Below are 115,343 nucleotides of genomic sequence, written 5' to 3'. Positions count from 1 at the left end.
CCACCGCCGGACGGGTGGTGATCCTCGAAGACGTCAACAACCACACCAACCTGGGTGCCATCTTCCGGGCGGTCGCGGGGCTCGGCGTGGATGCCGTGCTGCTCTCGCCCACCTGCGCCGACCCGCTCTACCGCCGCAGCGTACGGGTCAGCATGGGCGAGGTCTTCGCCGTGCCGTACGCCAAACTGGAGCCCTGGCCGGCGGCCCTGGCGCAGGTGCAGGCGGCCGGCTTCACGGTCCTGGCGCTGACCCCGGCGCTGGACGCAGTGCCCGTTCAGCGGCTCGACCAGGCCCAGCGGGCTCGGGCCGCGCTGCTGCTCGGCGCCGAGGGCGCGGGGCTGACCGGGGCGGCCATGGCGGCCAGCGACGTACGCGTGGTGATCCCGATGCGGCGCGGCGTGGACTCGCTGAACGTCGCTGCCGCCACCGCCGTGGCCTGCTGGGAACTGGGCCGCGACGACCCCTGGTAGCCCGGGCTCGACGTCGCCGTCGAGGCCCGAACCGCACCGCCCACCGGCCGGTGGGCCGAGCTGGCACCTGGCGGGCCGGACGGTCGAGGTTCGCGAAGAGCTGCGGGTACCGTGTCGCCCGTGTTCCCTACCGTCCGTGAGGTCCTGGCGTTGGACCCGGTACGCCACGGCGCTCCGCGCCTGGTCGCCGGCGAGGCCCGGCTGGACCGCCCGGTGCGCTGGGTGCACGTGGCCGAGGTGCCGGACATCGCGACCCTGCTCGGCGGCGGCGAACTGGTGCTCACCACCGGCATCGGGCTGCCCGCCGACGATGCCGGGCTGCGGGCCTTCATCGGCGACCTGGCGGGTGTCGGTGTCTCCGGGCTCGTGGTCGAGCTGGGCCGGCGCTACCTCAGCGGCGTACCCCGGGTGATGGTCGCCACCGCCGAACGCCACGGCCTGCCGTTGGTGGAGCTGCGCCGGGCCACCCCGTTCGTCCGGATCACCGAGGCGGTGCACGCCCTGATCGTGGACGCCCAACTCACCGAGCTGCGGGCCACCGAGGAGATCCACCAGCGGTTCACCGAGCTGTCCGTGGAGGGCGCCGACCCGGGTGAGGTGGTCCGGCAGGCCGCCGAGCTGTCCGGCTGCCCGGTGGTGCTGGAGAACCTGTCCCGCCAGGTGCTCGCGTACGACCCGGCGGGAGAGAACGCCGAGCTGCTGTTGAACGGGTGGGAGCAGCACTCGCGGCGGATCCGGCCGGCCGGCCGCACCGCGTACGACCCGGACAGCGGCTGGCTGGTCACCACGGTGGGCGCCCGGGGTGAGGACTGGGGTCGGCTGCTGCTGCGCTGGCCGGGCGGCGGTGCGCTGAGCCGGCTGGACGGTAATGCGCTGAGCCGGGTGGACGGTAATGCTCTGAGCCGGCTGGACGATGGTGCTCCGAGCCGGGTGGACGGTGTGGTGGTCGGCCCGGTGGTGCCGCCGACCCGCCTGACGATCCTGGTCGAGCGGGCCGCCTCGACGCTGGCCCTGGGGCGGCTCATCCGCCGCGACGAGGAAGGGCTGGAACGGCAGATCCACCGGACCCTGCTCACCGCGCTGCTGGACCGATCCCGTCCGGTGGACGAGGTGGCCCTGCGGGCCCGAGGACTGGGCCTGGTGCTTGAGCGCCGACACCTGGTCGGGGTGGTGATCCGGCACCGCGCCGACGACCCGGCGCCAGACAGTGGCCCGGCCGATGACGCGGGCTCCGGTGGTGATCCCGGTCCGGCTCGGCTGCGGGATCTCGCCGAGTCGGTGGGACAGGCGTTGCGGGAAGCCAACCTGACCGGCCTGACCAGCGCCGTCGACGACCAGGCGGTCGGCGTGTTGCTGGCGCTGCCGGACCCGGCTTCGGAGGAGCGGGCGCTCGCCGCCTTCGCCGCCGCGTTGCGCCGATCCCGCCCCGATCCGCGGCCCACCGGTCCGAGACCCAGCGATCCGCGGCCCGCCGATCTGCGGTCCGCCGAGTTGCGGTCCGTCGATCCGCGGTCCGCCGAGTTGCGGTTCGCCGATCCGGCGCCGGTCCGGTCGGGCAGTGGTGACAAGGGGACCGCGCCGGTCCGGTCGGGCAGTGGTGACAGAGGGACCGCGTCCGGCCGGTCGGCCAGCGGGCTGATCATCGCGGCCGGGTCAGGGGTGGGCAGCCTGCGGGAGGCGGGACGGTCGCTGACCGAGGCACGGCAGGTCGCCGAGGCGGCCCGGCGGGACCGCCGGGAGCTACCGATCTTCCGGCTGCCGCACGTCGGGCTCGCCGGGCTGCTGCACCTGCTGCGGGACGAGCCGCGCCTACAGACGTTCGTCGAACGGGAGTTGGGGACCCTGCTGGCGTACGACGCCCAGCATCCGCGTGAGCAGCTGCTCGGCACCCTGCGGGCGTACCTGGAGCAGGGCCGGAACAAATCGGCGGCGGCCGTCGCCGCCCACCTGTCCCGCCCGGCGTTCTACGAGCGGCTGGCCCGCATCGGCCGGATCCTCGACGTCGACCTCGACTCGGTCGACGCCTGCCTCTCCCTCCACGTCGCCCTCCTAGCCCTAGACACCATCCGCACCCCCTAACACCCCCACCCCCACCCCCCTGCGCGCGTTGATCAAGAAGTTTGCGCCATTTTTGATCTCTGTGCTGACCAAAACTTCTTGATCAACGTGGGCGGGGGCCGGGGGCGCGGGGGCGGGGTGGGGGCGGGGTGGGGGGTTAGGGGGTGAGGGTTTGGAGGGTTTTGGTGTAGGTGGGGGGGATGTGGTGGCCGGCAGTGGCGGGGGTGAAGGTGTCGGAGGTGGCGGCCGTGGCCCAGGCGGTGTCGGGGACCGCCGCGACGAGGGCGCGGACGACGGGGGTGTCGCGCCAGTCTGGCTGCTCGGCGAGCAGGCTCAGCGCCACCACCGACTCCTCCACCTCGCCGACGCACTCGAACGGCTTGTGCCCGTCCACGCCGAGCAACTCGCGGTAGCCGGGGATCTGCGTGGAGTCGGCGAGCAGGTCTCCGCCGAAGATGTGGGTGAGCCGCTCGCGGGGCATGAACGGCGCCATGGCCAGGAAGACGAATCGGCACTTGGGGCAGTCTCGGCACCACCGCTCGCTGGCGTCGCGGAGCTTGAACGCGGCGTTGCAGCTGGTGACCACGTCGTCGTAGCGGTCGATGGTGGCGAAGAGCCGGGCGATGTGCAACTCGGACAGGGGACGCAGCAGCGAGAAGTACGGTTCGGTCAGCCCGGCGTGCTCGGCCAGGGCCGCCCGCAGCAGCCCTTCGGCCTCGATGCCCTTGGACCACTGATGGTTGATCTCGTGGCCGTTCCAGCTCAGGTTCGGGTCCGACGCCGAGCGCTCGTTGGACATCACCACCGGTCCCAGCCCGTGCAGCACCGCGGTGGCGACCGCGATCAGCGAGTTGATCGCGGTCACCGGGATGTGGCCGTTACGGGCGCCGGCCGCGTTCAGCTCGAACAGCACCGGGTCGATGCGGCGTCGGGCCGCGAGCGGGGTGAGCCCGGACGCCTCGTTCACCGCCTTGATCACATGGTTCGGGTTGACCGAGAAGGGCACCGGGTCGAGGCCGGCCCGGCGTAACGCCTCCAGGCTGACGATCGAGTCCTTGCCGCCGCCGACCGCCGACAACGGGCGCCGATCGGAGTTGTCGTACTCGGCGGCGGGCGGCACCCGACCGTCCGGGACCTGCGGGGTCAGCTCCAGCACGTACGGCAGCTGATTGCGGTAGGCGTACTCGGCGAGGCCCTTGGTGTAGACGGCCGTGACGAACTCGACGGCGGCCGGGCCGAGCGGTGCCGGCAGCACCAGCTGCCCCGGCGCGGCGGTCTTGTAGTAGCTGACCCCGGCCACGACGTGCAGCAGCTCGAGCACCCGGCCGAGAGCGGCCACGGCGGCGTCCGACGGCGACTCCTCGGGCACCGGCAACGTGATCACCTCGGTGAACCGTTGCTCACCGTCGCGCCCGGTCAGGGCGTAGTCGAACAACGCCTCGCCGGTGGAGAGGTCGATCGAGTAGGACGGGAAGGTGAAGGCGTCCATCCGCGCCAGCTGCGTGTTGAGCACACGCCATACTAGGCCCTGGTTCGTCCTGCGGTGCCCGGCTCCGCCGGACCGTGCCTGTGCCCATGCCGCTGTCGCACCCGAGGAGAGCTTGTGCGCCTGTCTGACCTGCGCGGACGTAAGGTCGCCGTCTGGGGGGCCGGCCGGGAGGGGCGGGCCGCGGTGATCGCGATCGCCGCCCACGGCCCGGCCGACCTGGTCGCCGTCGACGACAGCGGCAACTTCCTCTCGCTGCCGTGGGACGGGCCGCTGGCGGAGGCCGCCCCGCTGGTCAGCGGTGAGGAGGGCTTCGACCGGCTGGCCGCCGCCGACGTGGTGGTCCGTTCGCCGGGTGTGCCGCAGACCCACCCGTGGCTGGTGGAGCTGCGTCACCGTGGGGCGACCGTCACCCAGGGCACCTCGCTGTGGATGGCCGACCACGGCGAGCGCACCATCGCGGTGACCGGCAGCAAGGGCAAGAGCACCACGTCGAGCCTGATCAGTCACCTGTTGACGGCGGTGGACCGGCCGAACGTCTTCGGCGGCAACATCGGCGTACCGACGCTGGACCTGCCCGAGTCGGAGCTGTACGTGCTGGAGCTGTCCAGCTACCAGTGCAGCGACCTGACCGACTCGCCCCGGGTGGCGGTGGTCACCGCGCTCTTCCCCGAACACCTCGACGCGCACGGCGGCGAGCGGGAGTACTACCGGGACAAACTCAATCTGCTCGCGTACGGCCCGCGCACCGTGGTGGTCAACGGCGCGGACCCGCGGCTGGCGTTCGAGTTGGGCGACCGGGCGGCGGTACGGGCGGGTACGGCCGACTCGGTGAACGTCGCCGCCGGCCCGGACGGCACGCCCTGGTTCCACCGGGTCGACCAGCCGCTCTTCCCGAGGGCGGTGCTGCCGCTGGTGGGTCGGCACAACGAGGGCAACCTCTGCGTGGCGCTGGCCGTGCTCGACACGCTCGGCGTGGACCTGGTCGACCGCAAGGACACGCTGGCCGTGGCGGTCGCCGAGTTCCAGGGGCTGGCCCACCGGCTGACCGAGATCGCCGACCCGTCCGGCCTGACCTTCGTCGACGACACCCTGGCGACCAGCCCGTACGCGGCCATCCACGCCATCGACGCGTACGAGGGGCGGCCGTTGACCGTGATCGTCGGCGGCAGCGACCGGGGTGTCGACTACGGCCCGCTGCGCGATCACCTGGCCGAGCGGGAGCTGACCGTGATCGGTATTCCGGACAGCGGCCCCCGGATCGTGGCCGCGCTCGACGGGTTGCCGAAGGTGCGTACCGAACTGGTCGAGGACCTCACCGAGGCGGTGCAGCTGGCCCGGCAGGTCACCCCGGCCGGCGGGGTGGTGCTGCTGTCGCCGGCCGCACCGAGCTACGGCCGGTTCCGCAACTTCGAACACCGCTCCGAGGTCTTCGCCGAGGCCGTCCGCGCCACCACCCCGGCCTGACCCCGCGCCCCACCCGGGGCCTGCGGTCGATCATGAGGTTGGCGGGTCGGTCCGGCGGATCTGACTCCGTCAGCGTCATGATCAACAGTGCTGGGGAGGGTGGGGTACAGGGCGCGCATCGAGCGGATGGCGGAGCGGATCTCCTGGAGGTAGCGGCCGGGGGTGAGGGTCGGCTCCGGCAACCGGACCAGCTCCGGCAGGGTCGGGTCGACGCCGACCGTCTCGATCTCGCAGCCGTACGGCACCGCCAGGGTGCGTAGCGCGTCGCAGTGCTGGAACGGCACGTAGATCGGCGCGGTGACCAGCAGCACCTCGTCGCCGGGGGCGAGCTGGGCGTGCTCGGCCCAGAACCGTTGGGTGTCGGCGGTGTGTGCGCGGCGGCGCTCCGGTTCGCTCGACGGCGCGGCCAGCACCCGCACCGGCGGTGTCCCGGCCGGACGGTAGGTCCGCGACGACCACGAGTGGTGCGGATGGCCGGCATCGAGCCCGTCGTCGACCTCCGGGACGGACACCCCGAAGCTGCGCCGCACCGCCGCGTCCAGCGCGTCGACCTCCGTGTCGCAGCCGGACACGCCGGCGTCGGCGAGGGTACGCCGCTCGACCTCGGACAGCGGGCGGTAACTACCCAGCACCGCCACCTCGCCGCTGACCTCGACGCCTCCGGTAGCGCCGGTGGCGCCGGCCGGGGCGAGTTGGGCCCCCGGGCCGGCGTGCAGCAGGTGTGCCGCGTACGCCACCCGGCGCAGGCAGGCGTGGGCCAGCCCGCCCAGCACCACCAGGTGCGCGTACCGGAGCTGGGCCGGTGGCCGTGGCCGGACCAGGCCGAGCGCGCTGGCGGCGGCATGGACCTGGGCGGCGGTGGCGTCGTCCAGGTCGGGTTCCCGGGCCTCGGGCCGCTCCCGGCCGGCCCGGAAGTCCCACTGACCGGCGGAGAAGTCGTCCAACCCGGCGAGCACCGTGGCGAGGTCGCCGGCCGGCCAGCGGCCACCGAAGCGGGCCACCAACTCCCGTAGCGGCGCGCTGCCGACCCAACGGGCGATGCCGCTGCTGATCGCGTCGACCCCGCCGTCGGGGGTGCTGTTCGGCAGCGGCACGGACGGGCCGGTGGGCCCGGGCGGTGACACGGGACGCGCGGGCACGCTCGGATCGTACCGACCAGCCGGCGAGCGCGGGCCGGACCCGCCGGTCGTCGGCGCGGCCGGGGGCGTGGTTGCCAGGTCCTACCCTGACGGCAGCTGGCACCAGGAGGTCATCCATGGCCCAACCCCTGCGCCGTACCCGCAGCGGCCGATTCGACAGCCCCGCCGGGGTGGCCCGGCTGCTGGCGCACACCGACCCGGTCGCGTTGATCGGCATCGTGCTGTCGGTCACGCTCTCCGTCACGCTCGACCTGACCGGCGCGGCCGACGGCGTGGAGTCGCTGTTGGCCGGCCTGATGGGCATCACCATCTCGCTGTTGGTGGATTCGATGGCGCGCGCCGAGCGCCGGTTCCACCTGCGGACCCTGCTGGCCGGCCCGCCCTGGCTCGTGCAGGCGCTGCCCGAGCTGGCCGCCGCCGCCCGGGAGGCGATCGACCGGCATCCGGGCACCCGGGTGGCCGACGAGACCCGGCGGCGGGTCGAACGGTTCCAGGCCGATCTCGCCCAGTTGCGCCAGGGACGCGTCATCCGGCCCGGCCCCGACTACCAGGACATGCTCGCCGCGACCAGGGAGTGCGTACGGCAGTTGGAGGCGCTGACCAACGTGCTGCCCCGGCTCGGCTGGTGGCGCAGCGACATCGGCCGGCAGTACTGGACGGAGAACCTGGCGGCGCTGGAGCGTGGCGTGCGGATCACCCGCATCTTCACCTACGCCGAGTTCTCCGAGGAGCTGGCGGAGCTGGTGGCGGAGCAGCGTGCGGCGGGGGTACGGGTGGGTTTGTTGCCGACCGTAGCGGTCCCCGCCGACCTGCACGTCAACCTGATCCGCTGGGACGCGACCGCGTGCTGGACGGCCGGGATGAGCGCGCACGGCGAGATCAACGAGAACCGCTTCTCGGTCAACCCCGCCGATGTGGCCGGGACCGCTGAGACCTTCCAGGCGTGCGTCGTGCTGGCCAAGTTCGACGGCTGAGCAGCTGCGCCGGTGACCGCCCAGGGCGTGCTGCTGGTGACCGCCGTGGTCTGGGCGGTGAGCCTGATCCGCCCGGTGCGGTGGCGGGCCTTCGTCGCCAGCCTGCCGCTGCCGATGTCGGCGGCGCTGCTGGCGACCGGGTACCAGGTGGACGGCGGACAGCTCGTCGGCGTGGTCGGGCTGAACCTGTTCTTCGGCATCGTGCTGCTGACGCACCACCGGCTGCGCTGGCCGATCCTGCTGGCCGATCTGGCGGGCATCGCCGGTTACCTGGCCGTGGCGGCGGCGCTGGGGCCGGTCGCGCTGCCGCTCCTGCCCACGCTGGCCGGCGTCGTGCTCCTCTGGCTGATCGCCGTGCTGGTGTTGGGCCGCTGGGCACCGGCACCCGATCCGGATCCGGTGGTCGCTTCGGAGGCGGCGCGGCTGCCCGCGGCGGTCCGGCTGCTGCTGATCCTCGCCGGGGCGACGCTGACCGGCCTGCTCGGCCAGGTGCTGCGCGGGCTGGTGGTGACCTTCCCGTACGCGGGGGTGCTGGTGGCGGTCGAGGTGCGGCGGGAACTGCCCGAGTTCTGCCGGCACTTCGTCCGTAACAGCTTGGCCCTGATCGGCTTCCTCGCCGGGGTGTACCTGGGGCAGGAGGTCTCCGGCGGGGTCGCTCTGGCGCTGGGCTGGGCGGGCTTCGGGCTGATTGCGGCGGCGTTGCATCTGCCGCCGTACCTGCACGGAAAACGTAGCTCGGCAGCCGTGACAGCTACCGGAAGCGTGGCTGAGCCGGCTTCCGACGACGGAAAGCGTTGACGCACTGTCAACGCTGAGGGGTCACCACCCGACACATTGGCACTTGTCGGCACAGCGATGGTGGTGAAAGCGTTCGGTTACCGCGAACCGAAGGGGCGACGATGACCACCGACGATCTGCTGGCCCGGCACCGGGCCGTGCTCCCGTCCTGGATGCCGCTCTACTACGCCGAGCCGATCGAACTCGTCAGCGGCGAGGGCCGTCGGGTCACCGACGCGCAGGGCCGCACCTACCTGGACTTCTTCGGTGGCGTGCTGACCAACTCGCTCGGCTACGACATCGCCGAGGTGCGGGAGGCGGTGCAGCGGCAGTTGGCCACCGGGATCGTGCACACCTCGACGGTCTACCTGATCCGCCAGCAGGTCGAGTTGGCCGAGAAGGTGGCGACGCTCTCCGGCATCCCCGACGCCCGGGTCTTCTTCACCAGCTCCGGCACCGAGGCCAACGAGGCGGCGCTGCTGGTCGCCACCAACTATCGCCGCTCGCACCAGATCCTCGCGGTGCGCAACAGCTACCACGGCCGGACGTACGCGACCATGGGGGTGACCGGCAACCGCAACTGGTCGCCGACCGCGCTCAACCCGTTGCAGGTGGCCTGGTTGCACTCGGGCGAGCGGCTCCGTGGTCTGCTGGCCCGGCTGCCCGAGGCCGACCGGATCGACGCCGCGGTGGAGGACCTGCGCGAGGTGCTGGCCACGCAGACCAGCGGGGAGGTGGCCTGCCTGATCGCCGAGCCGATCCAGGGGGTGGGCGGCTTCGTGCACGGCCCCGACGGCCTGCTCGCCGGTTGGAAGAAGGTCCTCGACGAGCACGGCATCCTGCTCATCTCCGACGAGGTGCAGACCGGTTGGGGGCGGACCGGGGAGCACTTCTGGGGCTACCAGGCGCACGGCGTCACGCCGGATCTGATCACCTTCGCCAAGGGCATCGGCAACGGATTCGCGCTGGCCGGCGTGGTGGGCCGCGCGGAGGTGCTGGAGTCGGTGCAGGGGATCAGCTTCTCCACCTTCGGCGGCAACCCGCTCTGCACCGCGGCCGGCAACGCGGTCCTGGACTACCTGCTGGAACACGACCTGCAGGCGAACGCCGCCCGGGTCGGCGCGATCCTCGGCGACGGGCTGCGCGACGCGGTCGCCGGCCTCGACCGGGTCGGTGAGGTGCGCGGCAAGGGCCTGATGCTCGGTGTGGAGTTCGTGCACCCCGGTACCGGCGAGCCGGACCCGGCGCTGGCCACGCGGGTCTTCGAGGCGTGCCGGGCGGGCGGCCTGTTGACCGGCAAGGGCGGGTTGTACGGCAACGTGCTGCGGATGGGGCCGCCGTTGACGCTGACCGAGGAGGAGGCCCGCGAGGGGCTGGCCATCCTGGTCGAGGCGATCCGTTCCTGCGCGGCGGGGCTGCCGGCGTGAACCTCATCGGGCACTTCGTGGACGGCAAGCGGGTCGGCGGCACCTCCAGCCGGTGGGGGGACGTCTTCGATCCGGCCACCGGTCTGCGTACCGGTGCGGTGGAGTTGGCCAGTGCCGCGGACGTCGCGGTCGCGGTGCAGGCCGCCGAGCGCGCGGCTCGCACCTGGCGGAACGCGTCGCTGGCGAGGCGGACGGCGGTGCTGTTCGCCTTTCGCGAGCTGGTCAACTCCCGCCGCGACCAACTGGCCGAGGTGATCACCGCCGAGCACGGCAAGGTGCTCGCCGACGCCGCCGGCGAGGTGCAGCGCGGGCTGGAGGTCATCGAGTACGCGTGCGGCATCCCGTCGGCGCTGCGTGGCGGCTTCAGTGAGAACGTCTCCACCGAGGTCGACTCGTACAGCCTGCGGCAGCCGCTCGGCGTGGTCGCGGTGATCAGCCCGTTCAACTTCCCGGTGATGGTGCCGCTGTGGTTCGTCCCGGTGGCGGTGGCCGCCGGCAACGCCGTGGTGCTCAAGCCGAGCGAGAAGGATCCGAGCGCGGCCCTGCTGCTGGCCGAGTGGTTCGCCGAGGCCGGCCTGCCCGACGGGGTGCTGAACGTGGTCAACGGTGACGCCGAGGCGGTCGACGCGCTGCTGGACCATCCGGCGGTCAGGGCGGTGTCGTTCGTCGGCTCGACCCCGGTAGCGCGGCACGTCTACCAGCGCGGCACGGCGACCGGTAAGCGGGTGCAGGCGCTCGGCGGGGCGAAGAACCACATGGTGGTGCTGCCCGACGCCGACCTCGACCTCGCCGCCGACGCGGCGGTCAACGCCGGGTTCGGCTCGGCGGGGGAGCGGTGCATGGCGATCTCGGCGCTGGTCGCCGTGGAACCGGTCGCCGACGAGTTGGTGGCGCGGATCGCCCAGCGGATGGCCGGGCTGCGCACCGGTGACGGGCGGCGCGGCTGTGACATGGGCCCGCTGGTCACCGCCGCGCACGCGGCGAAGGTCCGCTCCTATGTGGCGGCGGGCGTACGGGCCGGCGCGGTGCCGGTGGTGGACGGCCGGGACGTGGAGCCCGACGGCGACCCGGACGGCTTCTGGCTCGGACCGACCCTGTTCGACCACGTCACCCCGGAGATGTCGATCTACACCGACGAGATCTTCGGGCCGGTGCTGTCGGTGCTGCGCGTCGGCTCGTACGACGAGGCGGTGGAGCTGGTCAACGCCAGCCCGTACGGCAACGGCACGGCGATCTTCACCAACGACGGTGGTGCCGCCCGGCGCTTCCAGCACGAGGTGGAGGTCGGCATGGTCGGCATCAACGTGCCGATCCCGGTGCCGATGGCGTACTACTCGTTCGGCGGCTGGAAGTCGTCGCTCTTCGGCGACCTGCACGCGCACGGCGCCGACGGCGTCGCGTTCTTCACCCGGGGCAAGGTGGTCACCAGCCGGTGGCTGGATCCGCGACACGGCGGGGTCAACCTCGGCTTCCCCACCCAGACCTGAGCAGCCGCAGGGTGCCTGCGCCGGCCAGGTAGAGCACCAGCGCGGCGACCGGCAGCCCGAGCGGCTCGGGTGAGGTTTTCGCCGCCGTGGCATTGGCCGCCAGGGCGTAGATGACGGCGGCGAAGCCGGCGACGGTGAGCACGGCGCGGGTGACCGCCCGGCCGGCCGGCCGTCCGTCTCCCCGCGGGCGGCCGGCGTCGCCGGCCCGGTCCGGGCGCTGCCTCACCGGTGTGCGGCCGGTGCGCTCCGGTCCCGGCCGCCGTGGCGCGGTGGAGCGGCCGGTGCGGGCCTCGATCGGGCCGAAGATGGCGACCAGTCCGGCCAGCACCACGGTCAGCATCAGCACCCAGGGCAGGCGCCAGGCCCACCAGGGCGCCGAGCCCGCCTCCGGGGTGGGCAGCACGCCGAGCCCGTGCAGCGCGCCGATCAGCAGCACCACCGCGCTCAGGTGCCACAGGAACACGGTCAGCACGACCGAGTTGACGGCGATCACCGCCTGCCATGGTCGGCTGCGGTGCAGCCAACGCTCCGCCCGGTCCCGTAGCAGCAGGATCAGCCCGAGCTGGGCGGTGGCGACGGCCAGCAACGCCACGCTCGGTGGTGCGGCGTTGGCCAGCCGCTGCCCCGGCAGGTTGATCATGCTTACCGGGTACGGGCCGGGGCCGGTGAGCAGCACCGCCACGGCGAGCCCGCCGACGAGCATCGCCCACGCGGCGTGGGTCGACATCGGCAGGCACCGGGTCCGGAGTCCGAGGCGCCCGCCGCCGGACGGTGAGGTGTCGACCCGGGAGGTGTCGGCCGGGATGGTGCCGGGCGGGTGGCAGTCGGCCTGGCGGGCGTCGTACCAGGCGAAGCCGACCTGGTGGACGGCCAGCCAGCCGAGCAGGTAGCCGGGCAGCGCCAGCTCGGCCGGTCCGAGCGCGCGGCCCAGGTCGCCGGCGGCCACCAGCAGCACCAGGACCAGCGGCACCAGCAGCCCGAAGCGGCGGTGCAACGCGTACATGAGCGGGGTCAGTGGCACCACCGCGAGGTAGGCGGCGAGAAACCACAGCGGGATGGTGGCGAACCAGACGACCGGGCGGACCTGGCTCGGCTCGGCTCCGGCCAGCCGGGCGATCAGCGCGCCCGCGGCGAGCACCAGGATCAGCGCGGTGGTCGGGCGCAGCAGTCGGGCGCTGCGGCCGAGCAGCCAACCGGCCGCGTCGCCGCCCCGGCCGCGATGCGTGGCCAGCGAGGCGGCGTTGGCGTAGCCGCCGACCAGGAAGAACACGGGCATGACCTGGACGGCCCAGGTCAGTGGGTAGGCCCAGGGGATCGCGGTCAGGGCCGAGTGGCCGTCGGGGCGTCCGTGTTCGTCGTAGTAGACGACCGCGATCGTCCAGTGGCCGAGGATGACCAGCACGATGGCCAGCGCCCGGAGCAGGTCGAGATAGCGCTCGCGACCCGCCGGTGTCCGGGCGGCGAGTCGGGCCAGGCGGCGCATGGTCCGAGCGTATGCGAGCCACGGGCGACGGCCGGCGGTGATAACGGTTCGGGCCCCGGTCTTGAAGTCCGCGCCCCGCTGACGTAGAAATTCTTCAGTAACACAATACGAAGTGAAGACAAGTTCCCCCACGCCTCGACCGGCGGCCGCCACCCCCCTCGCGGCGACCGCCCTGGCCCGGATCCGAGGAGAGCGACATGAACAGGCGCGACATCCTGCGACGTACCGCTGCCGCCGGCCTGCTGGCCACCCCCGCCGCCGGGCTGCTCACCGGCTGCGCCACCAGCGGTGGCGGTGACGACGCAGGCGAGAGCTACCGGGGAACCAAGAGCGAGGCGAACCCGTTGGGCGTCGCCGAGGACGCGCCGCTGGAAGTGGTGATCTTCAACGGCGGGTTCGGTGAGGAGTACGCCAAAGCCCATCAGGCCATGTACACCGAGAAGTACCCGCAGGCGAAGATCAACCACTCGGCGACCCAGGAGATCAGCAAGACGTTGCAGCCGCGATTCGTCGACGGCACTCCGCCCGACGTGGTCAACAACTCCGGCGCCGGCCAGATCGACTTCAACGGGCTGGTCTCCCAGAACGCCCTGGCCGACCTGGGTGAGCTGCTCGACGCGCCGAGCCTCGACATCCCCGGCCAGACCGTGCGGGAGACCCTGCTGCCCGGCGCGGTCGAGGTCGGCTCGTACGACGGCCGGTTCCTGGTGATGAACTACACCTACACCGTCTACGGCATCTGGCACTCCACCAAGCTCTTCGCCGACCGGGGCTGGGCCTACGCGACGACCTGGGACGAGCACATCGCGCTGTGCCGGCAGATCAAGGCCGCCGGCATCGCCCCCTGGACGTACGCCGGGATCCACCCCCGCTACATGAGCTGGCCGCTGATCTCGACGGCCATCAAGTTCGGCGGACCCGAGGTCGCCACCGCCATCGACAACCTGGAGCCGAACGCCTGGCGCTCCGAGGCGATGCGGATGGCGGCCGACGCCTGGCACCAGATCGTCAAGGACCGCTACATCCTGGAGGGCTCACCGGGCCTGGACCACAAGCAGTCGCAGACCGCCTGGTGCCAGGGCAAGGCCGCGTTCGTCTCGTGCGGTTCCTGGCTGGAGAGCGAGCAGGCCGACGTGACCCCGGCCGGCTTCGACATGACCGTGCAGCCCACCCCACGCCTGGGCGCCGGCGACAAGCTGCCGTACGAGGCGATCCGGGGCACCGCCGGAGAGCCGTTCATGGTGCCGGCCAAGGCGAAGAACATCGCGGGTGGGCTGGAGTACTTCCGGACGATGCTGTCCCGACGGGGCGCGCAGGACTTCACCCGCAAGGTCGCCAGCCTGACCGTGGTGGCCGGCGCCACCGAGGGCGTGCAGCTGCCGTACGGGTTGACCACCGTGGTCAAGGCGCTGGACGCCTCCGGCGCCAACGGCTTCAACTGGGTCTACAACAACTACTATCGCAAGCTCGAGCGCAACCTCGTCGACGCCGCCTGCGGCGAGTTCTTCAGCGGGCGGGTCGGGCCGGCGGAGTTCCTGGACCAGTGCCAGAAGGGCGCCGACTCGATCGCCCAGGACAGCTCGATCACCAAGTACAAGCGGGCCGCCTGAACCGGGGAACCATCGTGAAACACGGCAAGTACCCGCTGATCGCCACCTTCCTGGTGCCGCCGGTGCTGCTCTACGTCGTCTTCGTCGTCTCGCCGTACCTCCAGGCCTTCCAGATCTCCACCACCGACTGGCTCGGCTACTCCGCCGAGGCCAACCCGGTGGGGTTGGCCAACTTCAAGACGCTGTGGCGCGACGAGTACGTCTGGAACGCGTTGAAGAACAACGCCGTTCTGCTGGCGCTGGTGCCGGTGTCGACGATCGTGCTCGGGTTGTTCTTCGCCACCATGCTCAACATGGGTGGCCGCAAGGGGCGGGCCGGTGTGGCCGGAGTCCGGGGCAGCGCCGTCTACCGGACGGTCTACTTCTTCCCACAGGTGCTCTCGGTGGTCATCATCGCGCTGCTGTGGAAGGAGGTCTACCACCCGGGCAAGGGGCTGCTCACCAGCGCCGCGAACGGCCTGGGTCTGGCCGCGCCGACCTGGCTGGGTGACCCGCGTACCGCCTTCTGGTGTGTCCTGGCCGTGATGATCTGGAGCAACGTCGGCTTCTACGTGGTGCTCTTCGGCGCGGCCATGTCGTCGGTGCCGAGGGAGATCTACGAGGCGGTGCTGCTCGACGGCGCCAGCCGGCTCACCACCCTGTGGAGGGTGACCATCCCGCTGCTCTGGGACACCGTTCAGGTCGCCTGGGTCTACCTGGCCATCTTCGCTCTCGACGGCTTCATCCTCGTGCAGTTGATGACCAACGGCGGGCCGAACTTCTCCACCGACGTCATCGGCGTCCGGATGTACGACACCGCGTTCGGCAGCGAGACGAAGTTCGGCTACGCCTCGGCGATCGGTGTGGTGATGTTCTTCCTCACCCTCTCGGTGGCGGTGCTGGCGCTGCGGATCGGCAAGCGGGACAGGATCGAGTACTCGTGACCACAGTGGACAGCGCCGCGACCTCGACGCCGACCGCCGTACCGGCCGCCGGCCGCGCCGATCGCCCGGTCCGCCGCGAGTGGGGCGTGGTCAACCTGCTCTCGCACGGGTTCCTGCTGTTCTGGGGTGCGGTGACCGTGCTGCCGCTGCTCTGGATGGTGATCAGCTCTTTCAAGAGCAACGCGGAGATCCTGGCGGACCCGTGGGGCCTGCCGGGCGCGCTGCGCTTCGACAACTGGGCACGGGCGTGGGGCGGGGCCCACATCGGCCGCTACTTCCTCAACAGCCTGGTGGTGGTCACCGGATCGGTGACGCTGACCATGCTCACCGGCGCGACCGCCGCGTACGTCTTCGCCCGGTACGAATTCCGTGGCCGCCAGGTGCTCTACTACCTGTTCGTCGGCGGGCTGATGTTCCCGGTCTTCCTGGCCCTGGTGCCGCTGTTCTTCGTGGTCCGCAACGCCGGGCTCTTCAACACCTGGACCGGCCTGATCCTGGTCTACGCCGCGTATTCGCTGCCGTTCACGGTGTTCTTTCTGACCGCGTTCTTCCGCACCCTGCCGACCTCCGTCGCCGAGGCGGCGCTGGTCGACGGGTGTGGTCATTTTCGACTGTTCTTCCGGGTGATGCTGCCGATGGCGCGTCCGGGAATGATCAGTCTGGCCATCTTCAACTTCCTCAACCACTGGAACCAGTTCCTGTTGCCGCAGGTGCTCATGCAGGGTGACGAGTCCAAGTGGGTGCTGGCCCAGGGGCTGGCAGCGCTCTCGGTCAACCAGGGATATGCGGGCGACTACGCCCAACTCTTCGCGGGCCTCACCATCGCCGTGGTGCCGGTCCTGCTGGTGTACGTCGTCTTTCAGCGCCAGGTGCAGTCCGGCCTCACCGCCGGCCAACTCAAATAGTCGCCAGTCAATCGCCGATCTCGTCAGGTGGCGGGCACCAGACGGGCGTGCAGGGCGGCCGGGTCGGTCACCTCGGGAAGGTCGCGGGCGGCCAGCCAGGCCGCGGCGGCGGCACCGTCGCCGGCCGCTCGGATCGGCGCATCCGGCCAGCACTGTCGGGCCTCGGCGTGGACCGCGGCGGCCAGCAGGGTCTGGCCGGTCAGCAGGCCACCGCCGAGCACCAACGGCGAGGCGTCGCCGGGCGGGCGGACGCGGCTGGTGCTGCTGATCAGGTGCCCGGCTGCCTCGGCGATCAGCCCGGCGGCGACCGGCTCTGCGGTGCCGGCGGCGGAGACCACCAGCGGGGCGAGTCGGGCCAGCTCCACCGGCGGACGGCGGGTGACGGTCTGGACGAGCGCGTCGACGGTGTCCCGGGGCCGGGCGGCCACCTCGGCGGAGCCGGTCAGCTCGGTGAGCACCCGCCGCCCGAGGTCGCCCGGGTCGCCGCCGGCGTCGAGGGCGGCGAGCAGCCGGCGTACCGCCTGGTGGCCGAGCCAGAAGCCGGACCCGACGTCGCCGAGCAGCCAGCCGTGCCCGTCGGCGACGCGGGCCAGCCTCAGCTCACGCACCTGCGCGGCGATCGCCCCGGTGCCGGCGACGAGGACGGTGCCCGTCGGGCTGTGGGTACCCGAGGCGTACGCGACCAGGGCGTCGCCGTGCACCGCGTACGGGCAGCGCAGCCCGGCGGCGCGCCAGGCGTCGTCGAAGACGGCGCGACCGGCCGGGTCGGCGAGCAGCCGGCCGGCGCCGGCCAACCCGATCGCGCCGGCCCGCACCCGGCTCGGGTCGACGTCGGTGAGCGCCTGTCGCAGGGCGGCCCGGAGTTCGCCGGCGGCCCGGTTGGCGCCGTGGCTGGTGGGGTTGCCGCCGCCGGAGCGACCGGTGCCGAGCCGCTCGCCGTCGAGCGTCACCGCGAGGGCGCGGGTGGACGTGCCACCGATGTCCAGGCCGACCACGACGGTGCCGGTCACCACTGCCACCTCCCTGATGGATCTTGCATTCATGCTGGTCGAGCTGGCGTTTCCGGGCAAGGGCAGGGTCCGGCGAAGGCCTGTGCGCCAGGTAACAGTTTGAAAACTTCGCCCACGCTCTTGACATGGAGGTGCCTTCAGTAAGAACTTTTACCACTAACAGTTAACAGTCTTTTCCGAAAGGCGTCCCATGGTTGATCACGAGGCGGACACCTCCGCGGGCACCGCGGTGGCCGACGCCGATGGGGTTGATCGACGGGGCGCCCTGGGCGTCGCCGCAGGCGGGACACTGGCCCGGGTACGCACCGGTGCCGCCGAGCTGACCGGCGCGCTGCGCCGGGTCGCCGAGCATGTGCTCAGCGACCCCGAGGCGGCCGCCCGCGCCACCATCGTCGAGCTGGCCGAACGCAGCGGCACCTCGCCGGCCACGGTCACCCGCTTCTGTCGGGCGATGGGTTTCGACGGCTACGCCGACCTGCGGCTGGGCATCGCCGCCGAGACCGGCCGGGCCCGCTCGGCCGGTTGGACCGTCGACATCGGACGCGAGATCCAGCCCGGAGACCCACTCGAACGGGTACTGGAACAGATCATGGCCGCCGACACCCGGGCCATGCACGACACCGCCGCGCTGCTCGACCTGGCCGAGGTGGAGCGGGCCGCCGTCGCCATCGCCGGCGCCGAACGGGTGAACATCTTCGGCGCCAGCGGCAGCGCCCTGGTCGGCGAGGAGATGCAGTTCAGCCTGCATCGCATCGGGGTCGCCGCCTGGGCCTGGAACGACGTGCACTCCGGCCTCGCGTCCGCCGCGCTGCTGCGTACGGGCGACGTCGCGCTGTGCATCTCGCACAGCGGGCAGACCCGCGAGGCCATCGAGATGCTCGCCGAGGGCGGCAGCCGGGGCGCGACCACCATCGCGCTGACCGGCTTCCGCCGCTCACCGCTGGCCGAGCTGGCCGACATCGTCCTGCTCACCGCCAGCCAGGAAACCACGTTCCGTCCGGACGCGTTGTCGGCCCGGCACCCGCAGCTGGTCGTGCTCGACCTGCTCTACATCGCGGTCGCCCAGCGCACCCACGACCGCGCCCACGCGGCCTTCCGGCGTACCGCCCAGGCCGTCGACGGGCACAAGGCCGCGAGGGGAGCCAGCTCATGATCAGCGCCCAGGGGTACGCGAAGGCCGTCCGGCCGGTGCTCGACCGGCTCGTCGACCGGGAGTCCGAGGCGCTGGGCCGGGCCGCCGACCTGATCGCCGCCAGTCTGCGCGACGGCGGGGTGCTCCAGGCGTTCGGCGCCGGGCACTCGGAGGCGTTCGCCGCCGAGCTGGTCGCCCGGGCCGGCGGACTGGTCCCCACCAACCGGCTCTCCCTGCACGACCTGGTGCTGCACGGCGACGCCCCGCGCGGCGTACTCGCCGACCCCAAACTGGAGCGCGACCCGGCCGTCGCGCACCAGCTGTACGCGATCGCCGCACCGCAGCCGCAGGACGTGTTCGTGGTGGCGTCCCAGTCCGGCATCAACGGCTCGGTGGTCGAACTGGCCCTGCTGGCCACCCGGCGCGGTCACCCGTTGATCGCGGTCACCTCGGTCGAGCACACCGGACGGGTCGCCCCGCGGCATCCGTCCGGCCGTCGGCTCGTCGAACTCGCCGACGTCGTGCTGGACAACGGCGCGCCGTACGGTGACGCACTGCTGCCGCTCGAGGGCGGCGGCGCGGTCTGTGCGGTCTCCTCGGTCACCTCGGCGCTGCTGGCGCAGCTGCTGACCGCGGAGGTCGTACGACGGTTCCACCAGGCCGGAGAGGCGCCCCCTATCTACCTCTCCGCCAACGTCCCCGGTGGGGACGAGCACAACCTCGCCCTCGAGTCGCGGTACGCCGGGCGTCTCCGGCGCACCGCCTGACCCGACACCACAAGGAGAGTCAGACGATGTCCGTTTCCCCTGATCTCAACCGCCGGACCCTGCTGCGCCGTGCGGCGGCCGCGGGCCTCCTGGTGACCCCGGCCGTCGGCCTGCTCAGCGCCTGCGCCGGCAGCACGCCGAACGAGTCCGACAACAACGCCGGGGAGAAGAGCAACGACAACCCCTTCGGCCTGCAGGACGGCAGCGCCGTCAAGGTCGTCATCTTCAACGGTGGCCTGGGTGACGCCTGGGCGAAGGAAGACCAGGCGATCTTCAGCGCCAAGCACCCGAACGTCACCGTCAACATGAGCTCCACCCAGAAGATCAAGACCGAAGAACAGCCCAAGATGGCGACGCAGCCCAGCGACCTCATCATGAACTCGGGCGCCGACCTGATGGACCTGAGCACGCTGGTCAACGAGGGCGCCATCGAGCCGCTGGACGACCTGCTCGCCGCGCCGGCCTGGGACAGCGAGGGCACCGTCGCCGACTCCCTGCTGCCGGGCACCGTCTCCGACGGCACCTTCCAGGGCAAGTTCTTCGTGGTCTACGTCGCGTTCACGGTGTGGGGCAACTGGTACAACGGTGCCCTGTTCGACCGGGAGGGTTGGGCCCCGCCGAAGACCTTCGACGAGTTCTTCACCCTCGCCCCGCAGATCAAGGCCAAGGGCATCGCCCCGTACGTCTACGACGCCGTGCACGGCTACTACCCGCGCTGGGCGCTGATGGCCTCGATCTGGAAGTCGGCCGGCAAGCAGGCGGTCGTCGACATCGACAACCTGAAGGAGAACGCCTGGCGCGCCGAGGGCATCCTGCCGGCGCTGGAGGCGTGGGAGAAGCTGGTCAAGGACAAGCTGGTGCTGCCGGGCAAGCTCGACCACACCCAGTCGCAGCAGGCGTGGCTCGACGGCAAGGCCGCCTTCATCCAGGTCGGCACCTGGCTGAAGAACGAGATGGCCGCGACGATCCCGCCGGGCTTCGAGATGAAGCTCTCCGACTACTGGGGTGTGACCGCCGCCGACAAGGCGCCCAAGGACGTCTTCGCCGGTGCCGGTGAGGGCTTCGTGGTGCCGAGCAAGGCCCCCAACAAGGCGGCGGCCAAGGAGTTCCTGCGCGCGGTGGTGTCGAAGGCCGGTTCGGCGAAGTTCGCCGAGTTGACCAAGTCGCTGGCGTCGACCAAGGGCTCCGGCGACAACGTGCAGGACCCGGCGCTGGCCACGGCGAACGAGCTGATGAAGAATGCCGGCTCGGACCTGATCTCGGTCAAGCTCTGGGACTTCTACGCCGACCTGGACAAGGAGAGCCAGAACCTCTCCCAGGAGCTGATGGCCGGCCGGCTCACCGCCGCGCAGTTCGTCGACAAGATGCAGGCTGCCGCCGACAAGGTCGCCAAGGACTCGTCGATCACCAAGCAGACCCGCAACGCGTGACACCTGCCCGGACATAACCGAACGAGGAAGTGGGAGAAATGCGGCACGGTGTTGCGCGTTTCGTCACGGGTTTCCTGGCGCTGCCGGTCGGGCTGTACCTCTTCTACGTGGTGTGGCCCTTCCTGCAGGCGGCCGGGTACTCGCTGACCGACTGGGGAGGCTACTCCGACCGGCAGCAGTTCGTCGGGCTGGACAACTACATCCGGTTGTTCTCCGACGAGCTGATCAGGAAGGCGTTCTGGCACAACGTCTTCTTCCTGATCACCGTGCCGCTTTTCACCATCGCGCTGGCCCTGTTCCTCGCGTTCCTGCTCAACGTGGGCGGACGCGAGGACAAGGCCGGCATCCGGGGCGTTTTCGGCTCCGGCCTGTACAAGGTGATCTTCTTCTTCCCGCAGGTGCTGTCCCTGGTCGTGATCGCGGTGATGTGGCAACAGATCTACCGCGCCGACGGCCAGGGCCTGATCAACGGCATGCTGATGAAGATCGGGCTGGTCAACCAGGACGACCCGATCACCTTCATGTACGACCCGGAGCCCTTCCTCGGCGTACCGGCGGTGCTGTGGTGGCTGCTGCTGATCGCGGTCTGGAGCGGGGCCGGCTTCTACATGGTGCTCTTCTCCGCAGCCATGCAGTCCATCCCGAAGGACATCTACGAGGCGGCCATCCTCGACGGCGCGGGCCGCTTCCACACCTTCTTCCGGATCACCCTGCCGCTGCTGCGGGACACCGTCTCGGTGGCCTGGGTCTACCTGGGTTTCATCGCCCTGGACATGTACGCCCTGGTCTTCGTCATGACGCCCAGCCAGGGCGGCCCCAACCACGCCAGCGAGATCTTCGCGTCGGTGCTGAACTTCACCGCATTTCAGAAGGGCCAGTTCGGCTACGCGTGCGCGATGGGTGTGGCACTGGCGATCTTCACGATCCTGCTGGCCGCCGCGCAGCTGAGGATCACCCGTCGTGAGCGGATCGAGTACTGAGGAGACCTGGACCATGAGCACGGTGACCCACACCCCGGGTGGCCTGGCCGGGCCCGACCAGGCCCCACCGCCGGGCCGTACACCCGCACAGCGTGCCGCCGTCGGCGGCGGCCGCGCCGGGGGGCGGTTCTTCAACGGCTTCTCGCACCTGTTCCTCGCCGTCTGGGCGATCATGGTGGTCTACCCGCTGCTGTGGGTGGTGATGTCGGCGCTCAAGACCGACGCGGAGGTCATCCGCAAGCCGCTGTCGCTCATCCCCGAGCGGTTGCAGTGGGACAACTTCGCCCGGGCCTGGACCGAGGGCCACATCGGTTCGTTCTTCTTCAACACCATTCTGGTGCTGGTCGGCAGCGTCTTTCTCACCATGCTGCTCGGCTCGATGGCCGCCTACGTGCTCGCCCGATACGAGTTCCCCGGCAACCGCGTGATCTACTACATGTTCCTGTCCGGGCTCACCCTGCCGATCTACCTGGCCGCGGTGCCGCTGTTCAAGGGCGTCTACAACACCGGCGTGGTGCTGCCGTTCCTCGGCCCGAACAAGCACCTCATGCTGATCCTGGTCTACGTGGCCTGGTCACTGGCGTTCACCGTCTTCTTCATGCACTCGTTCTTCCGTACCCTGCCCACCGCGATCGCCGAGGCGGGCATGGTCGACGGGGCGTCACACAGCCGGCTGTTCTTCAGCGTCATGCTGCCGATGGCGAAGCCGGGCCTGATCAGCATCGGCATCTTCAACGTCCTCGGGCAGTGGAACCAGTGGTACCTGCCGACCCTGCTGATGCAGTCGGTGGCCGGCGAGCCGAAGAACCAGGTCATCTCGCAGGGCCTCATCGAGCTGTCGGTCAACCAGGGCTACCGCTCCGACTGGTCGGGCCTGTTCGCCGGGGTGACCATGGCGATGCTGCCGGTGCTCATCGTCTACATCGTCTTCCAGCGCCAGGTGCAGTCCGGCCTGACCGCCGGCGTCAGCAAGTAATCCCCGTATCTCTTGATCGTCTGCACCTGGGTGACTCGCACAGCGGCGTGTCGGGTCACCCAGGTGCAGACGATCAAGAGCAGAATCGCGACGACGCCAGCGGCGAGAGGAGGAGGACGCCCATGACAACCTTCGCCGATCTTCATCGCGTCGGCGATCCGCTGGTGCTGCCGAACGTGTGGGACGTCGCGTCGGCCCGTGCCCTGGTCGAGGCCGGCTTCCCCGCGCTCGGCACCACCAGCCTCGGCGTGGCCGCCGCCCACGGTCTGCCCGACGGCGCCGACGCCGCGACCGCCGAGACCCTGGCGCTACTGCACCGCCTGACGAAGCTTGCGGTCCAGCTCACCGCCGACATCGAGACCGGGTCGGTCGAGGCGGCGGTCGCGGTGGCGCAGGCCGGCGCCGCCGGCGTCAACGTCGAGGACGCGATGCGGCCGGCGGCGGAACACGCCTCGCTGATCCGGTCGGTGAAGCGGGAGGTGCCGGAGCTGTTCGTCAACGCCCGCACCGACACCCACTGGCAGCGCGCCGGTGACCTGTCCGAGACCCTGCGACGGGTCCGGCGCTACGCGGACGCCGGCGCGGACGGGGTGTTCGTGCCGGGTCTCGCCGAGCCCGCCGACATCGAGGCGGTCGTGGCGGCGGTCGACGTGCCGGTCAACATCCTGTTCCTGCCGGGCCGGCACACCGTGGCCGCGCTGGCCCAGCTGGGCGTGCGACGGATCAGCACCGGCTCCCTGCTCTTCCGGGCGGCCCTGGCCGCGGTGGTCGGCACGGCCACCGCCGTCCGCGACGGCGGACCGGTCGGGCTGGACCTGCCAACCTACGCAGAGGTGAACTCGGCTCCGACCCCTCGCTGATCCGCCGCGGACGCCGGGCCACGGGTTGTCACACCGGCCGGGCAGAATCGCGTCCGTGCTGGTGGCGGTGGTGTCCGACGAGCGGGGCGGGGGAGTGCTGCAACCCCTGCACCCGACCGGCGCACCGCTCGGCCCGCCCGAACCGGTCACCGACCTGCCCGCCGCGATGGCCGCCCGGGAGCGCGCCGACCAGCCGCGCTGGGTGTGGGCGTGCGGCACCACGCTCTACCCGGCGCTGCTGCGCGCCGGCGTCCGGGTGCAGCGATGCCACGACGTGGAGCTGACCGAGGCGCTGCTGCTCGGGTACGCCGGTCGCTGGGGTGAGCCGCGCGCACTGGCCGCGGCGTGGGCTCGGCTGACCGGGGCGCCGGTGCCGACCGATCCGCCGCCGCGCGCTGCCGCACCGCCCGGCGCTGGGCAGGGCGCGCTCTTCGACGCCACGCCCGGGCCGTCAGGTCCGGGCATCACCGCCTTGACCACCGTCTACGCCGACCAGCTCGACCGCATCGCGGTCACCGCCCAGCCGGGCCGGTTCCGGCTGCTGGTGGCCGCCGAGTCGGCCGGGGCGTTGATCGCCGCCGAGATGGGGGCGGCGGGGCTGCCGTGGCGGGCCGACGTGCACGACGCGGTGCTGGCCGAGTTGCTCGGGGAGCCGTCCCCGGTGGGCGGGCCGCCCCGCCGGCTGGCCGAGCTGGCCGCGCGGATCGCCGACGCGTTCGGCGTCCGTCAGGTGCACGCCGACAGTCCGGCGGAGCTGCTGCGGGCGTTCGCCCGCGCCGGGGTGGATCTGCCCAACACCCGGGCCTGGGTGCTGCGCGGGGTGGATCATCCGGCGGTGCCGCTGGTCCTGGAGTACAAGGAGCTCTACCGGATCTGGACGGCGCACGGTCGCACCTGGCGGGACGCCTGGGTGCGGGACGGTCGCTTCCAGCCGGAGTACGTGCCCGGTGGGGTGGTGTCCGGGCGCTGGGCCACCCGGGGCGGCGGCGCGTTGCAGATCCCGAAGGTGATCCGCCGGGCGGCGATGGCCGACCCGGGGTGGCGGTTCGTGGTGGCCGACGCCGGGCAGTTGGAGCCCCGGGTGCTGGCGGCGGTCTCCGGTGACGCCCGGCTCGCCGCCGCCGGCGCGACGGGTGACCTCTACGCGGCGCTGGCCCGGGACGCGTTCGGAGGCGATCGGGGCCGGGCCAAGCTGGCGCTGCTGGGGGCCATGTACGGGCAGACCGGTGGGGCGGCGGTGCCGGCCCTGGCGGTGCTGCGACGCAGCTACCCGACGGCGCTGCGCCACGTCGAGGCGGCGGCGCGGACCGGTGAGGCGGGCGGGTTGGTGCGCTCCTGGCTGGGGCGGACCTGCCCGCCCGGTACGGCGGGGCTCGGCGGTGGCGACGACGGCGTGGCAGACCCGGACGCCGGCGGCGACGCGCAGTCGCCACGGGCCCGGGCGGCCCGGTCCCGGGGCCGGTTCACCCGCAACTTCGTCATCCAGGCCACCGCCGCCGAGTGGGCGTCGACGTTGCTGGCGGTGCTCCGGGTCGAGCTGGCCGGCACCGAGGCGGAGCTGGTCTTCTTCCAGCACGACGAGGTGATCGTGCACTGCCCGGCCGGGCAGGCCGAGCAGGTGGCGGAGGTGGTCGAACAGGCCGGGCAGCGGGCCACCACGCTGCTGTTCGGCGACACCCCGGTCCGCTTCCCGCTGGATCTGTCGGTGGTGGAGTGTTACGCCGACGCGGCCTGAGTCGTGCCCAGATGACTCGGATCGCTGCCTTCGCGGGGTGAATGCCCCCTATTGTTCGGCTATGTGGGATCGGGGGCCGGCAGTCGTCGGCGGGACGCGGCCATGAGCGGGGCCACCGCGGTGGGACGGCCGCACACCCGCCTGGAGGGCCACGACAAGGTGACCGGGACGGCGCGTTACGCGGTGGAGTACCCGGTGGAGGGCGTCACGTACGCCCAGGCGGTGCAGGCGACGATCGCGCGGGGTGAGATCACCCGGGTGGACACCGTGGCCGCGCTCGCGGTCGACGGGGTGCTGGCGGTGCTGCATCACGGCAACGCGCCCCGGCTGGCCACCGGAGTCGACGCGGAGCTGTTCCGTCTGCAGGAGCCGACCGTCCACTACCGTGGCCAGGTGGTCGCACTCGTGGTCGCCGAGAGCATCGAGGCGGCGCGGGAGGCGGCCCGACTGGTACGCCTCGACTACGACGCGCAGCCACACCGTACCGAGCTGTCCGCGCAGGATCCCGGGTTGTACCAGCCCGACCACGTGAACCCGAGCTACCCGACGGACGTGCTCGTCGGCGACTTCGACGCCGGGTTCGCCGCCGCGGAGGTCCGACTGGAGCTGACCTACCGGACGCCGGCCTACCACAACAGCCCGATGGAGCCGCACGCCTCGACGGCACAGTGGCAGGACGGGCGGTTGCTGGTGCACGACTCCAACCAGGGGTCCACGCCGGTGCAGGAGGTGCTGGCCCGGTTGTTCGGGCTGTCACCGGACGTGATCCGGATCATCAACCCGCATGTCGGCGGGGCCTTCGGCGGCAAGCTCTACACCAAGGTCCAGACCGTGCTCGCCGCGCTGGCCGCCCGGCACGTCGACCGGCCGGTGCGGCTGGCGTTGACCCGGCAGCAGATGTTCGGGCCGGTGGGCTACCGCACCCCGACCATCCAGCGGGTCCGGCTCGGTGCCGGCCGGGACGGGCGACTCGTGGCGGTCGGGCACGACGCGATCAGCCAGACCTCGACGATGACGGAGTTCGCGGAGCAGACGGCGGTCTACACCCGCCACATGTACGCCACCGCGAACCTGCGCTCGACACATCGGCTGGCCCGGCTCGACGTACCCACGCCGTTCTGGATGCGGGCACCCGGGTTCGCCCCGGGCTCGTTCGCGCTGGAGTCCGCCCTGGACGAGTTGGCGCTGGCGTGCCGGATCGACCCGGTCGAGCTGCGGCTACGCAACGACACCCCCGTCGACCCCGACAGCGGGCAGCCGTTCACCAGCCGCAACCTGGCCGCCTGCCTCACCGACGGCGCCCGGCGGTTCGGCTGGGCGGGGCGGGACCAGACCCCACGGGCCCGGCGTGCGGGCCGGTGGCTGCTCGGCACCGGGATGGCCGCCTGCACCTATCCGACCCGAGCCCGGCCGGCCGCCGCGTCTGCCGCCGCGTCGGCGGACGGCACCTTCGAGGTACGCATCAACGCGACCGACATCGGCACCGGCGCGCGTACCGCGCTGTGGCAGGTGGCCGCCGACGCGCTCGGCGCACTGCCGGAGCGGGTACGGATCGAGGTGGCCGACAGCGCCCTGCCACCGGCGAACGTGGCCGGCGGATCGATGGGCCTGGCCTCGTGGAGCTGGGCGGTGGTGCGCGCCTGCGAGCGGCTGTGCGACCGGATCGCCGAGCTGCGCGGCAGCGTGCCGGCCGAGGGATTGTTCGTCGAGGTGAACACCGAGGAGGAGGTGGCGGCGCAGAGCACGCTGCCGCGCTTCGCGCACGGGGCGCACTTCGCCGAGGTGCGGGTGGACTCCGAGACCGGCGAGCTCCGGGTGCTGCGTCAACTCGGCGTCTTCGCCGTCGGCCGGGTGGTGAACCCGGCCACCCTGCGCAGTCAGCTCATCGGCGGGATGACCATGGGACTGTCGATGGCGCTGCACGAGGCGGGTGTGTTCGACCACCGGTACGGCATCTGGGTCAACCACGATCTGGCCAGCTATCACTTCAGCAGCAACGCCGACGTGCCGGCGGTCCAGGCGCACTGGGTCCTCGATGAGGACAGTCAGCTCAACCCGCTCGGGATCAAGGGCGCCGGTGAGATCGGCATCGTCGGTGCGGCGGCGGCCATTGCCAACGCGGTGCACCACGCCACCGGCGTACGGGTTCGGGAACTACCCATCACCCTGGACAAGCTCCTTGACTCCTGACGTGTCGGCAACGGCTCGATGTTCATCTGGAATTCCATTCGGATACATTCTTTGATGCCGCGGGATTTACCTCGCAGATTTGCCAGCGCCCGCTGTTTCGGCGCGCGTCTGTGGTGTGCCACCCTGTGCTCCGCATACCTGACCACTTCGGTCGACAAGGTGACGGTGCCTGGGAGGCGGCATGGCCAGACGCGTCTATTTGCACATCGGCGCGCCGAAGACGGGAAGCACCTATGTGCAGAACGTCCTCTGGAACAACCACAGCGTATTGAATGACGCCGGCTTTCTGTTGCCGGGCAGCGCGGTGGCTCAGGACCAGGCCATGGCCGACCTGCGTGCGGCGTCCTGGCGGGACGCCGACGTCTACTGGACGTGGGACCGGCTGGCGGCGAAGGCCCGCAAGTGGCCCGGCGACGTGATCATCAGTAACGAAGGGCTCGGTGCGGCGGACGACGCGCAGGCCGCCCGGGCGGTGGAGAGCCTGCAACCCGCCGAGGTACACGTCATCGCGGCGGGACGGGACCTGTGGCGTACCTTCCCGTCGTTCTGGCAACAGAGCATCCGGGCCCGTAGCGGTTGGCGCTTCGGCGCGTTCATGCGCGCCGTGGAACAGGGCAAGGCCGACGTGTTCTGGAGTAGGCACACGGCACCCCACATGCTGCGCCGGTGGGGCGACCTGGTCCCGGCGGAGCGGCGTTACCTGGTGACGGTGCCTCCCGCCGGCGCCCCACGACACCTGCTGTGGCGGCGCTTCGCCCAGATCATGGGGATTCCCGACGGCCTGTGTGAGCTGGCGGAGCCCACCTCGAATCCGTCGCTCGGCGCCGCCGAGATCGAACTGCTCCGTCGCGTCAACCTCGCCCTGGGCGACAGTTATCCGCTCCGGACGCCCTACCAGAAGGTCGTGCACCGACATCTGGTCGACGCGGTGCTCAAGGAGCGCGGCAACGAGCTGAAGTTCGGTGTCGGCCTGGACCGGGCCGAGTGGGTGCGAGACCTCGCGGAGCAGCAGATCAAGGAGCTCCAGGACTACCCGTGCCAGGTCGTCGGGGATCTCGACGAGCTGCGGCCCACCACGATGAGACAGACCACCAGCCCCGACGAGCTCGACGACGGGCAGCTGCTCCGGGTGGCGGTCGAGACGATCGTCGGCATGCTTGGCCACGCCGAGTCCCTCGACCGGCGGGCGGACCGGCAGCCCGAGGAGGTCCTGTCCCGCCTGCGGGCCAGGGCGGCCGGCGGCGTAAAACGTCGACTACGCCTCGCCACCCGCCGCGACACATAGCCAGGTCTGTCTGGGTCACTCGCCGGCCAGGTCCAGCAGGGTGCGGACGATGGCGTTGCGGGCCAGCGGGACCTTGAAGGCGTTGTCCGACTGCGGTCGGGCGTCGACGAGCTCCGCCTCCGCCGCCCGGCGCAGCCGCTGCTCGGTGAGCGGACCGCCGCGCAGCAGATCCTCGGCCCGGGTGGCCCGCCAGGGCTTGTGCGCCACGCCGCCGAGCGCGATCCGCACGTCGCGTACCTGCCCGTCGACCAGGTCGACCGCGGCGGCCACCGAGACCAGGGCGAACGCGTACGACGCCCGGTCGCGGATCTTGCGGTAGCGGGAGTTCGCGGCGAACGGTAGCGGCGGCAGGTCCACGGCGGTGATCAGTTCTCCGTGGGCCAGCACGTTGTCGTGTTGCGGGTCGGATCCGGGCAGACGGTGCAGCTCGGTGAGCGGGATGACCCGGCTGCCGTCCGGGCCGACGGTCCGCACGGCGGCATCCACCGCGACCAGCGCGACGGCCAGGTCCGACGGGTGGGTGGCGATGCAGTCCGGCGAGGAGCCGAGGACGGCCAGATCCCGGTTGTGTCCCTCGATCGCGGAACAGCCGGTGCCGGGCTCCCGCTTGTTGCAGGCGGTGCTGACGTCCTGGAAGTAGCCGCAACGGGTGCGTTGCAGCAGGTTGCCGCCGACGGTGGCCAGGTTGCGCAGTTGGGTGGAGGCGCCGCCCAGCACGGCCTGGGCCACCACCGGACAACGGCGACGGATCAGCGGGTCGGCGGCCAGGTCGCTGTTGGAGACTCCGGCGCCGACGCGTACCCCGCCGTCGGGCAGTTCCTCGATCGTCCGGGAGGTCACCCCACGGAGGTCCACCAGCAGGTCGGGGCGGGCCACGTCGAGCTTCATCAGGTCGACCAGGTTGGTGCCGCCGCCGAGGAACGCCGCCTGCGGGGAGCGGGCCAGCAGCGCGACCGCGCCGGCCGGGTCGGTGGCGCGCTCGTAGCGGAACGGCCTCATGAGCGGGCCACCTCCTGGATCGCGGGCACCATGTTGGCGTACGCGGCACAGCGGCACAGGTTGCCGCTCATCCGTTCCTGGATCTCGTCGGGTTCGCCGGCCACGTCGATCGGACCGGTGTCCGGCGCGCCGTCGGGCCGGTCGAAGGTGACCGCGCTCGGCCAGCCCGCCGCCGCCTCGTCGAGCAGGGCGACGGCGGAGACGATCTGTCCGGGGGTGCAGTAGCCACACTGGAAGGCGTCGTGCTCGATGAAGCTGCGTTGTACGGGATGCAGCTGACCGTCGACCGCGAGTCCGTCGGCGGTGACGATCTCGGCGCCGTCGTGCGCCACCGCAAGCGCGAGGCAGCTGTTGGCGCGCCGTCCGTCCAGCAGCACCGTGCAGGCGCCGCACTGGCCGTGGTCGCAGCCCTTCTTGGGGCTTGTGTTGCCCAGCCGTTCGCGGAGCGCGTCGAGCAGCGTGGTCCGGGTGTCGACGGTGAGTCGGTGGTCGGCGCCGTCGACGCGAAGCGTGATCTCGGTATCCATGATGTCCCGCCCTCGGGTGATCGTGGGTCGCGGACCAAGCTATCGCCATTGACCGGATTACCATCCCCAAGTCCAATAAAATATATAAAAAGGTACGCAAGTGGTTCGCGGCTGGAGGTGCGGCACATGTTGGCGGAGGTGTGGCCGTTCGTCGAGCAGCGGCGCCGCGCCGGCCAGCGGGTCGTGCTGGCCCGGTTGGTGCGCCGCGCCGGCCCGGGCTCGCGACCACTGGGCGCCACCATGGCGGTGGCCTCGGACGGCGGCTGGACGGGCTCGGTCTCGGGCGGCTGCGTGGAGGCAACCCTGCTCGCCGAGGCCCGCGAGGTGCTCGACGGAGCCCGCCCCCACCTCACCGTGATCAGCCCCGGAGCGGACCTGATGCCCTGGGAGCCCGCCCCGGTCTGCGCCGGCGAGCTGGGCGTGCTGATCTGCCCGGTGCCCGCCGGCGGTGTGTACGCGGCCATCGGCGCGGCGCTGGCCACCCGTCGCCCACTCACGCTCGGGGTCGAACTGCGGGATCCGTTCCGTTGGTCGACGGCGGCGAGCCGGGACGGGCTGCCGGGCAGCGGGGAACACTTCGTCGAGGAGTTGCACCCCGGTCCCCTGCTGCTGCTGGTGGGCGCCACGGACCTGGCCGCCGCGCTGGCCGCGCTGGCGGTGTCGATGGGTCACCGGGTGGTGGTGGTCGACCCGCGACCCGCGTACGCCCAGCGGGAGCGGGTGCCGGCGGCCGACGACGTGATCTGCGGGTGGCCGGAGGAGTGGCTGGCCGCCGCACCGCTGAGCACCCGCGACGCGGTGCTGGTGGTGACCCACGACCCGCGGATCGACGACCGGGCGATCCGGGCCGCGCTCGCCGGGGCGGCCGGCTATGTGGGCGCGCTGGGCAGCCGGGAGACCCACGCCCGGCGGCTGGACCGGCTGGCGGGCCTGCCCGGCCTCGACCGGCTCAGTGGCCCCGCCGGCCTGGACCTGGGTGCCGCCTCGCTCGCCGAGACGGCGCTGTCCATGCTCGCCGAGGTGGTGGCGGTCGGCAACCGGCGCGGCGGCGGCCGGCTGCGCGACGCGTACGGAGCGATCCGGGGCACCGCCGGGGCCGCGTCGGGCAACCTTTCCCGGGGCGCGGTCGGTATTACCTCGTGACCGATGGGGCGGGGAAGGCGGCTACGTGGACACACCAGTCGGGTTCGACGACTTCGTCGCCAGCCGATCACCGCGGCTGCTGCGTACCGCCTTTCTGCTGACCCGGGACTGGGCGCTGGCCGAGGACCTGCTGCAGACCGCGCTGGCGCGGGCCTGGGAGTCGTGGCGGCGCATCGAGGGCGACCCCGAGCCGTACGTGCGGCGGATCATCGTCAACGCGTACGCCTCGTGGTGGCGGCGGAGGTGGCGCGGCGAACTGCCCACCGCCGACCTGCCCGAGGCGGCCACCGCGCAGGACCCGCACCTGGGCTTCGACGACCGGGACCGGCTCTGGCGGGCGCTGGGTCGGCTGCCCCGCCGGCAGCGGGCCGTGCTGGTGCTGCGGTACTTCGAGGACCTGTCGGAGGCCGAGATCGCCGGTGCCCTCGGCTGCTCGATCGGCACGGTCAAGAGCCAGGCGAGCCGGGCGCTGGCCAAGCTGCGACTCGACGAGACGCTCGCGCCGGAAGGGACGCCGCGATGAACCTCAGCGACCTCAGGCAGGTCCTCGACGAGCGCTCCGCCGACTCGACCGAGCTGACCGTCCACCACCTGCGCCTGCATGGCGTACGCGCCAAGGTGGCCGCGCGGCGCCGGCTGCGGATCATGGCCTTGACCAGCACGGTCGCGCTGGTGCTGGTCGCCGTCGCCGTCGCCGTGCCCGCGTCTCGGCGGGATGTCGCGCCCACGCCGGCGGTCAGTCCGTCGCCCACCGGCCTGATCGAGGGATTCCCGGAGTACTTCAAGGGGACGAGGGTGACCGGAGAGGCGGTGGCCGTCCTGCCGGAGCGTCGCGTCGAGGTGACGGTCGTGCCGACCACTCTCGACCTCGTCCTCTTCCACCGCTGCGACGGCATCGACGACGGCATCCTGCTGGACTCGGCGATCGGCGTCGACGGCCGCGTCTTCGGTACGGGTGGCTGCGTCGGCCAACAGGGGCCGGAGGACTGGGCCGAACTGGGCGTGAAGGTCGGTAAGCCGGTCACCTTCACCATGACGATCACCGGCGCTCGCGACGCCGCGGCAGAGCAGAACCCGCCGACCGTGGTTCCGGAGCATGGCATGTTCGGGCTTGCCGTCGGCGAGCGGGTCCCGTTCGACGAGTACCCGTTGCCGGCCCGGCCGCCGGGGCCACTGCCCTCGCTCGACGAACAGACCGAGTGTGTGGGTGCACTGTGCCCGTATGTCGTCACCCTACGCTCGGACCCGGCCGACCCGACCCGGACCATCAGCCAGACGCTGTCCTGGCGCACGCTCAGCCACATCGACCTGGTCACCCAGACGCCCGGGCGGCTACGGGTGCGGATCGACGATGTCGAGATCACCACCACCGAGTGGTGGGACTACGAGCCCGTCGGCGTCGGCCTCCAGGGCGACCGCGATCTGGGGTGGAAGGAGGACTTCGGTCTGGACCTGAACCCGGGCGAGCAGGTGACCGTCGAGGTCGTACCCGAGCACTTCACCGGCGAGTGGCGGGTCCTGCTCATCCCTAACACGGTGGACCAGCCGGACTGATCGGTCGACGCTGCCGACAGCATGGCGTGACGTGGTCGACCGCTACCGGGGGCCGTGGGGCAGTGGGCCGCGGACACCCCGGGCGGCCATCAGGATGAGGTCGGCTATGGCCTCCGGATGGGTGACCATCGCGAGGTGCGACGACTCGACCTCGATCGTGGTCGCGCCCATCCGTGCGGCCAGGAACCGCTCGAGCTCCGGCGCGGTGGTGCGGTCCTGGGTGGAGACGGAGTAGTAGCAGGGCTTGTCGCGCCACGCGGCAATGGTCGTGCGGGAATCGAAAAGATCGGCGGCGATCGGCCCCTGCACCGCGTAGAGCGCCCGCGCCCGGGCCTCGTCGACGCCACCGGCGAAGTCGCTCAGGAAGGACTCTTCGCTGAGCTGGGCGTGGCCGTCGTGGTGCACGAGTCCGGCGTTCGCCGGTGGGGTTGGGAACCGGGCGGCGAGTGCGCTGTAGTCCTCGCCGACGTCGGGCGCGCGGGCGGCAACGTAGACCAGGGCGGAGACCTTCGGATGGTCGCCGACCTGGCTGATCACCGTGCCGGCCCAGGAATGGCCGGCCAGCACCGTCGGCCCGTCCTGTTGGTCGAGGGCGCGGTGGGTGGCGGCCACGTCGTCGGCCAGGGAGGTCAGGGGGTTCTGCACGGCGGTGGCGTTCAGCCCGGAGCGTTGCAGGATGGAGATCACATCGGACCAGGACGACCCGTCGGCGTAGGCGCCGTGGACCATGACCACGTTGCGAGCGGGGTCGGCTGCTGTCGCATCGCTCACGGGTCAGCCCTCCAGATGTCGAGTTATCCAATTTACACCAAATGCCCCGCCACTCTCCTCGGTCCGGGATCGTTGCAGACGATGTGCGTAGGACAGGACGGCCGGGGCCACGCGGTCCCGGCCGGTCCCACTCTGGAGGGAGCGCAGCTCTGAACCGGATCGCAGGAATGATCATCGCTGCGGGGGGTGGTCGCCGCATCGGCGGCCCGGAAGCCCTGCTGCACCAGGGCGGCAAACCCCTGGTCGACCAGATGATCGACACGCTGACGGAGGCAGGCTGCGGACAGATCGTGGTCGTCCTGGGAGCCGCGGCCGACCAGGTACGCGAGACCGCCGACCTGAGCCGGGCCACGGTGGTGGTCAACCGCGCCTGGGGTACCGGCGTCGGCTCGTCCATCCGGGCCGGTCTCGCCGGAATCGACGACGATCGGGTCGAGGCGGCGGTGGTGCTGCCGGTCGACATGCCGGGCCTCACCGCCGAGGCGGTCCGCCGGGTCGCCGCGCTGCCCTTCCCGGACGTGCTCGTCTGCGCCACCTACAACGGGCTGCGCGGCTACCCGATGCTCTTCGGCCGCCGGCACTGGCCGGGCATCGCCACCCTGGCCAGCGCCGACGTCGGTGCCCGGCCGTACCTGCTGGCGCACAAGGACCACATCGTCGACATCGCCTGCGACTCGGTCGCCGACGGCAGCCGCGTGGACACACCCGAGCTGATGGCCCTCTACGGCCTGTCCGTGCCCGAACAGCGCGTCGGCGTCTGACCGCCCCGCCCCGCAGCAGAGCGGGAACGGGTCAGGGCAGGCGGCCGGTTCGGTCAGTCCGCGGAGAGGTCGAACAGGTCGGCGGCGCTCTGCCAGCAGACCGCGCGCAGCCAGTCGTCGCCGAGGTCGAGCCGGGCCAGACCGGCCAGTTGATCCGCGTACGGGTACGGGATGTTCGGGAAGTCGCTGCCCAGCAGCACCTTGCCGGCCAGCCCCAGCTCACGCAGCCGGGGCGACTCGTCGGCCGGGAAGGGCATGAACTGGTCGAAGAACGGAGTGAACGCCATGGTGGTGTCCAGTCGCACCCGCTCGTACCGCTCGGCGAGGTCCAGGAAGGCCGGGTAGTCCGGCGCGCCCAGGTGGGCGACGATGGCGGGCAGTCGCGGGTGCCGGGCCAGCAGCGCGGCGAACGGGTCCGGTCCGGTGTGGGCGGTGCCGACCGGTGCGTGCCCGGCGTGCGCCACCACCGGCACCCCGGCGTCGGCGAGCAGGCCCCACACCTCGTCCAGCGCCGGATCGGTCGGGGCGAAGCCACCCACCTGGAGGTGCACCTTGAAGACCCGGGTGCCGCCGTCGATCGCCTCGGCGACGTAGCGCGGCGCCGACGGCTCCGGGAAGAACGTCGCCGAGGGCAGGCAGCCGCCGGTGGCGCGGGCGAAGTCCAGCGTCCAGCGGTTCAGCTCCTCGGCCATGCCGGGCCGGTGGGCGTACGCGAGCGCGCTGAACGCCCGGACCCCGAGCCGGCGCAGGTGCGCGACCCGGTCCTCGTCGCTCCACCGGTATCGGACCGGCCACTCCAGCCCTACCAGCGGCCCGGCCGACTCGAAGTACTCCCACACCCGGCGGCGTAGTCGCGGCGGCAGGAAGTGCACGTGCACGTCGGCCAGCCCGGGCAGGCCGAGTCCCTGCCAGAATCGCGGCACCGAGTCGTCGGCCGCCACGATTGCCGGGTCGACGTCGGTGACGGTCATATGTCGAGGTTGAACTTCTGCAACACGGAGGGGGCGACCAGTCCCAGCGTGGCCAGCACCGAGACGACGGTCAGCGCGGTACGGACGAAGACGATCTCGGTCTTGCCTCCGGCGCGCAGCGCGATCCTGTCGGGCAGGCTGATCGGCGTCCACATCCGCCGTTTGATCGGGATCGGCCAGAGGATCGGTACGCCGGCTCGGGTGATCATGTCGCCGATGATGTGTACGAAGGAGCCGACCCCGACCGCCAGGCCGATCATCGGGTAACCGCGGTCGCCGGGCAGGTTGGCGGCGGTGAAGCTGGCCGCGCCGGCCGAGACCAGGGTGACGATGAGCCAGCCGGCCCGCTCGGCCCACTTGTCGAACAGGCCGCGCAGGGCAAGGCCGATCATGAAGAACAGGATGCCGATCACCGCCCACTTGCCGTACGAGGCGCAGAGCGTGGTGGTGCCCCAGCCGACCAGCACGGTGAACGGGATGGTGTGGGTCAGCGTCCGGTGGCCGTTGTTCCGTCTCGGGTCGCGGCTGAGCTTGGTGGCGTAGTAGACGCCCAGCGAGATCTTCTCCACCACCTCGGCGACGAACAGCGAGAAGACACCGAACGTGCGGGCCACGGTCGCGCCGCCCCGGTTGCGGGTCACCTTGCCGGACAGGTCGAGGTCGGGCAGCAGTGCGGCACCTGAACAGACGGCGGTGCCGACGGCCAACGCCAGCGGCGACTGCTCGTAGTCGTAGAAGTGCTGCAGCGCCCAGGACCCGCTCAGCCATACCGCCGCGCCGGACAGCGCGTGCGACGGTCCCATCATCTCGGCTCGCCCTCCCCAGGGATCTTGAGCGCCAAAACTACGCCACTGTAGTTCGCTGCCGCGCCGCAGGGGGATCACCCCAACGGTCCACATGGGACGATGCCGGAGCACGCTCCGCCAACCAGGCCGATCACCAGCGAGTATGGCGGTGCGCCGCCGTTGCCCGACGCGCTCTGTCGGCCATGAGACGGCCACGCGGCCAATCTGCCGCCCGGGCCGGGCTGCCGGACCGACCGGCAGGGACCGGAAGCCGGCAACGCCGGCGTCTCAACCATCCGCAGCCGGACGGGTGTTGTTGTCGGCGAGGGGGTGAGCATGGCGGAGACGTTCCGCGAGTTCGTGGTGCACCGCTCGCCGCGGCTGTCGCGCACCGCGTACCTGCTGACCGGCGACCACCAGCTCGCCGAGGATCTGTTGCAGGCCGCGCTGGCGCGCACCTACCGGCACTGGCGGCGGATCTCCGACGGCGACCCCGAGGCGTACGTGCGGCGGGTGATGTACCACCAGCAGATCTCGTGGTGGCGCCGCCGCCGGATCACCGAGCGGCTCCAGTCGCAGCCGCCGGAGCGGGCCGCCACCGACACCGCCGAGGCAACCGTGCTGCGGCTCAGCCTCGCCACCGCGTTGCGCCGGCTCACCCCGCGCCAGCGGACCGTCCTCGTGCTGCGGTTCTACGAGGACCTGACCGAGGCGCAGGTGGCCCAGGTGCTGGGCTGCTCGGTCGGCACGGTCAAGCGGCACGGCCACGACGCGTTGCGCCGGCTGCGCGAGATCGCCCCCGAACTGGTCGACGTCCCGGTGGAGAGGAGCGCACGATGACCGCCCGACTGCGCGAGGCGCTACAGGCCGTCGCGGACGACGCACCCGCCTATCCGGTGTACGAGCGGGCGCTGGCCACCGCCCGCCGGTCCCGCCATCGGCACCGGCTCGCGGCGACGGCGGCGGCCGTGGCGCTGGTCGCGCTCACCACGATGACGCTTCCACTGGTGCGCACCCCGGCCCTCGAACCGGCGGCCGGCTCTCCTGCCGCGTTGCCGGACCGGGTCGCCCTGCCACCGATCGGCACCCTGCACGTCACCGACCGGCCGCTCCTCGGCCCGGCCGCCGTGCTGTTCAGCGGGGTGGCCGGGCGGCTGAAGGGCTGGAACGACGCCAACCGGGTCGGTGTGGTCGGTGCCGACTCCGACCGGTACCGGATCATGCCGATGGGGTACGAGGCGCCGGCCGGCGAGGTCGTCCTGCTCTCGCCGGACGGCCGGTACGTCGCCCGGCCGGCCGGCAGCCACGAGCGCCCCCGGGTCGACATCGTGGACCTGGCCACCGGCCGCACCCGGCAGCTGAACGGCGGGCCCGCAGCCAGCACGTCGATCGAGCCCGCCGCCTGGTCGCCGGACGGCCGTCAACTGGTCGTCCGGTACATCGCCCCCACCGACCCACCGAGGGCGGGCCACCGCGCGGTGCTCGGCGTCGTGACGCTCGACGGAGAACGGTGGACCCGGCTGGCCGAGGGCGGGCTCCAGGCGATCTTCGGCTCGCCCGTCGCCTTCACGGCGGCGGGGGACCGGATCGCCTTCCAGGTGGGACGGTCGGTGACGGTCTCCAAGCCGGACGGCACAGCGCTGTCGTCGCTCCTCCTTCCCGCCGACTCCTGGCTGGCCGGCAAGGGCGCGTGGAGTGCCGACGGCCGGTGGCTGACCGTGACCACCCGTCGGGCCGACAACACCGACTGGAGCCTGCGGCGGCTCGACCCGGCCACCGGGCGCGACGCCGGCCCGCTGGACCTGCCCACCGTCTCCGGGACGACCGCGATCAGGTTGCTCGGTTGGGGCCCGGACGGGTCGGCGCTGGTGGTGGCGTACGAACCGGGACCGGTGGCGCAGGACCGGTTCGACCAGCCGCTGGAGATGGACCAGCGCACGGCGTACGGCAACGTGGGGGGTGTCCAGGTGCTGGCCCTGATGCCGGGAGCGACCGGGCCGCGTACGGTGCTGACCGCTCCGGCGGAGGTGCTCGCCGTCGACGTCGCCGACGAGGTGATCCGTTCCGGCCGCACCCGGCAGGCGAGCCCACCGGGCGGGGTGGGGGGCCGGTTCTGGTTCTGGACCACGCTGACCGTCGTGGTGTGGGCCGGGATCGCCGTCTACCGGTGCCGGGAGAACCTGGCGTTGTGGCTCGACGACCGTCGGGTCCGACGGGCCCGCGCCACGGCGGAACGCAGCGGTTGACTACCCGGACGCCGTCACCACCAGCGTTTGCGTGGCGGCCGGACGGTGACGTCACCGAAGATCGCGCGGCAGTGCACCTCGACCAGCGGGGCACCGGGCAGGACCGGCCCGGTCAACTTGGACTTCTTGTTGCCGAAGACCGCGGTGCCGGTGAGCCGTACGTCGGTGCCCTCCGGCACGACGACCGTGACGTTGCCGAAGATCGCCTCCGCATCGATCCTGGTCGCCGGACCGGGCAGGTGGGTCTCGTGCAGCTCGATCCGGCAGTCGCCGAAGACGGCCCGGGCCTCGATCAACTCCGGTACCGACCAGGCGCCCTTGCGTACGTCGTCGCCGAAGACGGCCAGCATCTTCTCTGGTGCCGCAGCCAGGGCCCCAGTGTGACGTACGGGTGACCGTTCCGGGGCGTCCGGCAGGTCCGTGGTCAGCCGGGCCAGCTCGCCCCGGGTCTGCGCGGCGTGCGCCGCGCCGGCCCGCTCGGAGTACTCGTCGAGGGTGAGCCGGCCCTCGGCGGTAGCCTTTCCGAGCAGCTCAACGACCTCCTCCCGCTCCCGGTCGGATACTCGCAGCTGGTCGTCGTGCCGGTCCGGTTCCACCACCCGAGACTAACGGTGCACCGCGAGGAGACGGCTCAGCGGGCAGGTCGGAAGCTTTCCCGCACCGTGGTCAACTGGCTCGCCGCGGCCGTCCAGTCCCGTTCGCGGGTGATCCAGCCCAGCGTCCAGGTACGGCTGCGCGCGGGCCGATCCGGCACGATCTGGGTGGCGCGTAGCCGGTCGCCGTGCGGGGTCAGCCAGCCGAATTCCCACTCGGTGGCGTTGCCGACCCGGCCGAGGCGGAACTCCTGGTAGCCGGGGAGGGTGCCGGCGGCCAGCTCCCGGTCGCGTACCGCTCGCAAGCGGGCGACCGGCTCGGCGGTGGCGTCGGTATGGCCGGCGACGCTGAGGGCCCGCCCGGTCGCCGGGTCCTGGAAGCAGGCCACGTCGTTGTCGCGGGAGTACCGCCAACCGGCCGGTACCGCCACTCGGAAGCCGACGGTGTCGGCGTGCCAGGCCCAGTCGGGGGGCGGTCGGAAGCGCTCGGCGGCGGGGGTCACGCCGATCACCGGATCACCGTCGACCCACGGTCGTACGCAGGGTAGCGGCGGTGGGACCACACCGCCGGGCGGCGGACCGGGCGGTCGCCCCCCGTCCGGTGGCCGCCCGCCCGGACCGGGAGCATTCACGTCGAACGGTGCGTTCGACGCGAGGCTCGGCGCTTCCTGGTCGGTGTGCCTCGCCCCGGTGCCCACCACCGTCAGCGCGGCGCCGATCCCGGCCGCCATCGCCACCAGCACGGCGACCGCCGCCAGCGCCCAGGGTCTGGCCACGGCGGAGCGGTCCCGCTCGGTCTCCGGTGCCGGGCCCGGCCCTCCGGCGGGTACCGGGTCCGGCAGATCGCCGGTCGGCGTCCCCACCGGATCGCCGTCCACCGCGCTCGGGGTCGCCGCGCCGGGGCCGGCCGGATGGCGGGCCGGGCCGGTGTCGTCGTCGCCGCGCGGCGGTTCGGCCCGGTCGGCGGCGAGCAGCCGTCGGCGGGTCTCGGTGTGGTCGGTGCGGTGCGCCGGGTCGCGGCGAAGCAGCCCGGCCAGCGCCGCCGACAGCGGCCCGGCGTGCGGCGCGGGGTCCGGCGGCGCGGAGGCAAGTGCGCTGAGCGTGGCCATCGCGGTGCTGCGGGCGTACGGTGCGCGGCCCTCGACCGCGGCGTGCAGGGTCGCGCCCAGCGACCACAGATCGGCCGGCACGCTGGACACGCCCTCGGCGGCGCGTTCCGGTGCGACGTACTGCGGTGAGCCCAGGATGGTGCCGGGGCCGGTCATCGTCTGGTCGCCGCCGTCGAAGACGGCCAGCCCGAAGTCGGTGAGCAGCACCCGGCCGTCGTCGGCGACGAGGACGTTCGCCGGCTTGACGTCGCGGTGCAGCACCCCGGCGTGGTGCGCCGCCCGCAGCGCGTCCAGCAGGGCCAAGCCGATGCGGGCGGCGTCGCGCGGTGGCAGCGGACCGTCGTCGTCGAGGACGTCCTGGAGGGTGCGGGAGGGGACGTACTCCATCACGATCCACGGGGTGCCGGCGTCGGAGACCACGTCGTAGACGCGGACCACGTTGGGGTGACTGAGCCGGGCGGCGGTGCGGGCCTCGCGCAGGGTACGGGCGAGCAGTTGGTCCAACTCGTCGCCACCGAGCGAGGCCGGCAGCACCACCTGTTTGACCGCCACCGTGCGGTGCAGCAACTCGTCGTCGGCCCGCCAGACCGTACCCATCCCGCCGCTGCCGACCAGCTCGAGCAGCCGGTACCGGCCGGCGATCACCGCTCGCACGTTCTCCCCAATCCGCCGTCCGGCGTACACCTTAGCCAGCGGATCGGGGATCACCTATCGATCAGCAGGCGGCGCCGCCGACCGCGAGAAGGTTGCCGTCCGGGATGGTTATCGTCTGCCGACGCGGCGGCACCTCGACGGCGCCGCGCCGCAACTGCAACGGGCCATGTTCACGGCGGGCGGCGGTGTACGTCTCGGCGGTGCGGGCGGCGATGGTCGCCCAGCCGTACCGCTGCCCGACCATGCTGCGGGCCTGCCGGGCGACCCGACGGGCGAAGACCTCGTCGCCGAGGAGTTGCCCGACGGCGTCGGCCAGGGCCGGGGGGTCGCTGTGCGGGAAGGTGACGCCGGTGACGCCCGGCTCGACGATCTCGGCCAGCCCGCCGGTACGGGACACGGCCAGGGGCGCACCGGCCGCCGCTGCCTCCAGGGCCACCATGCCGAAGGGCTCGTAGAGGCTCGGTACGACGGTCGCGTCGGTGGCGCCGAGCACCGCCGGCAGCTGGGTGTTGTCGAGAAACCCGGCGAAGCGCACTGCGCCGCCGATGCCGAGCTGCTGGATCCGGTCCTCCAGCTCGCCCCGGTAGGGGCCGTCACCGGCGATCAGCACCCGCAGGCCGGGATGCCGCCCGCGCAGGTGCGGCACGGCGTCCACCAGGTGCTGCACCCCCTTCTCGTAGACCAGCCGGCCGGCGTAGCCGATCAGCGGTCCGTTGCCGGCGAACCGGGCGCGGGCCGAGGCGACGGCCCGGGGACGGGCCCGCCACGCCCGGTCGTTGACGCCGTTGGGCACCACGTCGATGCGGGACTCGGGCGTCTCGAACAGGGTGGTCACCTGCTCCCGCATGTACCCGGAGCAGGCGATGAGGCGGGTGGACGCGTTGCTGAGCCAGTGTTCGACACCGTGGATGGTGCGGTTCATCTCCTCGGGCAGCCAACCCTGGTGCCGGCCGGCCTCGGTGGCGTGCATGGTGGTCACCAGCGGCAGGTCCAGGTGCTCGGCAAGGGTGATCGCGGTGTGCGCGACCAGCCAGTCGTGGGCGTGGACCACGTCGTACTCGCCGGTGTCGGCGGCCCGCAGGGCGGCTCGGGTCAGGGTGTGGTTGAACGCCATCGTCCAGGCCAGCAGCGAGCCGGTGGCCAGTGGAAAGGTGACCGGGTCCTCGGCGGCGCGCAGCACCCGTACCCCGTCGAGGTGCTCCTCCAGCGGCGCGCCGTCGGCATGGCGGGTGACGACGGTGACCTGGTGGCCGGCGGCGGCCAGCGCGACCGAGAGGGCGTGCACGTGGCGGCCGAGACCGCCGACGAGGACGGGCGGGTACTCCCAGGACAGGATCAGCACCCGCTGTGCACGTGCGGGGTTGATGTCGATCACGTCGGCGTTCGGTGACATACGCGCCCCCTTTGAGTTGTCTCCGCGCGCCCGGCAGCCGGCCCCCCGGCGGGCGGCGATCGCGTCGCGGTGTGGATCGGGACCAATCCTGGCCGCGGCTGGATAACCAGCGGAGACGTACCCGTTGCGGTGGTGTAAAGCGCTACCGGCGGGCGCGCAGCAGCTCCGCGACCGACCACGCCTGGAACGGGCAACCCGTCGCGGTGTGCGGGGCCGCGCCGTCGGCGGTCTCGCTGACCGAGCCGAGGCCGTACTCGGTCAGGTGCGCCTCCAGACCGGTGCACAGCGTGTCGACCGGCAGCCCCGCCCGGCGGGCGGCATCGGCGTACGGGCCGATCAGCCATGGCCAGACGGTGCCCTGGTGGTAGGCGGTGTCCCGCTCGGCCGGCCCGCCCCGGTGCCGGCCGGTGAAGCCGGGACACTCGGGGGAGAGGCTGCGCGGGCCGAGCGGGGTGAGCAGCCCGGCGCCGACGCGGCTGACCGCCCGTGGGTCCGGTTGCAGCGGCGCGAACGGCAGCGACCAGGCCAGCAGCTGGTTGGGGCGCAGCAGGTCGTCGTCGTGGTATGCGGCGCCGCCCAGCGGATACACCGGCGCGGGCGCGTCGATGACGTCGTGCAGCCAACCGGCCGGAGTGGGGAAGCGGTCCCGGAAGGACTTGACCGCCCGCTCGTGCAGCCGGTGCAGCCCGTCGGCGTCCTGCCCGGCCAGTTCGGCCAGCTCGGCGACGCCGGCCACGCCGTTGATCCACAGTGCGTTGACCTCGACCGGCTTGCCGTGCCGGGGGGTGACCGGCACCCCGTACACCCGGGCGTCCATCCAGGTCAGGGCCGCGCCGGGAGCGCCCTGGGTGAGCAGCCCGTCGGCCGGGTCGACGGCGATGCCGTAGCGGGTGCCGGCCAGGTGGGCGTCGATCACCGAGCGCAGTGCCGGCAGCAGCTCGTCGCCGAGATCGGTGTCGCCGGTGACGGTGACGTGCCGGCTTACCGCGTGCAGGAACCACAGCGTGCCGTCGACGGTGTTGTACTCGACCCGGCCGGTGTCCGCGGTGTTGGCCAGCATCCCCTCCGACAGCGTCGCCGCGTACGAGCGCAGCAGCTCCCGGCCCAGGTCGGCGCGGCCGGTGCGCAGCAACAGCCCCTCGTAGGAGATCATCGTGTCCCGCGACCAGGCGCCGAACCACGGGTAGCCGGCGACCACGTCCGGCCCGGTGGCGGTCCGCACCACGAACGCGTCGGCGGCCAGCGTGAGGGTCGCCTCGACCGTGTCGGCCGGCCTGGCCGCCGCGACCACCTGCCGGTTGCGTTGCCGTGCCGCGCTGACCACCTGCGGCCCCGGCGGCGCTTCCTGGTTCAGGTCTCCGGCCCAGGCCAGCACCGAGACCGTGTCGCCGGGGTGGCGCAGGGTGTCGCGGAACTGGCCCGCGTACCACAGGTCCTCCTCCGGGTGCAGGCCGCGGGCCGCCTCCTCGCGGTGGTACACGCCCCGCCACCAGTGGCCCTGCGGCGTCCAACCGGGCCCGGACAGCCGGTACGCCTCCTCGACCAGCACGCCGCCGTCGACCGGATCCATCCGCAGCGGCGGGCCGTCGGCCCGCCGCTCGCCGTGCGCGTCGCGCCAGGTGCAGGCGGCGGCCAACTCCAGCTCGACCGGGCCACCACTGACCAGCCGGTGCACCACCGCCACGCAGGACCGGCCGTGCAGGGTGGCCACCTCCCGCTCGATGACCACGTCGCCGACGCGCCACCGCCAGCGCGGCAGCCCGTCGGTCAGGTCGAAACGCTCCAGCAGCTCGAAGCCGCGCGGGTCGACGTCGCCGGAGACCCACTCGTGCGCGCCGAGGCGTACCCGGGCGCCGGAGGGCAGCAGCACCGCCGGGTCGAGACTGACCAGTCCCACCTTGCGGGACGCCGGAGTGTCACCCGGGACCACCAGCAGTCCGTGGTAGCGACGGGTACGCAGCCCGCCCACCGTGCCCATGGCGTACCCGCCGAGGCCGTCGGGCACCAGCCATTCACGGCTGGCGGCGCTGGTCAGCTCGCCGCAGACCTGCGAACCGAAGCTAATCTCGATCAACTTTCCTCCACCGGCGGCGAGGTGTAACACGACACGACGACAATGGCCGCTGTGGTGATGTACCCCGGCGGCGTCGAAGATGGTCAGGTGATCACTGACGGCTCGCCCTCCGCCCCCGACGCCGAGCGAATCCGGCTCGCCCAGGCCGACGCCGGGGAGCAGGACTGGCGCGCATGGGGTCCCTATCTGTCCGAGCGGGCGTGGGGGACGGTACGGGAGGACTACAGCGAGCACGGCACGGCGTGGGACTACTTTCCTCACGACCACGCGCGGTCCCGAGCCTACCGCTGGTCCGAGGACGGCATGGCGGGCGTGTGTGACGACCGACAGACGTTCTGCTTCGCCCTCGCGCTGTGGAACGGACGCGATCCGATCATCAAGGAGCGGATGTTCGGGCTCGGCGGTGACGGCGGCAACCACGGCGAGGACGCCAAGGAGTACTGGTGGTACGAGGACTCCACGCCCACCCACTCGTGGATGCGGTGGCGCTACCACTACCCGCACGCCGCCTTCCCGTACGACGAACTGGTCGCGGTCAACGGCCTGCGCGGGCGGGACGACACCGAGTACGAGCTGGTCGACACCGGCGTCTTCGACGACGACCGGTACTGGGCGGTGACCGTCGACTACGCCAAGGCCGGCCCGAGCGACCTGTGCGTGGTGGTGACCGTGGCCAACCGGGGCGAGGAGGCCGCGCGGCTGCACGTGCTGCCGCACCTGTGGTTCCGCAACACCTGGTCGTGGAACCTGCCCGGCGGCGACCGGGTGCCCCGGATCGTCGGCGCGGGGCGTCGGCTGGTGGGCGACCACTGGGTGCTGGGGCAGATCATGCTCGAAGGCGACGGCGACCCGACGCCGCTGCTGTGCGACAACGACACCAACGCCGATCGGCTGTGGGGGCTGCCGAGCCGTACGCCGTACCCGAAGGACGGCATCAACGACCACGTGGTGTCCGGGGCGCAGACGGTCAACCCGGCGCTGGAGGGCACCAAGGGTGCCCTGCACTACGTGCTGGACGTGCCGGCCGGCGGCGAGCAGCGGATCCGGCTGCGGCTGACCCGTACCGCCCCGCCGCCCGGTGGCGGTGACCCGCCGCCCGCCGAGCTGGGTGCCGGCTTCGACGCGGTGGTGTGGGCGCGGCGCGCCGAGGCCAACCGGTTCTTCGACGGGGTGATCCCGGCGAAGGCCAGCGCCGACGAGGCATTGATCGCCCGGCAGGCCATCGCCGGGCTGATGTGGGGCAAGCAGTTCTACCACTTCGACGTCAAGCGGTGGCTGGAGGGCGATCCGGGTTCGACGCCGCCGGCCGGGCGCCGGCACGGGCGCAACAGCGCCTGGTGGCACATGACCAGCTTCGACGTGATCTCCATGCCGGACCCGTGGGAGTACCCGTGGTACGCCGCGTGGGACCTGGCCTTCCACTGTGTGAGCATCGCCCGGGTCGACCCGGGCTTCGCCAAGGAGCAGCTGCTGCTCCTGCTGCGCGAGTGGTACCTGCACCCCAACGGCCAGATTCCCGCGTACGAGTGGGCGTTCGGCGACGTGAACCCGCCCGTACACGCCTGGGCGGCGCTGAAGGTGTTCGAGATCGACGGCAGCCGGGACCACGACTTCCTGGCCCGGATGATGCACAAGCTGCTGATGAACTTCACCTGGTGGGTCAACCGTAAGGACACCGGCGGCAACAACGTCTTCGAGGGCGGGTTCCTGGGGCTGGACAACGTCGGCCCCTTCGACCGCTCGGCGGCGTTGCCGGTGGCCGGGGTGCTGGAGCAGTCCGACGGCACCGGCTGGATGGCGATGTACGCACTCAACCTGCTCGACATCGCCATCGTGCTGGCCGAGCACGACCGCACCTGGGTGGACACCGCGACGAAGTTCTTCGAACACTTCGCCTACATCGCGGCGGCGGCCTACGACCAGGGGCTGTGGGACGACGAGGACGCGTTCTTCTACGACGTGCTGCGGCTGGCCGACGGCACGAAGGTGCCGCTGAAGGTGCGTTCGGTGGTCGGGCTGCTGCCGCTGGCGGCGGTGACCCGGCTGACCGCGCGTACCCTGCACCGGCTGCCCGAACTGGGCGCGCGGCTGCGTTGGTTCCTGACCAACCGACCCGAGTACGCCTCGGTGATCGGCGCTCGGCGGCTCGGCCCGGACGGGCGGCAGCAGCGGCTGCTGTCCATGTGCGGCCCGGAGCAGGTGGTCCGGTTGCTCGCCCGGATGCTGGACACCGACGAGTTCCTCTCCGAGTACGGGCTGCGTACGCTGTCCCGCGCCCACCTGGACAAGCCGTTCGCGGTGACCCTGGGCGGGCAGGAGTTCTGCGTCGGCTACGAGCCCGCCGAGTCGACCAGCGGCCTGTTCGGTGGCAACTCCAACTGGCGCGGCCCGATCTGGATGCCGACGAACTTCCTGCTGATCAGCGCACTGCGCGACTATGCGGCGTTCTTCGGCGACGACCTGCAGGTGGAGTACCCGACCCGGTCCGGGGTGAAGAAGACCCTCGACGAGATCGCCGACGACCTCTCCGCCCGGCTGATCGCGCTGTTCACCCGCGACGGGTGGGGCCGCCGCCCCATCTACGGTGCGGCACAACTGTTCCAGACCCACCCCGACTGGCGGGACCTGATCGCCTTCCCCGAGTACTTCCACGGCGACAACGGCGCCGGCCTGGGCGCCTGGCACCAGACCGGCTGGACCGCCCTGGTCGCCGACCTCATCCTCACCCTGCGCCGCTGACCGGTCTCCATCCACCCCGGATCGTGTTGATCATGAGGTTGGCGGCGTTGAGGATCTGAGAGCGCCGCCACCCTCATGATCAACTTTGGGGTGGGAGTGGGGGAGAACGGTTCGTGGCTTGGTGGAGAGAGTCGCCATTCCGTCGCAGCCGCCCAGCGGGATTCACCGCAGGTAGGCTCGCCAGAGTGTCCGGAGTTGAGCACGGAGACGTAGAGCCGGGTGGCGATGCGATCGTCACCACCGCCTGGCAGTTGGCCGAGGCCGAGGGGTGGGCGGCGGTGACCACCCGACGGCTGGCCGAACACGCCGACGTCGACCTCGGCGCACTCTACGAACGCTTCGCCGACCGGGGCGCGGTGGTGGTCGCGGTCGCGGTGCGGGGCTTCGCCGACCTGGCCGCCGCGCTGGCCGCCGCACGTGGTGCGGTCGGTCGGCCCGCGGAGGTGTGGCCTGCGGTGATGGCGGCCTACCTGGACTTCGCGTACGCCAACCCCGAGGTGTACGACGCGATGTTCGCCCACACGCCGGAGTTGACGCTCGGTGCCGAGCAGGTCCCCGCAACGATCGCGGCGACCTTCGGCGAACTGCGCGCGGCGCTGAACCCGCTGGCCGCCGGGCGCGACGCCGACACCCTGGCCGAGCTGGGCTGGAGCCTGCTGCACGGCATGGTGATGCTCACCCGGGGCGGCCGGCTGCGCCCCGAGGCGCAGGAGCAACGTGACCAACTGCTCGGCGCGCACCTCTTCGACCCCCGCTGAGCCCGTCCTCGTAGATCTTGCACTTTCGGTCGCCTGCTCACCCCTTGTGCGCACCCTTGAGGCGACCGCAACTGCAAGATCGCGAGGTGGTGGTGGGATTAAAGGGTGTTGCGGGGGGTGGGGGTGTGGCGTAGCTTCTCGAGCACGCCGTCGAGCCGGAAGGAGGTCAGAACGATGTCCGATGTTCTGCGCCCCCTCCGCGTTCCGGCGTCCACGCGGATCTGAACCGGGCGCCGCTTTCCCGGAGGATCAACCATGGCCGATCTGGTCGTCCGCCCGCTCGTCGCGGGCGAGGAGGAACTGTTCGACTCGATGCCCGACCCGCTGCCGCAACTGCGCCAGGTCAGTTACGCCGACGGGATAGCCGGCGGCGGCTACCGGCCCGAGCACACCTGGATCGCACTGCTCGCCGGCCGGGTCGTCGGGCGGGCAGCCTGGCTGCTGCCACCCGGTTCCGTCGGGGACCCCTGGCTGGAACGGTTCGAGCTTGATCCGATGTCAACGGTCGGCGCGGACGCGGTGGCCGGCGGGGTGCCGACGGTGGCTGGCGGGGTGCTGACACTGGGCGACGGGGTGCCGACGGTGGGCGTCGCGCCGGGACTCAGCGGCGGGCTGTGCGGTGCATCGGCGGAGGTGGGTGCGGCGCTGCTGAGCGCCGCCCATGAGGCGCTCGGCGGCCCGAAGCTCTACTACGCGGCGCTGCCGGCGTACTGGCGCCGGCAGCCGCAGGTGCGGGCCGTGGCCGAGGTGCCGATGGCGGCGGCTCGGCTCGCTGGCCTGGTCGAACGGAGTGAGCGGTTGAGATTCACCTGGACGGGCGGGCCGCTGCCAACTCCCTCCGGCCGGCTGACCTTCCGGCCGGCCATCGACTCAGTGGAAATCAACTCGCTGTTGGCCCGCATCGCTGAGCCCGAGGTGCTGACCGGTGCGGAGACGGCTCGGTCGGTCGCCGGGGTGGAGCTGGCCCGGGATCCGCTGGCCTGGCTGAGCGGGCCGGCCGAGAGTTGGCGCGTAGCGCTGGAGGGCGGCGAGCCGGTCGGCCTCGCCGCGGCGGCGCCTGACGCCTGCTACCCGATGATCCCCTACCTCGGCCTGCTGGACGATCCAGCTCGCGGCGGTGCGGCTCGGGGCGGCTTGGTCCTGGGTGAACTGCTGGCCGACGTCGTCGCGGCGTTGGCCGCCGGTGGGGCGTACGAGGTGGTCGCCGACGTGGACGCGCACCGCGTGGCGGTGGTGGCGGAGCTGGAACGGACCGGCTTCCGGCGGGTCCGCTCCAGGGTGCTCTTCGCGCCGGCCTGAGCCGATGATCGTCTGCATTCCAGTGACTCGACACGCCGGTCCGACAGTCACTGGAATGCAGACGATCAAGGATTGGCCACCGGTTATCCGGTCGCCCGTCGCGCAGGTGTTCGCCTAGAGTCCGCGAGGTGACGCGCGAGGCAGCCATCGAGCCGGGTCGGATGCTGGTCTTCGACGCCGACGACACGCTCTGGGAGAACAACGTCGTCTTCGAGCGGGTGATCGACGACTTCCTGGAGTGGTTGGCCCATCCGACCCTCGACCGGGGGCAGCTGCGGGGCGTCCTCGACGACATCGAGCGGGCCAACGCCGTCACCCACGGGTACGGCAGCAAGGTCTTCCTGCGCAGCCTGCGGGAGTGCCTGGAACGGCTGCGTCAGCGGCCGGCGACGGAGGCGGAGCGACGCGAGATCGACGGACTGGCGGTCGCGTTGGTGACCCACCAGGTCGAGCTGATGCCCGGGGTGGCCGACGCCTTGGACGAGTTGGCCGGCCGGCACGAGCTGCTGCTGCTGACCAAGGGCGAGCGCGAGGAGCAGCAGCGCAAGCTGGACGCCTGTGGTCTGCTGCACCACTTCAAGGCCGCGCACATCGTGCCGGAGAAGAACGTCGAGACCTACCGAGAACTGGTACGCGAGCACGCCGTGGACCCGGCCCGGGCCTGGATGATCGGCAACTCGCCACGCTCGGACATCCTGCCCGCCCGGGCGGCCGGCTGGAACGCGGTGTTCATTCCGAACGACAACACCTGGGTGCTGGAGCACGACGAGTTGGATCCGGCGGACGCCGGTGTGCTGCACCTGAGCGCCTTCCCCGACCTGCTGCGGCATTTCTGAGCGACGGGTCGTAGGCGGGCGCCCGGACCAGCGCTGGCACCGGCCGGTTGTCACGGCGGCCTGCCGCTTTTGGACGTTGCTGGCAATGGTCCGTGCCGGGTGGGGCGACGGGTTGGCCGGCCCGGGTCGGCCTGTCGAGCCGAGCAGCAGGTTGGGTGGGGTTAATAAACCCTTAAATCATAACTTGTACCTTTTACTCTCGTTCACTCGTTGACGGGTGCCGACACGCCGAACATGCCCGTCAGTCGAAATTGAACGGGGGATATCGGTGAGTTCTGTGTTGCGAAGAATCACGACCGCATCCACGGCGATGCTGGTCGCCAGCGTGGCGACCTTGGGGTTGGGGACGCCCGCGCGGGCCGCACCGGGTGACGCGAGCGCGCGAGGTGTCGTCGTCGACCTGTCCGCGGCGGTGCTCGGCACACCCGTGATCACTGCCGAGCAGACCATCGGTACGGCCACCGCTCCGGCCGCCGGCGGCACCGACACCGACAATCAGGTCGTCTCGCTACCCGGGGCGCTCGGCGCGACCGCCAGCGGCACCGTCGAGGTCACCGCCACCCGGGCTGCGGCCTCTTCGTCGGCCTCCGCCATCGTCACCAACTTCAACCTGGCCGTGCTCGGCGTCGATGCGCTGGACGCGACCGAGGCCACCGCCACCGCGACCTGCCCGCAGATCGGCCCGACCAGCGCCGACACCACGCTCGTCGGGCTGGAACTCTTCGGCGCGGCGGTGGCGTCGCCGGAGCCGAACGGCCCCGCCGTCGTGGCCAGCGCGCCCGTGGTGGTGCCGGGAATGGTGGACGCGAGCCTGAACGTTTCGCTGACCCGGACTGAGACCACCACCGCCGCCGGTGCCACTGCGGTCGCCGTGCGTGCCACTCTGGGCCTGTCGGGCACCGTCCTCGGTGCGCCGACAACCATTGCGGTCGGGACGGTGATCGTCGCCGAGGCCACCTGTGAGCGTCCGCCGGCGGCACCCACCGCCGAGACGATCACGCCGGACGAGGGCTCGCAGGCGGGTGGCCAGACGGTGACGATCACCGGTACGGGCTTCATCTCCGGCGGCACCGCGGTCACCTTCGACGGAGCGCCGGCGACCAATGTCACGGTCAACGCGGGAGGCACGTCGTTGACGGCGGTCACCCCGTCCGGCGCGATCGGTCCGGCGTCGGTCGTGGTCGGTACGGTGAACGGCACGGCACCGCCGCTGGGCTACACCTACCTGGCCGACGGCAGTGCGGCTGTGGTCACCGGCCTCGCGCCGGCCTCCGGGCCGACCGTCGGTGGTACGACGGTGACGATCACCGGGACCGGCTTCACCGGTGTGCTGGCAGTGGACTTCAACGGGTTGCCCAGCACCGATTTCACCGTCAACCCGGCGGGCACCACGATCACCGTGGTGTCCCCGCCGAACCCGGCCGGACCGGCCCTGGTCGAGCTGGTCTTCCCGGCTGGCAGGGTGACCGCGCCGGAGTTCACGTACGTCGCGCCGACGATCGCCTCCATCGTGCCGAACTCCGGCCCGAACGCAGGTGGTACGACTGTGACGATCACCGGGACCGGGTTTTCCGGGGCGACGGGTGTGACCTTCGGTGACGCGCCGGGCACCGACGTCGTCGTGGACCCGAGCGGTACCTCGCTGACGGTGGTCACACCGCCGGGGCCGGTCGGCCCGGTCGACGTGTTGGTGCTCCTGCCGGGCGCGAATGCCGAGGCACTGGCCGGGTTCACGTACGTCGCGGCTACTCCGACCGCCGCGGTGATCACACCGGACGAGGGTCCGCAGTCGGGTGGTCAGACGGTGACGATCACCGGCACGGGCTTCATTCCGGGTGGCACGACGGTCACCTTCGACGGAGCGCCGGCCACCGACGTCACGGTCAACCCGGGAGGCACATCGTTGACGGCGGTCACCCCGCCCGGCGCGATCGGCCCGGCGGTCGTGGTGGTGGCCACCGGCGGTGGCTCGTCCACGCCGCTGGATTACACGTACCTGGCCGACGGCAGTGCCGCCGCCGTGACCGGGCTGACGCCGACGACCGGGCCGACCTCGGGCGGCACCCCGGTCACCATCACCGGCAGCGGCTTCACCGGGGTGACCGGGGTGACCTTCGGCGGGCGGCCCGGCACCGGCTTCACCGTCAACCCGGCGGGCACCACGATCACCGTGCTGACCCCACCGAATGCCGCCGGAACAGCGGACGTGCGACTGGTGTTCCCCGCAGGCGCCGTCGTCGCGCCACGGTTCAGCTATCAGACCGCCCCGCCGGTCATCGGTACGCTGACCCCCGATCAGGGGCCGACCGGTGGCGGTACCACCGTCACGGTCGGTGGTTTCGGGTTTGTTCCAGGCGGGACCGTGGTCACCATCTGCGGCCGGACCATCTCGGCGAGCGAGGTCACCGTGGCGTCGGACGGGCGTTCGTTGACCTTCCGTGCGCCAGCCTGCGCGGCCGGAGCCACCACGGTCGTCGTGAGCACCGCCGGTGGCGCCTCCAACGGGCTCACCTTCCGTTACGTACCGCGGCATCTGCCGGTGACCGGTGACACCGTTGCCGGGCCGCTGACCGTCGGCGCGATGCTGTTCCTCGTCGGCAGCTTCCTGTTGCTGCTGACCTGGCGCCGCCGGCGCGCCGGCCGGATCGGCTGACCCGGCTGTCCCAGCCCGGCCCTGGCCGGGTCCTGGCCTGCTGAGCCGTATACCTGTGAGGTCACCGTGCTTCACTCACAGGTATACGGCTCAGTCCCGTGATCACCGCAAACCTCTCCGAGGCGCAGGAGGATCGGGGAGCCATGGTGGATCGGTTGCTGCGGTGGCCGACCGCGTCAGTTGGTGGGCTGGCGGTTGGCCGGGCCGGCACCTACCGCTGGCTGGTCCCGAACTTGTGGATGGTTCAGGACGCTCCGCCGCGCACGATGGACACGGCCACCCGGCAGAACTCGTCCATGTCGGGCTGGAAGCCGGCCGCGATGTCGGGGTGCAGGCCGCTGCGGGTCTCGTCCAGCAGTCGCTGGCAGACCTGCTCGACCGGCTCGCCGGCATAACTGGCGCGGACCCGGTCGGCGGCGGCCTGCAACGCCGAGGTCAGCTGGTCCTCCAGCGCGCCGCGCAGCTTCTGCTGCACCGGGTCGAGCCCGCGTGGGTCCAGCGTGACGTGTGGCTCCGACATCGGTGCTCCCTTCGTCGGCGTCCGCGGTACCCCACCGCGGGCGTCGGTCAAACCCGCTGCGGTACGGCGGCCACCCGCACCTGGTAGGAGAAGTCCTCGGCCGGCTCCTCCTGGTAAGACAACTTCCGGATCTGCTTGTCGTCGTCGTAGATGGCGACGTCGACCAGCACGCCGAGGTGGGTGAGCCCGATGCTGGAGACTCGCTTCTTGTCCTGGAGCACCGCGCACACCCCGCCCAGCAGCGTGCTGGCGTCGGAGGTGCGGTGCCCGGGTGGGCAGCGCAGGATCAGGTCGATCTCGATCGGGCCGGACAGCGGCGTCCAGCCGGTTTGCTGCGCGGCCGCGCAGGCGGCCTGCAGCAGGGTGCGTACCCTCGTCGCCTGCCGGTGCCCGGCGGCGAAGATGGACAACGCCTCGGTCTTGACCGGTGGCAGGCCGCTCACCTCGAATGTCAGGGTGAGAGCGCGGGTGTCCTGCACCACGGCGGCACCTCCTCGTTGGGGACGATCCTGCCCAACCGGTATGCCGGTGAGGGGCTGTTCCCGCGAGAACCAACCGATCGGGCGGGTCGGGGTCGGCCGGTGGCGTATCGACGGCGACGGCGTACGCGCTGACGGCGGAGCATGTTCAACGCTAGTCCACCTGGCGGTCGCCCGGTAGCACCCGCGATCAGTCGGTGGGACGCGGCGGGAAGGCGCAGAACTCGTTGCCCTCGGGGTCGGCCAGCACCCACCACGACACCGTGTCGTCCGGCTCGCGCAGCAGGGTCGCCCCGGCCCTGATCAACGCGCTCGGCCCGGGGTCGGTCAGGTCGACGTCCCAGTGCATCCGGTTCTTGACGGTCTTGCGCTCGGGCACCGGGTCGAAGACCCAGTGGTCCCACGGGAAGCCCGCCGCGCCGGTGACCGAGGCGTACCCCTGGTCGCTGGTCTCGGCCTGGCCACCGACGACGCTGGCCCACCAGGCGGCCTGGGCGGCCGGGTCGGCGGAGTCCACCACCAGCTCGAACGGCCCGGGGCGGGAGTCCTCGCCGGGGGCGAAGGCGCAGAAAAGGTTCCCGTCGGGGTCGGCCAGCACCCACCAGTCGATTTCCGCGTCCGGCTCGCGGACCAGCCGCGCGCCCGCGTCCAGCAGCGCCGCCGGGCTCGCCTCGGCCAACCGCAGGTCGAGGTGTACGCGGGTCTTGACGGTACGCGGCTCGGGCACCTGGTTCACCCAGATCGACTCGGCGCCGGAGCCGGCCCGGCGCGGATCGACCCGAGTGTCACCATCGCCGGTGTCGACCAGGTCCCCGTCGAGCACCTGGGCCCAGAACCCGCCGAGGGCGTGGGCGTCGGCGGCGTCGAGGCAGAGGTCCTTGAAGCGTGCGATCATCCGCCGATCATGCCGGCCGGCCCCGACATCCGCGCCCCGAAGGGGGTACAACGGCGGCGAGGACCCCGGTCATCGATACCGGGGCCGGCCGCGACGGTCAGTGGCGGGCGCGCTTGAGCTCGTGGAACGCCGGCATGCGCATCAGCGGCACGACGCTGTCCCACAGGACCAGCGCGTCGTCGGCGCCGGGCACCTCGGTGAGGATCGGGCCGTGCAGGCCCCGGTCGGCGCCGGGCACCATCAGCACCGGGGAACCGATGTCCGGCCCGGCGGAGGCGTACGCCAGCGCGTGCGAGGCGTGCACCTGCGCGTCCCAGCTTTCGTCGTCGAGGGCGGGTGCCGCGTCGTCCAGGCCGGCCGCCTCGACGGCCGCCGCCACCAGTTTGTCGCTCGGCGGGTTGCCGACGTCGTGGGTACGAGTGCCCAACTCGGTGTAGAAGCGGCCGACGTCGTCGTGGCGGCCCTCGGCGCGCAGCGCCTCCACCAGCCGCAGGGACCGGGTCGAGGCGGTCATCGCCTCGGCGTACTCCGGCGGGACGTCGCCGCCGTTGAGGATGGCCAGGCTGAACGCGCGCCACTCGATGCGCAGGTCGCGGGCCTCGGCGACGCTCACCAGCCAGCGGGACGTACGCCAGGTCCAGGGGCAGAGGGGGTCGAAGAAGAAGGTGGCATCCACCGCACGAGAGTAGCGCCGCCCTCCCGGCCCGGTCCCGGGGTGAGCTGGACCACACAGCCGCGTGTTTAAACCGTGTCCCGCCGGTTAGGTTTCGCGCCTCCGCAGGTCGGGCAGTGTTGCAGCCACGACCCGCCGGGAGCGGGAAACCGCAGGTCGTACGCCCTGGCGGTGACGCCGTGCGCCGGGGCACGGAGACACTCCCCGGTTGTTGGCCGAGACGAGGGGAGGGGTCATGAGCGAGCGAACCGGCAGGCTCCGTGCGGTGCTGCCTCATGGTGGCAGCGGACGCGGCGGAGTGTCGCCATGAGGCAGCAACGTACGGCCGCGGGTGGGCGGCGTCGCCCTCGGGTACGCGTGGCGGCGACTGCTGCGGCGCTGACGCTGGTGGCACCGATGGCGGCGTGCGCCTCCGGCGACGACGGCGGCACCCCGACGATCAACCTTTACTACCCGCCGGAGCAGAACCTGCAACAGGTGGTGGACGAGTGCAACGCCGAGGCCGGCGGGCGGTACCGCATCGTCAACCGGGTGCTGCCGCGTGAGGCCGACGAGCAGCGGGTGCAGATGGTGCGGCGGCTCGCCGCCGAGGACAGCGGCATGGACGTGCTCGGTCTCGACGTCACCTGGACCCAGGAGTTCGCCAGCGCGAACTGGATCCGGGAGTGGACCGGCCAGGACCGGGCCGAGGTGGAGCAGGGCACCCTCGAGGGCCCGCTGGAGACCGCCCGGTACGAGGACAAGCTCTACGGTGCGCCGAAGAACACGAACGTCCAGCTGCTGTGGTACCGCAAGGACCTGGTGCCCGAGCCGCCGACCACCTGGAACGAGATGATCTCGATGGCGCAGCGGCTGCGGGAGCAGGGCCAGCCGCACCAGGTGCTCACCATGGGGGCCCAGTACGAGGGACTGGTGGTGCTCTACAACACCCTCGTCGCCAGTGCCGGCGGCAGCATCGTCAGCGACGACGGTACCGAGTCCGTGGTGGACGAGGGCGCCGTGCGGGCGCTGGAGGTGCTGCGTGACTTCGCCACCTCGGGGGTGACCTCACCGTCGTTCAGCAACGCCACCGAGGACCCGGTACGCCTGGAGTTCCAGTCCGGCAGCGGTGCTTTCCAGATCAACTGGCCGTTCGTCTATCCGGCGATGCAGGAGGCCAACCCGGAGCTGGCGGAGCAGGTCGGCTGGGCGCGGGTGCCGGGCGTCGACGAAGGCACCCCGGGCCGGGTGACGATCGGCGGGATCAACCTCGCCGTCAGCCAGCACTCCGAGCACCCGGCGGAGTCGTTCGAGGCGGCCAGGTGCCTGCGCAACGCGGAGCACCAGAAGTTCTCCGCGATCAACGACGGGGTGCCGCCGACCATCGAGAGCGTCTACGACGACCCGGAGATGGACGAGGCGTACCCGATGAAGGAAACCATCCTCGAACAGCTGCGGGATCCGGCGGTTCGACCGCTGACCCCCGCGTACCAGAGCATCTCCACCGTGACCTCGGCGATCCTGTCGCCGCCGTCGGCGATCGACCCGCAGGCCACCGCCGACGAGCTGCGCGAGGCAGTCGCCGCCGCCCTGGAGTCGAGGGGGGTTCTGCCGTGAGTGTCAATGCCACCCCGGCCGGCGCGGACGTCGCCGCCGACGGGACCGAGACCGGCGGCGGCCGGCAGGCCGCGGTGCCCGCCCAACGGACCAGGCGGCGGGGCAAGGTGCCGCTGAGCGAGAACAAGCGGGCCGAACGCAAGCTGGGCCTGCTGCTGTGCGCCCCGGCGGCGCTGGTCATGCTCGCGGTGACCGCCTACCCGATCCTGTACTCGGTGTGGTTGTCGTTGCAGCGCTACGACCTGCGTTTCCCCGCCGAACGGGAGTTCATCGGGCTGCAGAACTACGTCACCGTGCTCACCAACGAGTTCTGGTGGACGGCGTTCGGGGTGACCATGCTGATCACGGTGGTCACCGTGGCCGTGGAGCTGGTGCTCGGCATGGGGCTGGCGCTGATCATGCACCGGACGCTGGTCGGGCGGGGGATCGTGCGGACCTCGGCGCTGATCCCGTACGGCATCGTCACGGTCGTCGCCGCCTTCTCCTGGCGGTACGCGTGGACACCCGGCACCGGCTACCTGGCCAACCTGTTCTCCGACGGCGCGCCGCTGACCGAGCGGGCCAGCTCGTTGGCGATCATCATGTTGGCGGAGATCTGGAAGACCACGCCGTTCATGGCGCTGCTGCTGATGGCGGGTCTGGCGCTGGTGCCGGAGGACCTGCTCAAGGCCGCCTCCACCGACGGCGCGACCGCCTGGCAGCGGTTCACCAAGGTGATGTTGCCGGTGATGAAGCCGGCGATCCTGGTGGCGCTGCTGTTCCGCACCCTGGACGCGTTCCGGGTCTTCGACAACATCTACGTGCTCACGGCGGGGGCCAACGAGACGTCGTCGGTGTCGATGATCGCCTACAACAACCTGATCCGGGGCCTGAACCTCGGCATCGGCTCGACGATGTCGGTGCTGATCTTCATCACCGTGGCGATCATCGCGTTCATCTTCGTGAAGCTGTTCGGTACCGCTGCCCCCGGCAGCGACGACGGGGAGAGGCGCTGACATGGCTGACACCACCACCCGAGCAAAAGTGCGCTGGGGCCTGCTGGACGTCGCCGTGGTCGTGTTCGCGCTGACCCCGGTGCTGTGGATCATGTCGTTGTCGTTCAAGACACCGGCCACGTTGACCGACGGAAAGTTCATCCCACGGGAATGGACGCTGGAGAACTATCGGACGATCTTCGCCACCGACCAGTTCGTCCGGGCGCTGGTCAACTCGATCGGCATCGCGTTGATCGCCACCGTGATCGCCGTCGTGCTCGGCGCGATGGCCGCGTACGCGATCTCCCGGCTGGACTTCCCCGGCAAGCGGGTACTGATCGGGGTCTCCCTGCTGATCGCGATGTTCCCGCAGGTGTCACTGGTCTCGCCGCTGTTCGAGATCGAGCGGCAACTGGGCCTCTTCGACACCTGGCCCGGCCTGATCCTGCCCTACATCACCTTCGCGCTGCCGTTGGCGATCTACACGCTGTCGGCGTTCTTCAAGCAGATCCCGTGGGATCTGGAGAAGGCGGCCAAGATGGACGGCGCCACCCAGGGGCAGGCGTTCCGCCGGGTGATCGCCCCGCTGGCCGCACCGGGACTGTTCACCACGGCGATCCTGGTCTTCATCTTCTGCTGGAACGACTTCCTGTTCGCCATCTCGCTGACCTCGACCGAGCGTTCGCGCACGGTGCCGGTGGCGCTGTCGTTCTTCACCGGCGCCTCGCAGTTCGAGGACCCGACCGGGGCGATCTGCGCCGCCGCCGTGGTGATCACCGTACCGATCATCCTGTTCGTTCTCTTCTTCCAGCGCCGCATCGTCTCCGGCCTGACCTCCGGCGCCGTCAAGGGATAGGTGGATACTCATGGCTGACATCGTGCTCGACAAGGTGAGCAAGAAGTTCCCGGACGGCACCACCGCGGTGCGGGACGTCGACCTGGAGATCGCCGACGGCGAGTTCGTCATCCTGGTCGGCCCGTCCGGGTGCGGCAAGTCCACCACCCTGAACATGATCGCCGGGCTGGAGGACATCAGCTCCGGTGAGCTGCGCATCGCCGGGGAGCGGGTCAACGACAAGGCCCCCCGCGACCGCGACATCGCGATGGTCTTCCAGTCCTACGCGCTGTACCCGAACATGACCGTCCGGGAGAACATGGCGTTTCCGCTGCGGCTGGCGAAGCTGGACAAGGAGACGATCAACCAGAAGGTCGACCAGGCGGCGAAGGTCCTGGAGCTGACCTCGCTGCTGGACCGCAAGCCGGCCAACCTCTCCGGCGGGCAGCGGCAGCGGGTGGCGATGGGTCGGGCGATCGTCCGGCAACCCAAGGCGTTCCTGATGGACGAGCCGCTGTCCAACCTGGACGCGAAGCTGCGGGTGCAGATGCGTACCGTGGTGTCCCGGTTGCAGAAGCAGCTCGCCACCACCACCGTCTACGTCACCCACGACCAGACCGAGGCGATGACCCTCGGCGACCGCGTGGTGATCATGCGGGGTGGCGCGATCCAGCAGGTCGGCCCGCCGCAGGAGCTGTACGACCACCCGCGCAACCTCTTCGTGGCCGGGTTCATCGGCTCGCCGTCGATGAACTTCCTGACCGCCACCGTCGAGGAGGGCACGCTGCGTACCTCGCTGGGTGAGGTACCGATCGGTGACCGGGTCCGCCGCGAACTGGAGGGCGCCGACGCCCCTCGGGAACTGATTCTCGGTATCCGTCCGGAGCACTTCGAGGACGCCGACCTGATCGACGAGGAGACCCGCCGTCGGGGCATGGAGTTCACCGCACCGGTGGACATCGTGGAGTCGATGGGTTCGGACAAGTACGTCTACCTCAGCGTCGAGGGTGAGCGGGCCACCTCCGCCGAGTTGGAGGAGTTGGCCGCCGACGCGGGAGCGGCCGATTTCAGCGGTGCCGGGTCGAACCTGGTCACCCGGCTGTCGGCGGAGTCGACCGTCACCGAGGGGGAGGACCGGCGGGTCTGGTTCAACCTGGAGAAGATCCACCTGTTCGACCCGTCGGACGGCCGCAACCTGACCCTGCACGAGGGCCGCGCCGCCGGCGCCCTCGCCGACTGACACCCGTTCCGACAGGTCCGTGCCGGGTACCTCTGCCGCCAGCGGAGGTACCCGGCACGGTGTGCGGAGCAGCAGGGTCGGCCGGGGTCAGTGTGAGTGGCGGGGCACCTCGCTGCCACTGCCACCGACGAGGAAGTCAAGGTCTGCGCCCCTGTCGGCTTGTTGTACGTGCTCGCTGTACAGCCGTACCCATCCACGATCGGCCGCCGGCGGCGGCGGCTGCCAGGCGGCGCGGCGGTGGGCGAGTTCCACCTCGTCGACAAGTAGGTCCAGGCGGCGCGTCGGGACGTCGAGGTGGACCAGGTCGCCGGTGCGTACCAGCGCGAGGGGGCCGCCCACCGACGCCTCCGGCGCCACGTGCAGGACGCAGGTGCCGTACCCGGTGCCGCTCATCCGGGCGTCGGAGATCCGCACCATGTCCGTGACGCCGTTGGCGAGCAACCGTCGTGGCATGGGTACGTTGCCCACCTCCGGGAAGCCCGGGTAGCCGCGCGGTCCGGCGTTGCGCACCACGATGACCGTGTCGGGCGTGACGTCGAGGTCCGGGTCGTCGGCGGCGACGGCGTACTCCTCGATCCGGTCGAAGACGAGCGCCGGCCCGGTGTGCGTGAGCAGGTGAGCCGAGGCGGCGGAAACCTTCAGCACCGCCCCGGACGGCGCGAGTGATCCCCGCAGCACGACGGTGCCCGAACCGGCGGGCTGGAAGGGCTCGGTGAGGGTACCGATGACCTGCCTGTTCCAGCACTGGACACCGCTGATGTTGTCGGCCACGCTCTTTCCGCTGACCGTGATCTGGTCCAGGTGCAGCAGCGGGGCGATCTCTTTCATCACCGCCGGAACGCCGCCCGCGTAGGCGAAGTCCTCCATGAGGTACGTGCCGGACGGCATCAGGTTGACGAGCATGGGCACGTCGGTGGTGAGGGTGCCGAAATCCTCCAGCGACAGGGGGACGCCGATGCGTCCGGCGATCGCCAGCAGATGTACGACGGCATTGGTGGAGCCACCGATCGCGGCGTTGACCCGGATGGCGTTCTCGAACGCGGGGCGGGTGAGCACCGTGGACAGCCGCTGGTCCTGCTCGACCATGGCGACGATCCGGCGACCGGCGGCGTGCGCGAGGGCGTACCTTCGCGAGTCGACCGCCGGAACCGCGGCGGCCCCCGGCAGTTGAACGCCCAACGCCTCGGTCACGCAGGCCATCGTGGAGGCGGTGCCCATGGTCATGCAGTGACCCCTGCTGCGGGACATGCAGACTTCCGCCTCCGCGCAGTCGGCCACGGTCATCCGGCCGGCTCGCAGCTCCTCGGTGAAGCGCCAGACGGAGGTGCCCGAGCCGATGTCCTGGCCGCGGAACTTGCCGTTGAGCATCGGTCCGCCGGTGATCAGCAGGGTCGGGAGGTCGACGCTGGCCGCACCCATCAGCAGGCCGGGGGTGGTCTTGTCGCAGCCGGAGAGCAGGACCACGCCGTCGAGCGGGTTGGCCCGGATCAGTTCCTCCGCCTCCATCGCCAGCAGATTGCGGTAGAGCATGGTCGTGGGCCGCATCAGGGGTTCGCCGAGGCTCATCGCGGGGAACTCCAGCGGCAGGCCGCCGCTCTCCCATATCCCTCGCTTCACCGATTCGGCCAGTTCGCGCAGGTGGGCGTTGCACGGGGTCAGCTCCGACCAGGTCGTGGCGATGCCGATCACCGGGCGACCGTCGAAGACATCGTCCGCGAACCCCTGGTTACGCATCCAGGAGCGATGGATGAACCCGTTGCGGCCGTCGGCACCGAACCACTGCCCGCTGCGCAGCGGCCGATTCGTCATCGACATCAGCACACCTTCCTGTCAACTGTGGCTATTCGAGCCCTGATACCAGCCGCCCGTCGACGCGTCGGGGAATGGCGGTGTACGCGTCTCGCAGCTCCTCGGGGAGGATCCACTCCGGGGCGTTCTGCCACGCCAGCGGGCGAAGGAACCGTCGAATCGCGGTGGCGCCCACCGAGGTGTGCACGGCGTTCGTCGACGGCCAGGGCCCACCGTGGTGCTGCGCCCAGGACACCCGGACACCGGTGGGATAGCCGTCGAAGACGATGCGACCCGAGCGGGCAGCGAGGACGTCGACCAGTTCGCGTACGGCATCGTTGTCGTCTCGCGGTCCGCTGTGGACGGACCCGGTCAGCGACGGTGGGACGGTCGCGAGCGCGGCGTCGAGTTCGGCGACGTCGCGGTAGCGGACCACGACCATGAGCGGGCCGAAGCACTCGTCGGCGATCTCGGCGGTCAGGTCCGGCAGATCGACTTCCAGCAGCGTCGGCGCCACCGTGAAGCCCGTACCCGCCTCGATCTGGGGCCGTGCCGAGAGACGAGCGCCGGCCCGCTCGAACGCCTTGGCCCCGTTCTCGTACGCGTCACGGATGCGCTGGTTCAGCAGGAGCATCCCGCCAGCGGAGGCGACCTTTCCCCGGAGGGTGGCGACCAGATGGTCGCCGCCCGGGTCCGACGGGACGAACGCCAGCCCGGGCTTGGTGCACAGCTGACCGCCCGAGCCGGTGAAGGAGGCGAACAGTCCTTCGGCGATCTGGTCCCCCCGGCCGGCGGCCGCGTCGGGCAGGATCACGATCGGGTTCACGCTGCTCAGCTCGGCGTAGAGCGGAACGGGATCAGCTCGTTCGTCGATGGCCGCCTGGATGGCGCGGGCGGCCCCGACGGAGCCGGTCAGGGCAGCCGCCCGGATCGTCGGGTGGCGCACCAGCCAACGGCCGGCCTGCTCCCCGTACACCGTCGCGATCACACCGCCGGGCCCGCCCAGGTCGCGGACGGCCGACTCGATCGCGTCGGCGGAGGCGCGCGACGTCAGCGGATGGGACGGGTGGGCCTTCACGACCGTGGGACAACCGGCGGCAAGCGCCGAGGCGGTGTCGCCGCCGGCGACGGAGAAGGCGAACGGGAAGTTGCTGGCTCCGAAGACGGCCACCGGCCCGAGGGGTACGAGCATCCGCCGTAGGTCCGGGCCGGGCCCGAGTGGTGTGTCGGCGGCGTGGTCGATGGCCGCCTCCAGGTACCCGCCGTCGCGCAGCACCGCCTCGAACATCCGGAACTGGACCGCCGCCCGGGTGAGCTCCGAGTCGAGGCGCGCCGGTGCCAGTCCGGTCTCTGCCTCAGCTGTCCCGACCAGCTCCACGCGACGGGACTCCAGGGAGGTGGCGATCGCGTCCAGCAGCTGCGCCCGGCCGAGCCTGCCCACGTCGAACAGCCACTGTGCCGCCCGGGACGCCTGGTCGGCGATCGTCGCCACGCCAGACTCGGCTGTCTCGGTGAGATCCGTCGTGCGGTGCCGGCCGTCGCGCGGATCGGTGGTGGTGACGTTCACAGCAGTCTTCTCCTAGCCAGATTGCTCATCAGATCGCGGACGCCGAACTGCCAGGGCTCGCACTGCTCCGCGTGCTGCACCCGGTTGACCAGGGTGCCGAGTGCCGGGCAGCTGATCCGCACCACGTCGTCGACCTTGTGGGTGAAGCCCTCACCGGGGCGCGTCCGGTCCTGGGTGGGCGCGAACATGGTGCCGAGCATCAGGACGGCGCCGTCGGGATACTGGTGATGCGGGCCGATCAACTGCCGCACCAGCGCCGCTGGGTCGCGCGACATCCGGGCCATCTCCGAGGTTGCCGCCAGGTGGAAGTCGTCCACACCGTGGACCTGGAGACCCACCTCAAGTTCGCGCAGCTGACTGAGCGGAAACCGCTGGTCGAACAGCCGGATCAGCGGACCGAGGGCGCATGAGGCGTTGTTGTCCTTCGCCAGGGGAAGCAGGAGCGCCGACCGGCCCTCGACATCCCGCAGGTTCACGTCATTGCCGAGGGTGGCGCCGACGATCCGGCCGCTGGACTGGGCGATGAGCGCGATCTCGGGTTCCGGGTTGTTCCAGGTCGACGCGGCGAGCACGCCGACCTGGACGGCGGTGCCGACGGCGGAGAGGATCTGACCCTTGGTGAATATCTCGGCGTCCGGTCCGATCCCCACCTCCAGGTACTGACTCCAGATGCCCTCTGCGACCAGCAGGGTCTTGAGCCGCTCCGCCTCCACCGAGCCGGGCACCAGGCTGTGCAGGTCGGCGCCGATGTCGGCGAGTATCCGGCGTCGGATGTCCGCCGCGAGTGTCAGGTCTCCCCGGGCCCGTTCTTCGATGACGCGTTCGATCATCGAGACGGGAAAGGTCACGCCGGCGGCTTTGAGTGCTTGAAGGTCGACCGGGGCGAGCAGCCAGGGCCGGGCTCTATCACGGTTCGTGGAGCCTGTGTTGGCCAGTATCTCGGCGAAGCCGCCGACCCGCGGCCCGTCCAACCCAGCCACCGTCACGGCGGGGTCGGGCAGCTCGCAGATGTCCCGGACGGTGGGGAACCGGTGGCTGACGTCGATGACCTCGCCGTCGCGGACGATCACCGGTGAGGGGCCGTCGACGGACGGGTCCCAGATCCGGCCGATGAGGACGCTGTCATCGGCGTCGGCCGGCAACGCCTCGGCGACGGTCCCGAACCAGGGCTCCTTGCTCATCGTCGCCCCCCGCAACAGGTCAGGTGTCGCTGAGCTGGAATCTGCAACGAGCGTAGCGCCATATGCAACGGTGTCAATAGTTGATTGCACCCGGAGCGCACTACGTTGCATATGATGCAACCGGCGGCCGTTAGGGTCGCCGCGTGGAGGGAGACATCGCCTTGTCGCAATCGATTCGCCGCGCGGTCGATCTGATCCGTCGCGCCGCGGAGCACCCGCTGTCACTCACCGAGGCGGCGGAGGTCCTGGGTGTCCACAAGTCCACGGCCCTGCGGATCCTCCAGACGCTCGAAACGGCCCGCTTCGTCCGCCGGACCGGTGCCGGGACCTACGTGCTCGGCAGCGGCATCATCGAACTGTCGGAGCTCGCACTCGGCTCGATGGACCTGCGCCAGTTCGCTGCCGCGCCCCTGCGCGGGCTCCAGCGCGAGACCGGCCACACCGTGCACCTGGCGCAGCTCACCGGCGACGAGATCATCTATATCGACAAGGTCGACAGCCCGGCCTTCGACGCCGTCAAGCTGCCCTCGCGGATCGGGCGCGCGGTCTCGATCTACGCGAGCGCCGTCGGAAAGATCATTTTGGCGTACCTGCCGACGGAGGAGCGCGACCGCCTCCTCTCCCACGTCGTTTTCGAACGGTTCACCCCGACCACGTACGCCGACCGCGAATCACTCGACGCCGAGCTCGTCCGCATCCGGGAGCAGGGCTGGGCCGTGGACAACGGCGAGCACGACACGTACGTCATGTGCGTGGCCGCGCCGATCAGGGACTCGCGCGGGCGGGTCATAGCCGCCGCCTCGATGACCGCGATCGAGGTCATCGCAAGCCTCGACCAGTTGAAGGACAGCCTTCCCCTTCTGATCGACACCGCGAACCAGATCTCCCGCGAGCTCGGCCACACCCCCGACATCGACTGAGCCCAGGCGGCGGAGCCCGCCCTGGTTCCGCGTCGGGGGAGTGCGCGAACCGGGGCGGGCGGCCTACCTGGACCGGACCGGCACCCAGTCGGTGAACCGGCGGTGCAGGTCGGGCGGCGGCCCGCCGCCGCCCGACCCGGCGAGTTGCTCGGCGGCCTCCTCGCGCAGAATCACGAGATAGACCATCAGGCCCGGCATGTTCTCCCGGTACTCGGCGAGCAGCCGCAGCTTCGCCGGAGAGCAGGGCCAGGCGATCCCACACGCCCGGCAGCGCCAGGTGGGACGGGACGGGACATGCTCCTGCGGCCCGGCGCTCATCCGGGTGCCCGTGCGGGGCGGGAGCGGGGCGGGTACCGACGCGCGGCGTAGGGGACCGGTGCCACGTCCACCTGGCGCATCCCCTGCGGCATCACGAACAACTGCCGCTTCTCCGTCGCGTCGCCGTGCCGGTCGAGCTGATAGCAGTCGACCCAGGTCCAGCCGTACGGCGGGTGCCGGTCGGCCAACTCGCGGATCACCCGCACCAGGATCGGCTTGCCGAACTGCGGCGAGGTTTCCCGATCCAGGAGGTACACGCCGGGCTGGACCAGCGGCGTCCCGTCCGCCCGACGTGCGGTCACCGGACATCGCGGCGGCCGACCCGGTCGAACCGGCGGATGGTCGATACGGCGTTCGTGGGCTTCGGAACGGGCACGGCGGGGGCCTCCTCAGTCGACACGGAGTGTGGGAGGGCCGCCCGAAAGTGCTCGCCAGTCGGGCGGCCCGGTGCTGGTCCCGCCGACGGGTCGTGCCACGCCCACGGTTCCGCTGGTGACACTCTGATATGGAGGCCGCTACTCTCGGGAGGTGCTTCCGGCGTCCGGGCTGAGCTGGCGAAACGGCCGCCGATTCCGTGGCGATGTGGGTAATCGATCTTTGATGTGGGGGGCCCTGAATGCCTGACATGCCAAACCCCGTAGCGGCCTTCATCGTGGGTGAGATCCGTCGGGCGCGGGGAGCGGCCGGCATGACGCAGGAGGCGTTCGGTCGCGGCGCCGGCTTCAGTGCCTCCCATGTCAGCGCTGTTGAAGGCGGCACTCGGGCAGTGACGTTGGACTTCGCCCGAGGCGCCGACCGCGCGCTGAGCAACGGTGGCCTGTTCGAGCGGCTGGCGATGAAGCTCGGTGCACCGTCCTGGTTCCTGCCATGGCTCGATGCCGAGCGCGGCGCGACGCAGCTTCGCTACTTCGAACCCAACCTGATTCCGGGCCTGTTGCAGGTGGAGCACTACGCCCGTGCGGTACTGCGCACCGTGGACAGCCTGACCGATGACGAGGTCGAGCAGCGAGTCAAGGCGCGTTTGGACAGGCAAGCGATCCTGACCGGCGAACGCCGGCCGCAGTTCGTCGCCGTACTGGACGAGGCCGCGCTACGCCGCACGGGTGACGGCCTCGGCGGCATCATGGCCCAGCAAGTCGCCCACTTGATCGCGCTGGCCGAGCTTCCGCACGTTCATGTTCACGTCGTCCCCCTTGGCAGCGGCCTGCACGTCGGGCTGTCTGGGCCGTTCGCGCTGGCTCGGTCTGCTGAGGGTGTCTGGGTTGGTCACCTTGAGAATCAGCTCGGCGGGGATGTCGTCGACAAGGATGATGATGTGGCTACGCTTCAAGCGAGATGGGAGAGCGTCCGGAACGAGGCGCTACCACGCAGGCAGTCCATCGACCTGTTGAAGGAAGTTGAGAGTCACCATGGACCTCAGTAACGCCCAGTGGCGCAAGAGCACCCGCAGCGGCGCGAGCGGCGGCAACTGCGTCGAGGTCGCAGACAACCTTCCCGGCGTCGTCGGCGTGCGGGATTCAAAGGACCTGACCGGCCCGGCGCTGACCTTCGCCCCGTCCGCGTGGCGCGCGTTCGTCGCCCAGGTCACCGAACGCGCCTGACCCCAGACGCGCGAGTACGCCCGTCACTTCACGGGCGGGCGCTTTCGCGCCTTCGCAGCCGGCGGCGCGAACCTGGGCAGCAGAGTTACCTGTCCTGTTGTCTGCGCGCCATCTCGTTGATCCAGTCGGGCGCGAACGGCGACGTGCAGCCGGGTGAAGTCGGATAGTCCTTGAGCACCTGCAAGCGTTCGCCGATGTCGATCGCCCGGTTGCGGTGCTCGGCGTGCTCGATCCCGATCTGGGCCAGGCAGTGGTTCATCGCCCATTGCAGGCGATCCGGGGCATCTTTCAGCTGCGCCTCGACGACGTCCAGCAGCCCCGCAAGGTCGAGCCCTTCCGGCTGCCTGGAGACCCGCTCGGTGGTCAGTGCCCAGCCGGCACTCGCGACCACCGGATCCGGATCGGCGGACCAGGCCCGGCGTAGCTCCTCGGCGTGCGGGTTCTTCTTCACCACGTAGTTGACGAGCCAGTCGTGCACCTTGGGGGTGCGCGCCTCGCGCAACATGACGTCCAACTCGTCACGCCCGAACGCCTTCGGTCGGCAGACGAGGAGCGCCAGCAGTCTCGCCGCGGTGTCCTCCGTCTTCCAGAGTTGGCGCGCGAGTTCCTGCTGCGTCTTCAACCGTTTCGCGAGCGCCCGCAGTTTGGCGAGGTTGACGCCGTGGTCGTCACCGTGCGTGAGGTTCACCTCGCGCGTCCTCGGGTCCTCAAGCTCGGCCAGCTCGGCCATCACCTCGGCCACCGTCGTGTCCGTCATCTCAGCCTCCTGGCCATCACAGGTGAATCTAGCCGGACGGGCTGGTCGCCGGGCAGTCAGGCGTCGGGCTCCGGCCGACCCCGCTCGTGCGCCAACGCGTCCAGTAGCTCGGCCTCCCGGCCGACGCTCAGCCCGGCACGTCGGTCCCGGTGCAGGCCCGCCGTGCGCTCCCAGGCGAGCGTGTCGCGCAACAGGTCGGTGCGCGGCCGGTGGCGCAGCCCGGCGGCGACGGCCGCCGCGCCACTGCGGGCCGACCAACCCTGCCAGCCGGGCTCGACCAGCCACATCGCCAGCGACTCCGGGCCCATGTACTGGGCCACGCCCCGGGCCACCAGCCAGTCCGGGTCGACGTCGACCACCGGCCCGGTGTGCCCGCCCACCTCGCGGGACCGGGAGATCCACTCACCGAACGGCACCACCGGGCCGACCGCGTCGAACGTGCCGACCGTCCCGGACTGTGCGCTGTCCAGCAGCCAGGTCGCCAGGTCGCGTACGTCGACGACCTGGGTCGGCAGGTCGGGGGTACGGGGTACCAGCATCGGCGCCTCGGGGTCGCGGGCGGCGCGGGCGACCCAGTAGCCGGAGCGACCACTGTGGTCACCGGGCCCGCCGATCAGGCCGGCACGGGCCACCAGCAGCCGGTTGCCCACTCGCACCGTGGAGAGCTGCTCGCAGGCCACCTTCGCCTCGCCGTACTCCTCGCGGTCGACCACGTCCGAAGCCGTCGCCGGCAGGGTGGCCGCCGATTCGTCGGCGCCGGGCGTGTCGTGGCCGGCGTAGGCGCTGACCGAGGAGACGTAGCTCCAGTGCCGCGCCCGGTCGCCCAGGGCCCCCACGGCGTCGCGGACGAAGCCGGGCTGCCACGACACCTCGATCACGGCGTCCCAGTGCTGGTCGCGCAGCGCCTCGTACGCGGTGGGATCAGCGCGGTCGGCGCGGACGAGGACCGCGCCGGGCGGCACCGCACCGCTCTCTCCTCGGGCCAGGCAGGTGACCGCGTGACCCCGGTCGACGGCCTGCCGGGCCACCTCCCGCCCGAGCCACGCCGTCCCGCCCAGTACCAGCATCTTCATGCCCGCCAGCCAAGCAGCGGACGACCGTACCGGCCAAGGATCTTCGCCGTGGGCAGAACGCCCGCCGGACGCCGGGCTGCGGCTGCGTCGACCAGCCGGATCAGGTCGCCGGTCGTAGGCTGGGCGGTATGTTCCGGGATGAGGATCTTGCCCTGCTCGGCCGGCCGTTGTACGCCTTCCTCACCGTGGCGCCCCGCCCCCATCGTTGGCCCGCGCCGCGCCCGGTGTGGTTCGAGGTGACCGCCGCCGGTGACCTGGCGATGTTCTCGGAGCCGGGGTCGCCGAAGCTCGACCGCCTCCGGGAGCGACCCCGTGCCTCCGTCGTCGTCGCGGCACCACCTGGCGAGCCCGAACACTGGGTGGCGGCGGAAGGCTCGGTCACTCTGCACGATCAGGGCGGTGTCGAACTCGCGGCCCGGCTCACCGACCGGTACGGCGACTCGAGCGACCCGAAGTACCAGGCCCTGATCGAGCAGTGGCGCAACGGCGGAGTGGTACGCATCGTCCTGCATCCCGAGAAGGTGAACCGCTTCTCCGCCTGACTGGCCAGATCCATCTGGTCGATCGAACTGTCCGCTGGTGTCAGCGCGGATGGACAGGCTGGATTCGCACCTGACCCGAGTGCAGGAGCAGGAGGACCAGTGACCGACCGTGAACTGGTCCACCGGCGGGTCAGCCTGCCCAGGTGACCCGTGGTGGCAGTTCGACGAACTCGGCATAGCGGCCGAGCGCCTGCTCGACCTGCTCGCGTCGGGCCGGATCGAGGTCGACCAGGGGCGCCACGGTCAGGGTGACCCGGGTCTTGGCCAGGGTGCGCTTCCAGGTGCCGACGACCCGGCCGCCGATCACGACGGTGGCCTGGAAGACGCCGTTACCGCCCGGGATGATCGCCTGCTTGTGCTCGGGGTCGAGCATCAGCGCCCGGTCCTTGTAGCCGAGCAGGTATTCGTCGAAGCCGGGCAGGGTCAGCACGTCGTCCACCTCGGCGCGGGGTGCGTCGAGCAGCGGAGTGTGCAGCACCGACTCGACGCCGTCGACCAGGACCGTGGTCAACTCGTCACCGGCGGCGGCGATCGCGCGCTTGGCGTCGGTCGCGGTAAGGCCCGTCCAGCCGGCGAAGTCCTGCCGGGTGGTGGGGCCGTGGCCGCGGAAGTAACGCAGCGCCAGGGTGGCCAGCGCCTCTTCCTGGTCGAGTTGGTGCTGGCCAGGTGCCCACTCGTCGAGCAGCGCGAAGGTCTGCTCGGTGCCGACGTTGGGGGCGATGCAGGTGACGCCGCGCTGGCTGGCGTACCACAGCAGGTGGTAGCCGCGTTGGCCGGCGCCGTCGATGCCGGCCGCGACGAGCGTCGCGACGCACTCGGCGCGGGTCAGCCGGCCGCCGCCGGCCAGCGCGCTGCCCAGCACGTCGGCGGCGCGATCCGCCTCCGACTCGGTGAGCCCGAGGAACTCGCGTCGCCGGGCGGCCCCGGACAGGGCGCGTACCCCGGTCAGCTCCAGCAGCCAGCGGGCGTCCCGGGCCGGCACCAGATGGATGGTGCCGCGCATCGGCCAGGTCCGCAGGGCCTCGCGGCGCTCCAACGCGCCGTGCACGTCGGCCTGGGTCGACCCGGGCAGCCGGAGACCCAGCGACCACATGCCACTGGCGAGATCCTGTGCCTGCATGGCACCGAACCACTCCACCACCTCGGCCACGCTCCCGGCCGGAGCGGCGGTGGGGTGGGACCGCAGGCGGAGGCTGGTCATTCGCAGGGCGAGCGCCTCGGCGCCGGTCAGCGCCGTCGAACCGGTGGATGCCACGAGATCGGCCACCTTCCTTCGATGGACGACGGCAGCATAGGCGCGGGCACCGACAGCCGGGGTCGGATCGGCCGGCGCCGGCTCCCCTGATCGCGCTACGCCAGCGCCGTTGATGGCGGAGCGCGATCCCCCGTTCAGGTACGCCGGTGCGGGGCGGCGACGAGGGTCGCCGGCACCGGTGTCATCAGGATGGCGCTTTCCGGCCCGGGCGAGAACTGTGATCCACGCAACTTGCGGATATCTTGAGCAAGTTGACGCCCGGCTGGCGCGGCAACGGTCAACCCTGGCGGGGCTGCGGCACCCGTACCGCCGCCATCCCGGCTGCGGCGGCGGCCTGCATGCCCAGGTCCGCGTCCTCGAAGACCAGGCAGGAACGCGGGGCTACGCCGAGCAGCTCGGCGGCGCGCAGGAACGGCTCCGGGTCGGGCTTGGCGCGGGCGTAGTCCCCGGCACAGACCAGCACGTCGAAGCGGTCCAGGATGCCCAGCGCGTCGAGTGAGGCGGTGACCGCCTCCCGGGTGCTGCCGGAGACCACGGCGAACGGGATCCGCCCGTGCGCGTCGTCGATGTGTTGCAGCACCCCGGGGATGCCGGTCGCCGTGGGCAGCAGTTGCTGGAAGCGGGCCTCCCGGCGGGCGACGACCGTCTCCAGCGGCATGTCCAGGCCGTGCTGCTCGTTGAGGGCGGCCACGATGTCGGCCGTCGGCCGTCCGGCCCAGGCATAGAAGAGATCCTCGGGGAAGGCGCATCCCCACTGGTCGAGGGTCTCCCGCCAGGCCGTGTAGTGCTGGGGCATCGAGTCGACGATGGTGCCGTCGCAGTCGAACAGGTACGCCTGGAACTCGCCGGTGGGCAGGGGCAGCATCACCGGCCCAGGCTATCGGGCTGCTCGGCCCGGCTGCTCGGCCGGTCAGAGCCGCTGGTACATGACCAGCAGGTCGACGTAGCCCTCGGACGGATGGTGAAAGCCCGCCGGGATCCGGCCGACGACCTCGAAGCCCAGTGACCGCCACAACCCCACCGCCCGGGTGTTGCTGGCCACCACCGCGTTGAACTGCATCGCGCGGTAACCGTCGGCGCGGGCCAGGTCCAGCACGGACATCCCCAGCGCGCGGCCGATCCCACGCCCGGCCGCCCGTCCAGCGACCATGAAGCTGGCGTTGGCGACGTGGTCGCCGGGGCCGAGCTGGTTGGGGGTCAACTTCGCCGAGCCGAGCACGGTGCCGTCGGGGTCGACGGCGACCACGGTGCGGCCCGGCGGCGGCACCAGCCACATCTGCCGGGCCCGTGCCTCGTCGACGTCCCGCGGCCAGGTGTACGTCTCGCCGGCCGAGACGATCTCGCGCAGGAAGGGCCAGATGCCCGGCCAGTCGTCGGCGGTCGCGAACCTGATCTCCATCGCCGTGAGCATGTCAGGCATCGCCGGCACCGGCCAGCGCAATATCCCCGGCCGGCTCTACAGCAGGCCGGCGGCCATCGCGGTGGTGACCGCCGCGGTGCGGTCCGAGACGTCGAGCTTGTTGAAGGTACGCAGCAGGTGGGTCTTCACGGTCGCCTCGCTGATGTGCAGCTGCCGACCGATCTCGGCGTTCGACATGCCCCGACTCACCAATCGGAGCACCTCCACCTCCCGTGGGGACAGCGTGTCCCGGGCCGGCCGGCGGACCTGGTGCAGCAGCCGGGTCGCCACCGACGGGGCGAGCACCGTACCGCCGCGTGCGGCGGTACGGACTGCCGCGATCAGGTCGGTCCGGGACACGTCCTTGAGCAGGTAGCCGGCGGCGCCGGCCTCGACGGCGCGCAGGATGTCGGCGTCGGTCTCGTAGGTGGTCAGCACGACCACCCGGGTGGCAGGTGACTCGGTGCGGATCCGGGCGGTGGCCGCCACTCCGTCGCCGCCCGGCATCCGCAGGTCCATCAGGACGACGTCGGGGTGCCGGTCCCGGACGACCGCCACCGCCTCGGCCTCGTCACCGGCCTCGCCGACGACGGTGATGTCGTCGGCGCCGGCCAGCATGCCGACCACCCCGGCACGGACCACCGGATGGTCGTCCACCAGCAGCACCGTGATCATTGGACCCATCTGTAGGGCACCTCCACCCGGATCGTGGTCCCCGCGCCGGGCGCGGAGCGTACGGCCACCGAGCCGTGCGCCTGCTCTACCCGGGCCCGGATCCCGGCGAGCCCGTAGCCGTCGGTGTCGGCGTCGGTGTCGAACCCGACCCCGTCGTCGGTGACCTCCAGCGTGACCCGTTCGTCGTCCCGGCACAGCAGCACGGCGACGGTGCCCGCGCCGGCGTGCCGGCGGACGTTGGTCAGCGCCTCCTGGGCGGCGCGCAGCAGCACCACCTCCACAGGGGTGCCGGGGGCGGGCCCGGTGCCGGCGGCGGCGCAGTTGGCCGGCACCCCGGTCTCCGCGCTGAACCGCTCGGTCAGCCGGTGCAGGGCCTGCTCCAGCGGCGAGCCGGTGAGCTGCGCGGGAGTGAGGGCGGCGACCAGCGTACGCACGTCGACCAGGTTCTCCCGGGCGGTCTGCCGGGCCAGGGTGAGGTGGTGACGGGCCTGCCCGACGTCGCGGTCGAGGTCTGCCTCGGCAGCCTGGATGAGCATCACCACGCTGGACAGGCCCTGTGCCACGGTGTCGTGGATGTCGGCGGCGAGCCGCTGACGCTCGGCCGCGATCCCGGCCCGGTGGGAGAGTTCGGCCAGCTCCGTCCGGGTGCGCTCCAGCTGGGCGATCAACTCGGCGCGCCGGGCGTTCTCGGCGACGGCGCGCTGTGACCATACGCCCAGTACGCAGACGACGAATACGATCATCAGCGCGATCAGCAGCGGCGCGACGAGGTCGCCCAGGTCCGGTAGGCGGGTGGCCAGGACGATCAGGTGAACCGAGTTGAGCAGCACCACCGCGCCCACCGCCGGTACGGCCGGCAGCACCATGAACACCTGTGGGCAGAGCACGAACAGCAGGAACGACGCGTTGCCGTTGAGCAGCACCGCCGGCACGTAGAGCAGGGCGACCCCGGCGAGGTAGAGGTAGCCGCGCCAGTCCTCGATCGACTCGCGCATCAGCCGCCGGCCGAAGCCGACGTACCACCCGGCCAGGGCGAGGAAGAGCGCGAGGAAGCCGACGAGGGCGGCCGGTGACCACGACGCGTCGGCGGCCACGGCCAGCGCGACGCCGGTGCCCGCCAGCGCGAAGTAGATGTCCCAGAGCCGGAAGTGGTCGCTCCACACCTCGGCGGCGACCGGCGCGGTCACCGGCCGCGCCGACCCCGCCAGCGGAAGGTGGTCAGACACAGCACCATGCCTCCGATGCACCAGGCGGCCAGCACGAGCGCGATCCGGCCGTGCTCCCAGGAGGGTACGACCTCCTGCGGGAGGATGCTGTCGGGCAGGAACACCGACCGGAAGCCCTGCGCCATCCACTTGAGCGGGAACAGCGAGCCGATCGTGACCAGCGGTTCGGGCAGCTGCCCGACGGGGGTGTAGAAGACCCCGGAGATGAAGGCGAGGACCAGGTAGGGCAGGTTCATCACGGCACCGGCGCTACGGGCGGAGCGGGCGAGGCTGCTCGCGGCGATGCCGGTCAGGGCGCAGGCGGTGGCGCCGAGCAGGAACACCCAGCCGAAGGTGAGCCAGCGGGCCGGGTCGGTGGGCAGGGACAGGTCGAAGGCGACCACGGCGATGCCCAGCAGCACGACCGTCTCGCCGACGGTGACCACCAGGGCCATCAGGATCTTGCCGATGAAGTACGCCGACGGCGGCATCGGCGCGCCGCGCAACCGGCGCAGGGTGCCGTCGTCGCGGTCGGCGGCGATGCTGGTGCCCAGGTTGATGAAGGTCGTCGAGGCGACCCCGGCGGCGATCATGCTCGGCGCCAGGTACTGCGCGGAGGTCACGTCGCTGCCGGGGTAGACGCCGTCGAAGATCGAGCCGAGCAGGGCGAGGATCACCGCCGGCATGGCGAAGGTGAACACCACGGCGTCGCGTTCCCGGAAGAAGCTCTTCAACTCGATCGTCGCGCGGTGCAGCCCGAGTCGGGCGGCGGACGGGCGGCGCGGTGCGCCGCGCAGGACGGTGGCGCTCATGACGCGTCTCCGATCAGGTCGAGGTAGATGTCTTCGAGGCTCGGGCGGCTGACCGTGAGTCCCGGCACGGTGCCGCCGTAGCGGCGGGTCAACGTCGCGATGAGCCCGGCCGGGTCGTCGGTCTCCTGCCGACCGTCGGCCCAGCGCACGACGGTGCGCGCGGTGGCCCGCCCGCCGAGGGTGGCCGGGGTCGCGTCGGCCACGATCCGGCCGCCCATGATCACTGCCACCCGGTCGGCCAGCGCCTCGGCCTCCTCGAGGTAGTGGGTGCTCAGCAGGATGGTGCAGCCCTCGTCGGCCAGCCGCCGGATCAGGGCCCAGAACTGCCGGCGGGCCTGCGGGTCGAAGCCGGTCGTCGGTTCGTCGAGGAAGAGCAGCCGGGGCCGGCCGACGACGCCGATGGCGACATCGAGGCGCCGGCGCTGGCCACCGGAGAGGGTCCGCACGCGTTCGGTGGCCTTCTCGGTGAGGCCGACCAGGTCGATGGCCTGATCGGGATCCCGGTGTCTGGGGTAGTAGTGGGCGAAGTGGCCCACGGCCTCCCGGACGGTCAGCTCGAGCAGGTCGCCGCCGTCCTGGGTGACGATGCCGATCTGGGCGCGCCAGTCGAGGTCGGTGCGGGCCGGGTCGTGGCCCAGCACGCTCACCTCACCGGCGTCGCGGTCACGGTGGCCCTCCAGGATTTCGATGGTGGTGGTCTTGCCCGCCCCGTTGGGGCCGAGCAGGGCCACCACCTCGCCGTCTGCGACGTCCAGGTCGAGGCCGGCCACGGCGACGGTGTCGCCGTACGTCTTGCGTAGTCCGCGGATGCGGACGGCGGGGGTGTCGGTCATGTCTCGATCGTCGGCCGACGCGGGTGCGGCGCGGGACGACCGATGGACGGATTCGTGGTGTCCATCGACCGGTGGACAGCGCCGCAGTGTTTGTCGGCGCAAGCATCGGGTAGTCGCCGAAGCTGATCCCGAGACGGAAGGACAAGCCATGGCAGCACAGCTCAACGTGGCGGTTATCTACTACAGCGCGACCGGCATCACGTACCAGATGGCCCAGGCGGCCCGGGAGGCCGCCGAGGACGCGGGCGCGCAGGTGCGGCTGCGCAAGGTACGCGAGCTGGCGCCGGCCGAGGCGATCCGCTCCAATTCGGGCTGGGAGGCGCACCGCCTCGACACGCAGGACGTCGAGGAGGCGCAGCCGGACGATCTGACCTGGGCGGACGTGGTGATCTTCGGCTCGCCGACCCGCTACGGGCTGGTCGCCGCCCAGCTCAAGCAGTTCATCGACGGCACCGGCCCGCTCTGGGCGCAGGGGGCGCTGGCCAACAAGGTGTACTCGGCCTTCACCTCCACCGCCACCCAGCACGGCGGGCAGGAGTCGACGCTGCTGTCGCTGTTCCACGTCTTCTACCACTGGGGCGGCATCGTGGTCACGCCCGGGTACACCGACCCGAGCCAGTTCACCTCCGGCAACCCGTACGGCGCCTCGCACACCAGCAACAACGGGGAGACCGCCCCGGACCACGTCGCACTGGAGGCGACGGCGTTGACGGCCAGGCGGGCGGTGCGGATCGGGGCCGCGCTGAAGCAGGGCCTGGCCAGCTGACCGGTGCGGACGGGCGAACGGCGGCACGGCAACGCGAACCGGCGATCCGGGCGGGGGCTCTCAGACCCGCCCGGACCGCCGGCCGTCCACATCGCTACCCCGGATCGACCCGGCTATGCCTGACTCGCCGTGGACAACTCGCCGGTCGGCGCCGGCAGCAGCTCGGGCAGCAGGTCGGCCAGGACCGCCATGCCGTCCGGGCTGAGCACCGACTCGGGGTGGAACTGCACCCCGGCGAAGCCCCGCCCGCGTAGCGCGTGCACCGCCCCGTCGGCCTCGTCGCGGGCCAGCTCGACCGGACCGTACGGGCCCTCGGTGCGGTCGGCTGCGGCCCGGGCGGTGAAAGTGGCGTAGAAACCGACCCGGCGAGGCGTACCGAAGATCGGAACCGTGCGTTGCAGCCCCTGGTAGGGCGCGTCCCGGCGATGCACGGGCAGTCCGAGCAGACCAGCGAGGATCTGGTGGCCCAGGCAGACCGCCAGCGTCGGGTGACCGGCGTCCAGCAGCTCGGTGAGCAACGTACGCAGCCGGACCATCTTCTCGGTGTCGCCGGTCGGGTCACCCGGGCCCGGTCCGACCACCACCAGGTCGTACGAGCGGACCGGCTCCTCGGCGTACCACGGCCGGACGGAGACCGACAGCCCGAGCGCGCCCAACTGGTGGGCCAGCATGCCGGTGAAGGTGTCCTCGCCGTCGACGATGAGGGCCCGACGGCCGGCCAGGGCGGGCAGGGCGAGGGCACCCGGTGGGCGCTGATCCAGCCAGAACCGGGCCAGCGGCGCGTTGCGGGCGGCCAGGGCGGCCCGGACCTGCGGGTCGTCCGCGAGGCGGGCCACCGGTCGGGGGCCGGTCTGGTGGGCCTGTGGTCCCAGGTCGAGGGCGGCCAGCACGCCGGCGGCCTTGGCGTGGGTCTCGGCGACCTCGGCCTCGGGGGTCGAGTGGCGTACCAGGGTCGCACCGACCGGGACCCGCAGCTCACCGACGGGGGAGATCTCGGCGGTCCGGATGAGGATCGGCGCGTCGAGGGTCTGCCGGCCGCTGTCGTCGTGCCCGAGCAGGGCGAGCACCCCGGAGTAGTAGCGACGTCCGGTGCGTTCGTGTCGGGCGATCACCCGGCAGGCGTTCTCCATCGGGCTGCCGGTCACGGTCGGGGCGAACATCGTCTCCCGCAGCACGTCGCGGACGTCCTTCGAGCCGCGTCCGGCGAGCAGGTACTCGGTGTGCGCCAGGTGCGACATCTCCTTCAGGTACGGACCGACCACCTGCCCACCCTGCTCGGCGACGGTGGCCATCATCTTCAGCTCCTCGTCGAGGACCATGTACAGCTCCTCGGTCTCCTTCGTGTCGGCGAGGAAGCGCAGCAGAGCGGCCCGGTCGGCGGCCGCGCCGGTGTGCCGGAACGTGCCGCTGATCGGGTTCATCATCACCAGCCCGTCGTCGACGCTGACGTGCCGCTCGGGGCTGGCGCCGACCAGGGTGCGCGCGCCGGTGTGCACCACGAACGTCCAGTACGCGCCCCGCTCGCGTACCAGCAGCGAGCGCAGCGCGGCCAGCGCGGCGGTCAGCGGCGCACCCTGCACCTGGGCGTGCAGGGTGCGGTGGATGACGAAGTTGGCGCCCTCACCGCGCCCGATCTCCTCGGCGAGTACCCGGGCCACGGTGGCCGCGTACTCGTCGTCGCTGATGTCGAAGGCGGCGCCGGTGGTGCGGACCGGGCCCTCGGGCAGCGCGTCGAGAGCGGAGGCCAGCGGCACCCGGTCGTGCCGGTCGATCCGCAGGCACTCCAGCGGTACGCCGTCGTCGACACAGGCGAAGCCCCGCTCGGCGACCTGCCGGTACGGCACCAGGGCCAGCGTGGCCGGGCCGGATGCCGCGGTGGGCAGCGGAATGTCGGCGAGCCGGTCGACGGTCTGCACGGCACCGGTGAACAGGTCGAGGTGGTCGGCGCCCTCGCGGCGCAGCAGCGCGAACGGGCCGGGGTCGGCGCCGGCAGCGAGCGCGGCGAGCAGGTCGGTCAGCGAATTCATCGGTCTCCTCGGGCCGGGTGCCGCCGTCGGGGGCGGCCCGGGAGCCGGAGAGTGACCGGCGGCCGCCTCGTCGGGCGGCCGCGTGGGAAGAGCTACGCGCGGGGGAGGGCCGCCGGGTTGGCGGGCCACCAGCAGGACAATCGCGCGAGCATGCGAACACCCTACGCGTCGCCGCACCGGTATGGAAGCCGATCGGCGTACCCGGTGCGCGGTGACGTTGTGGCGCCGGAGTCACCGGGTACGTTGACCCGCGATGAAGATTCTCGCGCTGGACCTGGGCACCTCGTCGGTGCGTGGCCTCGTGCTGGACGGCGACGCCCGCCCAGTGCCGGGTGCGCTGGCCCGCCGGGGCGTGGTGGTCACCGTCGATGAGCAGGGTGCCGGCACCCTCGACGCCCGCCACTACCTGGCCTGCCTCGCCGAATGTCTGGACGAGCTGCACGGGCAGGGCTGGCTGGACGGCGTGGAGCTGGTGGCGACCAGCGCCCAGTGGCACTCGGTGGTGCCCCTCGGCCCGGACGGTGAGCCGCTCGGACCGGTGTTGACCTGGCTGGACACCCGGGCCGAGCCGCCTGCGACGGCGACCGGTCCAGCCGACCCGCACGCCTTCCACCAGCGCACCGGCACCTGGTGGCACCGCTGCTACTGGTCGGTGCGGCTGCCCTGGCTACGGGCCCAGACCGGCAGTCGGGTGGCCCGCTTCGCCGGCCTGGTCGAGTACGTGCTGGCGCGGCTGCTCATCGAGGCGCCGATGTCGATGTCCCAGGCGTCGGGCACCGGCCTGCTGGACCTGCGCACCCTGGACTGGGACGCCGAGGCCTGCGCGCTGGCCGAGATCCGCGGTTCGGACCTCCCCGAGCTGGCCCCGCGCGACTGGCAAGGCCGGTTGAGCGCCGAGTGCGCTCGGCGGTGGCCCGCACTGGCCCAGGCGCGCTGGGTCCCTCCGCTCGGTGACGGCGCCGCCTCCAACGTCGGCTCCGGATGCGTCGACCCGTCCCGGGCGGCGGTGACCGTCGGTACCTCCTCGGCGGTGCGGCTGTTGCAGCGGATGCCCGCGTACACGGACCTGACGGTCCTGCCGCACCAGCTGTGGCGCTACCGCGTCGACCACGACCACGTGGTCACCGGGGCGGCGTACTCCTCCGGCGGGAACCTGTTCGCCTGGGCCGAGCGGGAGCTGCGGTTACCCACCGGTGCTGCGCTCGACGAGGCGCTGGCCCTGCTGCCGCCGGGTGGCGGTCGACCGGCGAGCATCCGCTTCGGCGGTGACCGCCCACCGGGCAGCGACCCCGCCGGCCTGGGTGAGCTGCGCGGGCTGGGCTTCGGCACCACCGCGGTGGAGATGCTGGCCGGGCTGATGCGCGGCGTGTGTGAGCAGGTCGTCGACGACCTGACCGTGCTGGAGTCCACGGTCGACCAGCCGGTGGAGGTGGTCCTCGGCGGCGGTGCGATGGCCGCCTCGCCGTGGTGGCGCGAGACGTTCGCCACGGTGCTGGCCCCGCGGCAGGTCCGGTTCGGGCGCCACCCGGAGATCGGGGCGACCGGTGCGGCGCTCGTAGCTGTCGGCCGGATCGCCGATGCCGTGGTGGTGGCCGACATCGGCCGGACGGATGATCAAGCCTCGACGACCACGACATAGGGTGGCGGCCGGCAGTACTCTTCCTGAACCATTCATAAGGGCAGGACGTTGACACTGCTCCGGGGCCTGGTTGGATGGACGGCGCTCCCCGGGCCGCGGCGGACGCGTGGGGGAGGAGGAGGGCGTGGGAGTAGGACCGGACCAGGCGCACGGGGTATCGCAGCACCGCCGGCGTCGGTTCGACGTCCGGGTGGTACCGCACCGGCGTCGCTCCCCCCTGCGCCTGCAGGACTGGCGGATGCGCACCAAGCTGGCCACGGTGCTGATCATCCCGTCGGTCGCCTTCCTGGTGCTGGCCGGGGTGCAGACGCAGAGCCTGGTCGGCCAGGCCGGCACGCTGGGTGACTTCGCCGGGCAGGTCGGCATCGGCCGCGAGATCACCGCGCTGGTGCACCGGTTGCAGCAGGAACGTGACCGCACCGCCGGTGAGCTGCCCGCTCTTCGCGACGCCTCCGACGACGAGGATGAGACCGATCGGGTGCTGGCCTCGTTGCAGTCGTACCGGGACGCCTCCGACCAGGCGGCGGCGGCGCTGCGCGGGGCGGCCGAGCCGCTGGCCGACGCGGACGCCTCCTGGCGGGACACCTTCGTGGTGGCCTCGCAGGCGTACCAGCAGGTCGGGTACATCCGTAACACGCTGAGCACCGTGGTACTCAGCGACGACACCATCCTCGGCAACTATCACCGTGCGGTCGACTCGTTGCTGACCCTGCTCGCGCAACCGACGCCCGGCTCCGACCGGCCCGACCTCTCCGACGCGGTGCTGCGGTACGTGCAGTTCGCCCGGGCGAAGGAGTTGTCCTCCCGGGTCAGGGCAGAGCTGTACGCGGCGGCCCGGGCCGGCGGCTACGACTCCGAGGACGCCGCGCAGCTGCCCGACCTGCGGGCACGTCAACTGACCGCGCTCGGCGCGTTCCGGATCGCGGCGACCAACACGCAGGTGTCCCGCTACGACCAGATGAGCGTGGATCCGGCTTTCGTCGCCGCCGCACGGCTCGAGGAGCAGGCACTGTCGCAGGGCGCCTCCGGGTCTTCGGTCCTGGACGCGGAGCAGTGGTGGAATGCCAGCGAGGAGCGCCACGAACTGCTCCGGGCGTACGAGGCGGACGTGGTGGCGGCGTCGGCGCGCCAGGCCGACGACGCGAGTGACGCGCAGCTGCGCGAGACGCTGCTGGTCGTAGGCGTGATCATCACCGTCCTGATGGTCGCGCTGCTGATCTCGGTGCTGATCGGCCGGTCGCTGGCCCGGTCGATCCGGCTGCTGCGGTCGCAGGCGCTGCGGATCGCGCAGATCGAGCTGCCCGAGGCACTGGCCCGGCTGCGGTCGGTCTCCGGCGGTGCACCGCAGATCGAGGTCGCACCGGCCGTCGTGCGTTCGTTGGACGAGATCGGCGAACTGGCCGAGGCGTTCGTCGCGGTGCACCGCAGCGCCGTCGGGGTGGCGGTCGATCAGGCGAACATGCGGCGCAACGTCAACGCGATGTTCGTCAACCTTGCCCGCCGCAGCCAGGTGCTGGTGGAGCGGCAACTGGAGCTGCTCGACGAGCTGGAGCGCGAGGAGGGCGACCCCGAGCAGCTGGAGAACCTGTTCAAGCTGGACCACCTCGCCGCGCGCATGCGCCGTAACGACGAGAGCCTGCTGGTGTTGGCCGGCACCGAGTCGACCCGCCGGTGGAACCGCCCGATCGGGCTGAGCGCGGTGCTGCTGGCGGCCAGCGCCGAGATCGAGCAGTACCAGCGGGTGCGGCACGAGGCGGTGGCGGACCTGCACGTCGTCGGGCACGCGGTGGGTGAGCTGGTGCACCTGCTCGCCGAACTGCTGGAGAACGCCACCGCGTTTTCCCGGCCGGACACCGTGGTGCAGGTGATGGGCCGGGTCGAGGGTCCCGGGGCGGTGATCGAGATCGCCGACCAGGGTCTGGGCATGAGCCCCACGGCGCTGGCCGAGGCGAACGGCGTCCTGGCCACGCCGCCGGCCGCGGATGTGGCGACGGTCGAGCGGATGGGTCTCTTCGTGGTCAGCCACCTGGCGGCCCGGCACGGGATCGACGTTCGGTTGCACGGTGGGGTCGGCGGGCTGGTGGCCCGGGTACGCCTGCCGGGTGCGCTGCTCGCGCCCGCACCGCCGCCGAGCCTGGACCCGGCGCCGTCGCCGCGTGGGCTGCCCTTCGCCGCAGCTCGGCCGGCCGCGACCCGGCAGCCGAATCCGGCGGAGCTGCCGGTGGCCGGGCGCCGTCCGACCACGGTGCCGCGCCAGGCTCACCCGGTGCCGGTACGCGCGGAGGACGTGCTCGCGCCGGCGGTGCCGGCGGCCAGCGGCGGCTGGTGGTCCCGGGAGGGACCGTCGTCGGCCGTGCCGGCCGTGGGCGCCGGAATGCCGGCGCCGCCGGCGGTGCCGGTGACCGCCGGTACGAACGAGCGGGGCCTACCGATGCGGGTGCCGATGGCGCAGTTGAGCGCCGTGACCCAGCCGGCCCGTCCGGAGCAGCAACGAGCCGCCCGGCACGACCCGGACCCGGAGGCGGTCGGCGGGATGCTGTCCAGGTTGTACAGCGGTGTCCGGCAGGCCGAGGCCGAGGAGACCACTGAGATACCCGTGCCGCCCGGGGCATGGAGCGAAGGAGGACGTAAGTGACCACGATGTCGCAGGAGGCTCGGGACCTGAGCTGGCTGGTCAGCGCGTTCGCGGATCGGGTGCCGGGCGTGGCGCATGCGGTGGTGGTCTCCTCCGACGGTCTGCTGGTCGCGATCTCCGACCACCTGCCGCGGGACCACGCCGACAAGCTCGCGGCGGTCACCTCGGGTCTGATGAGCATCACCGCCGGCGCGGCGCAGATGTTCGACGGGGACATCGTCAAGCAGACCGTGGTCGAGATGGGGCGCGGCTACTTCCTGGTGATGCAGGTGCGCGACGGTTCGATCCTGGCCACCCTGGCCGCGGCGGACGCCGACATCGGTGTGGTGGGCTACGAGATGGCCCGGCTGGCCAAGCAGGCGGGAGAGATGTTGACCCCCGCGCTGCGAGCCGAACTCCAGCAGGCGCTGCCCCGCTGAGGCTGCCCCGCTCAACAGGCGGGGCAGCGGGTCGCCGGCCGGCGTGCCGCTGGCCATCATCGAACACGCGGCGGGATGCGATGCCGAGGACAGGACCGTCTGCCCCCGGTTGCGGGAGAAGGTGGCCGCCCGCCTGCCTGCCGGGTTACGGGACGAGGGTGGAGCGAGGCCGCCGCCGGCAGCAGGCTAGCGCAGGCCGATGGCGGTGCCGGGGGAGGCGGGGCGGGAGGCGATCCACCAGGCGACGGTGGCGGCCACGGCGACGATACCGCTGAACACGAATGGTGCCTCGATGCCGGCTCGCGCGGCCAGCGCCCCACCCGCCAGGGCACCCAGCGCGGTGCAGCTGTAGGTCACCAGGCGGGAGGCGGCGATGACCCGGCCGAGCAGCCCACCGGGTACGAGTCGTTGGCGTACCGACAGCGCGGCGACGTTGAGCACGGCGAACGCCGCACTGGTGGTGACCACCACGACCACCGCGGCGGCGCGGTGCGGTGCGACGGCCAGCACGACCGGCACGCCGGCGGTGACGGCCATCGACCAGGTGAGCACGTGCCGGTGGCGGAACCGGGAGACCAGGCGGTCGGCGGCGAACGAGCCGATCAGGCCGCCGGCCGCTCCGGTGGCCAGCAGCAGGCCGAAGCCGAACGCGCCCAGCCCGAGGGCGTCGCGGGCGTAGAGCACGAAGATCGCGAACCAGGCGGTGTCGGCGGCGGCAACGGCGGCGCTGACCAGTACCAGGGTGCGCAGCATGGGCTGGCGCGCGAGCCAGCGCAGGCCGGCCAGGACGCCGCCGCGATCGGCCTTCGAGGTGTCGGTGCCCGCTGCGGCGCTCGGCCGGCTGGCCAGGGTGAGCGGCAGGGAGAGGACGAGCATCACGGCCAGGGCGAGGGTGGCGCCGTTGACGGCGAACGGGATCGCCGCGCCGAGGACGAACAGCAGGGCACCGACCGGCGGGCCGACGAACTCGTTGCCCACGATCTCGCCGGCGACCAGCCGGCCGTTGGCCTTCTCCAGTTGAGCGTCGGGGACGAGCCGGGGTACGGCGGTCTGCGCGGCGGTGTCACGGACGGTTTCGCCGACGCCGAGCAGGAACGCGGCGACGACGACCAGGGTGATGGTGGCCCAGCCCAGGGCGACCGCGGCGGCCAGCGCGGCCAGCACCACGACCCGGCCGGTGTCGGCGGCGGCGAGCAGCGTACGGGCGCTGCGGCGATCGGCGAGGGCGCCGGCGGACAGGCCGGCCACCAGCCAGGGCAGGAACTGTGCGGCGGCGACGGCGGCGACGGCAAGTGGGTCGTCGGTGAGCGCGGCGGCCAGCAGCGGGAAGGCGGCCACCCGGATGCCGTCACCGAGGTTGGCCAGCGCAGCGGCGCTCCAGAAGGTCCAGAACGGTCGTCCGAGTGCAGGGGCGTGGTCGTTCACCCACCGGAGTTTAGGGCAGCCACCGCACGTGGCGCCCCCGCAGGTACGCCTGCTCCGGCCGCGCTGGCTGCGCGCCCGGTCCGGCGGTTATGGGCTCGCGTCTCGGTCGGCGCTGCTGGTTGCGCGCCCGATCCGGGGTGCTGGTTGCGCGCCCGATCCGCGGGGTGCTGAATGCGCGCCCGATCCGGGGTGCTGGATGCAGTTCGCCGACGGCCTTTGGCCGTCGGCGAACTGGTTCGGCGAGGGGTGACCACGCGCGCGGCGCAACGATCGGTGCGTCGCGCCGGCCGGGGCCGCGGATGTTAGGAGGGGGCCCTTCCTATACACCAGGCGTTAACAAGGGGCCCTTCCTTGCATCTCAGAGCGCGTTGTCGGCGATGACCTGGCGGTACCAGTGGGCGCTGCGCTTGAACACCCGGCGCTGCGTGGGGTAGTCGACGTAGACGAGTCCCCAGCGCTGCTCGTAGCCCTCGGCCCACTCGAAGTTGTCGAGCAGCGACCAGACGTGGAAGCTCTCCAGCGGCACCCCGTCGGTGATCGCACGGTGGGCGGCGGCGAGGTGGTCGCGCAGGAAGGTGACCCGGCCGGTGTCATCCACGGTGCCGTCATCGGCGAGCATGTCGGGGGTGGGCAGACCGTTCTCGGTGACGGTGAGCGGGATGGGGCCGTAGTCACGGGTGACCCGGGTCAGGATGTCGTACATGCCGTCCGGGTAGATCTGCTGCCATTCGGCCTCGGAGGTGGGCCACCGACGCTCGGTGCCGCCGGCGGCGGTGACGTAGATCGGGGTGTAGTACTGCACGGCGAGCAGGTCGATCGGGCTGGAGATGATCTGCAGGTCGCCGTCGCGGATGCCGCGGACCATCCGGCTGTCCGGGCCGAGGTCGGCCAGGACGTCCTCCGGGTAGCTGCCGGTGAGCGCGGAGTCGAGGTACAGGCGGTTCTCGTAGCCGTCGTAGAGGCGGGTGGCCTCGGCGGCGGCGGGGGAGTCGTCGGCGGGGTAGCAGGGGTGCAGGTTGAAGGCCGGGCCGATGCGACCGGTGCCACCGTTGGCGCGCAGGGCGCGTACGGCGAGGCCGTGGGCGAGTTGCAGGTGGTGGGCGACGAGATAGGCGGCGTCCGGGTCCTGCCGTCCGGGGGCGTGGTGGCCGGAGAGGTAGCCGTTCTGCACCACGGTCTTCGGCTCGTTGATGGTCAGCCAGACCGGCACCCGGTCGCCGAGGGCGGCGAAGACGGTGGCGGCGTAGTCCGCGAAGCGGTGGGCGACGTCCCGGGACTCCCAGCCGCCGGCGTCCTGCAGGGCCTGCGGCAGGTCCCAGTGGAACAGCGTGGCCATCGGGGCGATGCCACGCTCGTGCAGGCCGTCGATGAGGCGGCGGTAGAAGTCGAGTCCGCGTTGGTTGGCGGCGCCGGTGCCGTCGGGCTGGATGCGCGGCCAGGAGATGGAGAACCGGTAGCTGCGCAGCCCCAGGTCGCGCATCAGATCGAGGTCTTCGTCGTAACGGTGGTAGTGGTCCGCGGCGACGTCGCCGGTGTCGCCGTTGCGGGTGCGTCCGGGCGTGCGGCTGAAGGTGTCCCAGACCGATTCGCCGCGGCCGTCCTCCTTGGCGGCGCCCTCGATCTGGTACGCGGAGGTGGCCGCGCCCCAACCGAAGCTGGGCGGGAAGGACAGCCGGGCGGCGGGGTCCGTGGCCGTGGCCGTGCGATCCGTGGGGTCGCCGGGCTGGCAGCCACCGGAAGCGGCGACGGCGGTGGCGCCGAGGGCTGCGCCGGCCGGGGTGGCGGCGGTGGCCGAGAGCGCGGCGTGGCGCAGCAGGTGCCGCCGGGTGAGTATCGACATGGGTTCTCCTCGTGGATGGGTTGACCGCCTGAGCCCGGGAGCGCTCCCAACACAGGGTAAAGGTAGGCGGTCTTCGCCGGGCTCCGTTCGTCGCAGTGCGGGCGGAGGGCCGCGGCGGCAGGGAAGTGATTGGGTGGGAAGACGCTGGGCCGGTCGGGCGTCGGGTGCGGCGGGACCGGGTGCGCCGAGATCCGCAGGGGGACCGGCGATGCGCGCCCGGGCGGTCGGCGGGGCGTCGCGGATGGCGGTCGGCGGGCGGGTCGACTGCCGTGCGGGGCGCGCGGGTGATGCGCGACTGACCCGTCGGCCTCTTTTCCCATCGTGAACGGGGGTTTAGTGTGGGGACGGGGGAGGGCAACCCCCGTCCCCACCGTGTTGCGGTACACGCACGTTCGGATTGGCGTCCCAGTAGTGCGTGTCGCGCGGGAGCCGGGCCACGCGAGTGGCTTGAGGATCCACCTCCCTCCACTGTGGTGGGATGAGGCTGACGGCGGTGTCCGGGCTGGCCCGCCGTCGGCCAGGGGCCTTGTCCCCGGTGCCGTGGGCACGACCCCGGGTGATCTTCTGGTTGGAACTCCATCGATGGAAGCGCTCCCATCGACGTTGATGCGACTGTAACGCCCGTCACGGCATTGTGAAAGCCCCAAAACGAGATCGAAACAACCCAGTGTTTCCGGAAGTCGCCTCCCTGGTGTTGGGAGCGCTTCCATGGCAGACTGTCGATCGACCACGCGGAGCCAGATTCACGTGAGCGCGGGTCGCCGAGGGCATCCGGCACGTCCGGCACGGCGTCCTACCAGCAGCGGGTGCAGCAGCCGTTTCCACGGCGCCCCCCGCCGGCTGAGGCCCGTCGTGGGCCGAAGCGACCACCACCATCCACTGGCACCTCCGCGGGCCTGTCCCCAGGGGTGTCACCGCCGGGGCGACACCGTCCCGGCCTGGTCCGAGGAGACACCGCGCAGATGAAGAATCTGGCTAGACGTCGGCGCCTGGCGTGGCTCGCCGCCGCGGCGCTGGCGATCGGCGGGGCGACCGTACCCGCCGCCGCCGCACAGGCCGCACCGGCCTGCGACGTGGTCTATACGACGAACGACTGGAGCAACGGCTTCACGGCCAACGTCACCATCAGGAACACCGGCGACGCGATCAGCGGCTGGACCCTGCGGTTCGCCTTCCCCGGCAACCAGCGGGTCACCCAGGGCTGGTCGGCCCGGTGGAGCCAGAGCGGCAACGAGGTCACCGCCGTCAACGAAGCCTGGAACGGCAGCATCCCCGCCGGCGGCAGCACCAGCATCGGCTTCAACGGCTCGTACTCCGGCACCAACGCGAAGCCGACCTCGTTCTCGGTCAACGGGGTCACCTGCGGTGGTACGGCGCAGCAGCCCCCGACGGTCAGCCTGTCGGTGCCCGCCGGCCCGTTCACGGCCCCGGCGACCGTGCCGCTGACCGCCACCGCGAGCGACCCGGACGGCACCATCGCCCGGGTCGAGTTCTACCGCAACGGGCTGCTGGTCAACACCGACACCACCGCGCCGTACGCGTACACCCTGGAGAGCCTGCCGGCCGGTGACTACACGGTGCAGGCCAGGGCGTACGACAACAGCGGGCTGTCCGCGATCGCCGAGCGCTCGTTCACCGTCGCCGGCACCACCTCGCCGGCACTGGTCGCCACGCCGACCGCGTTGACCGTCCCCGAGGGCGGCAGCTCGACGTTCAACCTCAAGCTGAACCGGGCACCCACCGCGAACGTCCCGGTGAGCCTGGCGCGCACCGGCGACACGGACGTCACCGTGACGCCGACCTCGGCGACGCTGACCACGTCGAACTGGAGCACCGGCGTCGACGTGACCGTGCGGGCGGCGGAGGACTCCGACACCGTCGGCGGGACCGCCACCATCACCGCCTCGGCCAGCGGCCACACCCCGGCGACGGTCACCGTCACTGAGATCGACAACGACGTGCCCGGCGGCGACGGCGAGTACGTGCAGCGGTTCCTCACCCAGTACGGCAAGATCAAGAACTCGGGCTACTTCAGCCCCGAGGGCGTGCCGTACCACTCCATCGAGACCCTCATCGTGGAGGCGCCGGACCACGGCCACCAGACGACCTCCGAGGCGTTCAGCTTCTGGCTGTGGCTGGAGGCCTACTACGGCCGGGTGACCCAGAACTGGACGCCGTTCAACAACGCCTGGACGGTGATGGAGCGCTACATCATCCCGTCCAATGCCGACCAGCCGACCGCCGGCTCGCCCGGTGACGCCAGCTACGCGGCCGAACACGACCTGCCCAACCAGTACCCGTCGCAGCTGGACTCGAACGTGCCGGTGGGTCGTGACCCGCTGCGCTCCGAGCTCCAGTCCACCTACAACACCGGCTCGATCTACGGCATGCACTGGCTGCTGGACGTCGACAACACCTACGGCTTCGGCCGCTGCGGTGACGGCACCACCCGCCCGGCGTACATCAACACCTTCCAGCGGGGCACCCAGGAGTCGGTGTGGGAGACCGTGCCGCACCCGTCCTGCGACACCATGCGGCACGGCGGCACGAACGGCTACCTCGACCTGTTCATCAAGGAGACGGCCGCACCGGCCCGGCAGTGGAAGTACACCAACGCCCCGGACGCCGACGCTCGCGCGGTGCAGGCCGCCTACTGGGCGCTGACCTGGGCCAAGGAGCAGAACAAGGCGGCTGACGTGGCGGCCACCGTGACCAAGGCCGCCAAGATGGGCGACTACCTGCGGTACGCACTGTTCGACAAGTACTTCAAGCGGATCGGCAACTGTGTCGGCGCCGCCGCCTGCCCGGCCGGTAGTGGCCGTGAGGCCGCCCACTACCTGCTCTCCTGGTACTACGCCTGGGGTGGGGCGACCGAGACGAGCCAGAACTGGTCGTGGCGGATCGGCTCCAGCCACAGCCACTTCGGTTACCAGAACCCGTTCGCCGCGTGGGCGCTGACCAACGTCGACGAGCTCAAGCCGCGCTCGCCGAACGCCGCGGCGGACTGGAACAACAGCCTCAACCGGCAGCTGGAGCTCTACACCTGGCTCCAGTCGGCCGAGGGCGGCATCGCCGGTGGCGCGACGAACAGCTGGGGCGGGCACTACGGCACTCCGCCGGCCGGCACCGCCACCTTCTACGGCATGTTCTACGACGAGGACCCGGTCTACAACGACCCGCCGTCGAACCAGTGGTTCGGCATGCAGGCCTGGTCGATGCAGCGCATCGCCGAGCTGTACCTGGTCTCCGGCAACGCCAAGGCCAAGGCGCTGCTGGACAAGTGGGTGCCGTGGGCTATCGCCAACACCACGCTGGGCACCAACTGGTCCATACCGTCGGACATGAAGTGGACCGGCCAGCCGAACAACTGGAACCCGACCAACCCGCAGCCGAACACCAACCTGCACGTCGAGGTGACGGTCAAGGGCCAGGACGTCGGGGTCGCCGCCGCCTACGCCCGCACGCTCATCGCGTACGCGGCGAAGTCGGGCAACACGGCGGCGAAGGAGACCGCCAAGGGCCTGCTGGACGCGCTGCACGGGCAGAGCGACGCGCAGGGCGTGTCGACGGTGGAGAAGCGCGGCGACTACCGCCGCTTCGACGACGTCTACGACGCCTCCACCGGGCAGGGCCTCTACATCCCGCAGGGGTGGACCGGCCGGATGCCCAACGGTGACGTCATCGCCCCGGGCAAGAGCTTCCTCGACATCCGGTCGTTCTACAAGAACGACCCGGCCTGGCCGAAGGTCCAGGCGTACCTCGACGGCGGCGCGGAGCCCGAGTTCCGATACCACCGCTTCTGGGCCCAGGCGGACGTCGCCATGGCCTACGCCGACTACGGGAAGTTGTTCCCGAACGGCTGAACGAACTCCTCCGGGTGGGCGGTTGCCCACCCGGAGGGCACGGCCGGGCCTCGGGGGTAGAGGCAGGTCCGGCGGACGGCCTGACACCCACGGTCAGGCCGGGGTGGGTCGGCCCTCTGGCCGACGCAGCGGAGCGGTCGGCCCACCCCACCGAGCCCGGCCCGCCGGGCACGGCATGCAGATCGCGAAAAAAAGTGACCGCCCCGGGATCACAACCCGGCCCGGGACGGAGTAACGTACATCACCGGAGAGGCCGCTCCCCCCGTGGCGGCCTCTCCCTTATTGTCCCGGCTCCAGCTGCTGTCCCGGCTTCCACGCCGGCTCGCCGTCAGCCCCGCCGGCACCGGCCGGACCGCCGTCCGGCGTCACCGGGTGACGCACCCCCGGATGTCCGGCCGGCAAGGATCGGCGCACCACCGCCCAGCTGATCGCCAACGCCCCCGCCACCAGCGGCCAGGTCAGCCCCACCCGGGCCGCGGTCAGGGCGAGCACCTGTCCGCTGAGGTAGAGCGGCAGGAACACCGCCACCCGCAGCACGTAGGTCGCCGTCCACACCCAGCTGCCCCGGCCGTACGCCCGCAGCAGCGCCGGATCGCGTCGCCACCGCCCTCGCTGCCCGAGCGCCGTGCCGACCACCACCCCGAGCAGCGGCCAGCGCACCACGATGCTGACCGCCCACACCAGGGTGCTGGCGGCGTTGGCCAGCAGCTGCACGAGGAAGAAGTCCTCGGCGCGTCCGGTACGCGCCACGATGAGCGCCGCGACGCAGACCGCGAGCAGCCCGATCAGCACCGACCGGGGCCGGTCACCTCGGCGCAGCCGCCATCCGGCCACCACCGCGCCGGCGGTCAGGGCCGTCACGACTCCGACCGCGACCGACTGGCCGGCCAGCAGCCAGCCCGCCGCGAAGGCGATCGGCGGCAGGGTGGCGTCGACGGCTCCCCGACGTCCGCCGAGCAGGTCGGCCAGCGACTCGGGCCGCCTTGTCGCAGCGGGGTCACGTTCGGTCATCCCGATCGCCAACACCTCCTTCACCTGCGCACCAAACCTATCCTCACGACATCGGCGGGCCACCGGGCGGCCGACGCGGGCGTGCCGCTAAGTTGTGCGGGTGCGTGTGACGCCCCGGGGTGGGACTGCGGTATGGCTGGTGGTGCTGGCCCTGATCCAGACGGCGGCCTTCATCGCCGTCTGGCAGTTCGCGTTGCACGTCGAGGTCGGGCAGTGGATCGACACGGTGGCGTTGACCGGCAACCGGATCGGCCACGACCGCATCGCTGATCCGGTCAACCGGATCCTCAACGCCATGTCCGTGGTGTCGCTGCTGGCAGTCACCGTGATGATCGGGTTCATCGCGCTGATCCGCGGCCGGATCGCCCTGGCCATCGCCGCCACCCTGCTGATCGCCGGCGCCAACGTCACCACCCAACTGCTCAAGTACGGCCTGACCCGTCCCGACTTCGGCATCGATCCGGAGCGGGTGTACGTCGGCAACAGCCTGCCCAGCGGGCACACCACCGTCGCCGCCTCGGTGGCGGTGGCCCTGGTGCTCGTGCTGCCGCCGAAGGTGCGCGCGTTCGCCGCCGTGGTCGGCGCCAGCTACGCCGCCGCCGCCGGAGTGGCGACCCTCTCGGCGGGCTGGCACCGGCCCAGTGACGCGGTGGCCGCGTTCCTGGTGGTCGGGGTCTGGGCGGCACTGGCCGGACTGCTGCTGCTGGTCACCCAGCGCGAACGGGCAGAGGTCGCCCCGGGTGACGCGCACCGGCTCACCGCGCTGCTGCTGGGGGTGGGCGGCGTGCTGGCGATCGCGGGCTGCGCCCTGGCGTTGTGGTGGCTGGTGGGGGTGCGGGGCACCCCGCCTGCGGAGTTGTCCCGCCGGCCGCTGTTCATCGGCTACGCCGGCAGCGCCGCCGGCATCGTCGGATCGATGGGCGTGGTGATGGCGCTGCTGTTGACCGCCGTGCACCGCGTCGTCCCCCGCTATCAGGGATGAGCCCGCAGGCCGCGGTGCGGCAGGCATTCCGGGACGAGTGCGCCCAGTTGAGCGAGGTACTCCGCACCCTCGATCCGGTCGACCTTGACCGGCCCACCGACTGCCCGCCGTGGACCGTGACGGAGTTGCTGGCGCACGTCCGTACCGGTGCCGGTCGGCTGGCCGACATGCTGGCCGCCCCGGCGCCCGCCCGCGCGCAGGTTGACGCCGCCAGGTACTTCGGCGCGGCCAAGTTCACCCCCGAGGTGGACGCCGCCCGGATCCAGTCGGCCCGGATCGACGCAGGTCGGGGCCATGCCGGTCCGTGCGGGGCTCGACCGGGGCTGGGCGCGGACTTCGACCGGGCCTGGCGGGCCACGATCGAGGCCGTCGACGCCCACCGTCTGGACCGGGTGGTTCGTACCCGCCACGGCGACGCGATGACGGTGACGGAGTTCCTGCGTACCCGGGTGGTGGAAGTCGGCGTGCACGGCCTGGACCTGGCCGCGGCGCTGGACCGGCCGCCGTGGCTGACCCCGGCCGCTGGCCGGGTGATCGCCGAACTGCTCACCGGTGGGCGTACGCTGCCGGCCGAGCTGGGCTGGGACCGGTTGTCCCTGATCGTCAAGGCCACCGGTCGCGCTGCCCGTAGCCGCGCCGAGCAGGCCATCCTCGACGACGCCGGCATCCGGCTGCTCTCCTTCGGCGGAAACTCCTCGACCCCCCGCTGACAGCGCAGCCGACAAGCGCGGCGAAACGTCCCCGGCGGCTCCGCGTAGGTGACGGAACCCGACGAGATCTTGCTCGTTTGCCCGGGTGGCGGGCACGATCGACCGATGACGACGCGATGGGCAATGACGGTGCCGCTGGGTGGAGTTCCGCTCGCCGACCACGCCGCGGTGTACGCGGCCCTCGCCGACGCGGGCTACACCGACGTGTGGTCCTCCGAGGTCAACGGGTCCGACGCGTTCACCCCGCTGGCGCTGGCCGCCGCCTGGCAGCCCCGGCTGCGGCTGGGTACCGCGATCACGCCGGCGTTCACCCGCGGTCCCGGACTGCTGGCGATGAGCGCCGCCGCGCTGGCCGACGTCGCCCCCGGCCGGTTCGCGCTCGGCATCGGCGCGTCGTCGCCGGTGGTGGTCTCCGACTGGAACGCGGTGGAGTTCACCGACCCGTTCCGGCGCACCCGCGACGTGCTGCGGTTCCTGCGGGCGGCCTTGCGTGGGGAGACCGTCGACGGGGACTTCGACACCTTCTCGGTGCGCCGGTTCACCCTGGAACGGCCACCGGTGGTGCCGCCGCCGCTGCTGCTGGCCGCGCTGCGCCCCGGCATGCTGCGGCTGGCCGCCGCCGAGGCCGACGGCGTCATCCTCAACTGGCTGGCCGCCACCGACGTACCCCGGGCGGTGGCCGAGCTGGGGCAGCGGCGTCCGCAGTTCGAGGTGGTCGCCCGCATCTTCGTCTGCCCCACCGAGGACGCCGGCTACGCCCGCACCCTCGGCCGACGGATGATCACCAGCTACCTGACCGTGCCCGCGTACGCCGAGTTCCACCGCTGGCTCGGCCGGCAGGAGGCGCTGTCCGGCATGTGGCGGGCGTGGGCGGCCGGCGACCGGCGCGGTGCCCTGGCCGCGGTTCCCGACGAGGTGGTCGACGAGCTGATCCTGCACGGCTCGCCCGAGCAGTGCCGGGCACAGGTGCGCCGCTACGTCGAGGCCGGGGTGGATGTCCCCGTACTGGCCTTGCTGCCCACCCCGGAGGTGGCCGCAGGGGACGCGGCGGCCCTGGCCACGCTGGTCGCCCGGCTCGGGCTCGGCCCGAAGGTGACGGTGTGAACCTCACCGGCCGGGTGGCGGTGATCACCGGTGGGGCCGGTGGCATCGGGGCGGCGCTGGCCCGCCGGTTCGCCGCCGAGGGCGCTGCCGCGCTGATCCTGGCCGACCTGGACGGCGGCGCCGCCGAGGCGGTCGCCGCGACCGTCGGGCCGCTGGCCAGCGGCGTAGCGGTCGACGTCACCGACGAGGAACAGGTACGCGCACTGGTCGCCGAGACGGAACGCCGCTACGGCCAGATCGACGTCTTCTGCGCCAACGCCGGGGTGTCCACCGGCGGGGGAGTGGAGGTCGACAACGCCGGCTGGGACCGCGCCTGGCAGGTCAACGTGCTCTCGCACGTCTACGCGGCCCGGGCGGTGCTGCCGGCAATGCTCGCCCGGGGCAGCGGCTACCTGCTGCACACCTGCTCGGCGGCCGGGGTGCTGACCGCGGTCGGCGACGCGCCGTACACGACCACCAAGCACGCCGCGGTGGGGTTCGCCGAATGGCTGTCGGTGACCTACCGCGACCAGGGGCTGCGGGTCAGCGCGCTGTGCCCGCAGGGGGTGGACACCCCGATGCTGGCCACCGGGCTGGCCGCCGGGCACCTCGGAGCCCAGGTCATCGCGGCCTCGGGTGCGGTGCTCAGCCCGGACGAGGTCGCCGCCGCCGCGGTGGCCGGGATGGCGGAGGAGCGGTTCCTGATCCTGCCGCATCCAGAGGTGGCCGACTACGCCCGCCGTCGCGCGGAGGACCCCGACGGCTGGCAGTCCGGCCTCCGCAAACTCGTCCGCCGACTACGCGCCGCCGGTCACGAGCCGCCGCCTCCGTCACCGCCGCCTCCGTCGCCGTAGCCGTAGCCGCTCCTGCCGAGCCCGCCGCCGCTGCCAGAGCCGTGAGGCCGTCGGCGGGCGGAACGGCGCAACCCTGCCGTGGCCCGTGCGGCTTCGGCTAGCTGCTGCTCGCGGGTCGCCGGCCGGCCAGCACGCTGGCGGCGGACGACGAGCAGTGTCGCGGCGGTGGCGGCCAACACCGCGACCAGTGCACTGAGAAGAACTGCCCCCGTGGTCATGCCCGCAGGGTACGAAACATCGGCCACCCTCAACGCGGCCAGCGCAACGGCCCCGGATGTGCCAGCCAGAGCAGCCGCCGCCACCGGGACTGGGTGGCGCGTAGTGCGCCGGTGTAGACGATGGCCGCCTCGGTGGCGGCGGTCGCCTGGTCGTCGGTGGCGCCTCCGGGAGCGAAGCCGGCCTCGTTGACCAGGCGAGCCAACTCGTCGAGCGAGGCGTACGCCGCCGTCGAGTCGTCGACGGCGGTGACCGGTCCGGCGGTGACCGGGTCGGCAGGCGGCTTGGCCGGAGCACGGCCGGGCTTCGAGGCGGAGACGGTGGCCAGAGTGCGGCGGGCCGCGTCGGCGACCTCGGTAGCGGACAGGTCGGCGGCGACCGGCTGCCCGGCCAGCCGCAGCGTGTCGGTCAGCTCCCGCCAGGCACCGGCGATGCGGTGACCGGGGTCGCCCCGGTGCAGCCGGTTGCGGGTCTGCGCCCGGCGCAGCACGGCGAGGGTGACCAGCAGCGCCACGACCACGAGCACCAGCCCACCGCCGGTGCCAGCGACCAGCACCGGCGTCGGTACGCCGCCGGAGTCGCCGGGGCCGCCGGGAGCCGCCTGCGCCGGCGGTGAGGTGGTCGGCTCCAGAGTGGGCTCCGGCTGCTCCGACGGCGGCGGATCCTCCGGCTGCGGGCGGAAATCCTCCTCCACCGGCCGGGGCTCGTCGTCCGGCCGGGGCAGCGGGTCGAACGCCACCCAGCCCAGCCCGTCGAAGAGCACCTCCGGCCAGGCGTACGCGTCGGCGGCCCGCACCGGCCCCGAATCGGGGGCGGCGAACCCCACCACCACCCGGGTCGGCAGCCCGGCCAGCCGGCCCAGCACGGCGAAGGACGCGGCGAACTGCTCGGAGGTGCCGCGCTGCCCGCCACCGCCCAACGGTCCGAACAGGAAGAACGCCAGGTTCGGGTAGGCGTGGCCGCTGGGCGCGTCGGCGACCAGCCGGTAGTGCTCGGCGAGCCACTGCTCGATCGCCGCCGCCCGGGCGTACGGTGCGCCGTTCTCCTGCGCCAACTGGGCGGCCAGCCGGCGCAACTGCTCGGGTACCCCGTCGGGGACATGCAGCACCCGGGCCACCTCGTCGCCGGCCGGGGTGTTCGCGGTGGCCAGCAGGTTGGTGTCCGGGCGTTCCCGCGCCGAGGTCACCGTGTAGCGCAACCCCGGGGTGAGCCCGTCGGGGCGGATCAGCGTGCCGGTGCCCGGGTCGTAGGCGACCCGGGCACCGCTGACCTCACGTGGGGTGGGCACCGCGGGCAGCAGCCGCCCGCTCAGCTCACCCACCGTGATCTCCTGCCGGACCGCCTCCACCGTGGCGTTCGGAGCCGGCTCGACGGCCGGCAGAATCCGGCCGGCGTTGCGATAGGTGGCGCCGACCCGCCAGGTGACGCCGTCGTAGTCGCTGAGCACGGCCAGCCGGACCCGCACACCGCCCCCGGTGGACGCCACCGAACCGTCCGCCGCCGAATCCACCGGCCCCGCACCGCCCGGCCGGTCCGTGGCCACCTGGAACAGTTGCTGGTCCGGATTGAGCGCCCATCCGCTGATCCGGATCAGCGGGTTCTCGTCCAGCGTCTGGACCTGCGGCGGCTCCACATAGCGACGCGGGTCCACCGGCCGGGTGTCCACCAGGGCAGCCGCCGCCGGGCCGAGCACCGCCGCCAACCCCACCACCACTGCCGTACCAGCGGCCGAAGCCACGGCCAGCCGCGCCCGCACCCCGGAGCGGACCGCCGGGGCGAGCCCGTCGACCGGATCTCCGCCCGGTGCCCGCGCCGACACCGCCAACCCGACCGCCGCCACCGCCACCAGCGCCACGGTCTCCCAGATCGCCGGCTCGGCGTTCGGCCCGACCACGTACAACGCGCCGACGTAGAGCAGCACGGGCGGCAGGTAGCCCAGCAGCACCCGCCCGGCCCGCAACGCCACCTCCGCGCCGGCCAACCCGGCCAGCCAGGCGGCGACCAGCGGCAACAGCACCGTGTCGGGGGTCGGCTCCACCGGGATCATCGCCGTCAACAGCCGAGGGATGGCGTTGCGGGCGGCGTCACCGGCCACCTCGGCGAAGCCGCCCGGCAGTTGTGCGGCACCGGCGGCCAGCCGCAGGCAGCACGCCGTCCAGCCCGCCATCGCCAGCACCGACAACGGCGCGACCAGCCACGACGGCAGCCGCCGCGTCACCACACTGACCAGCACCGAACCGACCGCCGCCCCGGCGACCAGCATCGTCAGCAGCGACCCCGCGTACACCCGGCCGAGCACCACACCGGCCAGCGTGACCATGGCGACCAGCGTCACCGGCACCGGCGCCGCCCGTAGCAGCCTCACCACCGGCGTACCCCGTCCCACTCGGCGGCGAACGCCGCACCGTCGGCGGAGTCGACCACGACCAGGCCCGCCGCGCCCGGCGGCGTCGGCTCCACCGCGCCGAACACCCCGACCACCACCGACCGGTACGCCCCGCCCAGCGCGCCGACATGCCCCAGGTCCTCGCGGCCACCCGGCCCGGTGAGCACCACCAGGGTGTCGCCGAGCCGGTCGCGGCGCAGCCGTGCCACCGCCGACGCCAGCGTGCCCGCACCGGTCAGCGACACCGCGGCCAGCCGGTCCAGCGGGCCGCCGCTGTCCACGCCGCCGGCCGACTCGGCACTCTCGCCCTGCCCGGGGCTCTCGCCCGGCACGCCGCTCGCGCCCTGCGCGGCGACGAAGAGCAGCACCACCGGCAGATCCTCCCGGAACGCCGCGGTGAGCACCGACGCGGCGGCCTCGCAGGCCGACTCGAAGGACTCGGCCACCCCGTCGACCCGGTCCGGATGCGCGACGGCCCGATTGTCCAGCAGCACCACGATCCGGGGCAGGCTGGTGTCCACGTTCTCGCGCACCATCAGCTCACCGACCCGGGCGCTGGTCCGCCAGTGCACCCGGCGCAGCTCGTCACCGACGACGTACTCCCGCAGCGAGTCGAAGGTGATCGAACCGTGCGGCACCGCGTCGATCCGCCCGTCGAGGCTGCGGCCCGCGCCGGTCGGCACCGCACTCAGCGGGTGGATGCGCGGATGCACCCACACCGGCACGCTGTCGCCGTAGGAGCGGGCCAGCACCACCAGGCCGAGAGGGTCCCGGCGGGTCACCCGCAGCGGCCCGACCGGCACCACACCCCGGCGGCTCGTCGGCACGTCGTAGCTGACCGTGGTGTCCGCGCCGGGACGCAGCCGCAGCACCGGCACCGGCACCACCCGATCGCCGCAGCGGTCGGTCGCCAGCAGGCTCGCCGCCCGCAGCCGCCCCGCGTTGCGCACGGTCAGCGTCATCGTCGCCGGCTCACCCCGGGCCACCCGATCCGGGTCGGCCTGCCGGCGCACCACCAGCCGAGGCCGTTGGGCCGCGATGACCACGGCGATCACGACGGCGGCGCCGGCCGCCGCGCCGAGCAGCAGCAACTCCGGGTACGCGAAACGAAAGCCGGCACCGAGCAGCAGCACGGCGGCGACGAGCAGACCGATGCCCCGGGCGGTGATTCCCACGCCAACCCTCGCCGGTCAGGAGTGCGCCGGGGCCGGCTGGCCCGACGGCAACGGCACCGGCACCGAGGCGACGGCCTGGCGCAGCACCTCAGCGGCGGTGATCCCGCGCACCTGCGCGTCCGGGGTGAGCAGCAGCCGGTGGGCGAAGACCGGTTCGGTGAGGGTCTTCAGGTCCTCCGGCATGATCCAGCCGCGACCGTCGATCAGCGCGTACGCGCACGCCGCCCGGGTCAACGCGATCACCCCGCGCGGGCTGACGCCGACCCGGACCTGCGGATGGGTTCGGGTGGCCGCGGCCAGCCGCACCGCGTACGCGTACAGCGGTTCGGCGATGTGCACCCGAAGGGCCATCCGCACCATCTCGCCCACGGTGGCGGTGTCGGTGACCGCCGCGAGCGCCTCGGGGGAGCGCACCGTGGCGCCGCGCAGCACCTCCACCTCCACCTCCTCGTCCGGATAGCCCACCGACAACTTCACCAGGAACCGGTCCAGCTGCGCCTCCGGCAGCCGGTAGGTGCCGTCCATCTCCACCGGGTTCTGCGTGGCCACCACCAGGAACGGCTGCGGCACCGGATGGCGTACCCCGTCCACGGTGACCGTCCGCTCCTCCATCACCTCCAGCAACGCCGACTGGGTCTTCGGCGACGCGCGGTTGATCTCGTCGGCGATGACGATGTTGGCGAACACCGGACCGGGGTGGAACTCGAACCCCCGGGTGGCCTGGTTGAAGATCGTCACACCGGACACGTCCGAGGGCAGCAGGTCCGGCGTGAACTGGATCCGCCGCCACTGCCCCTTCACCGTCGCCGCGATCGCCCGGGCCAGGGTCGTCTTGCCCACCCCGGGCACGTCCTCCAGCAGCACGTGCCCCTGGGCGAACAGCGCCGTCAACGCCAGGCGGACCACCTGCGGCTTGCCGAGCACCACCGAGTTGACGTTCGCGGCCAGCCGGGCGGCCAGGGCGGCGAAGCCCTGCACCTCCTGCTGGGTGAGCGGTTCGTGGCTGTTCACGGTGGTGCTCCTCGGCCGGGACGGGTCAGCAGGTGGGCAGGACGTTTATGTCGTCCCCACCCTCCAGGTTGAGCCAGGCCCAGGGGATGTAGTTGCGTCCGCTGTACTCGACCTGCACCCACCAGGTGCTGCGCTTCTCGTTGTTGTAGATGTATGCGTACACCTCTTCGCCCCGCTGCTTGCAGTTCGCCTTCAGCCGGGTGCCCGGCTTCGCCCAGCCGACCTGCCGGTCGTTGTCCTGCCGGGTAACCGAGAAGATCTCGTTGCCGTTGCGGCCGTCGCGGTCCCGGTCGCAGTACGTCGCCTCCGCACCGGAGTCGCCGTTGTTGCAGGTGGCGACGCCGTACAGGGCGTCCGTCGGCTGGGCCCGGGTGGCCGTCCCGTTGCCGGCGGCGTTGGTCGCCGTCACCGTGAACGTGTAATTGGTGCCCGGCGTCAACCCGCTCATCGTGATGCTCGAACACGGGCCGCTGCGCGCCGGCTGACCCGACCGGCTCAGCGTGCACGTCGCCTGCCCGCCACCGGCGTCCACGGTGAACGTCACCGTCGCCGCCGTCGCGGTCGCCGACGACCCGGTCACCGTCACCCGGGGCGGCGCCACGGTCCGCGCCGTCGTCGTCGCCTCCGCACCTGCACCGGCCTCGTTGACCGCCCACACCCGTACCGTGACGTTCTGCCCGTCACCCAGGCCACCCACGGTCGCCGTGGTGTCGGCTACCTCGCTGCGCCGGCCACCGGCGTCCACCACGTACCCGGTCACCGGCCGGCCGTTCGCCACCGCCGGCGCCCACTGCACCGCCACCGTCCCGGGCCGGTCGGCCACCGTGCCGGCCCGCAACTCCAGTGGCTCACCGGGCACCGTGAAGGGCACCACAGTGTTGCTCACCGGCGAGGACTCCGAGGCCGCACCCTTGTCGTTGACCGAGACCACCGTGAACGCGTACTGGGTGCCGTACTCCAGCTCACCGGCCTTGACGACCAACTCGGTGCCGGTCGCCTCCCCGGCCGGAGCATTCGTACCGGCCGAGGTGGCCGTCACCGCGTACCGGGCGATCTTGTTGCCCTGTCCGTTCGCCTCCGGCCAGCTCACCACCACCGTGCCGTCCGCGCGCGCCTCGGCGGTCACGGCGTCCGGCGCGTCCGGCACGTCCGCCGTCGGCGTCACCGGGTTGCTCGTCCGCTTCGGCCCCGCACCCTTCGCGTTGACCGCCTGCACCGAGAACCGGTACGTCTCGCCGTTGGTCAGCTCCTCGACGTCCACCGAACGCTGGTTCGCGCCGACCTCCAGCCGCTGCCCGGCGCCTTCCACCACATAGCGGATGATCGCCGCGCCGTTGGCCGCCGCCGGCCGCCAACTCACCCGGGCCTGCGCGTCACCGGCCGCCGCCGTCACGCTGCCCGGGGCACCCGGACGGCTCACCTCCGGCTTCTTCGGCGGCGGCGGAGGCGGCGGGGGCTCCGGCGGCGGATCGCCACCGAGCACGTCGTTGGCGTACTTGTCGACCTCCCGCACCTGGTGCGAGTCGTCGACCACCCGCGCGGTGGCCGCATCGGGGGCGTTGATGAACAGGTAGTTCTCCCGCACCTCCAGCTCAAGCGGCCCGCCCCACCTGCCCCGGATGGTGTCCGTCAGCTGGCCCTGCGCGTCGAACGCGTACACCGCGCCCGCGGCATCGTCCGCGCAGTAGAACCGCCCGGCCCACGCCACCGCCGCACCCAGCCGGTCACCATCACCCGGCACGGTGAACGAGCGCACCTGGCCACCGTCTCCGATCGTGTGCACCTGCCGCTGCCCGGGCACCGTCACCGGCACCACCGGCCCGCTGGTCCGCACCGGCATGATGCCCGGCCCGGTCAACGTCGTGGCCAACGCCGCGCGCCGCGTCGTACCCCGCACCACCGTCACCAACGCACCGGCCGTGCGATCGAGCACCGCCACCCCGTCGTCCAGTGCGGAGAGCACCAACTCGTGGCTGGCCTCCGCCACGTCGTACGACTCGACCCGCAGTGGACTCACCGGCGAACCCGCCGCCGCCGACGGCAGCACCGCCGGCGTGATCGCCGAGACCGTGCCCTCCGCCGGCACGGCGATCCACAACCGGCCCTCGCCGTCGAACGCACCGCCGGTGATCCCCGGCGGGTAGCGAACCGGCTCACCGACCGGCGCCAACGACCGCGGGTCCAACTGGCGCACCACGCCCTGCACCGCATCCACCACGAAAGCCGAGTCCTCCTGCAGCGCCACACTCACCCCAAGGCCGGGGGTCGTCGGTGTGGTCGCGGTGATCTGCAACGTGGCCAGGTCCAGCGTGCTGATCTGACCCGTGTTCAGATCCCGCAACACCAGCAACCGGTCCGTCTGCACCACCTGCATCGGATGCCGACGCGCCGCCGGCACCTCCATCCGGGTGTCCACCCGGGCGGTGACCCCGTTGACCCGGGCCAACTCGCTGCGCGCCGCGCTCCACAGCCAGGAACTCGCGTCGTAGCTGGCCACCGCGTTGTCCGCCGAGCCCAGGCCGAGCACGGTCAGGCCCATCGCGGCCAGCAGCGCCAGCACCGTGCCCACGGTGACCAGCCCACCGCGTACCCGGGACCGGGAACGGGCGGTGCTGATCGGAACGGCCTCGTCGATGCTAGCCACAGTCGGCTGCCTCCCCGTGTCGTCTCGGCAGGTGGTGCCCCCTCACGGCGACCCCTCCCCGAAGAGACCGTCGGAACCTCGCGGCGGCGCAGGCGCAGCCCAGGCGGCGATCCAGGGTTCCCGACAGTCTCCAAGCCGGGAGCCATCATATGGTCACGCTGCGGACCCCGGGAACCCGCACCGTCCGGCTGTGGACACCCAGCGTGGCGTGTCGTCGGCGTGTCCCCCCACGACAGTCCGTCCGTCCGGCCAGGACGACCGGTCCGACCGACCCGCGCCCGGACGTCAGTTCGGCGTGCCGCTCTCCCGCGACGTGCAGACCTGGCTGGAGGTGGCGAACCGGTCGGTGTCGTACACCGCGAGCACCGCGAAGCAGTAGTCCACCCGCGAGCTCAACCCGTTCACGGTGTAGCTGGTCTGCCCCGGCTCCACCGTGGCCATCATGTTCAACGGCTTACCGGCCCGCCCTCCGGCCACCATGAACGGCACCAACCCGTCCGACTGGTCGCTCCAGGTCAACGTGATCGTGGTGCTGTCGTCGCGCATGGCCAGATCCGTGGGAGGCGGACCCGCCTGCGCCGCAGACGGGTCGGGAGTGGCCGGGGCCGCCGACCGCCGGTCGAGGATCAACAGGCCCACCCCGATCACCGCGGCGACCGCCACCACCACCGCGACCACCGCCACCACGATCGCCACCCGGCTACGACCCGGCGCCGCCGGTGCCGTCGGCATCACCAGGGGACCCTGGTACGGCGGCGCGACCGGCGGAGGCGGCACCGACCCTGGCGGGGGTGCTGCCGACTGACCCCAGGCCGGCGGTGCGGCCGACGCGGGGTACTGCGGTGCGTATGACGGCGGCGCGACGCTCGACTGCAGATCGGCCGTCGGTTGAGGTGGCATCTGCTGGTGTGACCCGTACGGGCTCGCACTCACTGGACCGTACCCGGGTGGCCCGCTCGCGGGCGCGTACCCGGGTGGTCCGCTGGCGGGTCCGGTAGTGGTTGGTCCGCTGGCCGGCGGGTACCCCGGTGGTCCGCTGGTCGGTCCCGGCTGGGGCAGCGGGGCGGTCAGTTCATGCGGACCTGCCGTGGGGCTGACCGAGGTCGGCTGCTGCGGGCCGGCATACGACAACGGGGGAGGACCCGGCGGCGAGCTGACGGGTGGTGCGCTGATCGGGTAGGTCTGCGTCGGCGGTGCGCTGACGGGGGGTGCGCTGATCGGGTGGTTCTGCGTCGGCGGTGCGCTGACGGGGGGTGCGCTGATCGGGTAGTTCTGCGTCGGCGGTGCGCTGACGGGAGAATAGGCGGGCGGCCCGCTGACGGGCGGCCCGCTGACCGGGGACGCTGGGTCGGCGACCGGTGTCGGACGCTGCGGCGCGCGGCCCGCGCGGGCCGCCTCCTCCTCGATCAGCGGCCCGATCTGCTGTACCCGGATCGTCGGTCGTGCCCACTCGGGGTGCCCGGGCACCCCAGGCCCGACGGCCGAGACCGAGCCGTCGACGGTCGGTGGCAGGGACAGCAAGCCGGTCTCTTCCTCGTAGCTCCGCTGCCGGGGAGCCGGCCCGGACCACGTCCGGTCCGGCGACTCCGACCTGACCGGTGGTGCTGCGTGCGACGACGTAGGTGAGTCGAGCGGCGGTGAGCCCGGTGCCTCGTTGACCGTCCCCACGACAGCGGCCGGGACGACGGGTGCGGCCGGTACGGGCGGAGCGGGTGGAGCGGGTGGAGCGGGTGGAGCGGGTGGCGCGGGTGGCGCGACCGTGGCGGGAGCCGGGAAGGCGGCAGGTTCCGGCAGCACCGGAGGGGCTGGTGGACTCGGTACGACGGACCCGTCCGGCACGCTCGACCCTGGGGGAGCGACGGGCGCCCCCGGTACGGCCGGCGCGGGAAACGGCCGGGTGGGTACCGCCGCCGTTGCCGCGTCGTGTGGCTTCCAGGCCGTGGAGAGCGTGGCCAACGAGATCGTCGGCGCGTCCAGTGCCCCCCGAGACGGTTGGTCCACCGATTCGGGCTGGCGGGCGGAGGGGACCGTGGGTTGCGGTGCGGGAGCGGCGTCGCCGAGATACTGCCGTGCCGTGCGTACCGCCGGGTGGTCGGCGCCGAGCACGGCGGGGCCGGCGGCGGCGACACGCGTGAAGTTGCGACGTGCCTCGTGTCGATTGCCCAGTTCGTCCGCGACGGACCCCAGCTCGAAGGACAACGCGAGCATCAGCGGATCTCCATGCGGCCACCGGCGCTCTCCGGCCGCGAATGCCTCCTCCAGCACCCGGCGGGCCGCGCTCGGGTCGTCCGCCTCCCGATGCAACCGGGCCAGCAGGTGCGCGGTGCTGAGCACGTCCGGATGATCCTTGCCCAGCGGCGGCCGGGCGGACTCGACCGCGTCGGTGAGCAGGCCTCGGGCGGCGGCGAGGTTACCCGCACCGCGCAACGCGAGAGCCCGCTGCTGGGCGACGGCCAAGGGAGATGCATGGGGCACGTGGCCATGCTGCCGGGTACGGGTGCCCCGACGCTACCCGGCCCACGGACCCGTCGCGCACCGTGGCGAACCCGTCCGCGCGGGCACCGAAGACCGATGTGCATGATCCATCTGCGGCGTGTACAGTGACTCCCCGTGCGGCCCGACGGGCGGCCTGCTGGTGGTGGGACCACCGAGGTCGGCGCGGTAGGCTGGACAAAGTAGGTCCGGGTGGCGGAATGGCAGACGCGCTAGCTTGAGGTGCTAGTGCCCGTATAGGGCGTGGGGGTTCAAGTCCCCCCTCGGACACAATCTAGTACATGATCCACTCGGGGTCGCCTGAGCGGACACCGTGCGGGTCGTCGGCCGGTAGGTCAGGGCGATCCCTAGTTCGCGGTAGATCAATGCCTTGTCGGCGGGGTCAGCGTCGCGGAGCACGGCGGCAATGTTTCCCAGAGCCTCTACGACGCGGTGGATCTCGTCAGGGCTCATGGTCCGACGTCCGGTGAGACGACGCAGGTTGGCCTCGGCGGTGACCTGTTCGGCTTGGATGTCGGCGATCCATCGTCCGACGACGGTGGGATCGACGCCGCTGTCCAGAGCGGCGCGATAGCGGTCCAGCCGGGCGGCGGAGGTGGCGAGGGTTGCCTGTGCCGCCTTGATCGCCTGTTGGTCGACGTCGTCGTGCTGCGCGTCGGCCATGGCCTGGACAGTTGCGGTGAGTTGGCTGGGCGAGAAGGCTCGGGCTAGCCATGGGTCGAGTTGTTCGAGGATGTGGTCCTCGCGGACGTAGACGCTGCGGGGGTGTGCGATGCGGTTGGCATCGGCGTACTCGGCGGCGTAGGTGCAGCGGTAGTTGTTGCGGTCGTTGTTGTAGCTGCCGATCATGCGTCGTTGGCAGATGCCGCAGTGTAGGAGGCCGGACAGTACGTAGTTGCGCTTGCTGGCCCGGGGCTTCATGACCCCGTCGGGGCGCCTGCCCGCACTCGCGATCAGAGAGCTTTTTCGGCTGAATCTGGTGCGTCGGCGGTGATGCGTTGGGGTGTAGTCGTCCGAACCACCCATCCATGCCGCGTGGGCGGTGTCTCCGGACTGCCAACCGCCGAGGACTTATCTGCCGGTGCTGTGGCGGCCCGGTGGGCACGAGTGTGCTCGTCAGAGGTAGGTCAGCGGGCAGCCTGTGTGCCGCCGGATCTGGTGGCGGATGCGGTCAGGCCGATGCTCGTGACGCGGCCTCGGGCGGCGGGTCGGGGTCGTGGTCGGAGGGGCGGGGGCCTTCGGGGCCCTCGGGCGAGAAGCGCAGCAGGGTTTCGATGCGGGTGATCCGGAAGCGTCGGTTGAGGACGGTGATCTCGTCGATGGGTGTGTCGCCGAGTTGGTCGGCGGCTCGCCGGTAGGTGGTGGTCTGGTTGGGGGTGAGATGGCTACGGCGTGGCTCGATGTAGCGGAAGGCGAAGGCGAGTTCGTCGCGTGCTTCTTGCGGGGTGGCGACGGCGTGGGTGATTGGTTGCCAGCTGCCGTCGATGTGTTCGGCGGTGGCATAGCGGGAGGGGAGTAGGACGACGTCGGGGTGGGTGTGTACGGCGGCGACGCTGTCGGCGTACACGTCGGGTGGCACTTGGGCGCGGGGGTAGTGCGCGGCGATGAGGTCCACTTTCAGCATGGCGGTGCCGACGCCGGTGGGTGTGGCAGGGTCGGCGATCACTTGTTCGTCGAGGAAGCTGTCGTGGTCGTCGAATTGGCGGGGGTCGGGGTCGGTTGGCCGTGGGGGTTCGGGCCCGTCGGGGCCGAAGCGGGCGAAGGTGTCTGCCCGGATGATGCGGTGTGCCTGACCGGCGACGGTGACCTCGTTGACCTTGTTTCGGTCGAGGATCTGCCCGGCGGTGGTCACTTCGGCGGCCAGGGCGGGATCGGTGGTGTCGAGGAGCCGTTCCCGCAGCCGGTGGGCGAGGGTGTTGCGGGCGTCTTGTGGGGTGTCATCGAACAGGGCGTGTACCTGCCAGCGTCCGCCGTGCAGGTCCGCGGCGTGCCCGAACAGTGGCGCTCCGACACGGATGGTCGGGTACGCGTGGGCGCGTCGAGTGGCGTCATGCTCGGTTACCGCGCCGACCGGATCGTCGCGTCGTGTGACCCGCACGATCGCGACCGGCGGTGGGTCGTCGTGGCTCACGAGGAATCATTTTGCGCCGGACCGGTGGGTTCTGTCGTGCCGGCACGCGGCGTTCCCGGACCTCGGAATGGGCCACCTCTGATTGGTGGGGGCGGTTCCCGGAATGTGGTTGGTGGTGCTGGTCTCCGCTACGCCGGCACCGATGGGGAGCTCGGTGGCCGGACGTATCAGCGATTCGCGCGCGACCGGGATGTGTGCGCGGGGGTGCGCCCAAAGCCGGCGGCAGCGCCTACGATCAGGGCTCCGCCGGGGGTAGGTGTGGTGTGTTAGCGGCCTGCCTTCGCGTGATATTCGTCCACGATCTCCTGCGGGATCCGGCCGCGGTCGGAGATGTCCTTGCCGGCTTTCTTGGCCCACGTCCGGATGGCCTTGTTCTGCTCGCGGTCGGCGCTGGCGGTACCGTGGCCGCGCGCGGCCCGGCCACCGACGACCACGCCGCCGCGGCCTACCTTCGTGCCGTGGGCGACGTAGGGAGCGAACACGTCACGCAATTTGGTGGCGTTGTCGCTCGACAGGTCGATCTCGTACTGAACGCCGTCGAGAGCGAACTTGACGGTCTCGACGGCGTCGCCGCCGTCCAGGTCGTCGACCAGCTTATGAATGATTTGCTTTGCCACGTCTGGGTGCGTTCCTTTCGAACCGAGTGTGCTGCTACCTGCGAGCACAATAGCCTGCACGGCACTTGCTGCGTCAACGGGATCCGACTAACTGCCTCGTATTGGCAGGTTCGATCCTTCCGTGCAGCTGTCGCCGATCCTCCTGCTCAATGTAGGTCGAGTAAGCGAATGGCAACGTTGTGTTGACATTGGCGGCTGATTCTTGTCAATTCGGCTACTTTCGTGCGGCGCGAGGGATCGGACCGGCACCATCGTGGCAGTCGGTAGTTTCCTCGTACGATTTCGTGGCCTTGTAGCGCGACCTGTAGCTCGGGCGGCGGTGGCGGCCGTCGCGAGACGCCATCGATTACGAGTCGCCTACGGCTACTGCGGCAGCCTCGGCGGATTCGCGGGCGCAGTGCCGGCCGCGTCGGGGACAGGGCGTCTGGGGTGCGGCGCTGGCGAGGCCGGTGACGTGCAGGATCGTGGTGGCCGTCTGCTCAAAGGTGCTGGTCTCGGGGATGACGGTTTCGTTGAGAACGCCGAGCAGGTCACGGTGGGCGTACCAGCGGCGCGCTCGGCTGGCAGTTGATCTGCTGCCGGCATGGATTGGTGTCAGGTTGATCTGCATGAGGAGGGAGAGGGCGTCAGGCGGGGGCGATCTCGCCTTGGGTCAGCTCGATGTTCGGGAACTCGTATCGTTCCCGCATGGCAGCGGCCAGGTCCGCGGTCGCTTGGTCGACCATGACCATGACGCCGGATCCGTCGGCGCGGGGTGCCACTGCCGCGACGGCCACTCCTTCGGTTTGCCAGTACGGGATGTCCTTCTTGATGCTGTCCGACACCTCGTTCAGGACGGTGCGTGGATGTTGCGCGTCGGCGAAAGCCAACTGGACGTCCGGGTGTCGAAGGCGCAGACCGGTGTCGATTTCGTCCACTCGTGGCACTGGCACGCGGTGGATCACCAGCGCCGCTCCATCGGTGCTCAGGCCTGAGTACGAGTTGGTGGGATAGGTGCGTTCGGCGTCCCGGATCAGCAGTTCTCGCGGTGTGTCACCGAGAGTCGTGGAGGGCGCCGTCAGGAGTTCCCGGGTTTGGGCCGGTGTCGGTCCCGCCGGTTGTCCGAGATCATTGGCTACGGATCCGGCGCACCCTGCTGTCGCCGCCAGGAAGCTGGCTACTGCGACCAAGCCGATTCGTTGCATACGCATGGCAGATTCAGCATAGCTGCGGACCTGCCGTCGGGCCACATCGATGTGTGGCCCGACGGCGAGGTCATCGGGTCAGCTGGTGGCGATGGTCAGGTTGAAGTGCGACAGGATGCTGCCGATATTGATGTGCAACGCGACCCGCGAACACCGGCGCCCGGTGTAGTCATACCCCTGGCAGGTGCCCTCGAACTGCTGCCCGGTCGCGACTGCGCTGATGATGCCCAACGCCCTGAAACCGCCGGTGTCGTAGCCGATCGTCGGCCCACCGCTGTCACCCTGACCGACGGATGCAATCCCTGCCAAGTGTTCAGTGACAAACGCTGGGCCCGTGAGGTTTCCGTTCAGGTTGAAGTAGATGTTGGTTTCCGTGATCCTGGTGTTGCAGTCGTTGCCGCTGAGCCCACCCGAGGTGCAGGCCACGTCGTTGAGAACGGCACTGGCCCAGCCTACGATTGGTACTCCGTAGTTGGAGTTGAAGGGGCCGGTGAAGACCGCACCCTGGTAGGTTTGCTCGCTGATGGTCATGGCGTCGAGAGCCACTGAGCCGCTGTTGGCGCGCCCGACGTAGAGCTGGTAAAGCGGGGTGTACCAGTTGGTGTTCGCTCCGCAGTGCCGTGCGGTAATCATCACCTGGGCGTTAGTGGACGTTCTGGCTGCGAACCCGGCGGTGCAGAGGCTGCCGGTGCCTGTCCAGATGACGCTGCCGCCCCAGAACGGCGTGACATCGTCCCAGCGTCCGGCTGGCTGAATCGCCGATCCGGCCGTCACCTGAACGGGAATCCTGTTCGCGCGTAGGTTGCTGGTAACCGCAGAGACGCTCGTGACGCCAGCGACAGAGAGCTTGAGCCCGCTCGCGTCTGGCAGTGGTGCCGCCGTCACCAGTTCACCGCCAAGCTGTGAGGCTGGAGCCTTGAACAGGCGACGGATCTCCGCAGTCAGCTCGGCCAGCGTGAACCTACTTTCGACCACCGCGACCGGCACGTCACGGCGTCCTGCCCTGACGGCCTCGTCGACCGCTGCGGGTAGCTTGCCCTTCCAACGCAGTTCCACCGCGCCGGTGTCGCGAACCAGCCGCAACGAACCGAACCCCTGATCGTGGCCCTGGTCGATGACCTGCTGAATCCGTCGAGCCACGCTGGATGCTTGCAGCGTTTTGGCGTCCACGTCGGGTGGCTGAACCCCGAGTTCATCGACTAGCTGCCTCTCCTCCGTCGATCGAACCTCGGAGGGCAGCGTACGGCCGCCGGGATCGGCTGCCGCAGGGGCTGCGGCAGCGAGCGCCGCCACCAGCACGCCTGCGATAGTTGGAACGAGCCTTCGGGAACACATCCGCACGTTCTGACCTCCCCAGGGTCGCAGCAATGAAGCCCCAAGCGCGCCGCTGGAGCTTCGGCCTCGCTCATCGGCGGTGGCAGTAACTACCGACCACCGGCATGGCTCGTTTCTACCGGTCTGCTCGACAAGCGTCAATGCCTGTTGGTGGCGGCGCAACTACCTTATGTCGAGCCTTTGGCCACGATGCAGCTCGTCCGTGTCCTCGTTCTGTCCGTTGGCCGCGATTGCCTGACTGGGGACTGCGTAGATTTCCGTGTTTGACCTGGGTGTGGTCCGTCGGACAGGACGTTGATCCTGTCCGGGAAGGACCACGTCATGGCAGACAAGAAGAACGTTGTTCAGCTTCCGCAGCCGTCGGCGGCGGAGGTGGAGTTCGCTCAGCAGCTGGTCGAGCGGGCTAAGGCCGACGGAGTCTCGTTGGTCGGGCCGGGTGGCCTCCTCGCGGGGATCACCCGGACTGTCCTCGAATCAGCGCTCGATGCGGAGCTGGATGCGCACCTCGACGAGGCCGGTGTCGACGAGTCGACCGGCCGGCGGACCAACATCCGCAACGGTCACGGTGCGAAGACGGTGCAGACCGAGGTCGGGCCGGTGCGGATTCAGGTTCCTCGGGATCGGGCGGGGTCGTTCACGCCGCGGATCGTGCCCAAGCACGTCCGCAGGTTGGATGGTTTCAATGAGGCGATCCTGTCGCTGTATGCCAAAGGGTTGACCACCGGGGAGATTGCCGCGCATCTGGCGGATGTGTATGACGCCGACGTGTCTCGGGAGTTGATCAGCCGGGTCACCGACAACGTCGTGCAGGAGATGGAAGCCTGGCGGCAGCGGCCTCTGGACCGGATCTATCCGGTGGTGTTCATCGACGCGTTGGTGATGAAGATCCGCCAGGGGCAGGTCGCGAACCGGCCCGTCTACGTGGTGGTCGGGATCAGCCTCGACGGGGAACGTGACGTGCTCGGTATGTGGGCCGGGACCGGCGGTGAGGGCGCCAAGCAGTGGGCCGGCTACCTCACCGAGCTGCGCAACCGGGGTGTCGAGGACGTGTTCATGGTCTGCTCCGACGGCCTCAAGGGCATGACCGACGCGATCGAGCAGGTCTGGCCGCAGGCGGTCCACCAGCAGTGCGTCGTCCACTTGGTGCGGGCCAGCCTGCGCTACACCAACCGCAAGGACTGGCAGAAGATCACCCCCGCGCTGCGGGAGATCTACACCGCCCCACCGTCGCGGCTGCGGAGGCCCGGTTCGAGGCGTTCGCCACGCAGTTCGGTGACCAGTACCCCGCCGTCATCCGGCTCTGGCGCACCTCTTGGCCGCAGTTCGTGCCGTTCCTGGACTACGACCATGAGGTCCGCAAGGTCCTCTACACCACCAACATCATCGAGAGCCTGAACGCCCGGTTCCGGCAAGCCGCCCGACGGCGCGGGCACTTCCCGACCGAGCAAGCCGCGATGAAGGTCCTCTACCTCGTCGTCCAACAGCAACGCCGGGGCGGCGGGAGCATCACCGGCCGGGTCTACGGTTGGGCCAAGGCCCTCAACGCCCTGATCCTCGCCTACGGCGACCGGATCGCCATCTAACAACCTCGATCACACCACAGGCCCAAACACGGAAAACGACACACTCCCAAATGTTGTCAGCCGTAACCGGCGGCGTCGAAGTCATGGGCGGGAGAGGAGTCCTAGGAGGATTCCGCTCCGTTGCGACCGACTCAACCATCCTCGCCAGTCTCAGCCGGATGGCATCCCGAGCCGGCAGTGGCCCCATCGAAGGGATCAACTCGCTCGGCATGCGGCTCGCGAACGCATACTGCAGCTTCACCCCCGACACCCGGGTCCTGATGGCCGACGGCACGACGAAGCCGATCAGCAAGATCAAGCCAGGCGATGAAGTGTTTGCCCGAGACCCAGAAACCGGGGAATACGGCTCGAGAGAAGTCACTGCCACCTGGGTCCATCGCGACAAAGTACTCAAGCTCACCATCGACGGCGAGACGGTAGACACCACCGCCGACCACCCCTTCTGGGATGACAGCAGGCGGCAATGGCGCAACGCCGGGGACCTGATTCCAGGTGATCTGCTGCTCTCGGTCGACGGGCAGTCGCTAGAGGTCGATAGACTCACCGCCACCGGACGAGCCGAGGTGGTGTACAACCTCACGGTTGCGGCGATCCACACGTACTATGTGGTGGCCGGTAACACCCCGGTCCTCGTACACAACTGCGGAACTCGCCCCTCCGGAGTAATCGACCTCGACGCAGCTTCTGCGTCTGGCGCAACTCTGCAAAGGGGCGGTTACTCGGTTGCTGGGCGTGCCTTGCAAAAGCATGCAGATCGCGCGGAGACCGGTTCAAATTGGTCGAGACCTGCCGGACGAGAAAATCCTCAAGGATGGAACTCGGCAGGGCAGGATATGCTCGACGATAGTCTGACGAATCCCGACTCGGTCGTCCACCTAGGGTATGGTCGTGTGGGTGGTCAGTGGCAAGATGCACTCGATGTTCGGCTTCCTGGTGGCCGAGGAGCACGCTTTGATCTCAACGGCAACTTCTCGGGCTTCCTCGACTAGGAGCAGCGCAAATGACTAATGAAGACTACGAGGGTCGTAAGATCCAAGTTGTTAGCTTCGATGACGCGACAAGTGACGAGCATGTCATCGAGTTCATTGATCCTGCCGTGTCATCGGCAGGATCGGTGGTCGCAGTATTCAACCGAGGTTCGGACTGGCGTGACGCGCGAGTTTCAATTAATCCGAAATTGGATGGCGTGTCGGCCGAATTCCTGATTTGGGCGCTGAACGTTGCACGTCGCATGATGTAAGTCGATGCAAATTAGGGGCCGTCCCGCGTTCTAAGACGGAGCTTGAGCGGGCTCGACCGGATGCCGGTTGAGCCCGCCTTCCTTTCGAATCCGACGACACTCGGCAGCAGTCCGTAGCGTTTCGCGTAGGCTTGAGGCGCTGACCAGGGGATTCGCGGCTCGCGACGTCTTTACGCTGCGCCCAGCGTATGATTATGTGCTGTAGGGGGCAGGGTTAGTGTACGATCATCGCTCCCTTCCCAAGATGCTTTCTCTCTCCTCAAGTTGGAGCTCTGGATGCGTACCCCTGCTCTTGCTGCCCTGCTCGTCACTGGGGTTTTGCTGGCCGGTTGTGGGGCGGCGGAGACGCCCACCGAAGCTGGTCAGGCGTCGTCGTCGGCTGATCCTGCGGCTCGTGAGTACGCCCTGACGGCGCAGGTCTGCCAGCAGATCGATTTCGGTGTTCTGGAGTCGGCGATTCCGTTGTCGCTGGTCGAGGAGGCGGCGACCAACTGGTTGGTGCCGGCGAACTTCTTGTACAGCGGTGGGATCCAGTGTCTGCGGGGCTATGGAGCGGGTAAGCGTCCTGATGTGACTGTCGCGGTGGGCATGGCGACCTACGGATCGCCTGAGGGCGCGCGGCTGGCGTACGACACCCGACTGCTGAAGGAGACGGCCGAGGGCTCGCTGCCGGGTGTGGAGTTGATGTCGTACGCGTTCGACGACACCGAGGACACCCTCTATGTCCGAGACGGCAACCTCTTCGTCGAGGTACGGGTGTCGACACTTGGCGAGAACCGCACGTTTGGCCAGGTAGGGGTTGGCGAAGCGGTAGCACCCGCGGTCGAGTCGTTCGCGGGTCGGCTCATCGAGCAACTGCGGACCGGCCAGGGCATGTAGTCGGGGACCCGAGGAATCTGTGATATCGCAGCCACCTTCGTCGTGGGTGGTGGGTCGTCGCCGGTGTGCAGCTGTGACCGGCCACAGGCCAGTCGGAATTCGTAACCTCGGGATACTTCCACTCGACGGGCCGGGGTCGGGACTCGGAGAGTGAGCAAGCGGTATGCCTCGGCTCGTTGCCGTTTCAGGTTCTGGTACTGGCTGCCAGCCATAGTCTTGAAATTTCCTTGACGTAGGCGGTGAGTACGGCTTCGACCGTCGTTTCCTCGGGAGCCAGCGGCGCGTGAATGGTGCGGCTACTGCGCGACGTCAGCGCCGCAGCGCATCCGGCACTACGGCAGCGATGGCGCGCCGGTAGGTGTGATCGACGACGTCTCGGCGAACGCGCCGGGCAGGCTGTGCGGGATCTGCCGTCGCGGTGGTGGTCTATCGGCAGGTTCGTCGGCCGGGCGGCCCGGTCGGGAAGCCTACTGGTACGCGCCATCAATCGCACAAGCTTGTTCGTGCCTGACGGTGCGGAACCATGGCGTCTTTGTCCACGTTAGCCGGTACTGGCGGTGCGTCTGCAACCGATGCTGCGGCTGGTCGCCGGCCGCTGCGGTAGCGCGATCCGTAGCGATCTGCCACCGGGTCGATCCTCACCGGCAGCGATCTTTCGCGTCCCGAGAGAGTGAGAGTTCTGCTAGGTTACTGTCCATGCTTCGCGCCGGTTTCCGGCGCATACGCCGCGCGTGGGGGTTCAGATCCCCCCTCGGACACAAACCGAATCCCAACGGTGCGCGGCAAGATCGACACTTGCCCGCACCGTTTGTGTTTCCGGGGTGTAGGTCAGGTGTAGTCCGAGGTTGCGGTAGACCTCCAGTTTGTGTTCGGGGTCGGCGTCTCGTAGTGCGGTGACCAGGGTCGCCGAGTTCGTCGATGATGGCGATGAGTTCCTTCTCGGTGGGGTGGCGTGCCTTGTCGGGAATCTTGGCCGCAGTTGTTGCCTGCTGGTGTTGCTCGGCGCGGAGGCGTTCGGCCTGACCCGCCGCCGGGTTGAACAAGATCATCAACGGATAGAACACGCAGGCTAGAGCCGTCGAGACACCGGATGTCGTCGTATAGATCCGAGTGCAGAGGCAGGTACGGCTGCAAGTGCCACACCGGCGTCGGGGTCGGGCTGGTCCGGCGAGTCGCCGGCTGCTCTGGCGATGCTGCAAATCGGTGACTTTGCGTGATGGGATGTTGCTCGTCGTCCGTTCCCTCGGCGTGCGGATTTGCCGAGATCCGGATGTCCGTCGAGATCGTCAACCGGTGAGCTGAAACAGCATGTGAACCCAGCAAGCCTCGCTCACTGCGGGCGCTGAGCCGAGCAGGGCGTGCCACACTGGCGCCATGGTCAGACCTCAGACGGTCGACGAGTACATCGACGGCTTCACCGGACCGGGCCGCGAGCTGCTTGAGCAGCTGCGGGCACTGGCCCACGAGGCGGTTCCGGAGGCGAGCGAGGCGATCAAGTGGGGTTATCCGGCGTGGGTGCACCCCTCCGGAACGATCCTCTTTATGGTCAGTGGTCACGCTAGACACGCAAGCGTCGCGTTCACGCCCAGCACTCGCGAGGGGTTCGATGCGCAGCTCGCCG

The 115,343-nt window shown here is 71.4% G+C and carries 98 protein-coding genes, 1 tRNA gene and 2 pseudogenes (1 of these 101 running past the window's edge); 55 read left to right on the top strand and 46 right to left on the bottom strand.

Annotation, left to right across the window (positions count from 1 at the left end):
• Together BMY89_RS27320 and BMY89_RS27315 are read left to right on the top strand one after the other, a co-directional pair.
• Window positions 1–470, top strand: partial view of a TrmH family RNA methyltransferase gene (locus tag BMY89_RS27320; protein ID WP_372433336.1) — the 3' portion only. 409 nt of this gene lie to the left of the window's left edge; 470 of the gene's 879 nt are visible here — the last part of the coding sequence; its start codon lies off the left edge, out of view; the stop codon is at window positions 468–470.
• Window positions 471–590: 120 nt separating this feature from the next.
• Window positions 591–2,549 carry a PucR family transcriptional regulator gene (locus BMY89_RS27315; protein WP_443673924.1) on the top strand — a complete coding sequence of 653 codons (1,959 nt, stop codon included), beginning with the start codon at window positions 591–593 and terminating at the stop codon, window positions 2,547–2,549.
• Window positions 2,550–2,685: 136 nt separating this feature from the next.
• Here the strand turns inward: BMY89_RS27315 and BMY89_RS27310 are convergent, their stop codons facing one another.
• A complete protein-coding gene (locus BMY89_RS27310; protein WP_092382954.1) occupies window positions 2,686–4,041 on the bottom strand; it encodes a MurL-like N-terminal domain-containing in 1,356 nt (451 codons plus the stop codon).
• Between the two features lie 90 nt (window positions 4,042–4,131).
• Between BMY89_RS27310 and murD the strand changes: the two genes are divergently transcribed.
• Window positions 4,132–5,481: a UDP-N-acetylmuramoyl-L-alanine--D-glutamate ligase gene (gene murD / locus BMY89_RS27305; RefSeq protein WP_092382952.1), complete on the top strand. Its 1,350-nt coding sequence runs from the start codon at window positions 4,132–4,134 to the stop codon at window positions 5,479–5,481.
• On the opposite strand, the gene BMY89_RS27300 is transcribed toward murD, so the two are convergent.
• Entirely contained in the window at window positions 5,406–6,620 is a 1,215-nt protein-coding gene (locus tag BMY89_RS27300) for a hypothetical protein (RefSeq protein ID WP_232521572.1), read from the bottom strand. The two genes, murD and BMY89_RS27300, sit on opposite strands and share 76 nt — an antisense overlap.
• 116 nt (window positions 6,621–6,736) lie before the next feature.
• On the opposite strand from BMY89_RS27300, the gene BMY89_RS27295 reads away from it, so the two are divergent.
• The 4 genes from BMY89_RS27295 (at window position 6,737) to BMY89_RS27280 (ending at window position 11,285) form a co-directional block, all read left to right on the top strand.
• Window positions 6,737–7,594 carry a hypothetical protein gene (locus BMY89_RS27295; protein WP_092382950.1) on the top strand — a complete coding sequence of 286 codons (858 nt, stop codon included), beginning with the start codon at window positions 6,737–6,739 and terminating at the stop codon, window positions 7,592–7,594.
• A 12-nt stretch (window positions 7,595–7,606) separates the two neighbouring features.
• Window positions 7,607–8,392 (top strand): hypothetical protein, encoded by a 786-nt coding sequence (locus BMY89_RS27290; protein WP_092382949.1) that lies wholly within the window; start codon window positions 7,607–7,609, stop codon window positions 8,390–8,392.
• Between the two features lie 101 nt (window positions 8,393–8,493).
• Window positions 8,494–9,798 (top strand): aspartate aminotransferase family protein, encoded by a 1,305-nt coding sequence (locus BMY89_RS27285; protein ID WP_092382947.1) that lies wholly within the window; start codon window positions 8,494–8,496, stop codon window positions 9,796–9,798.
• Window positions 9,795–11,285: a CoA-acylating methylmalonate-semialdehyde dehydrogenase gene (locus BMY89_RS27280; protein ID WP_092382945.1), complete on the top strand. Its 1,491-nt coding sequence runs from the start codon at window positions 9,795–9,797 to the stop codon at window positions 11,283–11,285. Before BMY89_RS27285 ends, BMY89_RS27280 begins: the two co-directional genes overlap by 4 nt.
• Here the strand turns inward: BMY89_RS27280 and BMY89_RS27275 are convergent.
• Window positions 11,257–12,768 carry an acyltransferase family protein gene (locus tag BMY89_RS27275; RefSeq protein ID WP_092382943.1) on the bottom strand — a complete coding sequence of 504 codons (1,512 nt, stop codon included), beginning with the start codon at window positions 12,766–12,768 and terminating at the stop codon, window positions 11,257–11,259. The genes BMY89_RS27280 and BMY89_RS27275 overlap by 29 nt on opposite strands.
• A gap of 197 nt (window positions 12,769–12,965) precedes the next feature.
• Between BMY89_RS27275 and ngcE (BMY89_RS27270) the strand changes: the two genes are divergently transcribed.
• The 3 genes from ngcE (BMY89_RS27270) to BMY89_RS27260 are packed head-to-tail and all read left to right on the top strand — an operon-like array spanning window position 12,966 to window position 16,206.
• The gene (gene ngcE, locus BMY89_RS27270) at window positions 12,966–14,378 is read left to right on the top strand and encodes an N-acetylglucosamine/diacetylchitobiose ABC transporter substrate-binding protein (protein WP_092382941.1); all 1,413 of its coding nucleotides are present in this window, start codon (window positions 12,966–12,968) and stop codon (window positions 14,376–14,378) included.
• 14 nt (window positions 14,379–14,392) lie between these two features.
• Complete coding sequence (locus BMY89_RS27265) at window positions 14,393–15,301, top strand: carbohydrate ABC transporter permease (RefSeq protein ID WP_092382939.1); 909 nt, start codon at window positions 14,393–14,395, stop codon at window positions 15,299–15,301.
• Window positions 15,298–16,206 carry a carbohydrate ABC transporter permease gene (locus BMY89_RS27260; protein WP_092382937.1) on the top strand — a complete coding sequence of 303 codons (909 nt, stop codon included), beginning with the start codon at window positions 15,298–15,300 and terminating at the stop codon, window positions 16,204–16,206. Before BMY89_RS27265 ends, BMY89_RS27260 begins: the two co-directional genes overlap by 4 nt.
• Window positions 16,207–16,229: 23 nt before the next feature.
• On the opposite strand, the gene BMY89_RS27255 is transcribed toward BMY89_RS27260, so the two are convergent.
• Entirely contained in the window at window positions 16,230–17,216 is a 987-nt protein-coding gene (locus BMY89_RS27255; RefSeq protein ID WP_092383020.1) for an N-acetylglucosamine kinase, read from the bottom strand.
• 190 nt (window positions 17,217–17,406) lie between these two features.
• Here BMY89_RS27255 and BMY89_RS27250 point away from each other — a divergent pair, with 190 nt between their 5' ends.
• The 9 genes from BMY89_RS27250 (at window position 17,407) to BMY89_RS27210 (ending at window position 28,571) form a co-directional block, all read left to right on the top strand.
• Window positions 17,407–18,369 carry a MurR/RpiR family transcriptional regulator gene (locus BMY89_RS27250; RefSeq protein WP_092382935.1) on the top strand — a complete coding sequence of 321 codons (963 nt, stop codon included), beginning with the start codon at window positions 17,407–17,409 and terminating at the stop codon, window positions 18,367–18,369.
• A complete protein-coding gene (locus BMY89_RS27245) occupies window positions 18,366–19,115 on the top strand; it encodes a sugar isomerase domain-containing protein (RefSeq protein ID WP_092382934.1) in 750 nt (249 codons plus the stop codon). The genes BMY89_RS27250 and BMY89_RS27245 overlap by 4 nt, the downstream gene beginning before the upstream one ends.
• Window positions 19,116–19,141: 26 nt before the next feature.
• Window positions 19,142–20,545: an N-acetylglucosamine/diacetylchitobiose ABC transporter substrate-binding protein gene (gene ngcE / locus BMY89_RS27240; RefSeq protein WP_092382933.1), complete on the top strand. Its 1,404-nt coding sequence runs from the start codon at window positions 19,142–19,144 to the stop codon at window positions 20,543–20,545.
• 38 nt (window positions 20,546–20,583) lie between these two features.
• Window positions 20,584–21,525 carry a carbohydrate ABC transporter permease gene (locus BMY89_RS27235; RefSeq protein WP_092382932.1) on the top strand — a complete coding sequence of 314 codons (942 nt, stop codon included), beginning with the start codon at window positions 20,584–20,586 and terminating at the stop codon, window positions 21,523–21,525.
• 13 nt (window positions 21,526–21,538) lie between these two features.
• On the top strand, window positions 21,539–22,501 hold the full coding sequence (locus BMY89_RS27230) for a carbohydrate ABC transporter permease (protein WP_092382931.1): 963 nt from the start codon (window positions 21,539–21,541) through the stop codon (window positions 22,499–22,501).
• A 122-nt stretch (window positions 22,502–22,623) separates the two neighbouring features.
• Window positions 22,624–23,361, top strand: coding sequence for an isocitrate lyase/PEP mutase family protein (locus BMY89_RS27225; RefSeq protein WP_092382930.1), 738 nt, complete (start codon window positions 22,624–22,626; stop codon window positions 23,359–23,361).
• 25 nt (window positions 23,362–23,386) lie between these two features.
• Window positions 23,387–25,096 (top strand): bifunctional 3'-5' exonuclease/DNA polymerase, encoded by a 1,710-nt coding sequence (locus BMY89_RS27220; protein WP_092382929.1) that lies wholly within the window; start codon window positions 23,387–23,389, stop codon window positions 25,094–25,096.
• A 102-nt stretch (window positions 25,097–25,198) separates the two neighbouring features.
• On the top strand, window positions 25,199–27,286 hold the full coding sequence (locus tag BMY89_RS27215; protein WP_092382928.1) for a xanthine dehydrogenase family protein molybdopterin-binding subunit: 2,088 nt from the start codon (window positions 25,199–25,201) through the stop codon (window positions 27,284–27,286).
• A gap of 181 nt (window positions 27,287–27,467) precedes the next feature.
• Complete coding sequence (locus BMY89_RS27210) at window positions 27,468–28,571, top strand: hypothetical protein (RefSeq protein WP_092382927.1); 1,104 nt, start codon at window positions 27,468–27,470, stop codon at window positions 28,569–28,571.
• Between the two features lie 15 nt (window positions 28,572–28,586).
• Here BMY89_RS27210 and BMY89_RS27205 read toward each other — a convergent pair whose 3' ends face one another.
• Window positions 28,587–29,570 carry an FAD binding domain-containing protein gene (locus BMY89_RS27205; RefSeq protein WP_092382926.1) on the bottom strand — a complete coding sequence of 328 codons (984 nt, stop codon included), beginning with the start codon at window positions 29,568–29,570 and terminating at the stop codon, window positions 28,587–28,589.
• Window positions 29,567–30,097: a 2Fe-2S iron-sulfur cluster-binding protein gene (locus BMY89_RS27200; protein ID WP_092382925.1), complete on the bottom strand. Its 531-nt coding sequence runs from the start codon at window positions 30,095–30,097 to the stop codon at window positions 29,567–29,569. Before BMY89_RS27200 ends, BMY89_RS27205 begins: the two co-directional genes overlap by 4 nt.
• 126 nt (window positions 30,098–30,223) lie before the next feature.
• On the opposite strand from BMY89_RS27200, the gene BMY89_RS27195 reads away from it, so the two are divergent.
• Genes BMY89_RS27195 through BMY89_RS27185 form a run of 3 tightly spaced genes read left to right on the top strand, consistent with a single transcriptional unit; the run spans window position 30,224 to window position 32,794 of the window.
• Complete coding sequence (locus tag BMY89_RS27195; RefSeq protein ID WP_092382924.1) at window positions 30,224–31,240, top strand: XdhC family protein; 1,017 nt, start codon at window positions 30,224–30,226, stop codon at window positions 31,238–31,240.
• A gap of 25 nt (window positions 31,241–31,265) precedes the next feature.
• Window positions 31,266–31,763 carry a SigE family RNA polymerase sigma factor gene (locus BMY89_RS27190; protein ID WP_092382923.1) on the top strand — a complete coding sequence of 166 codons (498 nt, stop codon included), beginning with the start codon at window positions 31,266–31,268 and terminating at the stop codon, window positions 31,761–31,763.
• On the top strand, window positions 31,760–32,794 hold the full coding sequence (locus BMY89_RS27185; RefSeq protein WP_092382922.1) for a hypothetical protein: 1,035 nt from the start codon (window positions 31,760–31,762) through the stop codon (window positions 32,792–32,794). The genes BMY89_RS27190 and BMY89_RS27185 overlap by 4 nt, the downstream gene beginning before the upstream one ends.
• Before the next feature lie 42 nt (window positions 32,795–32,836).
• On the opposite strand, the gene BMY89_RS27180 is transcribed toward BMY89_RS27185, so the two are convergent.
• Window positions 32,837–33,565 carry an alpha/beta fold hydrolase gene (locus BMY89_RS27180; RefSeq protein ID WP_198414137.1) on the bottom strand — a complete coding sequence of 243 codons (729 nt, stop codon included), beginning with the start codon at window positions 33,563–33,565 and terminating at the stop codon, window positions 32,837–32,839.
• A gap of 167 nt (window positions 33,566–33,732) precedes the next feature.
• Between BMY89_RS27180 and BMY89_RS27175 the strand changes: the two genes are divergently transcribed.
• Complete coding sequence (locus BMY89_RS27175; protein ID WP_092382920.1) at window positions 33,733–34,326, top strand: nucleotidyltransferase family protein; 594 nt, start codon at window positions 33,733–33,735, stop codon at window positions 34,324–34,326.
• Window positions 34,327–34,379: 53 nt separating this feature from the next.
• Here the strand turns inward: BMY89_RS27175 and BMY89_RS27170 are convergent, their stop codons facing one another.
• Together BMY89_RS27170 and BMY89_RS27165 are read right to left on the bottom strand one after the other, a co-directional pair.
• Entirely contained in the window at window positions 34,380–35,297 is a 918-nt protein-coding gene (locus tag BMY89_RS27170; RefSeq protein ID WP_092382919.1) for an amidohydrolase family protein, read from the bottom strand.
• Entirely contained in the window at window positions 35,294–36,103 is an 810-nt protein-coding gene (locus BMY89_RS27165; RefSeq protein ID WP_092382918.1) for a metal-dependent hydrolase, read from the bottom strand. Before BMY89_RS27165 ends, BMY89_RS27170 begins: the two co-directional genes overlap by 4 nt.
• Before the next feature lie 315 nt (window positions 36,104–36,418).
• On the opposite strand from BMY89_RS27165, the gene BMY89_RS27160 reads away from it, so the two are divergent.
• Entirely contained in the window at window positions 36,419–36,922 is a 504-nt protein-coding gene (locus tag BMY89_RS27160) for a SigE family RNA polymerase sigma factor (protein WP_092382917.1), read from the top strand.
• The gene (locus BMY89_RS27155; protein WP_092382916.1) at window positions 36,919–38,328 is read left to right on the top strand and encodes a TolB-like translocation protein; all 1,410 of its coding nucleotides are present in this window, start codon (window positions 36,919–36,921) and stop codon (window positions 38,326–38,328) included. The genes BMY89_RS27160 and BMY89_RS27155 overlap by 4 nt, the downstream gene beginning before the upstream one ends.
• A 14-nt stretch (window positions 38,329–38,342) precedes the next feature.
• On the opposite strand, the gene BMY89_RS27150 is transcribed toward BMY89_RS27155, so the two are convergent.
• From BMY89_RS27150 to BMY89_RS27135, 4 genes are all read right to left on the bottom strand, one after another.
• Window positions 38,343–38,924: a DUF1707 SHOCT-like domain-containing protein gene (locus tag BMY89_RS27150; RefSeq protein WP_170147792.1), complete on the bottom strand. Its 582-nt coding sequence runs from the start codon at window positions 38,922–38,924 to the stop codon at window positions 38,343–38,345.
• Window positions 38,925–38,959: 35 nt separating this feature from the next.
• Window positions 38,960–40,684, bottom strand: coding sequence for a serine/threonine-protein kinase (locus tag BMY89_RS27145; RefSeq protein WP_232521571.1), 1,725 nt, complete (start codon window positions 40,682–40,684; stop codon window positions 38,960–38,962).
• A gap of 61 nt (window positions 40,685–40,745) precedes the next feature.
• Window positions 40,746–42,077 carry a glycosyltransferase family 4 protein gene (locus BMY89_RS27140; RefSeq protein WP_092382914.1) on the bottom strand — a complete coding sequence of 444 codons (1,332 nt, stop codon included), beginning with the start codon at window positions 42,075–42,077 and terminating at the stop codon, window positions 40,746–40,748.
• Between the two features lie 142 nt (window positions 42,078–42,219).
• Window positions 42,220–44,151 carry an amylo-alpha-1,6-glucosidase gene (locus BMY89_RS27135; RefSeq protein WP_092383016.1) on the bottom strand — a complete coding sequence of 644 codons (1,932 nt, stop codon included), beginning with the start codon at window positions 44,149–44,151 and terminating at the stop codon, window positions 42,220–42,222.
• A gap of 42 nt (window positions 44,152–44,193) precedes the next feature.
• On the opposite strand from BMY89_RS27135, the gene BMY89_RS27130 reads away from it, so the two are divergent.
• From BMY89_RS27130 to BMY89_RS27110, 5 genes are all read left to right on the top strand, one after another.
• Window positions 44,194–46,890, top strand: a complete 2,697-nt coding sequence (locus BMY89_RS27130; RefSeq protein ID WP_092382913.1) for an MGH1-like glycoside hydrolase domain-containing protein — start codon at window positions 44,194–44,196, stop codon at window positions 46,888–46,890.
• Between the two features lie 185 nt (window positions 46,891–47,075).
• On the top strand, window positions 47,076–47,648 hold the full coding sequence (locus BMY89_RS27125) for a TetR/AcrR family transcriptional regulator (protein WP_092382912.1): 573 nt from the start codon (window positions 47,076–47,078) through the stop codon (window positions 47,646–47,648).
• 255 nt (window positions 47,649–47,903) lie between these two features.
• Entirely contained in the window at window positions 47,904–48,947 is a 1,044-nt protein-coding gene (locus BMY89_RS27120; RefSeq protein ID WP_092382911.1) for an acetyltransferase, read from the top strand.
• A 161-nt stretch (window positions 48,948–49,108) separates the two neighbouring features.
• Window positions 49,109–49,783: an HAD family hydrolase gene (locus tag BMY89_RS27115; RefSeq protein ID WP_092383014.1), complete on the top strand. Its 675-nt coding sequence runs from the start codon at window positions 49,109–49,111 to the stop codon at window positions 49,781–49,783.
• A gap of 277 nt (window positions 49,784–50,060) precedes the next feature.
• Window positions 50,061–52,436 carry an IPT/TIG domain-containing protein gene (locus BMY89_RS27110; protein WP_139218020.1) on the top strand — a complete coding sequence of 792 codons (2,376 nt, stop codon included), beginning with the start codon at window positions 50,061–50,063 and terminating at the stop codon, window positions 52,434–52,436.
• A gap of 244 nt (window positions 52,437–52,680) precedes the next feature.
• Here BMY89_RS27110 and BMY89_RS27105 read toward each other — a convergent pair whose 3' ends face one another.
• From BMY89_RS27105 to BMY89_RS27090, 4 genes are all read right to left on the bottom strand, one after another.
• The gene (locus tag BMY89_RS27105; RefSeq protein WP_092382909.1) at window positions 52,681–52,956 is read right to left on the bottom strand and encodes a hypothetical protein; all 276 of its coding nucleotides are present in this window, start codon (window positions 52,954–52,956) and stop codon (window positions 52,681–52,683) included.
• 47 nt (window positions 52,957–53,003) lie between these two features.
• A complete protein-coding gene (locus tag BMY89_RS27100; RefSeq protein WP_092383012.1) occupies window positions 53,004–53,435 on the bottom strand; it encodes a RusA family crossover junction endodeoxyribonuclease in 432 nt (143 codons plus the stop codon).
• A 190-nt stretch (window positions 53,436–53,625) separates the two neighbouring features.
• Window positions 53,626–54,330, bottom strand: coding sequence for a VOC family protein (locus BMY89_RS27095; RefSeq protein ID WP_092382908.1), 705 nt, complete (start codon window positions 54,328–54,330; stop codon window positions 53,626–53,628).
• A 97-nt stretch (window positions 54,331–54,427) separates the two neighbouring features.
• Window positions 54,428–55,006, bottom strand: a complete 579-nt coding sequence (locus BMY89_RS27090) for a mycothiol-dependent nitroreductase Rv2466c family protein (RefSeq protein WP_092382907.1) — start codon at window positions 55,004–55,006, stop codon at window positions 54,428–54,430.
• A gap of 303 nt (window positions 55,007–55,309) precedes the next feature.
• Here BMY89_RS27090 and BMY89_RS27085 point away from each other — a divergent pair, with 303 nt between their 5' ends.
• The 4 genes from BMY89_RS27085 to BMY89_RS27070 are packed head-to-tail and all read left to right on the top strand — an operon-like array spanning window position 55,310 to window position 59,648.
• On the top strand, window positions 55,310–56,599 hold the full coding sequence (locus BMY89_RS27085) for an ABC transporter substrate-binding protein (protein WP_092382906.1): 1,290 nt from the start codon (window positions 55,310–55,312) through the stop codon (window positions 56,597–56,599).
• Window positions 56,596–57,594: a carbohydrate ABC transporter permease gene (locus BMY89_RS27080; RefSeq protein ID WP_092382905.1), complete on the top strand. Its 999-nt coding sequence runs from the start codon at window positions 56,596–56,598 to the stop codon at window positions 57,592–57,594. The genes BMY89_RS27085 and BMY89_RS27080 overlap by 4 nt, the downstream gene beginning before the upstream one ends.
• Window position 57,595: 1 nt before the next feature.
• Window positions 57,596–58,429 carry a carbohydrate ABC transporter permease gene (locus BMY89_RS27075; protein WP_092382904.1) on the top strand — a complete coding sequence of 278 codons (834 nt, stop codon included), beginning with the start codon at window positions 57,596–57,598 and terminating at the stop codon, window positions 58,427–58,429.
• A 10-nt stretch (window positions 58,430–58,439) separates the two neighbouring features.
• Window positions 58,440–59,648: an ABC transporter ATP-binding protein gene (locus BMY89_RS27070; protein WP_092382903.1), complete on the top strand. Its 1,209-nt coding sequence runs from the start codon at window positions 58,440–58,442 to the stop codon at window positions 59,646–59,648.
• A gap of 87 nt (window positions 59,649–59,735) precedes the next feature.
• Here BMY89_RS27070 and BMY89_RS27065 read toward each other — a convergent pair whose 3' ends face one another.
• Genes BMY89_RS27065 through BMY89_RS27055 form a run of 3 tightly spaced genes read right to left on the bottom strand, consistent with a single transcriptional unit; the run spans window position 59,736 to window position 64,184 of the window.
• A complete protein-coding gene (locus BMY89_RS27065; RefSeq protein ID WP_092383010.1) occupies window positions 59,736–61,463 on the bottom strand; it encodes an IlvD/Edd family dehydratase in 1,728 nt (575 codons plus the stop codon).
• A gap of 25 nt (window positions 61,464–61,488) precedes the next feature.
• The gene (locus BMY89_RS27060; protein ID WP_092382902.1) at window positions 61,489–63,003 is read right to left on the bottom strand and encodes an aldehyde dehydrogenase (NADP(+)); all 1,515 of its coding nucleotides are present in this window, start codon (window positions 63,001–63,003) and stop codon (window positions 61,489–61,491) included.
• The gene (locus BMY89_RS27055; RefSeq protein WP_092382901.1) at window positions 63,000–64,184 is read right to left on the bottom strand and encodes a fumarylacetoacetate hydrolase family protein; all 1,185 of its coding nucleotides are present in this window, start codon (window positions 64,182–64,184) and stop codon (window positions 63,000–63,002) included. The genes BMY89_RS27060 and BMY89_RS27055 overlap by 4 nt, the downstream gene beginning before the upstream one ends.
• A 143-nt stretch (window positions 64,185–64,327) precedes the next feature.
• Here BMY89_RS27055 and BMY89_RS27050 point away from each other — a divergent pair, with 143 nt between their 5' ends.
• Complete coding sequence (locus BMY89_RS27050) at window positions 64,328–65,104, top strand: IclR family transcriptional regulator (protein WP_092382900.1); 777 nt, start codon at window positions 64,328–64,330, stop codon at window positions 65,102–65,104.
• A 63-nt stretch (window positions 65,105–65,167) separates the two neighbouring features.
• Here BMY89_RS27050 and BMY89_RS27045 read toward each other — a convergent pair whose 3' ends face one another.
• Together BMY89_RS27045 and BMY89_RS27040 are read right to left on the bottom strand one after the other, a co-directional pair.
• Entirely contained in the window at window positions 65,168–65,422 is a 255-nt protein-coding gene (locus tag BMY89_RS27045; protein WP_092382899.1) for a flavin reductase, read from the bottom strand.
• Complete coding sequence (locus BMY89_RS27040) at window positions 65,419–65,724, bottom strand: hypothetical protein (RefSeq protein WP_232521570.1); 306 nt, start codon at window positions 65,722–65,724, stop codon at window positions 65,419–65,421. The genes BMY89_RS27045 and BMY89_RS27040 overlap by 4 nt, the downstream gene beginning before the upstream one ends.
• Before the next feature lie 314 nt (window positions 65,725–66,038).
• On the opposite strand from BMY89_RS27040, the gene BMY89_RS27035 reads away from it, so the two are divergent.
• Both BMY89_RS27035 and BMY89_RS27030 read left to right on the top strand, forming a co-directional pair.
• Entirely contained in the window at window positions 66,039–66,845 is an 807-nt protein-coding gene (locus tag BMY89_RS27035; protein ID WP_092382898.1) for a helix-turn-helix domain-containing protein, read from the top strand.
• Entirely contained in the window at window positions 66,832–67,023 is a 192-nt protein-coding gene (locus BMY89_RS27030) for a DUF397 domain-containing protein (protein ID WP_092382897.1), read from the top strand. The genes BMY89_RS27035 and BMY89_RS27030 overlap by 14 nt, the downstream gene beginning before the upstream one ends.
• Before the next feature lie 85 nt (window positions 67,024–67,108).
• On the opposite strand, the gene BMY89_RS27025 is transcribed toward BMY89_RS27030, so the two are convergent.
• Window positions 67,109–67,780: a DNA alkylation repair protein gene (locus BMY89_RS27025; protein ID WP_092382896.1), complete on the bottom strand. Its 672-nt coding sequence runs from the start codon at window positions 67,778–67,780 to the stop codon at window positions 67,109–67,111.
• A gap of 56 nt (window positions 67,781–67,836) precedes the next feature.
• On the bottom strand, window positions 67,837–68,853 hold the full coding sequence (locus tag BMY89_RS27020; RefSeq protein WP_092382895.1) for a Rossmann-fold NAD(P)-binding domain-containing protein: 1,017 nt from the start codon (window positions 68,851–68,853) through the stop codon (window positions 67,837–67,839).
• A gap of 128 nt (window positions 68,854–68,981) precedes the next feature.
• Between BMY89_RS27020 and BMY89_RS27015 the strand changes: the two genes are divergently transcribed.
• On the top strand, window positions 68,982–69,395 hold the full coding sequence (locus BMY89_RS27015) for a pyridoxamine 5'-phosphate oxidase family protein (protein WP_092382894.1): 414 nt from the start codon (window positions 68,982–68,984) through the stop codon (window positions 69,393–69,395).
• 130 nt (window positions 69,396–69,525) lie between these two features.
• Here the strand turns inward: BMY89_RS27015 and BMY89_RS27010 are convergent, their stop codons facing one another.
• The 7 genes from BMY89_RS27010 to BMY89_RS26980 form a co-directional block, all read right to left on the bottom strand.
• Window positions 69,526–70,650: a winged helix DNA-binding domain-containing protein gene (locus tag BMY89_RS27010; protein WP_232521568.1), complete on the bottom strand. Its 1,125-nt coding sequence runs from the start codon at window positions 70,648–70,650 to the stop codon at window positions 69,526–69,528.
• A 277-nt stretch (window positions 70,651–70,927) separates the two neighbouring features.
• Complete coding sequence (locus BMY89_RS27005; protein ID WP_307818763.1) at window positions 70,928–71,515, bottom strand: HAD family hydrolase; 588 nt, start codon at window positions 71,513–71,515, stop codon at window positions 70,928–70,930.
• 45 nt (window positions 71,516–71,560) lie between these two features.
• On the bottom strand, window positions 71,561–72,049 hold the full coding sequence (locus tag BMY89_RS27000) for a GNAT family N-acetyltransferase (protein WP_198414141.1): 489 nt from the start codon (window positions 72,047–72,049) through the stop codon (window positions 71,561–71,563).
• A gap of 57 nt (window positions 72,050–72,106) precedes the next feature.
• Entirely contained in the window at window positions 72,107–72,724 is a 618-nt protein-coding gene (locus tag BMY89_RS26995) for a response regulator (RefSeq protein WP_092382891.1), read from the bottom strand.
• Window positions 72,721–73,950: a sensor histidine kinase gene (locus BMY89_RS26990; RefSeq protein WP_232521567.1), complete on the bottom strand. Its 1,230-nt coding sequence runs from the start codon at window positions 73,948–73,950 to the stop codon at window positions 72,721–72,723. Before BMY89_RS26990 ends, BMY89_RS26995 begins: the two co-directional genes overlap by 4 nt.
• Window positions 73,908–74,741: an ABC transporter permease gene (locus tag BMY89_RS26985; RefSeq protein ID WP_092382890.1), complete on the bottom strand. Its 834-nt coding sequence runs from the start codon at window positions 74,739–74,741 to the stop codon at window positions 73,908–73,910. Before BMY89_RS26985 ends, BMY89_RS26990 begins: the two co-directional genes overlap by 43 nt.
• The gene (locus BMY89_RS26980) at window positions 74,738–75,574 is read right to left on the bottom strand and encodes an ABC transporter ATP-binding protein (protein ID WP_092382889.1); all 837 of its coding nucleotides are present in this window, start codon (window positions 75,572–75,574) and stop codon (window positions 74,738–74,740) included. Before BMY89_RS26980 ends, BMY89_RS26985 begins: the two co-directional genes overlap by 4 nt.
• 148 nt (window positions 75,575–75,722) lie before the next feature.
• On the opposite strand from BMY89_RS26980, the gene wrbA reads away from it, so the two are divergent.
• The gene (wrbA, locus tag BMY89_RS26975) at window positions 75,723–76,340 is read left to right on the top strand and encodes an NAD(P)H:quinone oxidoreductase (RefSeq protein ID WP_092382888.1); all 618 of its coding nucleotides are present in this window, start codon (window positions 75,723–75,725) and stop codon (window positions 76,338–76,340) included.
• 113 nt (window positions 76,341–76,453) lie between these two features.
• Here the strand turns inward: wrbA and BMY89_RS26970 are convergent, their stop codons facing one another.
• Complete coding sequence (locus BMY89_RS26970; RefSeq protein WP_092382887.1) at window positions 76,454–78,367, bottom strand: anthranilate synthase family protein; 1,914 nt, start codon at window positions 78,365–78,367, stop codon at window positions 76,454–76,456.
• Between the two features lie 253 nt (window positions 78,368–78,620).
• Here BMY89_RS26970 and BMY89_RS26965 point away from each other — a divergent pair, with 253 nt between their 5' ends.
• From BMY89_RS26965 to BMY89_RS26955, 3 genes are all read left to right on the top strand, one after another.
• Window positions 78,621–80,006 (top strand): FGGY family carbohydrate kinase, encoded by a 1,386-nt coding sequence (locus BMY89_RS26965; protein WP_092382886.1) that lies wholly within the window; start codon window positions 78,621–78,623, stop codon window positions 80,004–80,006.
• 124 nt (window positions 80,007–80,130) lie between these two features.
• Complete coding sequence (locus tag BMY89_RS26960) at window positions 80,131–82,641, top strand: sensor histidine kinase (RefSeq protein ID WP_170147791.1); 2,511 nt, start codon at window positions 80,131–80,133, stop codon at window positions 82,639–82,641.
• A gap of 5 nt (window positions 82,642–82,646) precedes the next feature.
• Window positions 82,647–83,060 (top strand): roadblock/LC7 domain-containing protein, encoded by a 414-nt coding sequence (locus BMY89_RS26955; protein WP_198414139.1) that lies wholly within the window; start codon window positions 82,647–82,649, stop codon window positions 83,058–83,060.
• Between the two features lie 186 nt (window positions 83,061–83,246).
• On the opposite strand, the gene BMY89_RS26950 is transcribed toward BMY89_RS26955, so the two are convergent.
• Window positions 83,247–84,485: an MFS transporter gene (locus BMY89_RS26950; RefSeq protein WP_092382884.1), complete on the bottom strand. Its 1,239-nt coding sequence runs from the start codon at window positions 84,483–84,485 to the stop codon at window positions 83,247–83,249.
• A 358-nt stretch (window positions 84,486–84,843) separates the two neighbouring features.
• Entirely contained in the window at window positions 84,844–86,325 is a 1,482-nt protein-coding gene (locus BMY89_RS26945) for a GH1 family beta-glucosidase (RefSeq protein ID WP_092382883.1), read from the bottom strand.
• Between the two features lie 971 nt (window positions 86,326–87,296).
• Between BMY89_RS26945 and BMY89_RS26940 the strand changes: the two genes are divergently transcribed.
• The gene (locus BMY89_RS26940; RefSeq protein ID WP_175510437.1) at window positions 87,297–90,188 is read left to right on the top strand and encodes a glycoside hydrolase family 48 protein; all 2,892 of its coding nucleotides are present in this window, start codon (window positions 87,297–87,299) and stop codon (window positions 90,186–90,188) included.
• A gap of 279 nt (window positions 90,189–90,467) precedes the next feature.
• On the opposite strand, the gene BMY89_RS26935 is transcribed toward BMY89_RS26940, so the two are convergent.
• A complete protein-coding gene (locus BMY89_RS26935) occupies window positions 90,468–91,199 on the bottom strand; it encodes a DUF3159 domain-containing protein (RefSeq protein WP_092383002.1) in 732 nt (243 codons plus the stop codon).
• Between the two features lie 94 nt (window positions 91,200–91,293).
• Here BMY89_RS26935 and BMY89_RS26930 point away from each other — a divergent pair, with 94 nt between their 5' ends.
• The 4 genes from BMY89_RS26930 (at window position 91,294) to BMY89_RS26915 (ending at window position 94,828) form a co-directional block, all read left to right on the top strand.
• A complete protein-coding gene (locus tag BMY89_RS26930) occupies window positions 91,294–92,181 on the top strand; it encodes a phosphatase PAP2 family protein (protein ID WP_170147790.1) in 888 nt (295 codons plus the stop codon).
• Window positions 92,178–92,891, top strand: coding sequence for a maleylpyruvate isomerase N-terminal domain-containing protein (locus BMY89_RS26925; protein ID WP_092382881.1), 714 nt, complete (start codon window positions 92,178–92,180; stop codon window positions 92,889–92,891). The genes BMY89_RS26930 and BMY89_RS26925 overlap by 4 nt, the downstream gene beginning before the upstream one ends.
• Before the next feature lie 123 nt (window positions 92,892–93,014).
• Window positions 93,015–93,995 carry an LLM class F420-dependent oxidoreductase gene (locus BMY89_RS26920; protein ID WP_092382880.1) on the top strand — a complete coding sequence of 327 codons (981 nt, stop codon included), beginning with the start codon at window positions 93,015–93,017 and terminating at the stop codon, window positions 93,993–93,995.
• Window positions 93,992–94,828, top strand: coding sequence for an SDR family oxidoreductase (locus tag BMY89_RS26915; protein ID WP_092382879.1), 837 nt, complete (start codon window positions 93,992–93,994; stop codon window positions 94,826–94,828). Before BMY89_RS26920 ends, BMY89_RS26915 begins: the two co-directional genes overlap by 4 nt.
• A 247-nt stretch (window positions 94,829–95,075) precedes the next feature.
• Here BMY89_RS26915 and BMY89_RS26910 read toward each other — a convergent pair whose 3' ends face one another.
• The 5 genes from BMY89_RS26910 to BMY89_RS31500 all read right to left on the bottom strand — a co-directional run bounded on the left by BMY89_RS26910 (window position 95,076) and on the right by BMY89_RS31500 (window position 104,735).
• Complete coding sequence (locus tag BMY89_RS26910; RefSeq protein ID WP_092382998.1) at window positions 95,076–97,364, bottom strand: transglutaminaseTgpA domain-containing protein; 2,289 nt, start codon at window positions 97,362–97,364, stop codon at window positions 95,076–95,078.
• A gap of 41 nt (window positions 97,365–97,405) precedes the next feature.
• Entirely contained in the window at window positions 97,406–98,605 is a 1,200-nt protein-coding gene (locus tag BMY89_RS26905) for a DUF58 domain-containing protein (protein WP_092382878.1), read from the bottom strand.
• 15 nt (window positions 98,606–98,620) lie between these two features.
• On the bottom strand, window positions 98,621–99,616 hold the full coding sequence (locus BMY89_RS26900; RefSeq protein WP_092382877.1) for an AAA family ATPase: 996 nt from the start codon (window positions 99,614–99,616) through the stop codon (window positions 98,621–98,623).
• A gap of 25 nt (window positions 99,617–99,641) precedes the next feature.
• Entirely contained in the window at window positions 99,642–102,251 is a 2,610-nt protein-coding gene (locus BMY89_RS26895; protein ID WP_232521574.1) for a fibronectin type III domain-containing protein, read from the bottom strand.
• A gap of 294 nt (window positions 102,252–102,545) precedes the next feature.
• The gene (locus BMY89_RS31500; protein WP_332455114.1) at window positions 102,546–104,735 is read right to left on the bottom strand and encodes a fibronectin type III domain-containing protein; all 2,190 of its coding nucleotides are present in this window, start codon (window positions 104,733–104,735) and stop codon (window positions 102,546–102,548) included.
• A 204-nt stretch (window positions 104,736–104,939) separates the two neighbouring features.
• Between BMY89_RS31500 and BMY89_RS26875 the strand changes: the two genes are divergently transcribed.
• A tRNA-Leu gene (locus BMY89_RS26875) sits at window positions 104,940–105,023 on the top strand.
• A gap of 162 nt (window positions 105,024–105,185) precedes the next feature.
• Window positions 105,186–105,464: a hypothetical protein gene (locus BMY89_RS31160; protein WP_232521566.1), complete on the top strand. Its 279-nt coding sequence runs from the start codon at window positions 105,186–105,188 to the stop codon at window positions 105,462–105,464.
• 27 nt (window positions 105,465–105,491) lie between these two features.
• Here BMY89_RS31160 and BMY89_RS31595 read toward each other — a convergent pair.
• The 6 genes and pseudogenes from BMY89_RS31595 to BMY89_RS26845 form a co-directional block, all read right to left on the bottom strand.
• Window positions 105,492–105,674 (bottom strand): annotated as a pseudogene (locus BMY89_RS31595) (zinc ribbon domain-containing protein); the annotation flags it as partial.
• Between the two features lie 250 nt (window positions 105,675–105,924).
• Entirely contained in the window at window positions 105,925–106,884 is a 960-nt protein-coding gene (locus tag BMY89_RS26865; protein WP_092382876.1) for a DUF5954 family protein, read from the bottom strand.
• Window positions 106,885–107,150: 266 nt separating this feature from the next.
• Window positions 107,151–107,501: a histone-like nucleoid-structuring protein Lsr2 gene (locus BMY89_RS26860; RefSeq protein WP_092382875.1), complete on the bottom strand. Its 351-nt coding sequence runs from the start codon at window positions 107,499–107,501 to the stop codon at window positions 107,151–107,153.
• A 346-nt stretch (window positions 107,502–107,847) separates the two neighbouring features.
• Entirely contained in the window at window positions 107,848–108,111 is a 264-nt protein-coding gene (locus tag BMY89_RS26855; protein ID WP_175510435.1) for a P-loop NTPase family protein, read from the bottom strand.
• 16 nt (window positions 108,112–108,127) lie between these two features.
• On the bottom strand, window positions 108,128–108,691 hold the full coding sequence (locus tag BMY89_RS30595; RefSeq protein ID WP_092382874.1) for a hypothetical protein: 564 nt from the start codon (window positions 108,689–108,691) through the stop codon (window positions 108,128–108,130).
• A 72-nt stretch (window positions 108,692–108,763) separates the two neighbouring features.
• Window positions 108,764–109,984 (bottom strand): chymotrypsin family serine protease, encoded by a 1,221-nt coding sequence (locus BMY89_RS26845; RefSeq protein ID WP_139218019.1) that lies wholly within the window; start codon window positions 109,982–109,984, stop codon window positions 108,764–108,766.
• A gap of 357 nt (window positions 109,985–110,341) precedes the next feature.
• On the opposite strand from BMY89_RS26845, the pseudogene BMY89_RS26840 reads away from it, so the two are divergent.
• The 6 genes and pseudogenes from BMY89_RS26840 to BMY89_RS26825 form a co-directional block, all read left to right on the top strand.
• A pseudogene (locus tag BMY89_RS26840) lies at window positions 110,342–111,603 on the top strand (IS256 family transposase).
• Window positions 111,604–111,761: 158 nt separating this feature from the next.
• Window positions 111,762–112,592, top strand: a complete 831-nt coding sequence (locus BMY89_RS26835; protein ID WP_232521564.1) for a polymorphic toxin-type HINT domain-containing protein — start codon at window positions 111,762–111,764, stop codon at window positions 112,590–112,592.
• 11 nt (window positions 112,593–112,603) lie between these two features.
• The gene (locus BMY89_RS30085) at window positions 112,604–112,843 is read left to right on the top strand and encodes a hypothetical protein (RefSeq protein WP_139218018.1); all 240 of its coding nucleotides are present in this window, start codon (window positions 112,604–112,606) and stop codon (window positions 112,841–112,843) included.
• A gap of 276 nt (window positions 112,844–113,119) precedes the next feature.
• Complete coding sequence (locus BMY89_RS26830) at window positions 113,120–113,722, top strand: hypothetical protein (protein WP_092382871.1); 603 nt, start codon at window positions 113,120–113,122, stop codon at window positions 113,720–113,722.
• An 893-nt stretch (window positions 113,723–114,615) separates the two neighbouring features.
• Window positions 114,616–114,795, top strand: coding sequence for a hypothetical protein (locus tag BMY89_RS30080; RefSeq protein ID WP_139218017.1), 180 nt, complete (start codon window positions 114,616–114,618; stop codon window positions 114,793–114,795).
• Between the two features lie 301 nt (window positions 114,796–115,096).
• The coding region (locus BMY89_RS26825; RefSeq protein ID WP_092382870.1) for an iron chaperone at window positions 115,097–115,343 on the top strand (247 nt) is incomplete at its 3' end.

The sequence above is a fragment of the Micromonospora phaseoli genome (assembly GCF_900109115.1).
Taxonomy (GTDB): domain Bacteria; phylum Actinomycetota; class Actinomycetes; order Mycobacteriales; family Micromonosporaceae; genus Micromonospora; species Micromonospora phaseoli.
Note: the sequence above shows the minus strand (reverse complement) of the source record. Positions and strands in the feature narration are given on the sequence as shown.

Excerpts from the sequence above, each read along its gene's own strand:
- BMY89_RS27035 (WP_092382898.1), top strand. The coding sequence starts at position 66,039 with ATGCCTGACATGCCAAACCCCGTAGCGGCCTTCATCGTGGGTGAGATC.
- BMY89_RS27210 (WP_092382927.1), top strand. The coding sequence starts at position 27,468 with ATGGCCAGACGCGTCTATTTGCACATCGGCGCGCCGAAGACGGGAAGC.
- BMY89_RS26955 (WP_198414139.1), top strand. The coding sequence starts at position 82,647 with ATGTCGCAGGAGGCTCGGGACCTGAGCTGGCTGGTCAGCGCGTTCGCG.
- BMY89_RS26965 (WP_092382886.1), top strand. The coding sequence starts at position 78,621 with ATGAAGATTCTCGCGCTGGACCTGGGCACCTCGTCGGTGCGTGGCCTC.
- BMY89_RS27160 (WP_092382917.1), top strand. The coding sequence starts at position 36,419 with ATGGCGGAGACGTTCCGCGAGTTCGTGGTGCACCGCTCGCCGCGGCTG.
- BMY89_RS27165 (WP_092382918.1), bottom strand. The coding sequence starts at position 36,103 with ATGATGGGACCGTCGCACGCGCTGTCCGGCGCGGCGGTATGGCTGAGC.
- BMY89_RS27245 (WP_092382934.1), top strand. The coding sequence starts at position 18,366 with ATGATCAGCGCCCAGGGGTACGCGAAGGCCGTCCGGCCGGTGCTCGAC.
- BMY89_RS27115 (WP_092383014.1), top strand. The coding sequence starts at position 49,109 with ATGCTGGTCTTCGACGCCGACGACACGCTCTGGGAGAACAACGTCGTC.
- BMY89_RS27000 (WP_198414141.1), bottom strand. The coding sequence starts at position 72,049 with ATGGAGATCAGGTTCGCGACCGCCGACGACTGGCCGGGCATCTGGCCC.
- BMY89_RS27030 (WP_092382897.1), top strand. The coding sequence starts at position 66,832 with ATGGACCTCAGTAACGCCCAGTGGCGCAAGAGCACCCGCAGCGGCGCG.
- BMY89_RS27285 (WP_092382947.1), top strand. The coding sequence starts at position 8,494 with ATGACCACCGACGATCTGCTGGCCCGGCACCGGGCCGTGCTCCCGTCC.
- wrbA (WP_092382888.1), top strand. The coding sequence starts at position 75,723 with ATGGCAGCACAGCTCAACGTGGCGGTTATCTACTACAGCGCGACCGGC.
- BMY89_RS27250 (WP_092382935.1), top strand. The coding sequence starts at position 17,407 with ATGGTTGATCACGAGGCGGACACCTCCGCGGGCACCGCGGTGGCCGAC.
- BMY89_RS26910 (WP_092382998.1), bottom strand. The coding sequence starts at position 97,364 with ATGGTCACGCTGGCCGGTGTGGTGCTCGGCCGGGTGTACGCGGGGTCG.
- BMY89_RS27095 (WP_092382908.1), bottom strand. The coding sequence starts at position 54,330 with ATGATCGCACGCTTCAAGGACCTCTGCCTCGACGCCGCCGACGCCCAC.
- BMY89_RS26935 (WP_092383002.1), bottom strand. The coding sequence starts at position 91,199 with ATGACCGAACGTGACCCCGCTGCGACAAGGCGGCCCGAGTCGCTGGCC.
- BMY89_RS26920 (WP_092382880.1), top strand. The coding sequence starts at position 93,015 with ATGACGGTGCCGCTGGGTGGAGTTCCGCTCGCCGACCACGCCGCGGTG.
- BMY89_RS30085 (WP_139218018.1), top strand. The coding sequence starts at position 112,604 with ATGACTAATGAAGACTACGAGGGTCGTAAGATCCAAGTTGTTAGCTTC.
- BMY89_RS27185 (WP_092382922.1), top strand. The coding sequence starts at position 31,760 with ATGAACCTCAGCGACCTCAGGCAGGTCCTCGACGAGCGCTCCGCCGAC.
- BMY89_RS27215 (WP_092382928.1), top strand. The coding sequence starts at position 25,199 with ATGAGCGGGGCCACCGCGGTGGGACGGCCGCACACCCGCCTGGAGGGC.
- BMY89_RS27005 (WP_307818763.1), bottom strand. The coding sequence starts at position 71,515 with ATGCTGCCCCTGCCCACCGGCGAGTTCCAGGCGTACCTGTTCGACTGC.
- BMY89_RS27235 (WP_092382932.1), top strand. The coding sequence starts at position 20,584 with ATGCGGCACGGTGTTGCGCGTTTCGTCACGGGTTTCCTGGCGCTGCCG.
- BMY89_RS26830 (WP_092382871.1), top strand. The coding sequence starts at position 113,120 with ATGCGTACCCCTGCTCTTGCTGCCCTGCTCGTCACTGGGGTTTTGCTG.
- BMY89_RS26925 (WP_092382881.1), top strand. The coding sequence starts at position 92,178 with ATGAGCCCGCAGGCCGCGGTGCGGCAGGCATTCCGGGACGAGTGCGCC.
- BMY89_RS27065 (WP_092383010.1), bottom strand. The coding sequence starts at position 61,463 with ATGTCGATGACGAATCGGCCGCTGCGCAGCGGGCAGTGGTTCGGTGCC.
- BMY89_RS27015 (WP_092382894.1), top strand. The coding sequence starts at position 68,982 with ATGTTCCGGGATGAGGATCTTGCCCTGCTCGGCCGGCCGTTGTACGCC.
- BMY89_RS27230 (WP_092382931.1), top strand. The coding sequence starts at position 21,539 with ATGAGCACGGTGACCCACACCCCGGGTGGCCTGGCCGGGCCCGACCAG.
- BMY89_RS27055 (WP_092382901.1), bottom strand. The coding sequence starts at position 64,184 with ATGAGCAAGGAGCCCTGGTTCGGGACCGTCGCCGAGGCGTTGCCGGCC.
- BMY89_RS26970 (WP_092382887.1), bottom strand. The coding sequence starts at position 78,367 with ATGAATTCGCTGACCGACCTGCTCGCCGCGCTCGCTGCCGGCGCCGAC.
- BMY89_RS27195 (WP_092382924.1), top strand. The coding sequence starts at position 30,224 with ATGTTGGCGGAGGTGTGGCCGTTCGTCGAGCAGCGGCGCCGCGCCGGC.
- BMY89_RS26855 (WP_175510435.1), bottom strand. The coding sequence starts at position 108,111 with ATGCAGATCAACCTGACACCAATCCATGCCGGCAGCAGATCAACTGCC.
- BMY89_RS27275 (WP_092382943.1), bottom strand. The coding sequence starts at position 12,768 with ATGCGCCGCCTGGCCCGACTCGCCGCCCGGACACCGGCGGGTCGCGAG.
- BMY89_RS27295 (WP_092382950.1), top strand. The coding sequence starts at position 6,737 with ATGGCCCAACCCCTGCGCCGTACCCGCAGCGGCCGATTCGACAGCCCC.
- BMY89_RS27200 (WP_092382925.1), bottom strand. The coding sequence starts at position 30,097 with ATGGATACCGAGATCACGCTTCGCGTCGACGGCGCCGACCACCGACTC.
- BMY89_RS27075 (WP_092382904.1), top strand. The coding sequence starts at position 57,596 with ATGGCTGACACCACCACCCGAGCAAAAGTGCGCTGGGGCCTGCTGGAC.
- BMY89_RS26945 (WP_092382883.1), bottom strand. The coding sequence starts at position 86,325 with ATGTCGATACTCACCCGGCGGCACCTGCTGCGCCACGCCGCGCTCTCG.
- BMY89_RS26980 (WP_092382889.1), bottom strand. The coding sequence starts at position 75,574 with ATGACCGACACCCCCGCCGTCCGCATCCGCGGACTACGCAAGACGTAC.
- BMY89_RS26995 (WP_092382891.1), bottom strand. The coding sequence starts at position 72,724 with ATGATCACGGTGCTGCTGGTGGACGACCATCCGGTGGTCCGTGCCGGG.
- BMY89_RS27205 (WP_092382926.1), bottom strand. The coding sequence starts at position 29,570 with ATGAGGCCGTTCCGCTACGAGCGCGCCACCGACCCGGCCGGCGCGGTC.
- BMY89_RS27070 (WP_092382903.1), top strand. The coding sequence starts at position 58,440 with ATGGCTGACATCGTGCTCGACAAGGTGAGCAAGAAGTTCCCGGACGGC.
- BMY89_RS27045 (WP_092382899.1), bottom strand. The coding sequence starts at position 65,422 with ATGAGCGCCGGGCCGCAGGAGCATGTCCCGTCCCGTCCCACCTGGCGC.
- BMY89_RS27105 (WP_092382909.1), bottom strand. The coding sequence starts at position 52,956 with ATGTCGGAGCCACACGTCACGCTGGACCCACGCGGGCTCGACCCGGTG.
- BMY89_RS27170 (WP_092382919.1), bottom strand. The coding sequence starts at position 35,297 with ATGACCGTCACCGACGTCGACCCGGCAATCGTGGCGGCCGACGACTCG.
- BMY89_RS27025 (WP_092382896.1), bottom strand. The coding sequence starts at position 67,780 with ATGACGGACACGACGGTGGCCGAGGTGATGGCCGAGCTGGCCGAGCTT.
- BMY89_RS27140 (WP_092382914.1), bottom strand. The coding sequence starts at position 42,077 with ATGTCACCGAACGCCGACGTGATCGACATCAACCCCGCACGTGCACAG.
- BMY89_RS26985 (WP_092382890.1), bottom strand. The coding sequence starts at position 74,741 with ATGAGCGCCACCGTCCTGCGCGGCGCACCGCGCCGCCCGTCCGCCGCC.
- ngcE (WP_092382941.1), top strand. The coding sequence starts at position 12,966 with ATGAACAGGCGCGACATCCTGCGACGTACCGCTGCCGCCGGCCTGCTG.
- BMY89_RS27085 (WP_092382906.1), top strand. The coding sequence starts at position 55,310 with ATGAGGCAGCAACGTACGGCCGCGGGTGGGCGGCGTCGCCCTCGGGTA.
- BMY89_RS30595 (WP_092382874.1), bottom strand. The coding sequence starts at position 108,691 with ATGCGTATGCAACGAATCGGCTTGGTCGCAGTAGCCAGCTTCCTGGCG.
- BMY89_RS27175 (WP_092382920.1), top strand. The coding sequence starts at position 33,733 with ATGATCATCGCTGCGGGGGGTGGTCGCCGCATCGGCGGCCCGGAAGCC.
- BMY89_RS27130 (WP_092382913.1), top strand. The coding sequence starts at position 44,194 with ATGGCCGCTGTGGTGATGTACCCCGGCGGCGTCGAAGATGGTCAGGTG.
- BMY89_RS27225 (WP_092382930.1), top strand. The coding sequence starts at position 22,624 with ATGACAACCTTCGCCGATCTTCATCGCGTCGGCGATCCGCTGGTGCTG.
- BMY89_RS26835 (WP_232521564.1), top strand. The coding sequence starts at position 111,762 with ATGGCATCCCGAGCCGGCAGTGGCCCCATCGAAGGGATCAACTCGCTC.
- BMY89_RS27020 (WP_092382895.1), bottom strand. The coding sequence starts at position 68,853 with ATGAAGATGCTGGTACTGGGCGGGACGGCGTGGCTCGGGCGGGAGGTG.
- BMY89_RS27120 (WP_092382911.1), top strand. The coding sequence starts at position 47,904 with ATGGCCGATCTGGTCGTCCGCCCGCTCGTCGCGGGCGAGGAGGAACTG.
- BMY89_RS27155 (WP_092382916.1), top strand. The coding sequence starts at position 36,919 with ATGACCGCCCGACTGCGCGAGGCGCTACAGGCCGTCGCGGACGACGCA.
- ngcE (WP_092382933.1), top strand. The coding sequence starts at position 19,142 with ATGTCCGTTTCCCCTGATCTCAACCGCCGGACCCTGCTGCGCCGTGCG.